The organism is Ruegeria sp. SCP11, from assembly GCF_040329455.1.
In the GTDB taxonomy this organism is placed as follows: Bacteria; Pseudomonadota; Alphaproteobacteria; order Rhodobacterales; family Rhodobacteraceae; genus Ruegeria; species Ruegeria atlantica_E.
Genome location: NZ_JBDZYG010000013.1, coordinates 1 through 115,343 on the forward strand (window position 1 = coordinate 1; position 115,343 = coordinate 115,343).

93 protein-coding genes and 6 pseudogenes are annotated in these 115,343 nt (G+C 55.4%); 56 read left to right on the plus strand and 43 right to left on the minus strand.

Annotated features, from left to right (window positions below; genetic code table 11):
* Both ABLN94_RS18285 and ABLN94_RS18290 read left to right on the plus strand, forming a co-directional pair.
* Window positions 1–176: pseudogene (locus ABLN94_RS18285) on the plus strand (electron transfer flavoprotein subunit alpha/FixB family protein); the annotation flags it as partial.
* A 247-nt stretch (window positions 177–423) separates the two neighbouring features.
* Window positions 424–1,209: an enoyl-CoA hydratase-related protein gene (locus ABLN94_RS18290; protein ID WP_352995080.1), complete on the plus strand. Its 786-nt coding sequence runs from the start codon at window positions 424–426 to the stop codon at window positions 1,207–1,209.
* Between the two features lie 663 nt (window positions 1,210–1,872).
* Here the strand turns inward: ABLN94_RS18290 and ABLN94_RS24755 are convergent.
* From ABLN94_RS24755 to ABLN94_RS18310, 3 genes and pseudogenes are all read right to left on the minus strand, one after another.
* Window positions 1,873–2,205 (minus strand): annotated as a pseudogene (locus ABLN94_RS24755) (IS6 family transposase); the annotation flags it as partial.
* Window positions 2,189–4,303, minus strand: a complete 2,115-nt coding sequence (locus tag ABLN94_RS18305; protein ID WP_352995086.1) for a tetratricopeptide repeat-containing sulfotransferase family protein — start codon at window positions 4,301–4,303, stop codon at window positions 2,189–2,191. The gene ABLN94_RS18305 and the pseudogene ABLN94_RS24755, both read right to left, overlap by 17 nt.
* A 136-nt stretch (window positions 4,304–4,439) precedes the next feature.
* The gene (locus ABLN94_RS18310; RefSeq protein WP_352995089.1) at window positions 4,440–5,483 is read right to left on the minus strand and encodes an AraC family transcriptional regulator; all 1,044 of its coding nucleotides are present in this window, start codon (window positions 5,481–5,483) and stop codon (window positions 4,440–4,442) included.
* 485 nt (window positions 5,484–5,968) lie between these two features.
* On the opposite strand from ABLN94_RS18310, the gene ABLN94_RS18315 reads away from it, so the two are divergent.
* Window positions 5,969–10,873 (plus strand): beta strand repeat-containing protein, encoded by a 4,905-nt coding sequence (locus ABLN94_RS18315; RefSeq protein ID WP_352995092.1) that lies wholly within the window; start codon window positions 5,969–5,971, stop codon window positions 10,871–10,873.
* Window positions 10,874–11,110: 237 nt separating this feature from the next.
* Here the strand turns inward: ABLN94_RS18315 and ABLN94_RS18320 are convergent, their stop codons facing one another.
* The 7 genes and pseudogenes from ABLN94_RS18320 to leuB all read right to left on the minus strand — a co-directional run bounded on the left by ABLN94_RS18320 (window position 11,111) and on the right by leuB (window position 18,616).
* A complete protein-coding gene (locus tag ABLN94_RS18320) occupies window positions 11,111–12,658 on the minus strand; it encodes a trimethylamine methyltransferase family protein (protein WP_352995095.1) in 1,548 nt (515 codons plus the stop codon).
* Window positions 12,655–13,992 carry an MmgE/PrpD family protein gene (locus ABLN94_RS18325; protein WP_352995097.1) on the minus strand — a complete coding sequence of 446 codons (1,338 nt, stop codon included), beginning with the start codon at window positions 13,990–13,992 and terminating at the stop codon, window positions 12,655–12,657. The genes ABLN94_RS18320 and ABLN94_RS18325 overlap by 4 nt, the downstream gene beginning before the upstream one ends.
* On the minus strand, window positions 13,989–14,276 hold the full coding sequence (locus ABLN94_RS18330) for a hypothetical protein (RefSeq protein ID WP_352995100.1): 288 nt from the start codon (window positions 14,274–14,276) through the stop codon (window positions 13,989–13,991). Before ABLN94_RS18330 ends, ABLN94_RS18325 begins: the two co-directional genes overlap by 4 nt.
* A gap of 128 nt (window positions 14,277–14,404) precedes the next feature.
* Window positions 14,405–15,886, minus strand: a pseudogene (locus ABLN94_RS18335) (aldehyde dehydrogenase family protein).
* Complete coding sequence (locus tag ABLN94_RS18340; protein WP_352995103.1) at window positions 15,883–16,248, minus strand: GMC oxidoreductase; 366 nt, start codon at window positions 16,246–16,248, stop codon at window positions 15,883–15,885. The pseudogene ABLN94_RS18335 and the gene ABLN94_RS18340 overlap by 4 nt, the downstream one beginning before the upstream one ends.
* Before the next feature lie 2 nt (window positions 16,249–16,250).
* Window positions 16,251–17,534: a GMC family oxidoreductase gene (locus tag ABLN94_RS18345; protein ID WP_352995106.1), complete on the minus strand. Its 1,284-nt coding sequence runs from the start codon at window positions 17,532–17,534 to the stop codon at window positions 16,251–16,253.
* A complete protein-coding gene (gene leuB / locus ABLN94_RS18350) occupies window positions 17,531–18,616 on the minus strand; it encodes a 3-isopropylmalate dehydrogenase (protein WP_352995109.1) in 1,086 nt (361 codons plus the stop codon). Before leuB ends, ABLN94_RS18345 begins: the two co-directional genes overlap by 4 nt.
* A gap of 93 nt (window positions 18,617–18,709) precedes the next feature.
* Here leuB and ABLN94_RS18355 point away from each other — a divergent pair, with 93 nt between their 5' ends.
* A complete protein-coding gene (locus ABLN94_RS18355; protein WP_352995112.1) occupies window positions 18,710–19,597 on the plus strand; it encodes a LysR family transcriptional regulator in 888 nt (295 codons plus the stop codon).
* Window positions 19,598–19,707: 110 nt separating this feature from the next.
* On the opposite strand, the gene ABLN94_RS18360 is transcribed toward ABLN94_RS18355, so the two are convergent.
* The 5 genes from ABLN94_RS18360 to thpR form a co-directional block, all read right to left on the minus strand.
* On the minus strand, window positions 19,708–20,091 hold the full coding sequence (locus ABLN94_RS18360; protein ID WP_352995114.1) for a RidA family protein: 384 nt from the start codon (window positions 20,089–20,091) through the stop codon (window positions 19,708–19,710).
* A gap of 2 nt (window positions 20,092–20,093) precedes the next feature.
* On the minus strand, window positions 20,094–21,089 hold the full coding sequence (locus ABLN94_RS18365) for a GlxA family transcriptional regulator (protein WP_352995117.1): 996 nt from the start codon (window positions 21,087–21,089) through the stop codon (window positions 20,094–20,096).
* Window positions 21,090–21,167: 78 nt separating this feature from the next.
* Window positions 21,168–22,889 (minus strand): hydantoinase B/oxoprolinase family protein, encoded by a 1,722-nt coding sequence (locus ABLN94_RS18370; RefSeq protein ID WP_352995120.1) that lies wholly within the window; start codon window positions 22,887–22,889, stop codon window positions 21,168–21,170.
* A complete protein-coding gene (locus ABLN94_RS18375; RefSeq protein WP_352995123.1) occupies window positions 22,886–24,982 on the minus strand; it encodes a hydantoinase/oxoprolinase family protein in 2,097 nt (698 codons plus the stop codon). Before ABLN94_RS18375 ends, ABLN94_RS18370 begins: the two co-directional genes overlap by 4 nt.
* Before the next feature lie 571 nt (window positions 24,983–25,553).
* Entirely contained in the window at window positions 25,554–26,084 is a 531-nt protein-coding gene (gene thpR / locus ABLN94_RS18380) for an RNA 2',3'-cyclic phosphodiesterase (protein ID WP_352995126.1), read from the minus strand.
* 352 nt (window positions 26,085–26,436) lie between these two features.
* On the opposite strand from thpR, the gene ABLN94_RS18385 reads away from it, so the two are divergent.
* On the plus strand, window positions 26,437–26,910 hold the full coding sequence (locus tag ABLN94_RS18385) for a hypothetical protein (protein WP_352995127.1): 474 nt from the start codon (window positions 26,437–26,439) through the stop codon (window positions 26,908–26,910).
* A 169-nt stretch (window positions 26,911–27,079) separates the two neighbouring features.
* On the opposite strand, the gene ABLN94_RS18390 is transcribed toward ABLN94_RS18385, so the two are convergent.
* Complete coding sequence (locus ABLN94_RS18390; RefSeq protein ID WP_352995130.1) at window positions 27,080–28,834, minus strand: tetratricopeptide repeat protein; 1,755 nt, start codon at window positions 28,832–28,834, stop codon at window positions 27,080–27,082.
* 249 nt (window positions 28,835–29,083) lie between these two features.
* Here ABLN94_RS18390 and ABLN94_RS18395 point away from each other — a divergent pair, with 249 nt between their 5' ends.
* Window positions 29,084–29,326, plus strand: coding sequence for a glycine zipper 2TM domain-containing protein (locus tag ABLN94_RS18395; protein WP_352995133.1), 243 nt, complete (start codon window positions 29,084–29,086; stop codon window positions 29,324–29,326).
* A 220-nt stretch (window positions 29,327–29,546) separates the two neighbouring features.
* Here ABLN94_RS18395 and ABLN94_RS18400 read toward each other — a convergent pair whose 3' ends face one another.
* Window positions 29,547–30,488, minus strand: a complete 942-nt coding sequence (locus ABLN94_RS18400) for a LysR substrate-binding domain-containing protein (RefSeq protein WP_352995136.1) — start codon at window positions 30,486–30,488, stop codon at window positions 29,547–29,549.
* 53 nt (window positions 30,489–30,541) lie between these two features.
* Here ABLN94_RS18400 and ABLN94_RS18405 point away from each other — a divergent pair, with 53 nt between their 5' ends.
* From ABLN94_RS18405 to ABLN94_RS18425, 5 genes are all read left to right on the plus strand, one after another.
* Complete coding sequence (locus ABLN94_RS18405; protein ID WP_352995138.1) at window positions 30,542–32,104, plus strand: trimethylamine methyltransferase family protein; 1,563 nt, start codon at window positions 30,542–30,544, stop codon at window positions 32,102–32,104.
* Between the two features lie 12 nt (window positions 32,105–32,116).
* A complete protein-coding gene (locus ABLN94_RS18410) occupies window positions 32,117–33,208 on the plus strand; it encodes an aminomethyltransferase family protein (protein WP_352995141.1) in 1,092 nt (363 codons plus the stop codon).
* A 305-nt stretch (window positions 33,209–33,513) separates the two neighbouring features.
* Entirely contained in the window at window positions 33,514–34,971 is a 1,458-nt protein-coding gene (gene xylB / locus ABLN94_RS18415) for a xylulokinase (RefSeq protein WP_352995143.1), read from the plus strand.
* Window positions 34,971–35,927: an aldose epimerase family protein gene (locus ABLN94_RS18420; protein WP_352995146.1), complete on the plus strand. Its 957-nt coding sequence runs from the start codon at window positions 34,971–34,973 to the stop codon at window positions 35,925–35,927. Before xylB (ABLN94_RS18415) ends, ABLN94_RS18420 begins: the two co-directional genes overlap by 1 nt.
* Entirely contained in the window at window positions 35,917–37,218 is a 1,302-nt protein-coding gene (locus tag ABLN94_RS18425; RefSeq protein ID WP_352995148.1) for a cytochrome-c peroxidase, read from the plus strand. The genes ABLN94_RS18420 and ABLN94_RS18425 overlap by 11 nt, the downstream gene beginning before the upstream one ends.
* Here the strand turns inward: ABLN94_RS18425 and ABLN94_RS18430 are convergent, their stop codons facing one another.
* Together ABLN94_RS18430 and ABLN94_RS18435 are read right to left on the minus strand one after the other, a co-directional pair.
* A complete protein-coding gene (locus ABLN94_RS18430) occupies window positions 37,219–38,730 on the minus strand; it encodes a CRTAC1 family protein (protein ID WP_352995151.1) in 1,512 nt (503 codons plus the stop codon).
* Window positions 38,720–39,937, minus strand: a complete 1,218-nt coding sequence (locus ABLN94_RS18435; RefSeq protein WP_352995154.1) for an ROK family transcriptional regulator — start codon at window positions 39,935–39,937, stop codon at window positions 38,720–38,722. The genes ABLN94_RS18430 and ABLN94_RS18435 overlap by 11 nt, the downstream gene beginning before the upstream one ends.
* A 149-nt stretch (window positions 39,938–40,086) precedes the next feature.
* Between ABLN94_RS18435 and xylF the strand changes: the two genes are divergently transcribed.
* From xylF to xylA, 4 genes are all read left to right on the plus strand, one after another.
* Window positions 40,087–41,106, plus strand: a complete 1,020-nt coding sequence (gene xylF, locus ABLN94_RS18440; RefSeq protein WP_352995157.1) for a D-xylose ABC transporter substrate-binding protein — start codon at window positions 40,087–40,089, stop codon at window positions 41,104–41,106.
* A 63-nt stretch (window positions 41,107–41,169) separates the two neighbouring features.
* A complete protein-coding gene (locus ABLN94_RS18445) occupies window positions 41,170–42,468 on the plus strand; it encodes a sugar ABC transporter permease (protein WP_352995160.1) in 1,299 nt (432 codons plus the stop codon).
* Window positions 42,468–43,271: an ATP-binding cassette domain-containing protein gene (locus tag ABLN94_RS18450; RefSeq protein ID WP_352995399.1), complete on the plus strand. Its 804-nt coding sequence runs from the start codon at window positions 42,468–42,470 to the stop codon at window positions 43,269–43,271. The genes ABLN94_RS18445 and ABLN94_RS18450 overlap by 1 nt, the downstream gene beginning before the upstream one ends.
* A gap of 9 nt (window positions 43,272–43,280) precedes the next feature.
* Window positions 43,281–44,588, plus strand: a complete 1,308-nt coding sequence (gene xylA / locus ABLN94_RS18455) for a xylose isomerase (protein ID WP_352995163.1) — start codon at window positions 43,281–43,283, stop codon at window positions 44,586–44,588.
* Between the two features lie 731 nt (window positions 44,589–45,319).
* On the opposite strand, the gene ABLN94_RS18460 is transcribed toward xylA, so the two are convergent.
* From ABLN94_RS18460 to ABLN94_RS18470, 3 genes are all read right to left on the minus strand, one after another.
* Window positions 45,320–45,496, minus strand: coding sequence for a hypothetical protein (locus ABLN94_RS18460; RefSeq protein WP_352995166.1), 177 nt, complete (start codon window positions 45,494–45,496; stop codon window positions 45,320–45,322).
* A gap of 10 nt (window positions 45,497–45,506) precedes the next feature.
* Complete coding sequence (locus ABLN94_RS18465; protein ID WP_352995169.1) at window positions 45,507–47,123, minus strand: FAD-dependent monooxygenase; 1,617 nt, start codon at window positions 47,121–47,123, stop codon at window positions 45,507–45,509.
* A 117-nt stretch (window positions 47,124–47,240) separates the two neighbouring features.
* Window positions 47,241–47,999, minus strand: coding sequence for a helix-turn-helix transcriptional regulator (locus ABLN94_RS18470; RefSeq protein ID WP_352995172.1), 759 nt, complete (start codon window positions 47,997–47,999; stop codon window positions 47,241–47,243).
* 188 nt (window positions 48,000–48,187) lie between these two features.
* On the opposite strand from ABLN94_RS18470, the gene ABLN94_RS18475 reads away from it, so the two are divergent.
* The 8 genes from ABLN94_RS18475 (at window position 48,188) to ABLN94_RS18510 (ending at window position 58,169) form a co-directional block, all read left to right on the plus strand.
* On the plus strand, window positions 48,188–49,273 hold the full coding sequence (locus tag ABLN94_RS18475; RefSeq protein WP_352995175.1) for a pyridoxal phosphate-dependent aminotransferase: 1,086 nt from the start codon (window positions 48,188–48,190) through the stop codon (window positions 49,271–49,273).
* 3 nt (window positions 49,274–49,276) lie between these two features.
* Window positions 49,277–50,881: a thiamine pyrophosphate-dependent enzyme gene (locus ABLN94_RS18480; RefSeq protein ID WP_352995177.1), complete on the plus strand. Its 1,605-nt coding sequence runs from the start codon at window positions 49,277–49,279 to the stop codon at window positions 50,879–50,881.
* 19 nt (window positions 50,882–50,900) lie between these two features.
* Complete coding sequence (locus ABLN94_RS18485) at window positions 50,901–52,385, plus strand: aldehyde dehydrogenase family protein (protein ID WP_352995402.1); 1,485 nt, start codon at window positions 50,901–50,903, stop codon at window positions 52,383–52,385.
* A gap of 130 nt (window positions 52,386–52,515) precedes the next feature.
* Window positions 52,516–54,183 carry an alkaline phosphatase family protein gene (locus ABLN94_RS18490; RefSeq protein WP_352995180.1) on the plus strand — a complete coding sequence of 556 codons (1,668 nt, stop codon included), beginning with the start codon at window positions 52,516–52,518 and terminating at the stop codon, window positions 54,181–54,183.
* A gap of 106 nt (window positions 54,184–54,289) precedes the next feature.
* The gene (locus ABLN94_RS18495) at window positions 54,290–55,120 is read left to right on the plus strand and encodes a universal stress protein (protein ID WP_352995183.1); all 831 of its coding nucleotides are present in this window, start codon (window positions 54,290–54,292) and stop codon (window positions 55,118–55,120) included.
* 84 nt (window positions 55,121–55,204) lie between these two features.
* Complete coding sequence (locus ABLN94_RS18500; protein WP_352995186.1) at window positions 55,205–56,152, plus strand: tripartite tricarboxylate transporter substrate binding protein; 948 nt, start codon at window positions 55,205–55,207, stop codon at window positions 56,150–56,152.
* Between the two features lie 53 nt (window positions 56,153–56,205).
* A complete protein-coding gene (locus ABLN94_RS18505; protein ID WP_352995189.1) occupies window positions 56,206–56,631 on the plus strand; it encodes a tripartite tricarboxylate transporter TctB family protein in 426 nt (141 codons plus the stop codon).
* An 11-nt stretch (window positions 56,632–56,642) separates the two neighbouring features.
* Window positions 56,643–58,169: a tripartite tricarboxylate transporter permease gene (locus ABLN94_RS18510; protein WP_352995192.1), complete on the plus strand. Its 1,527-nt coding sequence runs from the start codon at window positions 56,643–56,645 to the stop codon at window positions 58,167–58,169.
* Window positions 58,170–58,185: 16 nt separating this feature from the next.
* Here ABLN94_RS18510 and ABLN94_RS18515 read toward each other — a convergent pair.
* Window positions 58,186–58,371 (minus strand): annotated as a pseudogene (locus tag ABLN94_RS18515) (IS6 family transposase); the annotation flags it as partial.
* A 131-nt stretch (window positions 58,372–58,502) separates the two neighbouring features.
* Here ABLN94_RS18515 and ABLN94_RS18520 point away from each other — a divergent pair.
* The 5 genes from ABLN94_RS18520 to ABLN94_RS18540 all read left to right on the plus strand — a co-directional run bounded on the left by ABLN94_RS18520 (window position 58,503) and on the right by ABLN94_RS18540 (window position 64,819).
* Entirely contained in the window at window positions 58,503–60,233 is a 1,731-nt protein-coding gene (locus ABLN94_RS18520; protein WP_352995195.1) for a sensor histidine kinase, read from the plus strand.
* Window positions 60,230–61,570 carry a sigma-54-dependent transcriptional regulator gene (locus tag ABLN94_RS18525; RefSeq protein WP_352995198.1) on the plus strand — a complete coding sequence of 447 codons (1,341 nt, stop codon included), beginning with the start codon at window positions 60,230–60,232 and terminating at the stop codon, window positions 61,568–61,570. Before ABLN94_RS18520 ends, ABLN94_RS18525 begins: the two co-directional genes overlap by 4 nt.
* Window positions 61,571–61,695: 125 nt before the next feature.
* Window positions 61,696–62,706, plus strand: coding sequence for a TRAP transporter substrate-binding protein DctP (dctP, locus tag ABLN94_RS18530; protein WP_352995200.1), 1,011 nt, complete (start codon window positions 61,696–61,698; stop codon window positions 62,704–62,706).
* Between the two features lie 68 nt (window positions 62,707–62,774).
* A complete protein-coding gene (locus tag ABLN94_RS18535) occupies window positions 62,775–63,407 on the plus strand; it encodes a TRAP transporter small permease subunit (protein ID WP_352995203.1) in 633 nt (210 codons plus the stop codon).
* An 11-nt stretch (window positions 63,408–63,418) separates the two neighbouring features.
* Window positions 63,419–64,819, plus strand: coding sequence for a TRAP transporter large permease (locus ABLN94_RS18540; protein WP_352995206.1), 1,401 nt, complete (start codon window positions 63,419–63,421; stop codon window positions 64,817–64,819).
* Window positions 64,820–64,882: 63 nt separating this feature from the next.
* Here ABLN94_RS18540 and ABLN94_RS18545 read toward each other — a convergent pair whose 3' ends face one another.
* From ABLN94_RS18545 to ABLN94_RS18560, 4 genes are read right to left on the minus strand one after another with little or no spacing between them, the layout of a single operon-like run.
* Entirely contained in the window at window positions 64,883–65,731 is an 849-nt protein-coding gene (locus ABLN94_RS18545; protein ID WP_352995209.1) for an ABC transporter six-transmembrane domain-containing protein, read from the minus strand.
* The gene (locus tag ABLN94_RS18550) at window positions 65,725–66,156 is read right to left on the minus strand and encodes a DUF2141 domain-containing protein (RefSeq protein WP_352995212.1); all 432 of its coding nucleotides are present in this window, start codon (window positions 66,154–66,156) and stop codon (window positions 65,725–65,727) included. Before ABLN94_RS18550 ends, ABLN94_RS18545 begins: the two co-directional genes overlap by 7 nt.
* A complete protein-coding gene (locus ABLN94_RS18555) occupies window positions 66,153–69,281 on the minus strand; it encodes an efflux RND transporter permease subunit (RefSeq protein WP_352995215.1) in 3,129 nt (1,042 codons plus the stop codon). The genes ABLN94_RS18550 and ABLN94_RS18555 overlap by 4 nt, the downstream gene beginning before the upstream one ends.
* A 3-nt stretch (window positions 69,282–69,284) precedes the next feature.
* Entirely contained in the window at window positions 69,285–70,433 is a 1,149-nt protein-coding gene (locus ABLN94_RS18560) for an efflux RND transporter periplasmic adaptor subunit (RefSeq protein ID WP_352995218.1), read from the minus strand.
* 103 nt (window positions 70,434–70,536) lie between these two features.
* On the opposite strand from ABLN94_RS18560, the gene ABLN94_RS18565 reads away from it, so the two are divergent.
* Window positions 70,537–71,154 carry a TetR/AcrR family transcriptional regulator gene (locus ABLN94_RS18565; RefSeq protein WP_352995221.1) on the plus strand — a complete coding sequence of 206 codons (618 nt, stop codon included), beginning with the start codon at window positions 70,537–70,539 and terminating at the stop codon, window positions 71,152–71,154.
* Between the two features lie 342 nt (window positions 71,155–71,496).
* Window positions 71,497–72,378 (plus strand): SDR family oxidoreductase, encoded by an 882-nt coding sequence (locus tag ABLN94_RS18570; RefSeq protein ID WP_352995224.1) that lies wholly within the window; start codon window positions 71,497–71,499, stop codon window positions 72,376–72,378.
* Here the strand turns inward: ABLN94_RS18570 and ABLN94_RS18575 are convergent.
* Together ABLN94_RS18575 and ABLN94_RS18580 are read right to left on the minus strand one after the other, a co-directional pair.
* On the minus strand, window positions 72,375–73,277 hold the full coding sequence (locus ABLN94_RS18575; RefSeq protein ID WP_352995227.1) for a LysR family transcriptional regulator: 903 nt from the start codon (window positions 73,275–73,277) through the stop codon (window positions 72,375–72,377). The two genes, ABLN94_RS18570 and ABLN94_RS18575, sit on opposite strands and share 4 nt — an antisense overlap.
* A gap of 528 nt (window positions 73,278–73,805) precedes the next feature.
* On the minus strand, window positions 73,806–74,534 hold the full coding sequence (locus ABLN94_RS18580; RefSeq protein WP_352995230.1) for a helix-turn-helix transcriptional regulator: 729 nt from the start codon (window positions 74,532–74,534) through the stop codon (window positions 73,806–73,808).
* 88 nt (window positions 74,535–74,622) lie between these two features.
* Between ABLN94_RS18580 and ABLN94_RS18585 the strand changes: the two genes are divergently transcribed.
* On the plus strand, window positions 74,623–75,018 hold the full coding sequence (locus ABLN94_RS18585; protein ID WP_352995233.1) for a RidA family protein: 396 nt from the start codon (window positions 74,623–74,625) through the stop codon (window positions 75,016–75,018).
* 393 nt (window positions 75,019–75,411) lie between these two features.
* Here ABLN94_RS18585 and ABLN94_RS18590 read toward each other — a convergent pair whose 3' ends face one another.
* Window positions 75,412–76,290: a LysR substrate-binding domain-containing protein gene (locus ABLN94_RS18590; protein ID WP_352995236.1), complete on the minus strand. Its 879-nt coding sequence runs from the start codon at window positions 76,288–76,290 to the stop codon at window positions 75,412–75,414.
* Window positions 76,291–76,387: 97 nt separating this feature from the next.
* On the opposite strand from ABLN94_RS18590, the gene ABLN94_RS18595 reads away from it, so the two are divergent.
* Window positions 76,388–77,092: an SDR family oxidoreductase gene (locus ABLN94_RS18595; RefSeq protein ID WP_352995239.1), complete on the plus strand. Its 705-nt coding sequence runs from the start codon at window positions 76,388–76,390 to the stop codon at window positions 77,090–77,092.
* Window positions 77,067–77,333: a DUF6552 family protein gene (locus ABLN94_RS18600; protein WP_417750532.1), complete on the plus strand. Its 267-nt coding sequence runs from the start codon at window positions 77,067–77,069 to the stop codon at window positions 77,331–77,333. Before ABLN94_RS18595 ends, ABLN94_RS18600 begins: the two co-directional genes overlap by 26 nt.
* 79 nt (window positions 77,334–77,412) lie before the next feature.
* Here ABLN94_RS18600 and ABLN94_RS18605 read toward each other — a convergent pair whose 3' ends face one another.
* On the minus strand, window positions 77,413–78,423 hold the full coding sequence (locus ABLN94_RS18605) for a LacI family DNA-binding transcriptional regulator (RefSeq protein ID WP_417750533.1): 1,011 nt from the start codon (window positions 78,421–78,423) through the stop codon (window positions 77,413–77,415).
* Between the two features lie 107 nt (window positions 78,424–78,530).
* Here ABLN94_RS18605 and ABLN94_RS18610 point away from each other — a divergent pair, with 107 nt between their 5' ends.
* The 4 genes from ABLN94_RS18610 (at window position 78,531) to ABLN94_RS18625 (ending at window position 84,496) form a co-directional block, all read left to right on the plus strand.
* The gene (locus ABLN94_RS18610; RefSeq protein WP_352995247.1) at window positions 78,531–80,852 is read left to right on the plus strand and encodes a DUF1989 domain-containing protein; all 2,322 of its coding nucleotides are present in this window, start codon (window positions 78,531–78,533) and stop codon (window positions 80,850–80,852) included.
* A 35-nt stretch (window positions 80,853–80,887) separates the two neighbouring features.
* Entirely contained in the window at window positions 80,888–81,856 is a 969-nt protein-coding gene (locus tag ABLN94_RS18615; RefSeq protein ID WP_352995250.1) for a glycine betaine ABC transporter substrate-binding protein, read from the plus strand.
* 62 nt (window positions 81,857–81,918) lie between these two features.
* Complete coding sequence (locus ABLN94_RS18620) at window positions 81,919–82,968, plus strand: quaternary amine ABC transporter ATP-binding protein (RefSeq protein ID WP_352995253.1); 1,050 nt, start codon at window positions 81,919–81,921, stop codon at window positions 82,966–82,968.
* Between the two features lie 10 nt (window positions 82,969–82,978).
* Complete coding sequence (locus ABLN94_RS18625) at window positions 82,979–84,496, plus strand: ABC transporter permease (RefSeq protein WP_352995256.1); 1,518 nt, start codon at window positions 82,979–82,981, stop codon at window positions 84,494–84,496.
* A gap of 39 nt (window positions 84,497–84,535) precedes the next feature.
* Here ABLN94_RS18625 and ABLN94_RS18630 read toward each other — a convergent pair whose 3' ends face one another.
* From ABLN94_RS18630 to ABLN94_RS18660, 7 genes are all read right to left on the minus strand, one after another.
* The gene (locus tag ABLN94_RS18630) at window positions 84,536–86,047 is read right to left on the minus strand and encodes a mannitol dehydrogenase family protein (RefSeq protein WP_352995259.1); all 1,512 of its coding nucleotides are present in this window, start codon (window positions 86,045–86,047) and stop codon (window positions 84,536–84,538) included.
* Window positions 86,047–86,820: an L-iditol 2-dehydrogenase gene (locus ABLN94_RS18635; RefSeq protein ID WP_352995262.1), complete on the minus strand. Its 774-nt coding sequence runs from the start codon at window positions 86,818–86,820 to the stop codon at window positions 86,047–86,049. The genes ABLN94_RS18630 and ABLN94_RS18635 overlap by 1 nt, the downstream gene beginning before the upstream one ends.
* Entirely contained in the window at window positions 86,817–87,821 is a 1,005-nt protein-coding gene (locus ABLN94_RS18640; protein WP_352995265.1) for an ABC transporter ATP-binding protein, read from the minus strand. The genes ABLN94_RS18635 and ABLN94_RS18640 overlap by 4 nt, the downstream gene beginning before the upstream one ends.
* Before the next feature lie 12 nt (window positions 87,822–87,833).
* Window positions 87,834–88,664, minus strand: coding sequence for a carbohydrate ABC transporter permease (locus ABLN94_RS18645; protein WP_352995268.1), 831 nt, complete (start codon window positions 88,662–88,664; stop codon window positions 87,834–87,836).
* Between the two features lie 12 nt (window positions 88,665–88,676).
* Window positions 88,677–89,543, minus strand: coding sequence for a carbohydrate ABC transporter permease (locus tag ABLN94_RS18650; RefSeq protein ID WP_352995271.1), 867 nt, complete (start codon window positions 89,541–89,543; stop codon window positions 88,677–88,679).
* Window positions 89,544–89,649: 106 nt separating this feature from the next.
* Window positions 89,650–90,954 carry an ABC transporter substrate-binding protein gene (locus ABLN94_RS18655; RefSeq protein ID WP_170494450.1) on the minus strand — a complete coding sequence of 435 codons (1,305 nt, stop codon included), beginning with the start codon at window positions 90,952–90,954 and terminating at the stop codon, window positions 89,650–89,652.
* 95 nt (window positions 90,955–91,049) lie between these two features.
* Window positions 91,050–92,075, minus strand: a complete 1,026-nt coding sequence (locus tag ABLN94_RS18660; RefSeq protein WP_352995274.1) for a LacI family DNA-binding transcriptional regulator — start codon at window positions 92,073–92,075, stop codon at window positions 91,050–91,052.
* Between the two features lie 123 nt (window positions 92,076–92,198).
* On the opposite strand from ABLN94_RS18660, the gene xylB (ABLN94_RS18665) reads away from it, so the two are divergent.
* A complete protein-coding gene (gene xylB / locus ABLN94_RS18665) occupies window positions 92,199–93,635 on the plus strand; it encodes a xylulokinase (RefSeq protein WP_352995276.1) in 1,437 nt (478 codons plus the stop codon).
* Here xylB (ABLN94_RS18665) and ABLN94_RS18670 read toward each other — a convergent pair.
* Complete coding sequence (locus ABLN94_RS18670; RefSeq protein WP_352995278.1) at window positions 93,632–95,227, minus strand: GMC family oxidoreductase; 1,596 nt, start codon at window positions 95,225–95,227, stop codon at window positions 93,632–93,634. The genes xylB (ABLN94_RS18665) and ABLN94_RS18670 overlap by 4 nt on opposite strands.
* Window positions 95,228–95,336: 109 nt before the next feature.
* Here ABLN94_RS18670 and ABLN94_RS18675 point away from each other — a divergent pair, with 109 nt between their 5' ends.
* The 6 genes and pseudogenes from ABLN94_RS18675 (at window position 95,337) to ABLN94_RS18700 (ending at window position 101,177) form a co-directional block, all read left to right on the plus strand.
* Complete coding sequence (locus ABLN94_RS18675; RefSeq protein ID WP_170494441.1) at window positions 95,337–96,575, plus strand: TRAP transporter substrate-binding protein; 1,239 nt, start codon at window positions 95,337–95,339, stop codon at window positions 96,573–96,575.
* 68 nt (window positions 96,576–96,643) lie between these two features.
* A complete protein-coding gene (locus tag ABLN94_RS18680; protein WP_170494438.1) occupies window positions 96,644–97,309 on the plus strand; it encodes a TRAP transporter small permease in 666 nt (221 codons plus the stop codon).
* On the plus strand, window positions 97,309–98,667 hold the full coding sequence (locus ABLN94_RS18685; protein WP_170494435.1) for a TRAP transporter large permease: 1,359 nt from the start codon (window positions 97,309–97,311) through the stop codon (window positions 98,665–98,667). Before ABLN94_RS18680 ends, ABLN94_RS18685 begins: the two co-directional genes overlap by 1 nt.
* Window positions 98,668–98,678: 11 nt before the next feature.
* Window positions 98,679–99,458, plus strand: a complete 780-nt coding sequence (locus ABLN94_RS18690) for an IclR family transcriptional regulator (RefSeq protein ID WP_352995283.1) — start codon at window positions 98,679–98,681, stop codon at window positions 99,456–99,458.
* Between the two features lie 658 nt (window positions 99,459–100,116).
* Window positions 100,117–100,870: pseudogene (locus ABLN94_RS18695) on the plus strand (IS5 family transposase).
* A gap of 28 nt (window positions 100,871–100,898) precedes the next feature.
* Window positions 100,899–101,177 (plus strand): hypothetical protein, encoded by a 279-nt coding sequence (locus ABLN94_RS18700; protein ID WP_352995286.1) that lies wholly within the window; start codon window positions 100,899–100,901, stop codon window positions 101,175–101,177.
* Between the two features lie 476 nt (window positions 101,178–101,653).
* Here the strand turns inward: ABLN94_RS18700 and ABLN94_RS18705 are convergent, their stop codons facing one another.
* Window positions 101,654–102,205, minus strand: a complete 552-nt coding sequence (locus ABLN94_RS18705; protein ID WP_352995288.1) for a cupin domain-containing protein — start codon at window positions 102,203–102,205, stop codon at window positions 101,654–101,656.
* 186 nt (window positions 102,206–102,391) lie between these two features.
* On the opposite strand from ABLN94_RS18705, the gene ABLN94_RS18710 reads away from it, so the two are divergent.
* The 10 genes from ABLN94_RS18710 to ABLN94_RS18755 all read left to right on the plus strand — a co-directional run bounded on the left by ABLN94_RS18710 (window position 102,392) and on the right by ABLN94_RS18755 (window position 113,394).
* Complete coding sequence (locus tag ABLN94_RS18710) at window positions 102,392–103,687, plus strand: aspartate aminotransferase family protein (protein ID WP_417750534.1); 1,296 nt, start codon at window positions 102,392–102,394, stop codon at window positions 103,685–103,687.
* Between the two features lie 33 nt (window positions 103,688–103,720).
* The gene (locus ABLN94_RS18715) at window positions 103,721–105,232 is read left to right on the plus strand and encodes a CoA-acylating methylmalonate-semialdehyde dehydrogenase (RefSeq protein ID WP_352995291.1); all 1,512 of its coding nucleotides are present in this window, start codon (window positions 103,721–103,723) and stop codon (window positions 105,230–105,232) included.
* Window positions 105,233–105,257: 25 nt separating this feature from the next.
* Complete coding sequence (gene ald, locus ABLN94_RS18720; RefSeq protein WP_352995293.1) at window positions 105,258–106,367, plus strand: alanine dehydrogenase; 1,110 nt, start codon at window positions 105,258–105,260, stop codon at window positions 106,365–106,367.
* Window positions 106,368–106,439: 72 nt separating this feature from the next.
* Window positions 106,440–107,450 (plus strand): TRAP transporter substrate-binding protein DctP, encoded by a 1,011-nt coding sequence (gene dctP / locus ABLN94_RS18725; RefSeq protein WP_352995296.1) that lies wholly within the window; start codon window positions 106,440–106,442, stop codon window positions 107,448–107,450.
* Window positions 107,451–107,520: 70 nt separating this feature from the next.
* Window positions 107,521–108,135, plus strand: coding sequence for a TRAP transporter small permease (locus ABLN94_RS18730; protein WP_352995299.1), 615 nt, complete (start codon window positions 107,521–107,523; stop codon window positions 108,133–108,135).
* Window positions 108,132–109,427: a TRAP transporter large permease gene (locus ABLN94_RS18735; RefSeq protein WP_352995302.1), complete on the plus strand. Its 1,296-nt coding sequence runs from the start codon at window positions 108,132–108,134 to the stop codon at window positions 109,425–109,427. Before ABLN94_RS18730 ends, ABLN94_RS18735 begins: the two co-directional genes overlap by 4 nt.
* A gap of 147 nt (window positions 109,428–109,574) precedes the next feature.
* The gene (locus ABLN94_RS18740) at window positions 109,575–109,985 is read left to right on the plus strand and encodes a universal stress protein (protein ID WP_352995305.1); all 411 of its coding nucleotides are present in this window, start codon (window positions 109,575–109,577) and stop codon (window positions 109,983–109,985) included.
* A gap of 676 nt (window positions 109,986–110,661) precedes the next feature.
* Window positions 110,662–111,183, plus strand: a complete 522-nt coding sequence (locus tag ABLN94_RS18745) for an ATP-binding cassette domain-containing protein (RefSeq protein WP_352995408.1) — start codon at window positions 110,662–110,664, stop codon at window positions 111,181–111,183.
* Between the two features lie 3 nt (window positions 111,184–111,186).
* Window positions 111,187–112,500: an HlyD family type I secretion periplasmic adaptor subunit gene (locus tag ABLN94_RS18750; protein WP_352995308.1), complete on the plus strand. Its 1,314-nt coding sequence runs from the start codon at window positions 111,187–111,189 to the stop codon at window positions 112,498–112,500.
* Between the two features lie 612 nt (window positions 112,501–113,112).
* Window positions 113,113–113,394 (plus strand): hypothetical protein, encoded by a 282-nt coding sequence (locus ABLN94_RS18755; RefSeq protein ID WP_352995311.1) that lies wholly within the window; start codon window positions 113,113–113,115, stop codon window positions 113,392–113,394.
* A gap of 411 nt (window positions 113,395–113,805) precedes the next feature.
* Here the strand turns inward: ABLN94_RS18755 and ABLN94_RS18760 are convergent, their stop codons facing one another.
* Both ABLN94_RS18760 and ABLN94_RS18765 read right to left on the minus strand, forming a co-directional pair.
* Complete coding sequence (locus ABLN94_RS18760) at window positions 113,806–114,150, minus strand: type II toxin-antitoxin system RelE/ParE family toxin (RefSeq protein ID WP_352995314.1); 345 nt, start codon at window positions 114,148–114,150, stop codon at window positions 113,806–113,808.
* Window positions 114,140–114,397 (minus strand): ribbon-helix-helix domain-containing protein, encoded by a 258-nt coding sequence (locus ABLN94_RS18765; protein WP_352995317.1) that lies wholly within the window; start codon window positions 114,395–114,397, stop codon window positions 114,140–114,142. The genes ABLN94_RS18760 and ABLN94_RS18765 overlap by 11 nt, the downstream gene beginning before the upstream one ends.
* Before the next feature lie 67 nt (window positions 114,398–114,464).
* Here ABLN94_RS18765 and ABLN94_RS18770 point away from each other — a divergent pair, with 67 nt between their 5' ends.
* Together ABLN94_RS18770 and ABLN94_RS18775 are read left to right on the plus strand one after the other, a co-directional pair.
* Window positions 114,465–114,662, plus strand: a complete 198-nt coding sequence (locus tag ABLN94_RS18770) for an antitoxin VbhA family protein (protein ID WP_352995320.1) — start codon at window positions 114,465–114,467, stop codon at window positions 114,660–114,662.
* A gap of 32 nt (window positions 114,663–114,694) precedes the next feature.
* Window positions 114,695–114,961 (plus strand): hypothetical protein, encoded by a 267-nt coding sequence (locus ABLN94_RS18775; protein WP_352995322.1) that lies wholly within the window; start codon window positions 114,695–114,697, stop codon window positions 114,959–114,961.
* On the opposite strand, the pseudogene ABLN94_RS18780 reads toward ABLN94_RS18775, so the two are convergent.
* Window positions 114,901–115,332: pseudogene (locus tag ABLN94_RS18780) on the minus strand (IS6 family transposase); the annotation flags it as partial. The gene ABLN94_RS18775 and the pseudogene ABLN94_RS18780 overlap by 61 nt on opposite strands.
* Between the last annotated feature and the right edge of the window lie 11 nt (window positions 115,333–115,343).

Sequence of the window (115,343 nt, forward strand, 5' to 3'; positions counted from 1 at the left end):
ATCTGTATGTCGCCGTCGGCATCTCGGGCGCAATCCAGCACCTGGCGGGCATGAAGGACTCGAAGGTCATCGTTGCGATCAACAAGGACGAAGAAGCCCCGATCTTCCAGGCCGCCGACTTCGGATTGGTCGCAGACCTGTTCCAAGCCGTCCCGGAATTCACCGAGAAGATCTGAAGATTGCCACAAACCCAATCGCTTTACTCGGCTGCAGCCTCGAAGGAGGCCGGAAGGCCCTGCAAAGTTAACTGACCGGGCGTGAATCTGGGGCTGATTGCTTTTTTTGCGCGACGCCGAGTTCGGCGATGTCTCGTCACGCATCCATGGCGGCGATAGACGAAGGCGTCGGTCATGCCCCCACGTATTGCGCTGGCTCGGGGCATTGGCTGGCGCTGGGAGTGCGTCGGAAGAAAGGAAAACTGAGATGAACAAAAAAGCACTCAATGAAGGCCGAATAGTCGATGATAGAATGGGCGCGATCCAACGCCTGACCATGGATAATACGGACAAGAAAAACGCCATCACACGCGAAATGTACCTGGCGATGGCTTGTGCTCTCAACAATGCAGCTTCCGATCCGCAAGTGCGCACGATCTGGCTGCGCGGTGCAGGTGGCGTTTTTTCCAGCGGCAATGACCTTGCTGATTTCACAAAACCCGAGATAGAAGAACCCGCGCCCATTCAATTTGTGCGGGCGTTGGTCAATTTTCCGAAACCAATCGTGGCACAGGTCGAAGGTCTGGCCGTCGGGATCGGGGCCACAATGCTTCTGCACTGCGATCTGATCTACGCGGCCGAGGACACCCGGTTCCGGATGCCGTTCGTCAATCTGGGCGTGGTGCCCGAGGCGGGTTCGTCTTACTTGCTGCCGCGTGTGATGGGGTCTGCCAAGGCCGCCGAACTGATCCTGCTGGGTCGCACTTTCTCAGCTCTGGAAGCCGATACGCTTGGGATGGTCTCCAGGGTATTGCCACCAGCAGAGGTGGCTTCCGCCGCCGAGTCTGCAGCCATTGCCCTTTCCAAACAACCACTCGGCGCGGTGATGAAGTCACGTGCGTTGTTGCGCGACGTGTCCGGCGAGACCCTGGATGCAAGGATAGAACGGGAGTTCGAGATATTTTATGAAAGCTTGCAGGGGCCCGAATTCGCGGAAGCAGCCCGTGCATTTGCGGAAAAGCGGGAGCCAGATTACTCAAAGATCACGTTATAGGATTGTGTCGCAAATTCACTGAAAGGTTGGGCTGGGCCTTCGTTTGGGCGCACTTGTCCAGCGAGCTCGGTGGAAAGCTGAAAGCCGGAAGTCGTTGCAGTAGGCTCCAGCCTCATTGGTTTACAGCCAGAACAACACGGCAGCTGTGGGCGTGACGGCTGAGAGGAAGATCTTCAGGCAACCGAGCATAATCTCAGTTCTATTCGGCGTTTGTAGCGGCGCGTGCCGAACCGGGCGGGCTTGTCGCCTGATTTTCGCCCCAGGATGCAGGGTTTTTTCCCTTTTCTATCAGCGCTCTGCCGCCCTGCCAGCGGAAATGAAGAAGCGTACCGAGCACCTTGCGCCGATATGTAGTTTGAGACCTTTCCCGACGTCGGTAACGTTTTTTTTGGACTCTTGCTCGCGCCGCGAGACGTAAACCGTGGAATCCCGACATTGTTTACTTGGCTCTCAAATGGCGGTGGTGCGGACAAAGCTGCATTTGATACGCCTCAATTGAATGCCAGCTTCGGTACCATTTACATGCAACACAATATGCGGTTTAGCGGTTCAGAAGCCAGACATTCGGTGTTGGATTAGTCTGGAGGCTCTGTTGGATTAGGTGATCCAGCTGCAGACGGAGGGTCCCACCCTTCTTCAAGTGGCTTTTGGAAAAAGGTTCAAAATGAAAGCCTTTGCAGCCTTGGCGTTCCGTCGGGTAGTTAATCGAAAATCGATCAGTTGGCCGCTCTGATCAACCGCGCGCCAGAGATAACGCCACTTCCCGCCGACGCGAACATATGTTTCGTCCACGTGCCACTGCAACCCACGCCACGTCCGGTGATTACTGTACGCACGCTTTCGGATCTCTGGACCAAATTTTTGGACCTAGCCATAAACCGTCGAAATATTCACATCGACCCCACGCTCGGCCAGAAGGTCGCGCATATCTCGGCCCGACAGCAGAAATCGGCAAAACCAACGCACCGCCAACGCCGGTTCATGCAACAGTGCCAGTTTGTTTGATGTTCACCCGGCTCTCGGCGATTGTATCGACCAACAGGCTTAATTGCTCTTCATACTTCCGCCATTTCTCTTTGGATGACTTATACAGCGGTTGACGTACCTGCTGAACGCTGGCGGTTCGGACCCGACGTTTGCTCTTGTGAAACTCAAGGCAGGAGCTGTTCCAATCCAGGCCGCAATACTCAATTAACCGGCGCGTTTCTGAGGCGAAATCGTCAATCAACGCTTCGTATTGCACATTGTAAAATGAACCTTCAGGCAGAACATTGCGCCAGTGGTCCATAACACGGGCGTAATTATTGTAGTAGCGACCAAGCTCGACAAGGTCATAACTATACAGCTGGCTCCGCTCGAACAGGCGCGTAAAGCAGGACAGGCAGGTGTCGAAAGGGTTGCGCGCGACGTGAACGATTTTGGCGTTTGGCATCAGACCGTGGATCAGACCAACAAGCTGAAAGTTGGCTGGCATCTTGTCGACGATATGGGGTGCGTCGGGAGCATGCAGGTTTAGCGCATCGATATAGTCCTGAGCCCTTTGCGCCAGTTTGGCACCGGTTGCGGATTTAACCGCTTGCGGAACGTTGGTAGTCCCGTCCCCAAGCCGCCCAAAAATGTTTTGCAGGTCGTTGAGCTCACCCGCTCCAAATATGTTGGGATGGGCGTTCAAAATAGATTCCGTCAGAGTTGTGCCCGAGCGCGGCATCCCCAGCACAAAGATGGGCCGGTCACTTGAGACCGCGTGTTCACGCAACCGCTCGATCATCTGCTGGTCAAAAGTTTCGATCAAGTCATCCGTGAGGCGGTCGTTTTCCGCTGGATCATAATCGGTGATTGAGCGCTTTATCCTCGCTCCAACTTGGAACTGCTTAAAGGCGTCCTCATGACGTTTCAGCTTTTCGTAGCACTCGCCCAACGCGTAGTGATAAGCGGTAGCCTTCTGCGGCAGCATCGATGGGGCGTCTGGCAGGGCCTCCTCCAGAGCCTGAAACACAGGATTGTCCGGCGTGATCTTTTCCAGCCTTGCCAAAGCGATTGTTGCGCCCAGTTTGTCGTCGGCTGTTGTGGCTGCATGCTCAAAATATTCGTGAGCTTCGTCGAAGTTGCCACGTTCGATTTCCAGGTGTCCGAGAGCCAAACGGGTAGATGACAAGTCAGGTTTCAGCTCCAGCGCTTTTTGATAAAATCCTATCGCCTCCTCTATCTCCCCGAGATGCGCTTTGACCATACCAATCTGATGGCACGCAGACGCACTCTCCGGGTCAAGACGCAGGGCCTGCTCCGCCTCTATCAAGGCCAGTTTCGGGTGGTTCTTTTCGTAGAGAACCTGCGATAATCCGACATAGCTGTCTGCCTTGTCCCCCTTCAACGAGATCGCGTTTCGGAACGCATTTTCCGCCTTGTCCAGATTGTTTTCCAACATGAAAACGCGGCCAAAGTTACGGTGTAATTCCGCGTCACGCGGAAACCTTTCCAGTTGTGCTTCGGCCTCGGCGCGGGCATCGACTATGTTTTCGTTCTCAATCAGGACCGATATCAGGTTGTTTGCCGTCTCAGAGGACGCGGGATTAATCTTCAGCGCTTTGCGGTAGAGTTCTGCCGCCAGATTTCGGTTGCCCTTGTCTCGCGCAATACTGCCCAGATTATTGATCGCGCGGTCGAATTCCGGATCGAGCGCCACGGCGCGCTCTTGCGATGCCCGCGCCTCATCAAGTCGCTCCAGATCATAAAAAACGAGCCCAAGGTTTGAATGCGCCGCGGCATTCCCCGGAGCCAGACGAACGGCTCGCGTGCCGACCTCAACAGCTTTTGTCAGATCACCAGCGGTCCGCAGGATTTCAGTGAAATTCGTCAGGAAATTCACGTTCTCAGGTTGCAATCTCATCGCCTCAGTCATCGCCCTTACCGCAGGCTCAATTTGGCCCGTCTGGAACGCGATCAAGCCTAGCATCTGATGGGCTTGAGCAAAGTTCGGCGTCACGCGCAGGATTTCCGAGAACATATGTACAGCCGGTTTGAGCTGACCGCTCTGATAGTGGGCCATACCTTGCTGAAAAGCTTCCTGAACTGAGATCTGCTTGTTTTGAACCACGTTGAAAATTCCTGTTTGTGACACGTGCTGAGGATCGTTTGCACTTGTGATCTGATCTTCTGCATCGTCAAAATCCGTTCAATTCCATGCGCCTCCACCACCAGAGAATTCGCATAAAGATTGCGATGAACCGCGCTTACATAGCGTTGTCCTTTATCGTATCCCTGTATTGCGAAGGAGATTGGTTCGTCCAACGCTTGAAGGACCGGCGGAAGGCCCTGTCGTCAGAGTAGCCAAGTAACTGCGCAATTGTATCGATACTCAAGTCCGGGTTGGCAAGCAGGCGCTTGGCATTGGCTTCGCGAACCTCCTCAAGCATTTCGCGAAGCTCCTTGCCGTGCTGGCCCACAAGCCTTTGCAACGATCTCAGGCTTACATGAAGTTTGTCTGCGAGCGCTGTCGCACCATACTCTCCGACAGCTGCATTCTCGCAAATTGCGTCATGCACTTTCTGCAGGTCCTGAGTATCGAGGTTCGAGAGGCCATTTTCTCTATTCATGCGCTCCAAATGCGCCCGTGCGTAATCGTGCAGAGGTTTGCTGGATAGCCGGCTAGGTCTGTCCAGCGCATCACTGATTATAACCAGCGTATTTCTCGGCTGTTCGAATGTTACTTTTGTACCGAAGAACTCTTCGTACAGCCTAAGCTCAAGAAAGGGTTTATGCGCGAACTGGACTTCACTAATAGCGTCTGCAAGGTCAAACCACTCGCACATTGTCCGATACAACAGGGCACAACCGAACTCTCCCGTCGCGCCGTTATCAAGCTCGTCCATTGGATGGTAGATCCCAAGTCGCGCATGTGTGTCTGTCGTCTCGAACGTTAGATGCAACCGATCCGACAAAACCGACCGGTATTGCACCAGCATTTCAAGTGCGTCGCGGACCGTGGGCGCAAATTCGACCGCCGAACTTACATATCCAAGCATGGAAAACGGTGTAACTTTTGCTAGATCGAGAGTGAGCGGTTCACCCGGCAAAGAGGCTGCCATTTTGTTCATGATTTTCGGGAAATCGTCTTCGCTTATCCTGGCATTCGGATTGAGCAATTGAGTCGGGTCAATGCCCAGCTCTTCTACAATCTCCGTGACTGGAACTCCGCGCGAAATGGCATAGCCTACCATGTTGGCGGCGGCGGCTGCGATGGTCTTATGATTTAACGGATTTTCTGCTTGCTGCACTTTGAGGGTCTCAAGTTCCGAGCAGCACATGCGCTGCGTCGCGCTTTTTTTATGGGGTATTTAGGTAGTCGTTGCCACAAATGGCTTTCGTTCGTCTAGCGACCGGTTTGCGGAATGACAATCATTTGAACTGGAATTGCGAGCCGTGTGGCCCTTCGGCCAGACTGCGCATGCAAGAGCAGCAGATTGGCGCAAACTGTCCGGTTGCTTGCGTGAACTGTCCTTGATCCGACAGGGCCAGCCAAGTCTTACTGTGTGTCAACTCTGAAACGAGTTCACTGAAAACAATAAGCCCAAGGGTTGAGGATGCGGCGCAGTTTCAAATTGAGATGCATGTCACTTTCCAAACGTCGCTCGGATCCGAAACCGACGATGTGTGCCGAGTTTGAGGCTATTCAGTAAGCTCAAAAGTCTAAAGGTCTCCTGTGATTAATTGCAAAAGTAAGCGGCACGACCCGAGAGTCGTGGCTCGTGGTGGACGTCTTGTGAAATGGAAAGGAAGGGTCGCCAGTATCGCGCCTTCCTTGTTTCTGACATCGGCATCCTTCGGCGTTTTCGGTGCGGATATGGTCGGGGCAGAAGAGATTACGGTGCCGCAAACTTCGCAGGCAATATTTGCCATCGACGAGAACAACAGCGTCACATCAACTGGCGCGGTTACGGTGGTTGCAGGAACAGTGACTACGACCAGAGCCGCTGCACCTGCCGTTACGATTGATACCGACTATACCAGTGTTTTCACCAATGACGGAACGATCTCGATTGAAGGAGATTCTGAATCAACCCTCTACGGCCTGTTTCTGAATGGCGAGCTGGATGCGACGGGGCAGATCGTGAACAATAACACGATCCTTGTTGACACTGATCGGTCGCCCTTTGCTCGTGCTTTTGGCTTTCGGTTTGACCAGTCGTTTGCTGGCCATTTCTCGAATTCAGGTGCCGTAACCGCATCTGCAACGTCCTCTACAGCATACGCGAATGCCTTTGGCGCCTATTTCGATGAAGAAGTCCTGGCATCCGGGTTCGTCGAAAACTCGGGAACGTTCGACGTAACGGCCAATGCCGAAACACAGGCATTGGCGTCCGGCTTTTTCTTTTTCGAAGGGATGAACACCGATTTTGAGAATTCTAACACTATTAGCGTAACCGCAAGCTCCGCGTCTTCGCGGGCAACTTCCTATGGGGTCCGCTATCGTCGTGCCGCCTCAGGTGACTGGTCGAACACGGGTAACATCAATGTACAGGCTGAAGGCGCGGCAGATGCGCTTGCTTATGGAGCCTATGTGCCGGGACAAATTACAGGAGATGTTACAAACGCAGGTACGATTAAAGTAACCGCGACAGATAACGTCAATGATGATGCCAGGGCATACGGCCTATTCTCCTACAACGGTGTGACCGGGAGCATTCTGAACAGTGGAATCGTCGATGTCAGTGCCGCTGGCTATTCTTCGGCGACCGCTGCAGGCTATTACGCTCTTGGTCGACTAACCGGGGATTTTAACAACTCTGGTACGATCAACGTTGTTGCTCAGGACCAGATTGCCAATGCCGAAGCCTACGGTCTTCAAAGTGGAAGCGGCGTAGAGGGAAACCTTGTAAACAGCGGCAACGTCAATGTCCGTGGCGACGGGGCTACGGCGGCATCTGCTATGGGGCTGTACGTTGGAAACTATGTTGGCGGGACTGTTGAAAACAGCGGAACCATTACTGTGGCCGCGACGGGGCAATCGGGGGTAGCATCCGCTTTCGGCCTCAACATCAATGATGATTTCAGGGACAAGGTGACGAACAGTGGAGCTATTCAGGTCAGAGCCGTCGCTGAGGGGACTGGTCGAGCCGTTGGGATTTATACCACAGATAATCTTGAGGGCGATTTCGACAACTCCAACTCGATCAGCGTTGTCACAAGATCAAACGGTGGGCCTGCTACTGCCAATGGTCTTGAGATCGACGACGATGCAAACGGTAACATAATGAACAGTGGAATTATCGGCGCGCATGCCGATGGCGCGGGCTTTGCATCAGCCAGCGCGGTTAAAATTGTTGACAACCTGAACGGTGATTTCAACAATTCGCGCACGATTAGTGCCAGAGCGCTCGGTCAAACATCCGAAGCGGATGCGTATGGTCTGCGTATCGACGAAAACATGACCGGAAATATCACAAACAGCGGCACCGTATTGGCCTACGCTGAAGGTGGATCATCTGCCACAGCAGCCGGATTCAGCATTCGCGGCAGCTTGGATGGCAACGTCAATAATTCCGGCACAATCTCAGTCGTTGCCAGAGCAGCATCCGCGGACGCCGATGCATACGGCCTTTATGTACGACAGGGCGTGGACGGTGGTTTCACGAACAGCGGAACCTTAAGCGCAACTGCAGATGGCTTTTCATCGGCAGAGGCATATGGGCTTTTTATCATACGGGGTCTTGATGGGAATTTCACAAATTCCGGCACGATTCAGGCGTCATCGATATCTCAGGCCGACGAAGCATATGCATATGGCCTGTATTTAACCGGCGGTCAGGGCGTGACTGGGGACATACTGAATGAAGGGTCGATCCAAGTTATCGCCAATGGTTTTTCTGGCGTGTCCGCCGCCGGCATTTATCAAACGAGTAGTTTTGACGGCGATTTCACGAACACCGGAACACTCGTCGTAAGAGCGGTGGATCAATCATCCAGTGTAGATACTTACGGGCTCCAACTTGAACGAGGTATGACCGGAAACATTGAAAACAGCGGTACAATCAACATAGGGGCGAGCGCGGCAACGGATGTAGACGCAAGAGCCTTTTTCATCGACGAAAATCTGGATGGCAGTATCACTAACTCTGGCTCGGTAACGGTCGAGGCGACGGCCAAAGACAGCGTAGCCGAGGCTTATGGCCTGTACGTCGGAGAAGAAATGAATGGCAATATCGCGAATAGTGGTGTCATTGATATCCAGGCGGATGGCTATTCTTCCGCAGCCGCCGCAGGCATCAGTACCTTTGGCAGGCTGACGGGTGATTTCAGCAATACAGGTACGATCGCTGCGACTGCCTCGGCTCAGGTCTCTGAAGCAGACGCTTATGGTCTTTGGGCCGATCAGGGCATGACTGGCGATATCGTCAATCAGGGCACGATCACTGCTCAAGTAGATGGAATTACATCCTCGACCGCTGCAGGGGTTTTCATCTCCCGCGGACTTGAGGGGAGTTTCGACAATTCCGGAACAATTTCCACCTCGACGATTTCGGAGTCATCAGAAGCCGTATCGTACGGGCTGTTTGTCTCGGACAGCATGACCGGAAGTATCTCAAACAGTGGCACAATCGCCGCGCAGGGTGCAGGAAGCGATACCGCCGCCGTTCACGGGGTATTCGTCGCTGGTGGACTTGATGGAACAGTGCTGAACTCAGGTACGGTGGACGTGTCTACCGAAGTTGTGAATGGTGATGCGTTCGGCATCGGGTTTGCCGTCGTTGATGGCGATGCTACTGGAAACGTTGAGAATCAGGGTTCCGTTGCCGTCTCGGCAAAGGGGGGTGACGACGCGACGGCGACGGCCTTCTACTATAACAATAACCTGATTGGAGATTTTCAGAATTCAGGCTCCCTCGCCGTCACAGCTGATGCAGACAGCGATGACGCCGAAGCCTACGGTGTGTATGTCAACATCGACGTCGTTGGAAATGCCGCCAACGACGGGGACATTTCCGCAACGGCGATTGGAATTGAAGATGTCACCGCTGCCGGGATTTACATCGATGACGATTTGATCGGCGGTTTCTCGAACTCTGGCACGATTGCGGCAGCGGCCGAGTCCCAAACGGGCGTCGCTGAAGCTTGCGCGTTATATGTGGGCAGCGACCTGACCGGAGACTTCACCAATACAGGTTCCTTGATTGCTCACGCAGCCGGAGCCCAAGAAGCCGAAGCGATCGCGGTCTACTTGCGTGGCAACGTGTCCGGATCAGTTACTAATGCTGGATATGTGAGTGTGGCAGCAAATCTGGACAATGCAACAAGCAGCGCCATCGCTACTGCAGCGGGCTTTCATATCAACGATTTTCAGGGTGAGTTTGCAAACAGCGGAACCATTGAAGCGACGGCATCCGGTGGGGTCGGCGCCAATGCGTACGGCCTCTACATAGAAAACCATGACGGGGTGATTTCAGATGTGGGCTCAATTTCGGCCATGTCCGAAACAGGTGAAGCCTTTGCCATTTATCTGGGAACGGGATCCGGATCAGTAAATCTGGACACAAGTGATACCGTTACAGGAAAAATACGGGTCGCTGATCACGATGTAAATCTGGATGCCCAAGGTGAAAATGCCGTGTTCTATTTCGAGGATGCGGCCCCTGGGGTCGGAACGTTTACGAAAACGGTTTCCGATGACAGGTCTGTCTGGTTCGTACGGGATGAAGGGGGCACTGATCCAGTGTATGCCGCAATGGACTCCAGCGGGATCTTCACATCGCGCGATGTCATCGCCACCTACGGCGACGTTATTGGCAGTGTCAGTGATGCATTGAACTACCAAGCGCTGCCAGAAGTTGGTCGAGCTTTGCCCTTTAGCGAGACACGTTCCCATTATCTGACCAGTTTCCGACCCTTCGCGATGATTGATGCCCAAGGGAAACGATTTGAGGATAGTTTCGGCGACAGAACAGACCTCAGTCTTTTCAACGGCAATGCTGGTATTGCGGGGCAGTTGGAAAACGGCGTGTCGCTGGCGGTTGCACTGGGCGTGTTTTATGCAAATGGCAACAGCGACAACTCAACCTTCGACACAAACGCAGTCTACCTGAGCGTGGCGGGCGGACGGCAATTCGGAAATTATGTGCTCGAAGCTGATCTGGGACTTGGATTTCTTTCAACTGACAAAACGCGCACGATTTCGGGCAGCCCGGACGCGGATGGCGATTACGACAGCACTCTCATAACTGCTCGTGTCGGCTTGGAACGAAACTTTGGCTATGAAGGCGGTGTCGATCTGCTGGGGTTTGGTAGTGTTCGATATACTCGGCAAGACGATGACAGCTACTCCGAAACTGGCTCGAGTGCGGATGCAACGGTGGGCGAAGTTACCACCGAGGTGCTAGAAGCGCGGCTTGGGCTGGAAGCTAAGAAGCCGATCGCAGGTGCCGGTTCACTCATTGGTCAGGTTGGCGGTGTGCTCCGCCGTGATCTCGGAGATTCGACAGCGGATGTGACTGTGTTTACCGCTACAAACGATCTGACTTTTGCGGCATCGGATTTTACCGGCGGCAATCTGTTGTTAGGCTATGAGAAGGAATTTTCGAGCGGAGCAAAGTTGGAACTGACCGCAGAGCAAGAGTTTGGCGATGGCGCGCAAGGGCCATACGTGAAAGCAGGCTTAAATTGGTCCTTCTAAAAAGGCCGGATGATAGCCTGTAGGTGAGCGCCCATGCCGTAATTGAACAAAACCGGACACTCGACTTAACCCGTTGGATGTTCGGTTAGTTGCAGCATTGCTACCGAAACCGCTCAAGGGACCCGGCATTCGTGCAACTTAGAGTGCCTTTCGTGCAGGTCGCGGCATGAACGTAAAACACAGTCCCAAAAAGTCGGATCGCTCGGTTAACTCAACGGCACCCTTAAGCAAAATGCCTCAAGGTATGTCGTTTCCCAGGGCTCGAATGGGAAAGTGTTGACGGACATCCCGGTCAATCTCATTGGGGATATGCGTCGGGGCTGGGTGCGCCAGCAATTCCTTCGTGCGTAGACGGGCGCGTTCCAGCAGGTCTTTGTCCGGAGCTTTTGCCCATTCCTGCGGTGTGCGCCTGTCGGCCATCGCCGGATAAAAATAATCGCTCTCCATGCGATGGATCGTCTGATTATGCCCAAGAAAATGTCCAGGCCCATCTACGCAGACATCACGGATGGTTTGCAAAGACAGAGTGTTCTCGTTCACCTCAAACCCACGTGTCGCCCGCATTACAGAGCCGATCAGGTCGTTGTCGAGGACAAAGCTCTCTAACGAGCAGCCCAGCAGAGATCCGTACATACCCGCAGCCTCATAGACCAGATTGGCACCTGCTAACGAGGCCAAGAGTTCCGTGTAACCCTTTTCGTATCCTGCCTGAAAGTCCGGCAATTTGCTGTCAGTCATCCCCGCGCTCACGGCACAGGGAATATCGTAGAATTGGGCCATCTGGGCGCAGGCGGCCATGAGCAGGCCTTGTTCAGCTGATCCGCCCGACATCGCTCCGGTTCGCAGGTCGCTGACAAAGGGAAGCGCGCCAAAAGTGGCAGGGTGGCCGGGGTTCAAGAGGTTGACATAGACAATGCCCGCCAGCACCTCGGCAGTTTGCTGAGCTACGGCTCCGGCCAACGGCGCGGGGCTGGTGGCGCCTGCTTGTCCTGCGGACACCAACTTGAGCGGGATGCCGTATTTGGCGGCGCATTCTATTACTTCGAGCGCGTCCTCGGCAAAGGTCAGAGGGGGCACAATGAAGCAGGTAGACACACACATTGGAGGCCGTGCGCGCAAAGCGTCATAGCCGCCTGCAATCATAGCCATCATCTGCACCGCCTCTGCCATCACGATCGCCGATCCGAAAGAGGTGCCCGTGGGTTTGGCTGTACCCTTCATGCAGGCATAGGCGGTGTTCAGGTCCATTTCGCGCGGGTCCGAGATGTCACGGGCGACCACCGTGCGCTGAAACATGTGAATATTAGGGAGTTGGTTGGCCAGCCGTGCCATGTCGTAGAGATCGCGAAGGGTCGTGTCGCGGATCTCGCCAGTTGCGCTGTCAACTATATGTACCGCCGCACCAGATGTGCCAAAATAGGTGCGGTTGCCCGAAGGGTCGATGTCATGGGCGGGGTCGAGCCCATGGAGCTTGAAGCCACGCCCTGCGGTCTTCAATACGTCACGCACCAGAGACTCGTGCATCAACAGGCGGCCGTCCTCGGTTAGGCGTCCCCCTGCAGCGGTGATCGTGCCAATACATCTCTGTGAGGCACCCTTGATGCCGATTTCTTCGAGAATGCGCATCGCAGTTTGGTCGATCTTCCCGATTTCTGCTTGGGTCAGTGGAGCGTATTGACCGCCTTCGATCCCCGGCCAGATCGCATTTGTCGGCCCGGACCCAGCCCCGTCACTGCGTGCCTGACGACGCGCGGCGCGTCCACCTGATCGGGTTCGGGTAGTCATAGGCTTTCTCCTCGGAAAAAGGTGGCAATGTCTGGGGCATCCGGCCATGAAAATACGCTGTCAAAAGCGCTTTCGGGTTTTCCGGTTAATGCGGCGAATTTCGCGCCAAGCTGTTCCAGCGTCATTGGAGACTGTGCGGCACCAAGCGGAGTAGCGCAGGAGGCTTGCAGCACCTCGCCCGTCGATAAGGTGACCGTCAGCACATCGGGCTGGGCTGGGTCATAGTTCATCTCGGGTCGCTGCGCCGGTTCCGCAGTGATTGAGGTCAAGGCAATCAATCGTGATACGTCTCGGCGCCGCCAGAATTCACTTGCGCTATCTTCCAGCGTCAGGTTCCCGCTGCTCAGGATCTGCGCGATGCAAGCCGGTGCGGAAAACAGTGCCTCATTCCGCGTTGCCGGGTTCATGAAGGGTAGAATCTCTGCATGGAAATCGGGAATTTGTGCATGGATAGAAGTGATTTCAGACAAGCGGTCCGCCAATGCGTCTCGTAGATCCAGCGCTGCCGTCATTAAACGATGGGTGTAGCCGCAGGACGGCCATGGCTTGAGGATAAGCCCGTACTCTTGCAACGCCCATGGAGTGCCAAGCCGATCCATACGATGTTCGAACCGGTTCGCGTCGTAGTTTCCCATCAAACCCGCAAAGCCGCGGGCGTGATCCAGCACATGGGCCTGTCCTGCGAGGCCTTGTGCAGCCAGCAGGGCGGCCTCTAACCCACCCCGTGCGGCCCATCCTGCCTGTAGGGGCTTGGCATTCGAACCAAATTGCAATGAGTAGCCGGTTGCTAAGGAAACTGACAACGCCAAGGCGTGGACAGTTTGGCTCTCGGTCAATCTCAGTAGCCGCGCACAAGCCCCGGCGGCGCCGATGGTGCCAAGCGTGGCAGTGGAATGAAAGCCACGAGCGTAATGGTCGAGCGAAACCGCTTCACCGAGGCGCATGATGATCTCGCTGCCCACTGCATAGGCAGCCAACAGATCAGCCCCGCTGGAAGGATGGATGTGGCTCGCGGCCAGGAGTGCTGGCAGCATAACCACCGTGGGGTGTGTGTTGCCTGGCTCTTCCCAATCATCGAGGTCCCAAACATGACCTGCCACTGCGTTCATCTGTGCAGCCAGAAGCGGGCTGACGGTTCGGGTGCACCCATAGAGCTGAGCAGATCCAGCCCCTTGGTCCGCAAGGGCGGTAGCGGTCCGTTTGGCGACTTCGCTGTTTGCTCCGGCAAGAATGCAACCAAAGCAATCGGCTACGGCGGGCGCGATCACATCTGTAAGCTCTCTGTTCAGTTGAGCGGAGGTCGCAAAACGCGCAATTTGGGCGATGGCGGTCATGACAGCTTGTCCAACTCTTTAAGGAACTTGCCCGCCTTCAGGCGGTTTTTCTCGGCTGCTGTGACAGCTTCGAAGCCGGAATGTGAAAAGCATGGGTTGAGGCGCATGTTGTAGAACCACAGATGCAGCCCGCTCGCTTCGATCAGACTATTGAGAAAATTGCGCAGCCAGATTCGGCCGATCCACCCCGCCAAGAGGGTCTTAGTGGTTTCTCCGTTGGGCATTACCCAAGCGTACTCAGCCCCAGAGAGGATGAACTTCATAACGATGGTTGAAACCGTCAACCAACACCTTGCAATCCATTTGAGCCACGTGATCGGAAGCCGCGGCCAAGACAAATTGGGTGAAGCAGGGGTCGGCAGTTCCGAGTGACGGTTCCAGTGATTGTGTCGCGCGCTCAAGTGTATCTTCCTTACTCAAAAGGATCAGGCTGGTGAGGGTTTGTGCTCAGCCACACGGATTTGGTCTGCAAAAAGCACCGCATCCCCTCCCAGCCGTTTTCACGGCCAAAGCCGGACTGCTTATAGCCACCGACCGGAGACTGGGTGGCAGCGTTGAAATAGTTGTTGATATATACGGTGCCAGCCTCGATCCGGTCAGCCATACGCATGGCCTTGGCAACATCGCGGGTCCATATACCTGAGGCGAGCCCGTAGACCGTGTCATTGGCAATGCGGATGACATCGTCTTAATCATCCCACGCTTCGGTGCTGGCAACGGGGCCGAAGACTTCGTTTTGCGCTAGATCGGCGGTGTTTGGGACGTTGGCAAAGATGGTGGGGCCGATGTAGTAACCCTCATCACGACATTCCTTGCGGCCGTCTAGCGCCATTTTGTAACCCGCCGCTTCTGCCGCCTTGATTTTGGCCAGCACGCTTTCGTAATGCGGGTGGTTGGCGATAGGACCGATCTGGGTTTGCGGGTCCAGCGGGTCTCCTACTCGGGCCTTTGTCGCCACATTGACCAAGCGGTCTGTAAACGCGTCGATGATGTCGCGATGCACCAAAATACGAAATCCGGAGATGCAGCTTTGCCCACCCCGTGGAAATATACCTACTGCTACGCCGTTCACGGCGAGGTCCAAATCTGCGTCGGGAAGAACAATCTGAGGCGATTTGCCTCCCAACTCCATCACTACCGGTTTCACACCCTGCGCGGCGGCGATCGCTGCTGCGCGCCCCCCGCCTGTACCGCCGGTAAAGCTGACCATGCGCACGTCAGCGTGTTCAATCATCGGGGCGGCGGTGGTAGGGCCGTAGCCTGTAACTACATTTAAAACGCCGGGAGGGAGCTCCGCTTCCAGCAGCACCTCCATCAGCTCCAGCGTCGAGCAACTGGACTGTTCAGAAGGTTTCATCACCACCGTATTCCCTGCCGCCAGACAAGGCGCGAGCTTCACAAACAATGTGCCCAGTGGGGAGTTCCACGGCAGCACCTGAGCCACCACACCATAGGGCTCCCATTGGACATAGTTATGGATATCCGGTGCCTCCGCCGGGATCAGGCGGCCTTCAAACTTGTCACATAACCCCGCATAGTAGTGCCAGCTGTCCACAAGCCACGCTCCTTTGCGCAAGCCAGGGGTGATCATCGAAGGGAGCTTGCCGTTGTCTCTCGTCTCAACTTCGCCCAACCGGTCGGCGTGTTTAGAAATTACGTCTCCGATCCGGCGCAGGTATCGCCCACGCTCGGCCGGTTGCATGCGCGCCCAAGGCCCGTCGTAGAAAGACGATTTCGCCGCAGCCACAGCGCGGTCTACGTCGGCTTGCCCGCAGTCTGGGATACGTGCCCAGACCTGCCCGTTGGCGGGGTTTTCGCTGTCAATATAGTGACCTTCAATCGGCTCATGCCATTCGTTGCCAACGAAGTAGTGAAAGGTTCGAACGTCACTCATTGAGTTTGCTCCATTGGAAATTCGGCAGGAAGAGGTGCTCGGCCAAGGATCATGTCGGCCGCTTTTTCCGCCATCATGACCACGGTCGCATAGAGATTTCCGGTAATTTGCTTCGGCATGGCTGAGGCGTCGCAGACACGCAGCCCGTCGATTCCACGTACCCGCAATTCGCTGTCGAGCACGTCGCCCATGCGTGCGGTGCAGGCAGGGTGGTGACCCGTATAGGCGGTGTCACGTATAGCCCTCTCGATCTCGGTATCGGAGTATGCGTCTTTCCAGGCGCCGATCTCGCCTGTCGTGAGCGAGGCAATCGGCTCTTGCGCCATGACCTGGCGCATAGCTGCTACGCCGGATTTCAGCACGTTCAGATCATGGGATCGGCAAAGTAGTTTGGGTCAATTACTGGATGCGCGCGCGGATCGGCGCTGGCCAAGTACACGGTGCCTTCCGAGCGAGGGCGTTCAAGGTTGATGTCGATCTGAACACCAGGCCGGGCCATCTTGCGCCCCCGAACCAAGAGCTTGCGGCCAAGTCGCTGCATTAAGGGGATGGTCTCGGCGGCGCCATTGCTGAGGTTTTCCTCAACCACCATCGGGGTCATGTAAACCTCCAACTCTGGCAGGGCCGGATCTTCAAGTGCGTGAAATAGAACGGTTGAGAAGAATGCCCCGCCGCCGTGACCTCCGCCATTGAGGAGCCAATGCCCCATCAGCCTGGCCGCGTGATCAAATCGCTGATACTTGGCAGGGCTCAAGTCCAGCCGCTCGGAGCCCCAATGCATAGACACATCCGGATGATCTGACAGATGCGCCCCAACCGAGGGCAGGTTGGTGACCACTTTTATACCGTGTTTGGTCAGATGATCTGCAGGTCCAATCCCTGAGAGCATAAGTAATTGCGGCGTACCAAACGCCCCTTGGCAGATAATCACCTCGCGCGCGGCGTGGATAACGTCTCCGTCCATTGTTTCTAACCCTACGGCTTTGCCATTTTCGACCACAATCCGCGCGATGTGGGTGTGGGTGCGCAGCATTAGGTTGCTGGGCGGGTTGGAAAGATAGGAAATCGCTGCTGATTGCCGAACGCCGTTTGATACGGTGCTGTCATTGCGGGCGATACCTGTCCGACATGGGCCGTTAAAGTCGTCGATCTGCTTGTGCCCGGCGATTACAGCCGCCTCCAGAAAGGCTCGTTCCATCTCTCCGAAATTCCGTGCCGGTTCTGTCTTGAGCGGCCCGTCCGCCCCGTGCCATGCGTCCCGTCTGTTCCGCGATCCCTCAGAGCGACGAAAATAGGGCAGCACATCCGCAAAGGACCACCCGGGCATCTGCCAACCGTCATAATCTGCCGGTACCCCACGCATGTAGATCATTCCATTGACAATGGATGACCCGCCCAGGGCCTTGCCACGTGGAAAATAAATCGACCGACCATTCAAGCTCGGTTGAGGCACGGAGGTGTATCCCCAGTCCAGCCGAGGATTGCCGAAGACAAATCCATTGCCTGCAGGCATACAAATGAAGAGATCACGCCCCTTGCCACCTGCTTCAACAAGGCAGACGGACACAGATGGATCCTCTGCCAAACGCGCAGCCAGCGCACATCCGGCAGAGCCGCCGCCCGCAATGACATAATCAAAGCTTGTCATTCCGCGAGCCTTTCGAGAATGGCGTCGGTCATAGCTTCACTGGTCGCTGTGCCGCCCAAATCGGGAGGCACAAGGCCGCTTTGCAAAACATCTTCCACGGCGTTTTCAATCTGCGTCTCAATCTGCGGTAAGCCAAAGCTGTAGGTGAACATCATGCCGACCGACAGGATCGTGCCAACCGGATTGGCGATCCCTTGGCCCGCAATGTCAGGCGCGGAACCCGAGGTGCTTTCGTACATGCCGAATACCGGGCCTTTGTCCGGATTGGCCGACAGACAGGCTGAAGGCAACATGCCAAGCGATCCTGCATAGACGGCGGTCAGATCACTCAAAACATCACCCAGTTGGTTGCAGCCGATTACAACGTCAAAATCATGCGGACGCATCATCAATTGATAGGCGCAATTGTCGGCAAACATGTTTTCAAATGTGACATCCGGGTAGGCGCGCGACACCTCCGTGACGACCTCGCGCCAGAGTTTGTAGCTTTCCATCACGTTGGATTTGTCGCAATTGACCAGCTTCCTTCGGCGTTGGCGTGCGAGCTGGAACCCACCATGTGCAAAGCGTGCGACCTCGGCTTCGTCATAAGCCGTCAAGTCGTATCCCTGCCGCAAGCCATTTACCTCTCGTTGCCCACGCATCGTGGCAAACATCGCACCACCGCACATCTCGCGTAAAGTCAGCACATCCGCGCTATCTGCTGCACCTGCCCGAAACGGCGTCTTGTTCAGAAGTGGTTTCCACGCGCGTGCAGGCCGCAGGCCCAAGTAAGTTTGGAGGTGGTGACGCAAGTACATCAGCCCATCCTGACGTTCAGCCCCACCCGGAACGCGGATGTCATCCCACTTGGGGCCTCCAACAGCCCCCACAAGAATGGCATCTGATGCACGTGCGTTCTCCAGCACCTCATCTGTGCAGAAAATGCCGTGCGTATCCCATGATGCACCATGCAACAGGCCATGGAGGACGTCCAATGCGATCCCGGACCGATCCGCCAAGAACTGAGCAACGCGCAGCCCGTGCCCTAGAATTTCAGGGCCAATACCATCACCTCCAAGAGCCAGAATCTGCTTTCGCACAGATCATTCCTTCTTTCGATGTGCAACCAGCATTGCGCAGTTGAAAAATTGAAAAAAGGCGGAAATGGTGAATAGAATACATTCTTCATAGGAATGATGATGGCCGATCCTATCCCGTTTCACCAGATCAACGCATTTGAGGCCGCAGCGAGACATCTTAGCTTTTCTCAGGCCGCGAAGGAGTTGAACGTCCAGCAACCCGCAATCAGTCGCCACATCGCGGCTCTTGAAGAGGATCTGGGCGTCGCTTTGTTCCTTCGTTCAAAGCCTCGCCTCACATTGACCGAAGAGGGTAAACTGCTGGCGAAATCGGTCGCCTCAGGTTTTGACGCCATTCGCCACGGTCTCCACACGGCAAAAGCCCATCAAAGCCGCGACACTGTATTGGTCAGCGCAAGCATTGGTTTCACCAGCCTATTTCTTCTGCCTCGCCTTGCCGAGTTTCAGGCTGCATTCCCTGATATCAAGCTGCAAGTGATAACACGGGACCAGAACGACGACTTTGACCCGAAGGCATGCGATGTTGTGATCCTGTTTGGTGAGGACGGGCCTATCAATACAGAGAGCAATTTGATTTTCAGAGAAACTATGGTGGCCGTGTGCCATCCCGACCTATTGCCCAGGGGTAAACCCTTCGACCTACAGACGTTGGCCGGGCAGAAGCTGCTGCATCTGACGAGCCCGGACCATAGTGGTGATTGGAACTGTTTTTTTGCGTCAAGTGGACATGTCATTACGCAACCGCCCGTGCATGACGTGTTTGTCAGCTACATGGTATACTTGCGGGCAATCCAAAACGGGCTTGGGATCGGCATCGGTTGGCAACCCTTGTTGGCGGAGTATCTTGGAAATGGAACGCTGGTGCGTGCCTGCGCCCATGAGTGCGAAACGCAGCGCGGATATTTTTGCACGATCACAACAACTGGATCTGTAAAGTCGGGCGCTGCACAATTCCAAGATTGGATCACGAATACCCGTTGATGTGCATCTTTGAATGAATTGAAAGTTCAATCTTAGTTTGACAATGCCGTTCGCCTGCCGGGCGTCAACGCTACGAAGGCCAATTGATAAATGTCTGCAACAAACCCAGTTTAATCCCCCAGATAAGCGATGCAGTCCAGCTTCACCTTCATTTCCCAGACCTGACCCGCGCCAACGGACAGGCGAGCGGGGTAGGGCGCGGTGAAATATTCGGCATAGATTGCGTTCGCCTCTTCGTAATCCTCGGGGTCCTGCAGGTAGAGGCCCATCTTGACCACGTTTTCCAGCGTCGCGCCATGGGCGGCCAGAATGGTCTTGATGTGCTCCATCGTGATGCGCAGCTGCTCGGCTGCGGTTGTGCCTTGAATTTCGTGGGTTTCTACGTCCAACGAACCGATGCCGGACAGAAACAGGAAATCCCCGGCGCGCACAGCCTGCGAATACGGGCCCGCCCCGGATGGCGCATCAGGTGTTATGTTGACCGAAATTGGCATGATCAGCTTCTCCCCTCCTCCTCAAGATGCTCCAATGCAAACGCGCGGCGTTCTTCGCGCGGGGTGGTGCCGAATTGCCGGGCATACCATTTCGCAAGATAGGACGAGGATGAAAACCCGCAGGCCACCGCAGTTTCCATGATCGACAGATCGGTTTGCCGCACTAATGAACGCGCCATCCGAAGGCGACATTCAAGGTAATACCGCTTTGGGCTTCGACCCAGATGCGAATGGAACAGCCGGTCCAAATGCCGTTGAGACAGGCCGACACGGCTGGCGATCTCGGGCAGGGTGATGGGGTCTTCCAGATTGTTTTCCATGATCTTCACGGCTTTGCGGACATGCGGATTGGTGATCCCCAGCCGCCGCTGGTGGTTCAGAGCGTTGGTTGCGGCGGGCGAGCGGATGGCGTCGTGCAGCAATTGTTCGGCTACCTTGTTGGCCAAATCGATTCCATGCGCGGCGGCGACGAAGGTTAGGGTCAGGTCCACCACCGCCGTGCCACCCGAACAGGTGAAAACCGGCCCGTCCGTTTCAAACAACGCGTCCGTCAGATTAAGGTCGGGGAATGTCTCGCGAAAGGGCGCTCGATCCTCCCAATGTATGGTGCAGCGGCGCCCCTTTAGTAGACCGGCGCGCGCAAGAACCCAGGTGCCGGTCGAAACCGCGCCGACGCCGGTTCCCGAGGCCCGAAGGCGGCGCAGCCACGACATCACTTCAGGCATGGCCTGTTGATGCCCGTCAACGCCGCAACAAACAACAACCGAGGTCAACGGCGGCGCGTTCCGAAATGTGTAGTCGGCCTGCACGCTCAGCCCATTCATGGATTTGGCCGGCTCGGCGTCTTGGCTAATGGTGCACCAGGAATAGAGCTGTTTCTGTCCTACGTAATTTGCCAGTGCCAGCGTGTCGATTGCGGCGGAAACCGACAACATTGGGTGCCCGGGGCAAAGCAGAAACCCGTATCTTTCCGTTTTGCCACCGTCGGTAGGGATCATTTACGGCCTTTCCCGCCATGTCTGTTAGGATCAGAGCCAGTTACCCGGCGCCACCCGATCACATTAAGGTCGAAGCGATCAGCCTCGCAAGTTCTGGGTCGCTTCGACATCAACCTGGCCATCCGGTGTCAGCACAACGCCATAGTCCCGCTCGGCCGCTTCGCGGGTGACAAGGCCCAGACGGACATCCTCGGCAACCAGCGCTTCGGGGCGGTGTTTGGGATTGCCCAGCCCGCCGCCGCCGGGGGTGCGGAAGTCAAAGACCTCTCCCGCCGGGATTTCCTGTTTGCCCTTGCCGTTCAGCGCAACGCCCGAGTGCTTCAGCCGCAGTACCCCAGGCGCACCGTTCAGGCCGCCATTGCGACCAAGTGCAGGGTACATCACCCGGTCCACGGTGGCGAACCATGTGATGGGTTGGTTTTCGCGGCTTTCCAGTTCGATATTCTGTCCCAGACCGCCGCGATAGAAACCGGCACCGCCGGAATCCGCCCGCAATTCGCGGCGGCGGAACAGCAAAGGCGCCACGCTTTCGGTGATTTCCACCTGTGCGCCATAGACGCCACTGGGGAAGGCGGCGACCGACATCCCATCTTTGCCTGGGCGCGCGCCGGTGCCGCCGTTATGGGTGATCTCGACGGCGTATTGGGTTGCGTCCTGCCCCTTGTTCATCTCGAACCCGCCACGCAGGGGTAGGTCGTACATGCAAGACGACCCCTCGGCGGGAATTCGGTCGGGAATGGCCTGATACAGACAACCATACATCAGGTCGGGCATGATCTGGCCGAGGATATGCCGCTGCGCCACCGGCGCGGGCCGGGGCGCGTTCAGGATGCAGCCTTCCTCGGGCGCGGTGATTTCAAAACACCCCAGCGACCCGGCATTGTTGGGTACCTCGGGCGCGAAAATGCAGCGCAAGCCAAAGACGCTGTAAGCGGTGGCATAATTCAGTGGCACGTTGATGCCATAGCGCGAACAGGGGGACGAACCTGCCAAATCGACGCTCAGCTTGTGGCCCTCGACTGTCATCGTCGCGACCATGTCGATTTCGAAATCATAACCGTCCACCCGCATCGTGTGGGTGTAGGTGCCGTCCGGCACCTCGGCGATGGCGGCTTCGGTAATGCGGCGCGAGGTGTCGAAGATGTACTGCCCGACGCGGTCCAGCGAGGTGATCTTCAACTCTCGCATCATCGACGCCAGCCGATCCGAGGCTACATCGCAACACGCGATCAGGGCATAGACATCGCCCTCGTTCTGGAAAGGCGCGCGCGAGTTTGACTTGATCAGCGTCAACAGGGTGTGGTTCATCTTACCAGCATCGACCAGTTTCATCGGCGGGATCAGAAGCCCCTCGTCATAGACGTCCGATCCATCCGGCCCCATGCCCAGACCGCCCAGATCGACCAAATGCGAGGTGCAGGACACCATCCCCACAAGCTTGCCCTCGAGAAACGAGGGCTGCACCAGCACGAAGTCGTTCAGATGGCCCGACCCCAGCCAGGGGTCATTTGTCAGATAGGTATCTCCCTCGCGCATGGTGTCGGGCGGGAAGTATTCGGTAAAGTATTTCACAGATTCCGCCATGGTGTTGATATGGCCGGGCGTACCGGTCACCGCCTGCGCCAGCATCCGGCCTTGCACGTCAAAGACGCCGGCTGAAATGTCGCCGCTTTCGCGCACGATGGGGCTGAAAGCCGTATGCATCAGCGCCTGTGCCTGTTCATCCACCACCGATTGCAGGCGGTTCCACATCACTTGCAGCTCAATCTCCGATGCAGCGGAGTTTTGTGTGTCGGTCATTGCAATACCCCTAACCCGGTGCGTGTCATCACGATGTTTCCCGCAGTGTCGATTACCGCCTGAAAACCGCGGTCCACCAGCGTTGTCGTCTGCAATTCCGCGACCAAGGCCGGGCCTTGGACACGGTCGCCTGTACTTAGATTGGCCCGATTGAAAGTGCTGATGTCGATCATCTTTTCGTCCGGGCGTGAATAGACGCGCGCGGTACCGGTGGGCGGAACATCGCGCGTGTCCTTGGGCACTTCAGCCTTTTCGGGAGGGGTCGTTTTGGTTGCGGCGACAAAGGCCCAGTTGATGATCTCGATATCCACGCCCGGCACCAGACGGCCGAACATCTCCAGATACATCGCTTCGAAATTCAGGCGCAGGATGTCGCCGGTCTCATTGGTTACCGGGCCTTCGGGCACGCGGACCTCCAGTTCATGCCCCTGACCGTCATAGCGCATAAAGGCGACCCGCTTTTCGCTCAGCTCTCCGCCCTGCGCGCCAGCGTGGACGATGCCGCGCGCCTCATCCTCCATCTCAGTGATCAGGTTAGACACCGTCTTGGCATCGAACTGACTGAGGCGGCAATAGAGCGAGCGAATGATTTCGTACGATACCGGCGCGCTGAGGAACCCGATGGCCGAGCCGACCCCGGGCGCGCGCGGGATGATGATGCGATCGATATCCGTCTTGTCGGCGATACGGCTGGCGTGTAGCGGGCCGTTGCCGCCGGTGGCGATCAGGGTGCTACCAGCAACCTCTTGCCCCCATTCGGCGGCGTGGACGCGGGCGGCGTTGGCCATGCTTTCATCGACCAGTTGCGAAATGCCGTACGCCGCCACCGTTGCGTCAAATCCCAGCGGTGCGCCGATCTGTTCCGCCACAGCCGTTTGCGCGCTGTCACGGTCCAGGCGGAAACGGCCTTCGGCGAAATTGTCGGGATCCAAATATCCCAACACCAGATCGCTGTCAGTTACGGTGGGTTTGTCACCGCCCTTGGCATAACAGACCGGACCTGGGTCCGAACTGGCGCTGTCAGGCCCGACCGCGATGCGACCGAGTGAATCGATCCGCGCGATGGAGCCGCCACCCGCGCCGATTTCGATCATTTCGATGACAGGAATGCGTACTGGCAGACCCGATCCCTTGATAAACCGTGCCGCACGGGCGATCTCGAACTGGCGCGAGCGGTGGGGTTTGTACTCTTCAATCAGACACAGCTTGGCCGTGGTGCCGCCCATGTCAAAGGCGACAACCTTTTCCGCACTGCATTGTTCCGCGACTTGGCAAGCCAGGATCGCACCACCCGATGGCCCAGATTCCACCATACGGATTGGAGCCTGAATGGCTGTCTTCAGCGTCGTCATGCCACCGCCAGAGGTCATGATGAACAACGACGCATCCAGCCCCTCTGATTCAATCGCACCTGAAAGTTCCCTGAGATAAGATGCCATCAGCGGCTTAATAAAAGCGTTGCCGATGGTGGTGCAGGCGCGGTCATATTCCCGGACCTCCGGGCAGACGTCGGAGGACAGCGTAACCGAAACCTCAGGGCAGGCCTCTTGCAGCAATTCGCGCACGCGGCGTTCATGTGTGGCGTTCAGATAGGAATGCAACAAGCAGACTGCGACGCTTTCAATTCCATGCGTTTTAATCTCTTTGACAACCGCGTGAACGGTGTCCTCCAGCAGCGGGGTGACAACATTGCCATCGGCGTCCATCCGCTCTGTCACGGTCCAGCAATGATCGCGCCTGACCAACATTTCGGGCTTGTCGATCATCAGATCATATTGGTCGTAGCGCCGCTCATAGGCAATTTCCAAGATATCTCGAAACCCCGCCGTGGTGATGAACCCGGTCTTGGCCCCCTTGCGTTCGATCAGCGCATTCGACGCCAGCGTGGTGCCGTGAATGATCGTGCCGATCTGGTCGGGAGAGATTTCCGCCATGTCGATCACAGCGCGGATGCCGTTCAGTACGCCGTTGATCGGGCGGGCAGAGGTGGTCAGAGTTTTGGTGGTAACCAAACGGCCATCATGATCCAGCGCCACATCGGTGAATGTGCCGCCGATATCCACCGCAAGGCGGCCTGATTTACGCTCGCTCACGTGATGTTCCCCTTTGGTTGGATGTTTGACAGATCTGAGTGTTTGTATCGGGGATTTTGGCTCAAAATTTGCTCGATATTAGTAAATTTACGCCATCTGAAAGATAATTTTTCGCCAAACAGGTTAGTTTTTGACCACGAGTGTGAAGTAGTTTTTTAGGGTCAAAGCCTTTTGAGTTTCATCTGCCGACGTGTGGCAGCGCACTACGGCAAGCGCTCAAAGGTATGCTTCTCAGTCATCGCACTCGCCGCTAACAAAAAACCCAGCTATAAAAGAAAGTGAGTCCTGACCCTACTTTCGCAACGTTGGTATTTGCCCCGGGGAAACCCATGTTCGGGTTGCGATTCCATTGTTGTGGATAGTACTCCGGTTCGACTCCAAAGGGTCGATGCGCCAAAGCTGGATGACCAATCGCTTACGAAGACAAACGGTCATTTGCGATCTGAATGACGAGCGCACGCATAATCGCTGGGCTGGTTCTTGCTAAGTCGATGGTTGCGATCTCGGAAACCCAGTGCCGTACGACCTAGACTGACACGGTCAGGGTAGTGTTGTCAGGAACGACTGCTGGTCAACTCTCCACCAATTTTAGGGCATAATGCGCCAGGGCATCATGCTGGGCACCTTTGGGGCGTAAGGTGGATTGGTAAAGGGTAAAGCCGGTGACCAGCATATCTGGCAACGCGCTCTTTGTGTGGGAATGCAGAAAGTGCTGAACCGCACCGCGTTGTTCCAATTTTATGCGGGCAATAGTTACATGAGGGCGAAAGCGTCGGCGAGGTAGGATGATCCCAGCTCGCCGCGCGGCAGTCTGAACTTTTCGGTACAACGCCGTGAGTGCGGGACAATCTGCCACCGTTACGGCCAGTGCTTGCCCAAAACACTCAATCCCTAAAAACGTTACGCTGAAACTTGGAACCGAAAGAAACAGTAGTTCATTGTGCAATTCCTCCAAAGCTTCCTCAGGCTGATCGTCCAGAAAAGCTAGCGTTAAGTGCATGTTTTCCGGTGGTACCAATCGACCTACTGGCAATGTGCGTTGCAACGGTATTATCGCAGCTTTTGCCTCGTCGGTGAGTGATATGGCTATGAAAGACCGCATGAAGCCCTCTAGTTTGCCTGTCGGTTTAAGTGTGTATCACACTGGCCTTCCACAGTGCGGTGGCGTGACGGTTTTTTTATTGCTGAAATCAGGACAATCCGTTTGAGTCTTTGCCGGGTCTTCACCGTTGTTTTGAACTTTGCTCGTGCGGTATTTGGTGAGCAAAACAAACCGGGCATTGGGAGCGCCGATGACTTGTGCCGGGGAAGCGCATATCTTGTCATTCGCTGCGGTTGCGACGTTCAGGTTTGGGTGGCTTGGTATCTATAGTGCTTACACACCAATGCCGCTTGCACCAAAAAAAGTGATGGAAATTCGTGCTCGTTCCGCGATGATCTGTTAGCCGGACGCTATGAATATCACCTTTCGCCCATACGAGCCCGACGACAAAGAAATACTAGTCAATATCCTCTTGTCGAACTGCCCCAAGTATTTCGCCCAAGAAGATAAGGCTGATTTTGTTTTCTTTCTAAACACTTATGCGGATAAAAACTTTCTTGTGGTTGAACGCGAGGAAGCCATTATCGGTTGCGGTGGGCATTACACGAAACAGGAACGCCATGGTATCGCATGGGTCATGTTCAAAAGCGGCTCCTTGGGCTGCATGAACCTCATGCTGATCGCAGACAAATATTATCATGAGATCGAAACCCGCATCCTGTCAGAAGGCAAGTTTTTTGATATCCAGATTGAGACTACTCAGTTGATGGAAAAATTTTTAAATCGCTTCGGTTTTGAAACAATGGCCGTGAAACCAGAAGGCTTTGGGGAGGGACTCGATCAGCTATTTATGAGGAAGTCACTCGCGGGCAGGGGAAGCGAATAGTCCGCTCTCCGGTTTGTGCGGCCGTGGTTTGTGAACCACTTAGGTGCTTCGTGTTTTTGGTCTTAGTCCGTTGTGCGATGAGGACGTTATTTGCCCTGAGAGAAGACATAGGTACGAAGCGCAGAGTCGATCAAAATTAGGTTTTCAAAGTCCAGTATTGAGCATGAATTCACCCTTCCGGAAGACCGGCTTTTCGTAGGCCTTGAAGATAATGTTCAAGCGCTGGGGCATGTGTATAGAGATGGCATCGCCGGACCATTGAAACGGAAAAGTCAGGTCGGTGGGCTAAACACTCGGCAAATAGGCGCTCGGCTTCCTCAGTTTTGCCCGAGTAGCCGAGACCAGCGAGAACGACTGAGTAGCGCGACCATTGAAATCCTTGCTGTTGGAGCGCTTTCCTTCCCCATTCAATCGCTAGCCTGTAGTCGCGCTTCAACAAGTGCGCCTCGGCCAGCCTCACCATATAGGACCCCATATGTTGGTCGCGGGGGCTTAGACGAATGGCGTCTTCCAGGTGTGGGATGGCCTGATCGGCATTTCCCAAAAACACTGCAGCGGCGCCGAGACCGTAATGAGCCCAAGCAAGGCTGGGATTGAGCTCAATGGCCAGTTTGAGGTCAGGAATTGCATTTTCATGCTCACGACCGACGATCCGGGCTTTTCCCATGGCGCAGTGAGCGGCCGCGTCGTCAGGGTCCAATTCTACCGCCATCCGAGCGGATCGAAGGGCACATTCACAATTCTCTTCCGGGGATTCCGCCAGACCAAGCACCACTTCGTAATAAAGTGCGTCTACCAAACCGGAATAAGCCAGCGAGAGGCTGGGATCTTGCGAAAGGGCAGCCTCAAACCGCTTACGCGCTTGCATCAGATCTTCTTTAGTCCGCTTGTAGAGATGCCACATGCCGCGTTGATAGATTTCCCACGCATTCAGGTTGCCGGATTTCTTGGATGTCGCTCGCTGTTGCTCGGCCTTGTCCAGCTCAGGTGCAATTGCCCCCACGATAGCTTCGGTTACTTCATCCTGGACCGCAAAGATATCTTCTAGAACACGATCATACCGCTCGGACCAGATTTGCTTTTCGGACGCCGCATCGATTAATTGAGCGGCAATCCGGATGCGATTTCCCCCTTTGCGAATACTTCCATCAAGTACATAACGGACCCCAAGCTGTCCGCCGATTTCCTTCAGGTCTATCGCTTCACCCTTATAGGCAAAACTGGAGTTGCGGGCGATGACCATCAGCCATCGGTTTCGGGACAGAGCAGAAATGATGTCCTCTGAAACACCGTCCGCGAAATACTCCTGATCGATTTCACCGCTTAAGTTGTGGAATGGGAGGACGGCAATGGAAGGTTTCTTCGAACTCGAAATCAGTGTTGGCGAAACATCCATTGGCGGAACGGTACTGCTCAGCGCGATGCTATAAGCACGAACAGGTTGATTTACATTCTTTAGTTCGAGTTTACCCAGGTCTTCGAACTCAGCCTTGATTTTTCCGGTAGCTTGTCGATAGGCGTCCTCAGAAAGGCATATCCCGTCTGTTTTGGCTTGGGCTTCAAGTCGGGCCGCAATATTGACACCATCCCCCAAAAGGTCTTCGCCATCAACAATAACGTCACCAAGGTTAAGCCCGATACGAAAACTAAGATGTGTTGGTCCTGTGCCGGCCTTCCTTGCCTGAATAATGGCCTGTTGCCATTCGATTGCACATGTGACCGCATCGACGACGCTGGCAAATTCAACCAATATGCCGTCGCCCACGAGCTTAAAAATTCTACCGTTGTGTTGAGAAATAAGTGGTTCAATTACTTCCCTACGAACAGCTTTTAAACGTTCAAGTGTGCCTGCTTCGTCTTGCCCCATAAGGCGTGTGTAACCAACTAAATCGGCAACAAGAATAGCGGCAAGCCGGCGTTCCAAAGCAACTCTCCTATCGCCACCAGATTACCGTTGGAAGAGGCGAGAATCCAATTCATTTGAAACCCACGCACGAAGCGCGTTTTCTTAAAGCCTTCAACCGGACAACATAGGCGCACATCCGACAAGTTCCCCAGCCATTGGGCGGGTTTTTGCTTCTGGACCGTCGGCGGGTTGGAGAGAGCTTCGGCAGATATTACATGTCTGAGAAATAAGAGGCCATGATGTGCCAGCTAACGTAAGGAATCGGACATGAAGAAGACAACAGTAGCTTGCCTGCTTGGTGGCACATTGCTCTTGGCAGCATGTGGAGCCCCGACAACGCCAACTCAGGCGCAAGCCCAAAGCGACGCTCGGTGTGCTGCTGGTATTCTGGGGGGCGCGGCGCTTGGTGGCGTCTTAGGCAACCAGGTTGGTGGAGGCACGGGCAAGACCCTTGCAACGGCGGCTGGTGCTGGACTTGGAATGTATGCAGGCCAATCGGCTTGTAACTGACGAAAAGACATAAACTGCTAAAGTGAGGGGCTAGCCTTAAGGCTGGCCTTTAGCCTTGTCTCTACCTAGTAGCGTACTCATTAGCGGCGCCGGAGTGTCGATTGAAAGCCCACTTCGGGCTCATTCCAGTAAAATTCTACCGTTCGCAGCCCATACCGGAAATCCGTAAGTAAGGTCTGCAAAGCCATAGTTGCGCGACCAAGGTTTTCGCTCGCCAAGGTTAAGCGGACGACTGTTTAGATTGTTCTTGCAGCCAATCAGAAAACACACGGGCGGGCTTTGTCTCAACCGCCCGATGCGAACGGAAAAGGAAATAGCCATATTCAGGGAGTTCAATATCTGACAATCGGTACAGCTTAGTATCTTCCAGTTCGTCTTTTACAAGATCGTCCATCAAGGCGATTCCCTGACCGTTGATTACGGCTTGTACACGAACATTCGGGTCGGGAATGATCAGAACGTCTCGTCGTGTCTGAGGAGGAAGCACGGCGGCGTCCAGCCAATCCGACCAAGCGTTGCTGTCATCGCGATCCCGAAGCAGCGTAAAGTCTGAAATCGCCATTTTCATCCCCAGTTTCTCAACACGAAGTGCGGCGTCCGCGTTGCCGACAGGAAAGGATCGTATGGGCATAAAAGGTGTCACGACACCATCGTCCCAATCCCCGTTTCCCCATCTGATCGCTAAATCGATGTCCTGCATTTCGAGATTGGAAAATTGGATCATCGGTTGGATACGCAGTTGCACGTCTTGGTGCTGTTGCATGAAGGTCATCAGTCGTGGTGACAGCCAACGGGCGGCAAAATAGGTCGAAACTCCAACCGTCAGGGTTTGGGATGATTTCTCCTTGAGTGACTGAAGATCCGCTTCGATCTCCTCATATCGGGTCTGACAGGCCGCCAGCACCTTTCTTCCTTCAGCGGTTAATGTGACGCCACGCGTGGTGCGCAGGAACAGAGGCATACCCAGATCGGTCTCAAGTGTCTTTATCTGATAGCTGATCGCGCCTTTGGTCATGTTCAGCGCCTCAGCCGCCATCGAGAAGCTGGGATGGCGGGCGATCTCTGCGAAAAGCCTGAGCAAATCGTGGTGGTGAAAGTGCGTGCGCATATTCCCTGAGTATAAAAATTTTGAACGCATAGGGAAGAAAATTTCGATTTCCAAATCTGTATTCCTTTGTTCACTGGTCCCTGAGCGTATGAAGCGGAGGATTGACGTTGGCCAGATTGAACACAGTGCCGAAATCCGCCTCGCGGATGTCGGATCGGGGCAGAACCCGCCGCGGTCGCTTGTCACGACACAACGCGCAGCTCGAAACCTTACCTTTTACGGGGCGTAAGATCCCCGCCTATGAACTTTTGGGTGAGGCCGCGCTTACCCAGATCGAGGAGCAGGCGGACTGGATACTGGACGAAATTGGCATCGATTTTCGAGGCGATCGAAAGGCGCTGGATTTGTTCACCCAGGCAGGCGCACGGGTTGACGGGGAACGGGTACGCTTTGAACCGGGGCATGTACGAGACCTCTGCGCCACCGCCCCCAAAACCTTCAAACTGCATGGGCGCGATCCGAGGAACACTGTGACGCTTGGCGGTAACAATGTCGTGCTGATGCCCGGCTACGGCTCACCATTCGTAAGCGATTTGGCGCGGGGTCGACGATATGCCACCCTGGGTGATTTCCGGAATTTCGTGAAACTCACCTATAGCGCACACGCCTTACATCATTCCGGTGGGACAGTTGTCGAACCGACAAACGTACCCGTGAACAAGCGGCATCTGGATATGATGCTGGCGCACCTGACCTTATCAACCAAGCCTTTCATGGGCTCCGTCACGGCGCCCGAACGGGCGCGAGACAGCATTGACATGGCAAGGCTGGTCTTCGGGCGCGACGTCTTGGAACGCCACACGGTGATGCAAGCCAATATCAACGTCAACTCTCCGCTGATCTATGATGACACCATGTCGAGCGCCCTGCGTGTCTATGCTGAGGCCAACCAATGCGTCTGCGTTTCCCCGGCGATATTCGCCGGGGCCATGGGGCCGCTTTCGCCTGCCGCTGTTGCGTCACAAACCTTGGCCGAGGCAATGGTCGGCATCGCACTAGCACAACTCGTGCGCCCGGGTTGCCCAGTGGTGTTCGGCAGCTTCCATTCCACGATGAACCTGCGTACCGGGGGGCTAACCTTCGGATCGCCCGAGGCCAACATGACAACAATGGCGCTCACGCAGCTCGGCCGTAGGCTGGGTGTACCTGTGCGCTCCGGCGGCGGGCAGATCACCTCATCTAATGCACCGGACGGTCAGGCCATGCAGGACAGCACAGGCGCGATGTGGGCCACGCTACTATCCGGCGCGCATCAGGTCTGGCATGCGGCGGGCTGGCTCGAAGGCGGGCTGGTAATGTCCTACGAAAAATTCGTTATGGACCTCGATCATTGCGGGGCGATGCTGAAATTTCTGCAAGGCTTCGGCACCGAAGATGAAGCCTTTGGTCGCGATGCGTATCTGGAAACCGGACCGGGAGAAAACTTCCTGTCTACCAGCCACACGCTGCGCCATTACACCTCGGCCAATTTCGAACCACAGATCCCGGATGCCGGGTCATATGAGACCTGGACTGAGAACGGCGCGCCTACTTCTGATCAGCGCGCCTCTGCCCGTTGGAAGCAGATGCTGGACGACTATCAGCAACCCGAAATGAACACCGGCACCTTGGCTTCACTTGAGGAGTTCGTTTCTGAACGCAAGGCCGCAATGCCGGACGAATGGCACTAGAAAGGACCACATATGACCGAAGAACTCAGCCGCACCTCCGCACTTGCCTCGCGCCATTCAGCGCTTGGCTCTGGACTAGAGGATTGGAACGGAATGGGCACCGCCTGGACTTATTGTACCGACCCTAATGACGAGCATGATGCGGTGCGCGAACGGGCTGGCATGTTTGACATGTCACCCCTTAAGAAGGTCTTCGTTCGCGGCCCGGATGCACAGGCGGTGCTAGATCACCTGACAACCCGCGACTTATCGAAAGTCACGCCGGGCAAAGCGGCCTACCTTTGTGTGCTGACCGATGAGGGCGGAATCGCGGACGACGCTATCGTCTCGAACAATGGTGGTGACGAATGGATGATCGTACACGGTTCCGGCGACACAATGGCGCTCCTAGAAGCTTCAGCCGAGGGCCGCGATGTTGTGGTTCAGTTCACGGACGACCTGCATGATTTGTCCGTGCAGGGACCTTCGGCACTGGACATCCTGAATGCACATACGGATATCGACCTCGGTACCCTTGCCTATTTCGAACACGCGCCTGCAACGCTTTTCGGCCATGCCTGCCGTATCTCGCGCACCGGCTATTCCGGTGAACGCGGCTACGAAGTTTTTGCTGACGGAGCGGTGATCACCAACATTTGGGACAAGCTTGTTGAGGTCGGTGTCATGCCATGCTCTTTCACCGCACTGGACAAGGTGCGGATTGAGGCAGGGCTTTTATTCTACGGTTACGACATGACTGAAGAAAACACGCCTTGGGAAGTCGGTCTAGGCTTCACGGTCAGCCGAACAAAAGGAGGCTTTCGCGGCAAGGCGGCGCTGATGGAGGCAAATGGAAGCGAGAAGGTGAATAACATCTGCCTTGATATCGAACACTCGGACATGGTCGAAGGAGGTGAAACCTTGTCGTTGAACGGTGAAGAGGTGGGCGTCGTCAACAGCCCCTGCTACTCGCACCGTTTGGGCAGATCTCTTGCACTTGCGCACGTTCGACCGGGTCTGGTCGCCGGTACTGAACTAAAGGTATTCGGGGATGGTTTGGAGACGACTGCGCAAATTGTCCCTAGTCCCGTATATGATCCTGAAAAGTCACGGACACACGGCTAGTTTTATCTGTTTTGCATTGGATGGCCTTAGTTAATGTGGCCCGTTGCTGTCCGGCTGTGGCACTATGAATTGGGCGGATGACGAGCAACCATGAAGTTGCTCTTCATTCGCCGCAGAGACACCTATAGCCGTTAATCTGGTGACACTTTGGTTGGAAATTTTTTGACAGCCACCCATGCCGAGGTGATGGGACAAAATGTGCCGCCCCGCGTAGGGTATGTTGAATTGCACGATCAGCAACTTGACAAGGTTTCTGCATCAATTAATTTTATCAACTAAAATAATATATCGAAGGGCGCCACCGAATGTATCTTGGATTGGATTTAGGAACGTCGGGTCTCAGAGGAATACTGGTAGATGAAGCCGGCATCGTTGTAAGCAGCGCTGAGTTCAGCATTCCAACCTCGACGCCAAAACCTGGCTGGTCTGAGCAGAACCCTTCGGGTTGGATCAAAGCCTGCAAGGAAGTTGTCAGCCAAATCCGCGCAAATGAGGAAAAAGCCTTCGCAAAACTGCTTGGCATTGGACTGAGTGGACATATGCACGGCGCAACGCTTCTGGATGCTGACGGTAAGGTGTTGAGGCCCTGTATTCTTTGGAACGACACGCGGTCAGCCAATGAGGCGAAGATACTGGATCGGACGCCACAAATGCGCTCCATATCGGGAAACATCGTCTTTCCCGGATTCACAGCGCCAAAATTGGAATGGGTTCGTTCGCATGAACCGGAGATTTTCTCGAAAATAGAAAAAGTTCTGCTGCCGAAGGATTTTTTGAGATTCTGGCTGACTGGCGATTACATCTCGGACATGTCGGACAGTGCTGGCACATCCTGGTTGGACGTAAACAAACGACAGTGGTCAGAACCTGCGCTGGCTTTGGGCCACATGCGCGCAGAACAAATGCCTCGCTTGGTCGAAGGGAGTGAGCCGGGTGGTGAGCTAAAGGCTGAACTAAGACAGGAGTGGGGGCTCGCAGGAACTGTTGTCGTGGCGGGTGGTGCGGGTGACAATGCAGCGGCAGCCTGCGGCATCGGGAGCGTAAATGACGGCGCGGGTTTTGTTTCTTTGGGAACGTCGGGCGTTATTCTGGTTGCAAGAGATGCATATGCTCCTGCCCCGGAAACTGCAGTGCACTGCTTTTGCCACGCTGTACCTGATCGGTGGATACAAATGGGGGTCATACTCTCAGCAACAAACAGCATGAACTGGCTTTCGCGAAACCTCGGCCAATCCGTTGAAAAGCTGGCTAAGATGTTACCTGATAGCGTGACGGGTCCTTCTGCGATTACGTTCCTGCCGTATCTGTCAGGAGAGCGAACCCCACATAACGACAGTCTGATCCGCGGTGCCTTTTTAGGCGTGGACGTCGCATCAGAACCCGTTGATTTGACCCAATCCGTCATAGAAGGCGTTTCGTTTGCGATGAGGGATTGTCTGGAAGCCTTAAAAAGCACCGGAACCGCACCGACTAGCTTGATGGCAGTTGGAGGAGGAGCACGATCCAGGTTTTGGTTGGAAACATTGGCCACAGTACTTCAAGTTCCGCTGGATGTGCCGAAGGGCAGCGAATTTGGAGCGGCCATGGGAGCTGCGCGCCTTGCCATCTGCGCGGCAAACAACGCAGAGCCAGCCGAAGTTATGACATCGCCGGATACTGAGGATAGCATTGAGCCGCGCAGTGACCTAGTCGCCGCTTATGAAAGTGAGTACGGGCGATACCGCCAGTTCTACAAGGCGCTTGCGCCGCTGGCAGTAAGATGATGCCTGAAACAGAAAAGCTCTCTCGGATTGAAACGGCTGCGCTGACAGATGGGGATATTCGTGCAACGGTTCTGAACTATGGCGCAGTCACCCAGGGACTTTGGTACAAGGATGTACCGTTAATTCTTGGATTTGATGACCCCAGTGTCTACCTCACCGATACGAACTATCTGGGCGCTATTGTCGGGCGCATTGCAAACCGGATAAGCGGCGCGCGGTTTGACTTGGGAAGCTCCAGTTTTGAGCTAAACGCCAACGAGGGTTGTAACACTTTGCACGGTGGAAAGGATGGACTGTCTCAGCAATTCTGGGACCTTGAACAGGTTGCTCTAAATGAGGCCGTGCTGAGCTACGTCTCACCTGATGGGGAAAGCGGCTTTCCGGGGGAGGTTAAGTTTGAGGTTCGCGTTTGTCTAAAGTTTCCCCGATTTATCTACTCGATCTTTGCTCGGCCCGATCGGCCGACACCGATAAGCGTCGCGCAACACAACTACTATACGCTGGGAAGCTCGGAAGGAATTGGTTCGCACAAGCTGAAACTCGCTTCAAACCGTTATTTGGAAATCGACAATCAGGGAATCCCTACCGGCCGCGTGCAGGCGGTCCAAGAAAGCCAATTAGACTTCACAGAACCAAAAGAGATTAGAAATGTCCCAGATGGTGTCGATCACTACTTCTGCTTCAATAATTTTCGTGACCCCTCAGTTTCGGTGGCCGAACTCACCGCGCCCTCTGGTCTTTCTCTAAATTTTTACTCAGATCAGCCCGGAGCACAGGTCTATTCGGCAGCCAAGCTTACAAAACCCTTTTTCAGTTCGGCTGGCCTTTGCATCGAACCATCAGGATACCCCAACGCAACGAATGTTTCGTCGTTTCCTTCGATAATATTTACGCCGGAGAACCCATATCGACAGGTTCTGACATTAGAGATATCCGAGGGGCAGCATGGGAGTTAGAAAGCCACTTCTATTCGTTGCTATATTGACTGCTTGTACTGGTAGCGTGAGTGCTCAGTCGCTTGGTCCTCCGCCGGAATTCCTCGAGCCAGGCTTCGAGAGCGTTGAACTGGGGCGATTGCTTTTCTACGATCCGATACTGTCCGGCAACAAAAATATCAGTTGCGCGACCTGTCATCATCCCAGACTTGGCACATCGGACGGCCTATCTCTTGGTATTGGAGAAGGGGGGATTGGACTAGGATCACAGCGTACGTTGGATCCAATGAATACTCCTGAACAACGTATACCTCGCAATTCACCTGGGCTGTGGAACCTCGGAGCAACAGAATTCACGATGTTTTTTCATGACGGGCGACTTGAGGCAGACCCAGCTCAGCCTGACGGTATCAGGACGCCGCTCGGTACTCATATGAGGTCCGGTTTTCAGTCTGCGTTGGCGGCACAAGCCATGTTCCCAGTGCTTTCAGCCGACGAAATGGCAGGTCACTATTCCGAAAATGATGTGAGCAAAGCGGTTCGCCTTGGGCTTTTGACGCAGCAGGGCGGTGCGTGGGACCTGATCTCAGCACGAGTAGCTGAAATCCCTGAATACGTGCAGAGATTTGACGAAATCGCGCCGGATGACGAGATCACATTTACGGCTATTGCCGATGTGATTGCGGATTTCATCGCGTTCGAATGGCGTGCGGACAACAGTCCATTTGATCGCGCGATGCGAGGTGAAGGCGAATTGTCGGAAGAGGCCGAACTCGGCATGAGATTGTTCTATGGCAAGGCTGGTTGCAGCAACTGCCACTCGGGCTGGTTCCAAACGGATCACAAGTTTCATTCGATCGCGATGCCGCAGATTGGACCCGGGAAAGCCGCGCGATTTGAGAACCACGTTCGAGACGACGGTCGTCTTCGCGTGACAGGAAGCAGCGAGGACGCATTTGCTTTTCGCACCCCATCGCTGCGCAATGTGACACTGACAGCGCCATACGGGCACAACGGGGCATATGTGGACCTAGAGGACATTGTGCGCCACCATTTGGATCCGGTGGCGTCTTTGCAAAACTATTCTATTGAAATGGCCCTGTTGCCAGACTTCCCAGGCGCTGAGGATAAGAGCCCACTGTTGGACCAGCGACACCTCGGCGCGATTGCTCAAAGCAACAGCTTGTCGAAGGTCGCGCTGACGGATCAGGAGATCGAACGGCTTCTCAGTTTTCTGACAAGTCTAGAAGACCCGGCTGAGCGGCTCGGCGTGCCCGATCAAGTTCCGAGCGGTCTGCCCGTAGATCGATAATTACCGTTGAATTCTGATGATTTGGTTGGCGCGATAGTCCTGCCACGCGTCGGGTGCGCCATCTGGCCAGATTACTCGAACTTTGACATGGTCCTCACTTCCCAGGCCAAAATGATGAAACCCTGAGATTCCCCCAGCATGACCTCCGCCCACTGTTATTTCGCGGGTCTGGACGCCGTGTGAAGTTTTAACTTCAATAAATCCACCCACTGCCGCGGAATTGGGTCGATCCTGAGTGACATCAAGCAGTAGCCAATTTCCACCTTGGGAAATGTTCTGGCTGACCTCTAGTCTCGAACCACGGTTGAGGACCACCAAATCCAGCCTCCCATCGTTATTTAAATCTGCTAGGGCCGCCCCGCGAGACTTTGCTATCGATGCAACGCCGGCATCCGCTGAGGCTTCGAAGAACTGACCATCAGAACTCTGCAGAAGAAGATTGTTGGGGTCGTTCAAGGCGGCGTCTGGCATTTGCTCTACGTTTCCTTTGGCCACGAATACGTCGTCCCAACCGTCATTGTTGACGTCGCCGAACTGCGCGTGCCACCCCGTGGAAGGCCGTCCGTCACCGCCGATATGAGGTCTATGGGCCGTTGTGCCTTTTTCGTAGGTAGCATCGCGCCACGTTGGCCCCTTTGATCTTGGATCAAAGATTTGTAGCTTCTGGTCGCCCATCGACGTTAAATAGACTTCTGGAAAACCGTCTCCGGTCAGATCGCGTGATGCGATTCCCATTCCCCAGATCGAATAGGATAGCCATCCTTCATCGGACCCATATAACCGCGGTTCAGGCTCCATGGCCCAAAGTTGCTCCTGACCGTCGCGCACATAATAGTGACGGTCATTGCTAATACGAAGGTCTGCGCGCCCGGTACGGGCCCAGTCAGAGAACAGGATGGACAACGAGCAAAAGCCGGGTTCAAGATGCTCGGCCTTTCGATACTCGCTTTCGTCAGGCCGATAAAGGAGGGTTGGTCCACAAGTTCCAAACGGGCCATCCGGGTCGAATCGATCAACATATGTTCCAAACGCCAACGTCGGTAAGGTTTCGTCGTTTTCCCAAGTTGCCGAGAAACCTGTTGTCCAGTGGTCATCTGAGCGGAAGCCGAGTTTGCTGAAGGGGCTGAACTGGCAATCTGACTGGCCTTGAAGCAGAAGATCTGCGCCCACACGCAAAATCGCCAGATCCATTATGCCGTCGCTATCAACGTCCAGTGGATATGCTCCAGTTACTCCGGTCAATGACAGTTGATCGGTGGTTTGAGCTTGAAAAGAAATCTCTTCCTGTGATGTATTCTTGAACAGTTGAGATGGATTTGAGCCGCCTGCCACAAACAATTCGGGCAGGTCGTCCCCGTTGCAATCGAAAACGGCTACTCCGCCACCAACAAAATGCTCCCAACCACCGTCATAGACATGCTCTGGCACATCGATGTTTTCGAACGCGGGGATATTCGTCTCGGCGTTTGCAGCAGTGGCGATAGCCACAAAGGCTGCAAACTCAGGTCGCATTTGCCGCAAGCTCCTTAACTTTGAGTATCGAGATTTGTTCAATCCCATATGCAGCTGCGCCCTTGGCCCACATCAGGTCGCCCCAATGGTGCACTCTTATTTCAGGCAAGGCCGCGTCGACGCAGATGACGCCATTTCGGATGCGTGCCATGACTTCATCCGTACAAAGGTGTTCGAAGCTCTTCTGTGTGCCTGAAACGATAATGCACTCAGGATCAAAAAGGTTGATCAGATTGGAAACCCCAAGCCCGAACATTTGACCCGCGCGGGCAAGCACGGAAGCCGCTCTCTCATTCCCGGAAATGGCGCGATCATGTATATCGGAAACGGTCTTTAGCTCGTTGTTTTGACCCGTGACAGTCATTTCACGGATTAGAGCGTAGTCGCCGACATAGGCTTCCAGACATCCACGTTGACCACACTGGCACAGTGCTCCGTCAAGTTGCACTTTGGTGTGTCCAAACTCAGCTCCGCACCCTCTTTTTCCACGATATAGTTTGCCATCGAGAATGATCCCAAGGCCAACTCCATGTTCGATTGTTACGACAAGGAAATTTTTTAGACCTTTGCCCAACCCAAATAGTTGTTCGGCTTTGGCGACCAGGTTGGCGTCGTTCTCAATGAAAGCGGGGCAGGGCAATTGATTTGAGAGTAAACCCCTGAAATCAACATTTCTTTCGGTTATCGAAGATGACCAGTGGACAAAATTCCTGCTTGCATCGACCTGACCTGCCACCCCGATTGAGACGCCTGCCAGTTGTTCAACGGAGCCATCAATTTTTGCGCAGGTTTCCTCAAGTGCTTTTTGGATCGTCGACACAAAGTCTGTTGGCGACATTCTGGCGTTGTCCAAGGGGAATTTGTGCGAAGTGACTTCGTTGCCCTCAAAATCGACTAGAATAATCGAGATCATTTGCCGTGCAATCTTAAGCCCAGCCACGAGGAAAGATTGACCGTCCAGTTGAAGTAATACCTTTGGCCTGCCTCTTTTCCCGGATTTGGACTGCGCTTCACCTTCAATCTCTTTGATCAGCCCGGCCGAGATGAGATCGGCAGTCGCTGCGGTAACCGTCGCAGGGCTAGTCTGCAAGGCAGATGCGATTTCGATCCGCGGGACCGCTCCTTTTGTTCTGATGTGCTCCAACACCCGCAGCCGGGTTGCATTTCTTTGTTCCAAAGAAATCGGAGAGGCTTTGCTTTTCAGCATTTTGTCCTCGCGAATCTCAGCGTTGGCCCAACTTATTTGAATTTGATCTCGCCTAATAGAGTAAATATTTTACCGACTGAAATAAATATGATAAAAAATTGTGAGAGCCGCGAATCGAGATGCGGTGGCTCGGCATAAGGGAGGAAATCATGAAGAGAATTCTCAGCTTCTCAGCTGTGGCCACCTTGTTGGCCTCGACTGCGTTCGCAGAGCCTGTGGTCGGTGTGAGCTGGTCCAATTTTCAGGAAGAACGTTGGAAAACGGACGAAGCAGCCATCAAATCGGCGCTTGAAGCAGGTGGCGCCGAATACATTTCGGCAGATGCCCAATCGTCTTCGGCAAAACAGCTTTCGGACATCGAAAGCTTGATCGCTCAGGGCGTGGACGCGTTAATCATTCTGGCGCAAGACGCGCAGGCGATTGGACCGGCTGTTCAGGCGGCCGCTGATGAAGGTATTCCTGTCATTGCTTATGACCGCCTGATTGAAGACGATCGAGCGTTTTACCTGACCTTCGACAACGTTGAGGTAGGTAGAATGCAGGCCCGTGCAGTCTTTGAAGCAATGCCCAAGGGCAATTACGTGATGATCAAGGGTTCCCCGACCGATCCGAATGCGGATTTCCTGCGCGGCGGACAGCAAGAGATTATCGGGGCAGCGGTCGACAGCGGCGATATCGTAATTGTTGGCGAGGCTTATACGGATGGCTGGCTGCCAGCGAACGCACAGCGGAACATGGAGCAGATTCTGACCGCAAATGAAAACAACGTTGACGCGGTCGTTGCTTCGAATGATGGAACAGCCGGCGGCGTTGTTGCAGCTCTGACCGCACAAGGCATGGAAGGCATTCCGGTCTCCGGTCAGGACGGTGACCACGCAGCATTGAACCGGGTCGCGCTGGGAACTCAAACTGTTTCGGTTTGGAAGGATGCTCGTGAGCTGGGTAAGGCAGCCGGCGAAATCGCGGTTGCATTGAGCGGGGGCACAAGCCCAGCAGATGTTGAAGGTTCTGTTAGCTGGACCTCACCAGGTGGTACGGAGATGAATTCTGTCTTCCTTGCGCCGGTGCCAATCACCAAGGACAACCTTTCAGTGGTTGTAGACGCCGGTTGGATTCCGCTGGAAGACTTGTGCCAGGGCGTCGAAAGCGGTCCCGCGCCCTGTAACTAAACTTAAAAATCCCTGACCCTATCGTTAGGGCCGGGGACCATCGCTGACAATGAAAGATCGGAAATGACCGAAACTTCGTCTCAGCCGGTACCTGAAAAAGCAAGGCCCAACCTGTTCCAGCAATTGGAACTGGATATGCGGCTTTTGGGAATGATCGGCGCGTTTGTCATCCTTTGCATCGGGTTCAATATCGTCACGGATGGGCGGTTCCTCACCCCTCGCAACCTGTTCAACCTGTCCATTCAGACGGTTTCGGTGGCTATCATGGCGTGCGGGATGGTGTTCATTATCGTTACGCGGCACATCGACTTATCAGTCGGAGCGCTTCTGGCGACCACTTCGGCCGTGATGGCGATGACGCAAACCGAACTGTTGCCTCATGTGTTGGGGATGGGTTTGAACAACCCGGTAACGTGGGCGATCACCATAGTGATCGGGTTGTTTGTAGGCACGCTGATTGGTGCATTCCACGGATGGATGGTTGGCTATCTGACGATACCGGCGTTCATCGTCACACTCGGCGGATTCTTAGTCTGGAGAAACGTGGCGTGGTATTTGACCAGTGGTCAGACCATTGGCCCTCTGGACAGCACATTTCTGATGTTCGGCGGGACAAACGGAACATTGGGGACAACGACAAGCTGGCTGTTCGGGCTATTCGCTACCGCAATCGCCATCTGGGCCTTGTGGAGCGGGCGGCGGGCAAAGGCCGCGCATGGTTTCCCTGTCAAACCTGTTTGGGCTGAGACCACCTTAGCCGGAGTAATTGCGATTGCCATCCTTGGATATGTTTACATCGTAAACAGCTACGCCATTCCAACGCGCCGACTACAACGCATGTTCGAGGCGCGCGGAGAGACGATGCCCGAGGGGCTGGTCGTTGGCTACGGCATACCGATTTCGGTCCTCATCCTGATTATCGTGGCGGTCACCCTTACGGTCGTGGCGCGGAAAACCAGGTTCGGTCGCTACATCTTTGCCACTGGTGGTAACCCGGACGCGGCAGAGCTTTCCGGCATCAATACACGGCTGCTAACGGTGAAGATCTTTGCGCTTATGGGCTTCCTGTGTGCCGTTTCTGCTGTGGTCGCTTCGGCGCGTTTGGCAAACCATTCGAACGATATTGGCACGCTGGACGAGTTGAGAGTCATCGCTGCCGCCGTTATCGGTGGGACCGCTTTGTCCGGCGGTATCGGCACCATCTACGGTGCGATCCTTGGCGCGCTGATCATGCAAGCGCTTCAATCAGGCATGGCCATGGTTGGCGTTGACGCGCCGTTTCAGAACATCGTGGTTGGCAGCGTCCTTGTGCTGGCCGTCTATATCGACATCGTCTACCGCAAGAGACTGGGAGCAAAATGATGCAAGCTCAGGATACGCAGAAAACCTCCCCCAACTCCGGACGTGACTCGGGCGCGCCGCCACTGGTTGAGATGCGTGACATTTCGATTTCGTTCGGCGGGATCAAAGCTGTCGATCGTGTGTCTGTTGATCTCTACCCCGGTGAAGTCGTTGGTCTACTTGGGCATAATGGGGCCGGAAAATCCACGCTGATCAAGGTGCTTTCGGGCGCCTACCAAAAGGATCACGGCGAGATTTTGATCGACGGTAAGCCAGTCGAGATCGGTAATCCTCGTGACGCGCGGGTGAACAATATCGAGACGATCTACCAGACACTCGCCTTGGCCGACAATCTCGACGCGACGTCGAACCTCTTCCTTGGACGCGAGATGACAACACCATTCGGGTTGGTCAACGACGCGGCCATGGAGGCCGAGTGTCGCAAAATCATGGCGCAGCTCAATCCCAACTTTCAGAAGTTCAACGATCCGGTCTCTGCCCTGTCGGGGGGGCAAAGACAGTCTGTGGCGATCGCGAGGGCCGTCTACTTCAACGCTCGTATTTTGATTATGGATGAGCCGACTGCGGCGCTTGGGCCGCATGAAACGCAGATGGTCGCGGATCTGATCCACCAGCTAAAAGCGCAAGGCATCGGGATTTTCCTGATCGACCACGACGTGCATGCCGTCATGGAATTATGTGATCGCGCCTCGGTCATGAAAAACGGAAAACTGGTTGGGACTGTAGATATCGCCGACGTCACCGATGATGACCTTTTGTCGATGATCATACTCGGCAAGCAACCAGCGCAAAAAGCAGAGTAGGGGGCAGCCATGCCAAGCGGATTTTTTGAAGGGATCGAGCCGATCCGGTTTGAAGGCGCGGACAGCAAGAACCCTCTGGCCTTCCGCCACTACAACCCCGACGAGATTGTCATGGGAAAGCGTATGGAAGACCATCTGCGGTTTGCAGTGGCCTGGTGGCACTCTTTCGCGTGGGAGGGGGGCGACCCCTTTGGTGGTCCAACTTTCGAACGCCCATGGCATCCACAGGACGACATGGGGCGAGCCCGCATTAAAGCGGATATCGCGTTCGAAATGTTTGAGATTTTGGGGCAGCCATACTTTTGTTGGCACGATGCGGACATCCGGCCCGAGCGGGGCAATTTTGCTGACAATCTGAGAACACTAGAAGAAATCACCGACTATATCGGCGAAAAGATGCAGGTGTCTGGCACCAAGTTGCTTTGGGGTACGGCCAACATGTTCAGCCACCGTCGCTGGATGGCGGGGGCCAGTACCAACCCTGATCCGGATGTTTTTGCTTTCGCGGCGGCAACGGTCAAATCATGCTTGGACGCAACCCACAAATTGGGTGGTGAGAATTATGTTCTTTGGGGGGGGCGTGAAGGCTACGAGACGCTGCTGAACACGGATATGAAGACCGAACTGGACCACATGGGCCGGTTTCTGAATATGGTCGTGGAATACAAACACAAGATTGGGTTCCAAGGCACTATTCTTGTAGAACCCAAACCCCAGGAACCCTCGAAGCACCAATACGACTATGACGCAGCAACCTGCATCGGGTTTCTTCGGAAATACGGGTTGGAGAACGAGGTAAAACTGAACCTCGAGCAGGGGCACGCGATACTTGCCGGGCATAGCTTCGAGCATGAAATTGCGGTTGCCGCTGCAGAGGGAATGCTGGGTTCGATTGATATGAACCGCAATGATTACCAATCTGGGTGGGACACAGATCAATTCCCTAACAACACACCAGAAGTTGCCTTAGCCTACTACTACATACTGAACGCCGGTGGGTTCACGACCGGGGGTACTAATTTTGACGCCAAGATACGCCGCCAGTCGATTGATTCCAAAGATCTGATTGCGGCCCATGTCGGTGGCATGGATATCTGTGCGCGAGGTCTCAAGGCGGCGGCAGCGATGATTGACGATGGTGGCCTTCAAGCGGCGATTTCAGACAGGTATTCCGGATGGAAAACTCCCGAAGCACTAGCCATGCTGAACAGCGACCTGGATGACATTGCCGCTCAAGTCTTGGCAAAAGCTATCAACCCAACTCCACGATCAGGGCGTCAGGAAATCCTGGAGAGTTACGTCAATATGTTTGTTTGAAAAGATTGGTTTCAGAAACTGTGGTGGCTGTAGGATCGTGGGAATTGTCCCCTCATTAAAGCCGCTTATGGAAGCAAAACTGCATGAATGTGAGTTCGGATGAATTCTGTTGAACAGTTTAAGCTGCGCCGTGCAACAGCGTATTTTCCAATGGTTTACGATGTCAGTTCTGAGAGCCTACAAAAAGTGCGGACACCGAGCGAGAGATAGTCTTTTTCGGATCATGTTCGAATTCGCTATGCAGTCCAGTGTGGCCCAAGCGGATCAGAGGGGCATGAGTTCACACGTTTGCCGAACAGTCGATCTATGAAACGATATTTTAGCTCGATCATGTTGCGATTGGCAGTCCTTTCAACGTGCTCGCCGTCATTGTGAACGCAAGTTCTTAGTAGCCATGTAGTGGGCTGGTTCACTTGGTTGTTGATAGTGGAACGGAACCTGTCTTCAGCGGAGTAGCGTTGCGATTGACCGCGAAGTCGCGAAAGCCCACCGGTGCAACCAGATTGCGAATTGCGGCAGTTTTGTTGGGGCTATACCCCGCGCGCTTTTTTTGCCTACGCCATGAGGCCGTTTTCCCCTGCTGCGGTCGCTGCGCAGACTCTCTCTGAGGCAATATTGGGCATTGCGCTCACCTAGCTTTTGCGTCCCAGCGGTCCGGCCGTGTTTGGTAATTTCCATTCCTCGATGAACCTGCGAAAGAGAGCGCTGACATTTGGTTCGCCAGAACCAACTTACTCCTGCAGCGAACTAGCTTGCTGCACCAGCGACAGTACTTTTTTCGTACTGTCGATCTCATGACTGAGAAGTAGGGCAAGCCTGGCCAGAAAATGCTCGGATTGCCGAGGGCCTACCAGATCAATGGATTTAGCAATTGCCTCATAGATTACTTCGATGTCGGCCTGTTCCATCTGTTTTTCCTTATTTGCAAACCGCAATATTGTAAGCAGCAAGCACGTCGGCTGGCGTTGCGATTTTCCAACGCGCGGCAACGTGCCGGTCGGGCCTGATAAGATACGCCGTTTCTTTCGTAGCGCCATAAAGCTCCGCCACTGGACTGCCTGACGGAAGCACAATGACGCTTAGGTTTTCACACGAAGCAGCGGCTTGAATCGCGTCGACAAGCGCCTGATCAAAGCACAAAACAGTAAAGCCGTGGGCCAACTGGTCGGACAAGTAGCCTTTATCCAGCTTGACCTCAGACAGAACCTTTCCAACCTCGGGGCCTGCTGTAAATTCATCCGCGCACGTAGTCACGACCGGGCTGTCTGCATAGACATAGGGGCGCATCTGGCGCGGATTGGCCAATTGTCCTGCGAATTCGCGGTCCATTGCCAGCGACAAGGCGGCATTACGCATCACTTCCCAGCCATGTGTCGGCGGTGTCATGAAACGTGCACTCTTCGAAGCATTCGCAAACACGTCCATCGTCGCGCCACGCCGCTCGGGTGTGTAACTGTCCAGTAAATCCGGCCCGGCCTTGCCATTCAGCACCCAGCCCAGTTTCCAGCCGATATTAATGGCATCGGCAAAGCCGTTATTCAGGCCGCGCACGCCGAAGATTGGCACGATATGGGCGCTATCGCCGACAAAGAACACCCGGCCGTCGCGATAATCATCCAAGGCCAGCGTATTGGCGGTGTAAACGCTCCACCATTCCAGGTTCCATGGACCCTCATAGCCGATTTCGTGCAACACACCTTGTACACCAACTCTGATCTGGTCTTCCTGAATGGCGTCTTCCGTCGCCTCGTCTTCGAACAACTGGTAATCGATCCTCCAGATATTGTCGGGCTGCCGGTGGATCAGAACCGTACCGCCGCGGCGGCAGGCCGGATCGAACAGAGCCCGACGGATCGTGGGATAATCATGATCCATCTGTACGTCCGCAATGACATAACGGCCCTCATAATTTTCACCCCTGAGGCGCAACCCACGCATTTTGCGGATCGGGCTTTTCCCTCCATCGCACGCCAACACCCAATCGGCGCAAAGGTCATAGACGTCCTCACTGTCCTTGACAGTCAGTTCTACGCCATCCTCCAGATCTTCGATTGCGACGACCTCGCTTTGCCAACGCATGTCGATCAGATCGTTCCGGGCAACGGCGTCGTGAAGATATTCTTCGACATACTGCTGTTGGATATTGTACATCGGACGATACTTTTCGTTCTCACTGTCCGGCATCTCGAACTCGAGGATTTGCTGATTGCGATAGAAGGACCGACCTTTTGTCCATCCCAGCGACTTTCTCAGGAACGGGTCCAGTGCACCAATGCTATCCAGGATGTAGTAGCTCTGACGCTCGATACAGATTGCACGACTGCCATCATTGAATGTCGGCTTGTTGTCGAGCAATACAGACGGAATACCTTCTTTAGCCAACGCCAGCGCTGCGGTCATGCCCACGGGTCCGGCCCCGACAATTGCGACTTTCGCCCGGCTTGAGAGGCCTCGCCGTTCAGAGCCTTTCGGCGCATCAAAATGCGGATATGTGAAGTAGAGCGAGTCCGGCTCGCCTTTTCCCACAGGTCTCATGCAGTCCACCTTTCGAATACTGCGCGTTTCGGCTCAGTCTTTCATTGCGGTGGCGCTCCTGTCTGTCCTCTGGGGTAAGGGACAAGGCAGGATGATCTGGTAATCACTGAGATTCCGTCAATTGCCTCGTGCACACAAGGCAAAGAGAGCGGACTTGGAATTGATGCCCAGCTTTTCATAGGCCCTTTTGCGGTAGGTGTTGACGGTGCTGGCCGCCACATCAAGTTCCCAGGCAATGGCGTCTGTCGTCAGGCCCCTCAGGATCGCCTCGCAAATTTCCTTTTCGCGACCTGACAGCGAATTGAGCGGGCTTTGCAACTGCGCAGGCTGGTTTCCGGCGTAGTGCAGCAAAACGATTTTCGACACGAGAGTCCAAAAATCGCGGCGGAGTTCATCTTCGCTTATGATAAATGGCCCGTTCTCTTGAAAACGGTAGAAATTCATCCCGACGACCTCGTCGTCGCTCCGCGCTAGCACTGTGATCTTGTCGACAATTCCCGTCTTCTCAAAAAACTCCCGCCGATAGTCTTGCGGCATCCGATCGGACAGCTCGCTCAGCGTGAGAATACGCATCTCTCCGTCTTTTTTGGTTGCCTCGATATCCTCGCGCAAAGGGTCGCGCAGATACCCGTCTCGCAGGTATTTATGCGCTAGGTTCTTAGCAGTCTGCTTCTGCCGCTCGTTGAACGACAGATAGCAGTGCGGGCGGTCGCGCTTGTAGGAGAAGATCATGCATTGATCCGCTTTGACGACGTGCTCGATCATGTCCAGAAAATGCGAATTGAAGTCCGCTGAGCCGACAGACGCCAAACAAGACGACAGTATTTTCAGGAACTTCGGAGCCCCTTCACCGCTGAAGAAATTTTCAAGTGTCATGATCTCATGATGTGTGGATTTCACAGGGTTGGCAACTTGCAGACTTATCGGAGATCACGCCGCCCGACCTGTCCCCCGCAACAAGGGACATAAATCTCAAAGCTTGGTGCTTATCGTCACAGGCAGATTTTGTCCGGTACCCAGCGCATGGCGAAACGACACCAACGCTCAAGGAGCATTTGAAGACTATGAGTGAAGCAACTCAAATGGAGTACAAGGCCGGCCTGTCCGTGGATGAGGTCAGCACCCTTGCCCAGGGTCGCCCCGTGACGAAGCTTTCGTCGAATGAAAACCCGTTCGGCCCTTCGCCCAAAGCCGTAGCCGCGGCACAGGCGGCCCTTGAGGGGGCCAACACCTATCCGGCTCGAAATGACGCGGCACTGTGTTCAGCCCTTTCCGAATTTCATGGGCGCGGTTTAACGCCATCGCATTTCTTTGCCGCAAACAGCGGCGTCGAGGTGCTGTCCCTGATCGAGGATGCCTGTCTCACTGAAGGAGGGCGCGCGATCATCTGCCCACCTTGCTTTGGGGCCTATTCGGCGTCGCTGCAAAAGAAGGGGGCAGAGATCGATACCGTGGCGCTGCAAGGTGCCGATTATCGCGTTGACGTGGACGGCATTCTGTCAGCGGTGACTCCAGAGACCCGTCTCGTCTACCTGTGTAACCCCAACAACCCGACGGGTACCTGGTTCGGCGAAGAGACCCTGTCTGCCATTCTGGATGGTCTGCCGGATCATGTGACGCTTGTCTATGATGAGGTCTATTTCCAGTTCGCCACCGAAATGGGCTTGCCCGATGCAATACGGCACGTGCTGGACGGGCGAAACATCGTGATCGTGCACAGCTTTTCCAAGGCCTACGGTCTGGCGGGAATGCGTCTTGGATACGGCATCGCGCAACCGGAAATGACGGCCCGGATCCAGCGTCTGAAGCGTGCCTTTCACATCAATACCGCGGGCATGGCAGCCGCCATCGCTGCCCTGAAAGATGCCGAGCATCTGAAGAAAACCGTCGACAACAACCATTCAGAGCGAAAGTGGTTGGCCAGCGGCCTGCGCGATCTGGGTTTGGAGACGAGCCCCAGCCAGGCCAATTTCGTCATGTTCCGCTGCCCTGCTGGCCACGATGCGGACAGCCTGACCAATGCCCTGGTGCAAGAGGCGGTGATGGTTCGTCCGGCCTTCCATCTGCCGCACCATATTCGCGCAACCGTCGGGACACCTGAGGACAACACGCGGCTCATCGCCGCCCTGAAAACCGTAATCGGAGGCTGAACCATGACCACCAGAATGACTGGCGGGGAAGCCGCCGTCCTTTCGCTCCACAACCTTGGTGTCGAGACCGTGTTCGGCTTGCCCGGCGTGCAGAATGACTGGCTTTACAACGCTTTCTATGATCACCGTGACAAGTTCCGGATCATCCACACACGCCACGAACAGGGCGCAGCGTACATGGCGCTTGGCGCGGCCTTGGCCACAGGGGAAACCAGCGTGTTTAACGTGGTGCCGGGGCCTGGCATTCTGAATGCAAGCGCGGCTTTGTCCACGGCCTATGCCACCAATGCCAAGGTAATGTGCCTGACCGGCCAAATTCCGTCGCACAAGATTGATCGGGGCATGGGCGATTTGCACGAGATCAACGATCAATTGGGCATTCTGAAGCGCTTGACAAAATGGGCCGAGCGGGCGAACAGCCCCGCCGAGATTCCGGGTCGCATAAAAGAAGCCTTTGCTCAGATCGGCTCCGGACGCCCACGGCCCACGGCGCTGGAAATCCCAATGGATGTGCTAGCGGCGAAGGGTCCGGTGGTTCTGGACGCAGGCGAGGTGACGCCGGAACAGCCGCCTCTGGACGAAGAAGGTCTGAACCGGGCGGCTGAGATGCTGGCTGGTGCTGAGAATGTGATGATCTTCGTGGGCAGCGGAGCAATGGATGCCAGCGAGGCGGTTCGCCAACTGGCCGAGAAACTTCAGGCGCCCGTTGTGGCCTTCCGTAACGGCCACGGAGTGGTCGACAGCCGCAGCCCGCACGGTTTCCACATGCCCGCCGCCCGCCCGCTTTGGGCAAAGACAGATGTCGTTCTGGCCATCGGGAGCCAGATGCGTATCCCGATGGAGAAATGGACGCAGAGCCACCGCCCCGAAATCATCCGCATCGACGTCGATCCGGTCAGCCACACGGTCTTTTCCCGCCCCGAGCTTGCCATTACGTCGCGCGTCGAAGAGGCGGTGCCTTTCCTGCTGGAGCGGCTGGAGGGTCACAGGCATCCATCGCGCATCGAGGAGTTGCAGGAAGCCAAGGCTGCCTGGGCAAAGAAATCGGCGGTGCTGGAACCGCAGCAAACCTATCTGCGCATCATCCGCGAGGAATTGGGCGAAGACGGAATCTTTGTAGACGAACTGACACAGGTCGGGTTCGCCAGCCGATTCGCCTACCAGAGCTACAAGCCGCGCACGTTCATTTCGACCGGGTATCAAGGAACGTTGGGTTACGGGTTTCCGACTGCACTGGGTGTCAAAGTGGCCCGCCCGGATGTGCCGGTCATTTCGATCACCGGCGATGGCGGCTTCATGTTCGGGGTGCAAGAGCTAGCAACCGCGGTGCAGCACAAGATCCCGTTGGTCACCATCCTGTTCAACAACAACCAGTTCGGCAATGTCCAGCAGATGCAGAAGAACGATTATGGCGGCCGTATTATCGCTACCGATCTGGTGAACCCGGACTTTCCGGACATGATCGAGAGCTTCGGGGCGCAGGCCTTGCGGGCTACGGACGCAACTGAGCTGCGCGCTGCGATCCGACGCGGACTGGCAACAACCGACGGACCCACCGTGATCGAGGTTCCGTTCGAAGAAATGCCAAGCATTGACCAGTTCCGGTAGGAGTCAGACAGTGACACAGTTGGAACAGGACAAAATCGACGCCTTGCGCGCGCTCAAGGCTCTAGTGGGGCACAACATTATCGACGGCAGGTTCCACGCATCGGCATCCGGGCGTGAGATACCGGTCAGCAGCCCCATTGACGGGGCGGCGCTTGGAACCATTCCTGACAGTGATGTGGAAGACATCGATCGCGCGGTAGCCTCGGCTCGCGCGAGCTTTGAGGCGGGCGTCTGGTCGTCACTTGCCCCTGCCGCGCGCAAGAAGGTGCTGTTGAAATGGGCGGAGCTGATCGAGGCCGAGGCCTTGAGCCTCGCCGTTCTGGGCGCGCGCGACAATGGAACCGACATTCGCATGGCTTTGATGGCCGAGCCGACATCGGCCGCAGGGACCATCCGTTACTACGCCGAGGCTATCGACAAGGTGAACGGTGAGATCACACCTACGCGCTCTAATGTCCTGTCGCTGGTCCAGAGGGAACCGGTGGGTGTAGTCGGCGCGATCATTCCCTGGAACTTCCCGCTGATGATCGGCGCGTGGAAGATGGCGCCAGCACTTGCGGCGGGCAATTCGGTAGTCCTCAAACCTTCGGAGGATGCCAGCCTGTCGACGATCCGTGCAGTCGAACTTGCCCATGAAGCAGGACTACCGCCGGGCGTGCTAAACCTGGTAACGGGGCGTGGTGCAACAGCTGGTAAAGCCTTGGGCCTGCATATGGATGTTGATGTGCTGGCCTTCACCGGTTCGGGCGTAGTTGGACGAAAACTGATGGAGTATTCGGCGCGCTCCAACCTGAAGCGGGTCTACCTCGAACTCGGCGGCAAATCACCCAACATTGTGTTTGCCGATGCGCCCGATCTTGAGGTGGTGGCGGCCCAGACAGCCGCCTCGATCTTCCGCAACAACGGTCAGGTTTGTGTTGCGGCCTCCCGTCTGGCGGTCGAGCGAACCGCTTATGATGAGTTCATGGAGAAGCTGCGCCAACATGCCGAGGCATTGCACGTAGGCGACCCGCTGCAACTGGACCATACCACCGGCGCGCTGGCCAATGCTGCGCAACTGGACAAGACAAAAGCGGCAGTGAAATTGGCATTGGAACAAGGCGCCGTTTTGGCCACCGGTGGCGAGGTGCTCCACACCGACAGCGGCGGGTTCTATCACCAACCCACCATCCTGACGGATGTCACACGCGACATGAGCGTGGTGCAGAACGAGGTCTTTGGCCCCGTACTGGCGGCGCGAGCTTTCGACACTGAAAATGAGGCGGTCGAGATCGCCAACGAAACCGTCTACGGGCTGTCCTCGGCTGTCTGGACGTCGAACCTGTCGCGGGCTCACCGGATGGCTGGTCGCATAAAATCCGGTCAGGTGCATGTGAACTGTTTCGCCGGCTCGGACATGACATCCCCACTGGGTGGTGTGCGTCAGTCGGGCAACGGTGCAGACAAGTCCCTGCATGCGCTGGAAAAATATGAGAACCTCAAGGCGACGTGGATCCAGCTATAACCCAGAGGAACTCTTTGCCTGCGACCAGGTAGTGCAACTTATCGGCGCGCGCTGGTGGCAGAATTTCGAAGCACTGCGCGGGTTCTGACAATCAGCTGACCATGCGGACAGATCAAATTCGGAGAGCAACATGGCCAAGGCGAAAAACATCCTGTTCATCATGTTCGATCAGTTGCGGTGGGATTACCTCAGTTGCTACGGTCACCCGCACCTGCACACGCCTAACATCGACGGGATGGCGTCGATGGGTGTGCGATTTGATCGGGCTTATATCCAGTCTCCGATTTGCGGGTCGTCGCGCATGTGCTTCTACACGGGCCGCTACGCCCACAGTCACGGTGCGACCTGGAATACTGTCCCGCTGAAAGTCGGCGAGCAGACGCTGGGCGACCACTTGCGCAAGGCTGGCATGGGCTGTTGGTTGGTGGGCAAGACCCATATGGAACCCGATTTGGAGGGCATGGAGCGGCTTGGCCTCAGTCGTGACACAGTAATCGGTGCGCGTATTGCGGAATGCGGCTTTGACGTGTTCGAGCGAGATGACGGCATGCGCCCCGAAGGCCCAGCGGGTCTGTATGATCCCGGTGGGGCGTTGAAATACAACGAATACTTGTCAGAGAAAGGTTACGAGAGCGACAACCCCTGGCATGACTTCGCAAACTCCGGCCAGGATAAAGAGGGCAATGTGCTGTCCGGTTGGTTCCTAAGGAACTCTCCGCTTCAAGCCAACATCGCCGAAGATGACAGCGAAACCCCATATCTGACTCGCCGGGGCATGGCATTCATGGAACAGGCGGGTGATGAACCCTGGTGCATGCACCTTAGCTACATCAAGCCACACTGGCCCTACATCGTCCCCGCTCCCTATCACGATATGTATGGCCCAGAACACGTCCTGGCCGCCCAACGCTCGGAAGAGGAGCGCGAGAATGCGCACCCGGTAATGAACGCCTTCATGAAAAGCCGGGTCAGTCAGGCCTTTGCCCGCGACGAGGTGCGGCAGGCGGTGATCCCTGCCTATATGGGGCTGATCAAACAGATCGATGACCAGATGGGGATACTGTTCAATTGGCTTGAAGACACGGGGCGCATGGATGACACGATGATCGTGTTGACCTCGGATCACGGTGATTTTCTCGGGGATCACTGGCTGGGCGAGAAGTCATTCTTTTATGAGAGCTCGATCCGTGTGCCGTTGATCATCTATGACCCCTCGCCTGAGGCGGACGCTACACGGGGCACTACCTGTGATGCTTTGGTGGAAAGCATCGATCTGGCCCCGACGTTTCTGGACTTGGCAGGCGGCGAGCCCTTAGATCACATCCTTGAAGGAGAATCCCTGTTGCCGATCCTGCATGGCAAAAAGTCAGGTACGGATCGTGAAGCAGTGTTCTGCGAGGTCGATTTCACCACAAATAACGAGGCCGTCTTATTGGGAGCCACCCCGGACGAAGCCGTGGTCTTCATGGTTGCGACACGCCGCTGGAAGCTCATCCATTTCGAAACGGGACACCGGCCCATGCTGTTCGATTTGGAGACCGACCCGGAGGAGTTGGTGGACCTAGGTGCCTCACCCGAACATGGCGACACGATCCGCGAGATGTATGACCTTCTGGGCGCCTGGGCCCGGCGGCTGTCGCAACGCACAACGGTATCCAAGAAACGGCTGGAGGAGATCCGTGCAGAAAAGCCCGCAACCGGTGTGATGATCGGTGTCTGGGATGAAAATGATGTCCCGGCCAAGTTTACAGCAAACTACATCGGGCGCCGGGTCAAGGACATGCGGAACCCGGAATGAAGGTCTTCTTGTCATATGTTTCAGTGGACAGGCAGAAAATCATTCATACGTTAACTTATTTTCAACTCATCCCGGTTGCGGGTTGCGACGAGTTGGGAGGCAAGGCATGACACTGAAAAACCTGCTGGTTGCCTATAACGGTGGCGAGGCCTCGGATGCCGCCTTGCATCTGGGCGCTCAGATGTCACGAAAATACGATGCCCATCTGACCGGCATCGTTGCGCATGGCGTGCCAAATATCGTGCAAAACTTCCCCCCCTGGCTGGCGCGGCAGGTTTCTGACACTCTGGATGACATCATTTCGACTCGGGTAACAGAACTTGAAGATAAGTTTCGCAGTTACCTCGATGGCAAGGTCGATCCCGACAAACAGCACTGGATTGATGTTCACGCCGATCCGGACCGGACCATCTCCTATTATACGCGGATGTTTGATCTGACGATTCTGGGACAGTATGAAAACCTGCCTGCAGCGGATGAGTATACGCTGCACCCTGATCGGATAGCTCATACAAGTGGCCGACCGATCCTGGTGGCGCCCAAGCGGTTTCGCCCAACCGAAATCAACGAAAATGCCGTAATCGCCTGGGACGGTAAGCGCAATGCATCCCGTGCTCTGTTTGACGCCATGAACATCTTGGAAACCAAGCGGATGGTCACGATCGTCACGGTGGGTGACAAGAGTACTCACCAGGAAGCCAGGGGCATCAATCTTGCGACGCTGCTGGCACGCCACGGTGTCGAGGCTAAACACGTCGTGGTGCCAAGGGGATCGGGCGGAACCGCCCGGACGATCCTCGACTTCTGCATGGAACAGAAAACGGGCCTCTTGGTCATGGGCGCCTTCGGTCACTCGAAACTGTCCGAAGACCTGTTTGGCGGGGTCACGAAACACATCCTTAGAGAGGCTGAGATACCCGTTTTTGTCTCTCATTGACGCAGGCGGACGGGACGATCTGGAGGAGAACCAACGACCTGTCCCGCAAGCAAGATCCAAAGACACCTTGAAAGGGAGGAAACCATGAAGCTGAAACGGACAATCACCGGGCTATTGGCCGGAGCATTGATGGCCTTTGCCGGAGGTGCGATGGCCGAAGACTGGGAGCCTAACGGTACACTGCGCCTGCAGATTGGCTTTGCCGCTGGTGGATCGACCGACACCATGGGCCGCGTCATTGCCAAGGTTATGAAAGAGCAAACCGGATGGAACATCATTGCCGAAAACAAGACAGGCGGCGGTGGCGTCGCCATGTTCACCGGCATCGCCAAAATGCCGCCCAAAGGGAATGTCATCGGTCTGGGTGTCAATATGCCCATCCTGATCAACCTCGTGAAGCGCGGCGACCAACTTGGCTTCGATCTCGACAGTTTCGAATATCTCGGCACTGTTTCGCGCGCCCAACTGGCGCTGATCGCTCGGGCCGATGCACCGTTCGACGACCTCGCTGGCATGATTGAGTATTCCAAGGCCAATGACGGGTTGGCCATCGGCTTCGGTGCCCCGCCACAGAAGCTGTTGATGGAGGTCGTGAATCGCGAAACCGATGCGAACTTCCGCTTTGTATCGACCAAAGGAGAGGCGGAAACCCAAAAGCTGATCCTTGGCGGTCAGGTACTGGCTGGGTTCTCTGCCGGTACCCACATCAAATATCTCGAGTCAGGTGACTTCAAGATGATCGCCAGCGCCAATGACGCCCGCCACGACTATGCGCCGGACGTGCAGACGGTGCGCGAAGCGGGGATCAGCGCCTATCTCGACCCTTACTTTTATTTCGCTACGACTGCCGGCACTGATCCTGCCGCTGTTGCGGCCCTGACAAACGCGCTCGAAAACGCAATGGCCACGGATGAAGTGGCCGAGATCGTGCGCAATGCTGCAACAACCGAAGTCCTGAACCTCGGCGCCGATGGCACCGAGAAGATGATGGTCGACGGCGTGGACAACGTCAAAGTCCTGTTTGGACAGTAACCGGCACCTCCCCTGCTGAACAGACTTCGGCGGGGGAGTTTCAGGAGGGCACCATGAAGATCAACGCAGACCGCGCTTCCGGACTTTTCTTTCTGTTTTTCGGGCTGGCGCTCTACTGGTTCATCATTCCGACCTTCGTCGAACAGGTGGAAGGTGGCTGGGTTCACCCTGACACCGTTCCCAATGCTGTTGCCATCGTGTTGAGCCTCTGCGGTGCCTTGTTGATACTGCGTCCCACGAAACACCACACGCAAGAGGCAAGCGAATTTGTCCGGGCCGGACTCTACTTCGGCCTGCTGATGGTTGCTCTTGTTCTCCTGGGCCGGTTTGGGTTCGTCTATATCGCCCCCATAATTGCCCTGGTTATCATGTTACTGATTGGTGAACGACGTCCCTTCTGGCTGGTATGTGGGGTCGTGGGAATGCCCGGCGCGATCTGGTTTCTGGTCGTGCAGGTCCTCGACCGGGCCTTGCCCTGAGGAGAGTGGACATGGTTGATCTTTCCACAATTCTGGCGGGCTTTGCAGATGCCTTCACGATTTGGAATCTGGCATTTGTCCTGTTCGGCGTTGTCGTCGGCCAATTCGTTGGTGCAGTCCCCGGAATCGGCCCGGTGATGGCCATGGCAATCGCTATCCCATTTACTTTTGGGCTTGATCCGCTGCCTGCCATCGCTTTTTTGGTCGGCGTAAATAAGGGAGGGCTGGTTGGTGGTGCCGTGCCTGCGGTACTCATGAATACGCCCGGCACTCCTGATGCGGCTGCCACTGCCATGGACGGCTATCCGCTCGCACGGGATGGCAAGCCACTGAAAGCTACAAAGATGGCGCTGTTTTCTTCGGTGACCGGAGACACCTTCAGCGATCTGGTCTTGATCACGGTTTCGGCACCCTTGGCAATACTCGCACTGCGCATGGGGCCGGTTGAAGTCTTCGCCCTGATGGTCTTTGCCTTTTCGGTGCTTTCCGGACTGATCGGTAATTCGCTGATCAAAGGGATCATCGCCGCAGCCCTGGGTTTGCTCTGCGCATCTGTCGGGACCGACCCCGAAAACTACACACCTCGCCTGATCTTCGGCATATTCGATTTTTACGACGGGCTGCCCCTGGCATCGGTCGCCATCGGAACGCTGGCCATCGCGGAAATCCTACGCCGTCTGGCACAAATGTCCGGAGAGGTGAAATCCGCGGTTGAAGTCAAGGACACAGGCGATCCGCTGGACAGGCGCGTGTCCTGGGCCGAGTACTGGGCTTGCCGCTTCACCATGCTTCGGGGTGCGATGATCGGAACCGTTCTGGGCGCGCTGCCCGGGATCGGATCGACTGCAGCAGCTTTCATGTCCTATGCCTCGGCCAAAAGTGCCTCAAAAGATCCCGGTTCGTTCGGCAAAGGCAATCTGCACGGCATCGCCGCCGCAGAGTCAGCTAATTCGGCGGTCGTCGGCTCCAACCTCATTCCGCTTCTGACGCTTGGCATTCCCGGAAGCGTCGGCGCTGCACTGATCATCAGTGCTTTCATGATCCATGGTATTCAACCGGGCCCGCTTCTGTTCCAGGATCAGGGCCGCCTGATCTACGGGCTGTTTGGCGCCATGATCATGGCAAATTTCCTTAACTTGTGGGTCGGCCAAGCGGGCCTGCGATTTTGGGTCAAGGTTGTTTCGGCGCCGGAGTCCATCATCTTCGCCTCAGCGCTGCTGCTCTGCATCGTTGGTGTTTCGATGGCCACCGGAGGCATTTTCGGCGTGATTGTCATGTTGGTTTTCGCGGGGATCGGCTATCTGATGAGCAGTTTCGGTTACTCGGTGGTCATCTTCATCATTGCCTTCTTTCTTGGACCGCGCTTTGAGATATCGCTGTCGCAAAGTCTTGCCTTGATGAACGGCGATTGGACGCAAATTGTTGAATACCCGATCGCACTTATCCTGCTGTTGGTTTCGATTTTTTCGATATGGTGGTTTCTTTGGCGTGCCGGATCGCACAAAACCACATCATCGCAGGTGACCGTCGAGGACTGAGATCAAGACCTTATTACCAGCGCCAATCGTGTTGATCGCCGATTCTGATCACAACCTCATCTAAGTGACATTTGTCACTCGGTTGCGGCTGATCGCGAAGAATGCAATCTACAAAATACAGCCCAAGCCTGTTTACCCAATTGCGAATACTCTCGTGGCTTACAACAAATCCGCGCTCGGCTGGAAAATCCTCAAAACCCGCTGTGCGCCGGGAATGCCGTAACTATCATGTCTGTTTGTTTGGCCTGAAAACCCAAACTTTGAACTAAGACCCTTGGGATGGACGGCTAAAACCCATTGTGATCCTATGCTGTCGGAATTTAAGGACAATCAATGCGGTCAACTTCGTATATTGTTATCTTTGTAGTCGCCACTGCTGCCAGCATTGGTCTCTATCTGGTGTCTTACCAGTACTTCCTTTCGCAGGAGCTTTCGAAAGCTCAAGGTCGGCTGTCTCTCTACCAAAGCTCGGTAAACGGTGAACTTGAACGGTTTTCTCACCTTACATATGTGCTGTCACAGGATTCCTTTGTCATTGGAACGGCCGAAGGAGAAAGCACCGGAACTTTGAACCGAAGACTCGAGGATTTTGCGGCACAGGCCGGGCTGGATGCGATCTACCTGATGGATGAAGATGGGATTACCATATCCGCATCGAACTACCGCGAAATTAGCAGCTTTGTGGGGCAGAATTATGCATTCCGCCCATACTTCCAGACCGCGATGTCGGGCGCGCAGGGTCGGTTCTATGCAATTGGAGCGACAACAGGCCTGCCAGGCTACTTCATCGCCAATGTGGTGCTTGATGCTGCTGCGGCACCCACCGGCGTCATCGCAATCAAGATTGATTTTTCCAGCCTACAGGACAGTTGGAGAAACTCGGGTGAGCAAGTCCTGCTGGCAAATGAGGATGGCGTTGTTCTTTTGGCCTCTGATCCGGATTGGCAGTACCGCGCGCTGGTTCCGTTGTCTGAGCAGCAACAAGAGAGGATCAAACAAGCGCGGCAATTTCCGGGCCAGATGCTTGATCCTTTGGACTGGACCGAGTTGCCCGAAAACCAAGCCAGGATTTCAGGAGAAAAACGCCTTCATCTGGCTGCAACCGACCTGCCACATGGCTGGTCGCTTCACTATTTTGCAAGTGACGACCGAGCGGTCGCGCGTAGTTGGCTTGTTACCTTTGTTTTTGTCCTCCTTGCGGGCGCAGTGTTCATCGTCCTGCAGTTACAAAAAAATCGTCGGGTCCGGGCTGCTCTGGCGCGTTCCGAACAGGAAGAGGCTCAGCTACGACAAGCAAACGAGCGGCTTGCAGTGGAAATCGAAGATCGGAAAACTGCGGAACGCCGCCTGAAACGAACGCAGGGCGAGTTGGAGCGCGCAAGTCGTCTGGCTGCGCTCGGGCAACTGTCTGCCTCCGTTACACATGAATTGGGTCAGCCTATTGCAGCCATGCGCAATCATCTGGTCGCGGCTGAGATCGGGTCTTCCGATGAAACCAAGCTGACGCAAAAAATCGGTGGTTTGGTGGACAGGATGGAGGGAATTACACGCCAATTGCGGTTTTTCGCGCGTTCGGAAAGCGAGGCTTTTGGCGACGTGGATCTAGGTGCTTCGGTCAATGCCGTTTTGGCTCTGGTCGCGCCGAATGTTGAGCAAACAAATGTGAATATCTCGCTTAGTGCGCCAGCCGATCCGGTGATCGTTCGCGGCATTGCGCTGCGGATCGAACAGGTAATTACTAACCTCCTGCGCAATGCGATTGATGCTACGGATGGAACGGATGCGCCTGAAATCGATATCGTTGTCACGACTTCTGATAATGAAGCTATATTGGAGATTCAGGACAATGGTCACGGGCTGGGTGACGCAACGCTGGCTGAGTTGCAAGAGCCATTTGTAACCACTCGGGAGAGCGGGCGAGGCATGGGCTTGGGACTGGCCATTTCCGCCAGCATTGTCAAAGATCACAACGGCACAATGACGGCCAATGACCGTGATGGCGGCGGAACAGTTTTCCGTGTCACCTTCCCGATGGCCTCAGATAAAGAAGAAACGGAAGAATGATCGAACAGCAACCCTTCAAAGTTCTGGTCGTCGACGATGATAAATCGATGCGACAGTCTCTTGTCGAGTTGCTCGAAGCCGCCAGGTGGAGCGTCAGCGCCGTCCCACGTGCCACTCAAGTGGCCGATCATCTGTCCAACACCGAGCCTGACGTTATCCTTTCTGACGTTCGGATGCCGGGCATGTCAGGTCTTGAATTGTTGGCGAGCCTGAACAAGCGGATTGCGCCTCCGATCGTGTTGATCTCGGCGCATGGTGATATCCCGATGGCAGTCCGGGCCATTCAGGATGGCGCGTATGGGTTCATCGAAAAACCCTATGAGCCACGCCGACTTTTGACCGTGCTGACACATGCGGCTGAGCAAAACCGTATGCGTAAAAGTAATGCACGGCTGAAGGACAGGCTGTTTAAATTGTCCGGGCTGGACCGCATTTTGCTTGGCCAAACCGACACGATCACTGCGTTACGGCAAGAGGTTCTGGACCTCGCAGATACGTCTGTGGCGGTGCTGTTGCAGGGGGATACTGGAACCGGGAAGGAACTGGTAGCTCATGCATTGCATGATTTGGGCGGTTCGCCTGATGCACCGTTTCTGGCTCTCAATTGCGCAGCTTTGTCGCCTGATACGTTCGAGGGGGAAATGTTCGGGGTGGCAGGAGCATCGGATGGAAGGTTGCTTGCGGCTTCAGGTGGCACCTTGTTTCTGGATGAGATTTGCTCGTGCCCACTCGCAGTGCAAGCCAAGCTGCTACGGGTGATCGAAGATCAGCGGGTGCTACCGGTGGGGGCTGTCTCATCGGTGCCGGTAAGCTTCAGAGTTGTGTCAGCGACGAACGAAGATGTCCTACTGGCGGCCGAGGAAGGCCGGCTGCGTCAGGACCTTCTTTTTCGATTGAATACGGTCGTTCTGAACTTACCTCCGTTACGGCAAAGACGGGATGATCTGGTGCTGTTGGCAACTCATTTCCTGAACGAATATGCGCAGGTTTATGAGATCGATGCGCCGGAACTTAATCAGGATGATCTGGCCGCTCTGCTTGCGCATGATTGGCCGGGGAACGTGCGGGAACTGCGCCATGTTTGCGAACGACGTGTTTTGGCGGCTCGACGAGGCGGTGGTTCACTTGCGAAGGCGATCCAAAGCGACCAGGATTTCGACGATGTTCCGGATACGCTACGCGAAGCGGTTGCTGCTTTTGAGCGCGAGCTTATCGGCAAAGCCATCAAGACGCATAAGGGCCGCATGGACGCCGCGGCCGAAGCGCTAGGGATTGGCCGCCGGACGCTCAACGAAAAAATCGTCAAGCTCGGTCTCGATAAAGAGGCTTTGCTGTAAATGAAACCGCTCTGCGGAAATCCGCAGGGCATCGCGATTTCTGCCCGCAATTTCCTTCCTAGTCAGCCTTCGTCGCATTCTGAATACTCAGCCCAGACACATTGCGTGAACTGGGAGGAGCCACTATGCGCAAACATTTTAATCGGGCGGCCGTTGCCGCCCTGTCGCTGACCGTTGCATCAGAAGCACTGGCGGTAGAGTGGAACGTATCCCTGTGGGGCAAGCGTCGCGCCTTTACCGAACACGTCGAGAAACTTGCTGAACTGGTGAATGAAAAAACCAATGGCGAGTTCACCCTGAATATCAGCTATGGCGGCCTGTCGAAAAACAAAGAAAACCTCGATGGGATTTCGATCGGCGCATTCGAAATGGCCCAGTTCTGCGCGGGCTATCACCGTGACAAGAACCCCTCGATCACCGTTCTGGAACTGCCGTTTTTGGGCGTGACATCGTTGGAACAGGAAGTCGACCTTTCGATGGCCGTCTACCAACACCCTGCCGTTGTCGAGGATCTGGCCCGTTGGGACGCGACCCTGCTGATGCCGTCGCCGCTGCCGCAGTACAACCTTGTTGGTGTCGGCGAAGCGCCAAAATCTCTAACCGATTTTGAAGGTTTGAGCGTTCGGGCGATAGGTGGCATCGGTAAAGCGATGGAGACGGTAGGCGCAGTTCCGACCTCGATGTCTGCATCCGAAGTGCGTCAGGCAATGGATAGTGGCATTGTCAAAGCTGTCAGCTTTGCGCCACACGCGCATATGTCCTTCGGCACCATTGAAAATGGCTCGTGGTGGACGACGAACCTCAACCCCGGCACTGTCAACTGCCCTGTCGTGGTGAACACGCTGGCGCTGGAAGATTTGTCTGACGAACACCGCGAAGCGCTGCTGGGTTCGGTGGAAGAGGCACTGGATCACTACGTGAGTCACTACCAGACCAAAACGATGGAAGCGTGGGGCCCTGAGCTGGATCAACGCGGCATCGAACGGGTCACTTTCAGCGATGAAGAAATCGCAGCGTTCAAAGTAGCCGCTGCCGCCCCTGCTGCCGAGGCCTGGATTGCAGAAAACACCGAGCGTGGCCTACCAGCACAAGAGCTCTATGACCTTGTGACCGGGAAGATCGCAAACGGCAGCTAATCCACTCACAACCCGGCGTCGGTCAAGCTGGCGTCGGGTGCCTTTTTCCCTGACAGCGGAGCAAAACGATGGCCGGGTCATCCCTGGTGCTGTCCAACGACAGCCGTCTCAGCATTCTCGATCAACACCTCTACAAACTGGAAAGCTTTCTGGCCCTGATCAGCGGTCTTGCAGTCTTTTCGCTGATGGTAATAGCCGTAGTCTCAGTTGGTGGTCGGAACTTCGCCAATGCGCCACTTCCCGGTTACGTGGACTGGATCGAGCAGGCCATGCCTTTAATCGCCTTCATGGGGATTTCCTATGCGCAGCGTGATGGCGGCCACATACGCATGGACATGGTTGTTGGAGCGCTTAGAGGCCGGACGCTCTATATCGTTGAGTTCAATACAACCGCTGTCATTCTGGCGCTCATCGTCTTGCTGATCTGGGGGAGCTGGGCGCATTTCGCACGCAGCTTTGACTTTGGTGCTCCACTCTGGAGCCGCGACAGCTCGATAGACATAGGTATCCCGCTTTGGCCCGCAAAGCTGTTGGCCCCCGTTGCCTTTAGCGTGCTGTGCCTAAGGCTTGCTTTACAGCTCTGGGCCTACGGTCGCGCGATCCGGCACCCCGATCAGGCACCTATTGCCGTCCCGCTGATAGCTGACGCAGCCACTCAAGCTGCAATGGAAGCCGAGCACGTCTCGGGCCACGATAACTGAGGTTAAATCTGATGGAACCCATTGATATTGGTCTGATCGTCTCGGGTGGTATGCTTGTTCTTGTGGTGCTGGGGATGCGCGTGGCCTTCGCCGCCGCGACAGCTGGCATGGTTGGTCTGATCTGGATCTTCTGGTCAAAGTTTGGGTACGATCCGGCGCGGTTCGGCAAGGCTGTGACTGTGGCAGTCAAAACAGCGGGGCAGGTGCCGCACTCCAAGATTTCAAGCCAAGCGTTGAGCCTTATCCCGACTTTCATCTTGATTGGCTACCTCGCCTATTACGCGGGCCTGACCAAAGCACTGTTCGAAGCCGCAAAGCGTTGGCTGGCATGGGTCCCCGGTGGGCTGGCGGTTTCGACCGTTTTCGCAACCGCTGGGTTTGCTGCGGTATCCGGAGCCTCGGTCGCCACTTCCGCTGTGTTCGCCCGTATCGCCATCCCCGAGATGCTGAAGATCGGATACGACAAGCGTTTTGCTGCAGGTGTCGTCGCTGCAGGCGGTACACTCGCTTCGCTCATCCCGCCTTCGGCCATTCTGGTCATCTACGCGATTATCGTCGAGCAGGACGTGGGCAAACTGTTGTTGGCGGGATTCATCCCGGGCATGTTCTCGGCTGTGATCTATGGCTTGCTGATCATTGGCATGGCCGTCGTGATCAAAGGATTTGGTCCCGCAGTCACCGGATTTACATGGAAAGAACGATTCCTCTCGTTGCCGCCCGCATTGCCCATCGTGATCGTCGTCGTGACCATCATCTTCTTTGTCTACAACCCGTTTGGCGGTGATGCCTGGGGTACCCCAACCGAGGGCGGCGCCATAGGAGCATTCGTGGTGTTCCTCATGGCGCTGTATCAAGGCATGCGCTGGTCCGAGCTCAAAGACGCGCTGTTGGAAACCGCCAAGCTGAGCGTCATGATCTTCACCATCATCTGGGGTGTGTTGGTTTATGTTCGCTTTCTGGGATTTGCCGAGCTGCCAAACGCATTTTCCGACTGGATCACGTCGCTTGAGATGCCGCCCATGCTGATCCTGATCTGCATTCTTCTGGCTTACGCTGTTTTGGGCATGTTCATGGATGCGATCGGAATGCTGTTGCTGACGCTGCCAGTTGTTTACCCCGCCGTTATGGCTCTGAACGGTGGCGAGGCCGTAAGTGCCGCCGAGAGTACATTCGGCATGTCTGGCCCGATGTGTGCCATCTGGTTCGGTATTCTGGTCGTCAAAATGGCCGAGTTCTGTCTGATCACGCCACCTATCGGGCTGAATTGCTTTGTCGTTGCCGGAGTTCGCGACGACCTCAGCGTTCAGGACGTATTCAAAGGCGTGACACCGTTTTTTCTGGCGGATGCAGCCACAATCGCTTTGTTGGTTGCCTTTCCAGCGATCGTATTGTGGCTTCCCGGACAGGTTTGAACAAAATTGGGGAGGATTGCAGGCTTAAAATACGCGAATGTTTTAGAATAGATAAGCGTTCGATCACCCGTTCTGCAATCGGGTCGTGATTTCGGATAGCCGCGACAAGGATTGCAGCGTGACTGGCAAAGCAAGCGCCGCTTCGGCAAGCTCCCAGGAATAACTGACAATCGAAAAGATCGTTCCGGGCGTCGTATTCAAGTTCTGAGTTGAAAACCAAAGGTTGAACAGGATCAGACCGATCAGCAGGATGAAGATCACGCCATACAGAATGGCCTCGGTATCCGAAAGTTTTACTTCGAACCGGCGCAGTTTTTTGAGATGCACCAGTACCGGGCGGTTTCGGCGTTGTTCCAGTGTGCTGACCTGAAGCTCCATTTGTTCATTCAGCGCGCAATTCCATCGCCAAAAGGGGGAATGAAACAGGGCGTAGACAGATATCATTCCGATAAGAACTCCACAGGCTGACACGGCCAGCGCCGGTGAGAAATAAAACAGAAGGATTGCCGAAACGACGAGTTGCACGACCCCTGCGATTGCCGAAGGCAAAACCTCTTCCAGAAAGTCGGCTAGCTCACGCCCCATTCCGATCCGGGCGTTCAACGATGAAATTGGCAAGTCCGCAAACCGCGCCGCAAGCGCCTTGCCCAATTCAACACGGATCGTCCCGTAGACTCGGGTGTCGTAAATCCGTCGGGTCACGCCAATCAGTGTGAGGATGATCATGAGCGCCCCCAGATGCGAAAAGGGCAGAAAGTCCCCTTTCAGCAATCCGTCAATGGAGAAGCCGATGAACAGCGGGATCAACACGGTAAACGCGGTCTCAGCCAATATCAGAAGCCAAGTAAACCCGACGCGCCAGCGAAACACATTAAGAAGCGTACCGATGGTCAATTTTCGATCTGTCAGCATGGTGCGCTACTGATCATAATGAATGCGAACACGGACATCGCCGGGCCAGACCGAAGCGGTCTTGAAATCAGGCTCATCCTGAGGGTTCGGGCACCTGTGGACCCAACGCCCTCCAACAGTCGCGTCGCGGTCATGTTCAACTCTTCGTCCTTGTTTTCATCATGAAACAAAAGCACCGCATATGGGCCTGCGTTCAGGTCAGCGAACTCATGGCTGACGCTGCCTTTGCGCGATGGAATCTGGGAATAGTCAATCGCGCTCCAGACATCCAAGCTGTCAAAGGCACGTGCGTCATCAAACACAAGGATCACGATGTTTCCTTTGGCATTGCGAATGCCGTCAACGGTCACATTCAGACCATCAGCGTCGGCAGGTGCCGCCAACGCCAACAGGGCAAGTACGGGGACCAGAAGGTTTCGGCTCATGCCTTTGTCCTTTCTTCAGAAGGTTGGGGAAGCGTTGGTTTGAACACTGCGATGACATCTTCGGTGATGGCGATCAGAACCGGTACTAGCAGCAGCATGAGAGCTGTGCCGAAGAGTTCCCCAAAGGCTAGTGAGATTGCCGCAGGGATCAGGTACTGAGCCTGTTCAGAGGTTTCGGTCAGCAAAGGCAACAGGCCAATCACCGTTGTCGCGGTGGTCAGGACAATCGCCTTGAAGCGCCCGATGCCCGTGCTTTTCAAGGCCAGATTTACGGCTTGCCCTTCTTTACGCGCCTGATTGTAGCGGGTGATCATGACCAGACTGTCATTCACGATTACACCGGTTAGCGCCAGCATACCGAAGAATGAAAACAGCGACAGCGAGACACCCATGATCAAGTGACCGACGGCGGCCGCGATGAAACCAAAGGGGACGATGGCCAGGATGACGAAGGGTTGCCAATAGCTTTGCAACGGTACAGCCATCAGCACATAGATCAGAACGGCAGCGAACAGCAGTGCGCGTTTCAAACTGCCGCTGATTTCCGACATCTCTTCCAATTCCCCGGCCGGCAGGACGGTCACGGTTGGGTACTTCGCGCGGAGTTCGGGGACCAGTTGTTCGAATACGGCCTGCCCGACCTCCTCGGGAGCGACTAGATCACGGTCGACAGAGGCGGCCACGACGTTCATGCGTTTGCCATCGCGACGGTTGACAGTGCCGGACGCGTAGGAACCTTCGATTTCTGCAACTGTCTCCAGCGGTACCCAGTTACCAGAGGCGCTGCGCAATTGGGTCTGCATCAGATTGGTGAGCGTGTCGCGGTTTTCCCGCGCGTTCTGCACGACCACGCGAATTTCGGATCCGTCGCGCCTGACCTTGGTTACCTCGGCCCCACCGAACCCATAGCCAATCTGTCTGGCCAGTGTTTCGGCATTGAAGCCAAGGTGCCGAGCGTCGGGACGCAGGCGGAGTTTCAGTTCGGGCTGACCACCCGCCAACCCATCCCGCACATTTGCCACGCCCTCGATATTGGACAGGAAGGCTTTCATCTCGGCGCTGGCCTTTTGCAGCAGGTCTTCGTCTTTTGACGCCAATCGGATGCGGAACCCTCCGGCAAGCGTTTCCGATCCGGTGAACTCCAGCTCGGTCGCGCCTTCGACTGCACCTACCCGGTTACGCCATGCGCGAACCACTTTCAGGATCGGAACGTCCGGACGCTCGGCAATCGGGATCATCTCGGCAAAAATCTGCGCGCTGCCAGCACTGTTGATGATTGTGAAGACAGTCTGAATGGGCGCCGTGGTCATGCCTGCACCTTCGGCAAGTTCCGCGTTCAGATCGATCAATTCAGCTTCGATCCGGTTCACATTCGATCGGGTCAGTGCGAAGGGTGCGCGGGCGTCCATTTCAAGGTTCACGGTGATTATCTGACCGGGTACTTCAGGGAAGAACACCGTCCTGACTTTGCCCTTGTACATCAAGCCAAGCCCAAGCGTTGCGGCGGCTATGAACAAGATCAGCGCGGCATAGCGCTGGCGCACCGCAGCAACGAGAACAGGCTGATAAATTCTGTCCCGAACCCAGTGCAACCCGCCCTGTGCGGCATCTTGTACTCGTCCCCAGAGGCGGGTCAGCAGGTATCGGCGTTCTTGTCCCATCGAAACCTGTGCCAAATGGGCGGGCAGGATGAACTTGCTTTCGATAAGCGAAAAGATCAGCGTCAGGATCACGATACCCGAAAACCCGGCCAGCACTTTGCCTAACGGGTTGTCGATCAACAGCATCGGGAAGAAGGCCGCAATCGTCGTCAGGACGCCAAAGACAGAGGCAACCGCCACGCGGTGCACGCCGCGTTCGGTGTCTTTGATTGGTTCATTGCCCTTGCGGCGTTCTTCGAAAACGCTCTCACCCACCACAACGGCATCATCAACCAGAATGCCCAAGGCGATGATCAGACCAAAGGTGGTGACATCGTTCAGCGAGTAATCCACCCATTTCGAGCCCGAGACCGCAATCGCCCCCATGACGGAAACGGGAATGCCCATAGCAACCCAGAAGGCCAGCCGCACGTTCAGGAACACCGACAGCATCAAGGTTACCAGGATCAACCCCTGCACTCCGTTCGAGCGCAACAGTGCCAGACGGTCCGAGATGTAACCGGCGCTGTCCCCCCAGACCTCAACGTGAACCTGCGACGGAAGCTGGCGGCTGAACTTATCCACCGTGCCGCGGACCACGTCGCTGATCTCCAGCAGGTTCTCTTTCTGCCCGACCAGAACTTCCATGCCCACGGTCGGTTTGCCATTAATCCGGAACAGATACTCGCCGTCCTGGAACCCGTCCTCGATTTTGGCGATATCGCCCAACGGCACGAAGGACCCGTCGCCGCGTTCGATGATCGGGAGGGCCGCGTATTCTGGCTCATATTTTGCCCGATCATCAGCCCGCAGGAAAATCGTACCGCCTTCGGTTCGCAGACGGCCCGCCTGAAACGCCAGTGAATTCCGTTCTATGACGCGTGTTACATCCGAAACGGTCAGGCCAAAGTGGCGCAACAGCGCGGGGTCGACTTCGATGCGCAGTTCTCGCGGGATTAGACCCCATATTTGTAGACGGGACAGTTCCGGTTGCGCCAACAGCTCTTCCTTGAGGTGCTGCGCGAGGCTCTGCAATGTGGCCAGGTCCGTTTCACCGTACAGATTCAGATAGAGTGCCGGGAAATCAAACCCCGAAGCTTCGATCACTGGTCGGCGCGCGGTGTCGGGTAAATCGGTCAGCCCATCGATGCGAATGCGCACCCGGTCCAGAACGGCCTGCAGTTTTGCGCCGCCTGCTCGCCGCACCGTGACCACGCTAAGATCATTTTGGGACTGTGAGGTGACACTGCGCACGCCTTCCAGCCCTTCAAGCGCCTGCTCAACCTTCTGCGTCACCAGTTCATCGACCTGTTCGGCTGTCGCGTCCGGAAATTCGATGGCGATTGTGACGCTTTCCGGAGGAATACGCGGGAAGCCTTCGATCCTGATGCTTAACAGCGTCTGCACCCCAAGGAACAGAATCAACGCCATCAACAGATTGGCAGCGACCGGATTACGAATGAACCAGGAAGTCAGGGCATGCATGGCTCACCCCTCATCGAATTGCGGCGTCACACGCTGACCCGGCAAGAAGGACTCCAGCGGAGCTATGGCCACACGCCACGGGCCGAGTCCTTCAGGGGCCGGGATTATGATCTTGCCTTCCCTGCGGAACAAAATATTGGCGCTGATCCTCTGCAAGTGATCGTCGTCACCTACAAGCCAGGTGTAACCGGCGCGGGTTAGGGCGCTTTCGGGCAGGGTCAGTGTTTCTGCAATTCGGCGTCCAGGGATTTTGACCTGCAGGAAGTCGCCAGCCAGTATACGTTCATTAGGCGCAGTGACGTCTAAAAAGACTCGCACCTGTCGCGTGTCTTGATCCAGAAACCCGCCACCGCGCCGGACCTGAGCTTTCCCAAAAGGCTCCCCCGAACGTTGTGTCAGACTCGCCATTGTACCGGAGATCGGATGATTCAGAAGCGCCCAATCCGCCTGGCTGAACTCGGCAACCAGTTCAAATTGCCGGTCGTCGGAAAGGTGTATCAGGGCATCGCCTGGAGCAACCGTTTGGCCAAGGCTGGCAAAGCGGTGCATGACGTATCCCGAAAACGGGGCCACCACCTCTGCGTCCGCCAGTTCGTTTCGCGCCGCGTTGAGGCGCGCCTCGGCCGTCGCAACGGTTTTTTCCGCAATGCGCAGTTGTGGTAGGTTCACAGCCAGTTCGTTGGGTGGTTCTTTCTCATCCCGGTCGAACTGACGCTGCGCGACGGTTACGTTGTTCTGCGCGCGCAACAGCGCCAGTTTCGCTTGTTCAAGTTCCATTTCAGCCGCCGCGACGGCACTTTGGTAAGGCGCGCTTTCGATTGAAAACAGGAGGTCTCCGCGCTCTACCTGAGCCCCGGCCAAGGCCGCATTGTGTACTGTGGTGATGCGTCCGGATACTGCGGATCGCAACTCGGCATCCCAGCGCGGTCGAACCTTGGCATAGGCCGAAACCTGCGCCTGCACTGTTCCCGGGGCAACGGTGATGACAGAGATGATCGGTGGCGAGGGTGGGATTTTTGCGGCCTCAACATCGATTGTGTCTTCGGTGCCAAACAACAGAACCACGATTGTGGCGAATAGAATTAGTGCAAGCCCAATCCAAAGCCATTGTCGTGCCGGCCGTTGTTTAGCTTCCAGGGGCTTGTCAGTCATAGACCTGTCTTTCTCCGCGTCACCGAAATCCATTGCACCTTGTGGTCAGTGGTAAGGTGTCATATATTATGAACGATCGTTCGTTCAATATCGAAAATTAAAAATGACAGATACAGGAAATAATCAGGACTCTTCTCGGAAGAGGGCGACGGCCAAACGACGCAACCAGATATTGGAAGCCGCAGTCATGTGCTTCCTGGAGCGCGGCTATCACCAGACCGGCGTGCGCGACATCGCGGCTCGGGCAGGGGTCAGCCTTGGGAACCTGTACAATCATTTTCGTGGAAAACACGATGTACTTGTCGAGATCGCAATGCTGGAGCGACGTGACTTGGTTCAGTTTCTCGATATTCTGGCATCGGGATCACCCGCGCCGAAGGTTTTGAAGAAATTTATCCGCGCTTACGCAAAATACCTTGCAGCACCAGAGAATGTCATACTGACATTGGAAATTACCAGTGAAGCCATTCGGCAGCCAGATATTGCGCAGTTGTTTGTAGACAACCGGGCAGCGCTGACCGAAGCACTCGAAACAGTTGTGGTGCGAGGGATAAAGGACGGCGACCTGCGTTCCGTACCAGATCCACTTCAGGCTTCACAATTGATAGTAGAGGTTCTGGAGGGTAGCGCTTACCGTAGCGTGTTGTCAGAAACGCCAATGACCGGCATTATTGGCAGTGTAGAAGATTTCGTACTGAACTCACTGCTGGCGCGTCAATGACCCCTCATTTGTAAATTGGTTTGGCACTCATGAAAGTTCGCTTTCAAGAACCGCGGTTTAGAGAAGCTTAGGCGGCAAAGGTTCGGAATGGGTTGAGTACAACGTGTCTTGCCTTCCGATCGACACAAACTGCATCGCATACGAGGTGCGCACAGGGGCCGAAGCAATTTTTCGCGCTTGATATGCAGCTAAACACTTCTGCCATCAAAGTGCGCATATTCATTGCAACTACGAAGTCCGCTCAATTGCTTGCTTAAACTAGTATCTATAAAATAGATGGATCATGATTAAACACGTTGCTGCCCAACCTGTAGAAGCGCCGCTGAAACAGGAGAAATCACGATGACCAAGAAGATCACCATCATCGGCGCCACGGGCCATCTGGGGCATCGCGTGGCCGCAAAACTCGTCGAAAAAGGCGTCGAAGTGACCGCCATCGCGCGGGACCCGGTAGCGGCGAAAACTGCTTTGCCTTCTAACGTTCGGCTCGTTCAGGGCGACGTGTCGGATCCGGCCAGCCTGACATCGGCTTTGTGGGGGGCTGATACGCTTTACATCACGCTTAATACCGAGACGCTGGACACCACTTTGCCCTTCCATACTGAGCGGGAAGGCGTGATCAATGTCGTCGCAGCAGCGAAAGAAGTAGGCGTTCAGCACATTATGCAAATTGCGGGAGTCGACACTGCATATCCAGAGTTTTCAACTGAAGGCATGGCCTATGGCACGAATGCGATTCGCCAGGGCGGGATCGATGCCATCAAGGCGTCAGGTATTCCCTACACATTCTTCTATTGCTCATTCTTTCTGGACTCGCTGCCTGAATTTCTGATGGACAACCAACTGGCCATAATCGGAAATCACGTTCTCCCAATCTGGTTTACCAATTCCAGCGACTTGGCAGAGCTGGTCTTCAATGCGATTGGTAACGACGCTGCCAAAAATAAGGGGTTTGCCGTTCAGGGTCAGCAAGCCAAGACCTACATCGAGGGGGCGACTGAGTTTCTGGGAGCATACGCTCCCGGGGCAGAAGTCATTGAGCTACCAATGGAGGCGGTCCGCCGGATGGGGCTGCCAGAAGAGCAGGCGGCCTTTATCGAACACTTGCTAACATTCGTGCAGCAGTTGAAGGAAGAGCAGGTTGCCAACGAAACGTGGGAGATTCTTGGAGCACCACAATACACCATCTCCTCATTCGCCAAGGAACTTCGCGGCGAGCTTTAAGTGGTGGTAGAGTTCTGGATAACAGCTTCTTCTGACAGTTTCCGCAACAGTTTGGCTGTCGCCTGACCCATGGGCTTTTCAAAGGACCAAACCATATCCACCGAGCGTTCGGCGTAGGGTTTGGTCTCGAATTGCAGCGGCAGGATTTTCAGCGCACCGGTCTGAACAAAGACGTCCACCGCGTGCAGAGGCAGCGCCGACCACCCCAGGTCGGCCTGCACAATATCGATGGCCTCAGATGTGGTGCTGACCTGCCAAATCGACGGCGAGGCCTTAAGGATTGCACTGTCGGGGTTGTCGGCTTCTTTCAACAAAATCTGACGATGCAGGCGCAATTCCTCCCAAGAGACCGACGGTAATTGGGCAAGCGGGCTTTCCGGGTGGCTGACGCAGACCAACCGGAGTGTACCTAAAGAGCGAAAGTCGAGCGCCTGAGGGATGCCCTCGGGCTCCAGAATAATCCCTAAATCCACTACGCCTTTGACGATCAGTCGCTGAATCTCCCCGGCTGTAAACGACTGGATTTCCACATCAACAGACGGAAACTCAGCATTGAAGGTGCGGATGATCTCTCCCAGGTTGGCCAGTTTGATGTGCGGCGCCATCGCGAGCGTCACACGGTTCTCCAAGTTCATGGATAGGGCATCGGCTATGGCCAGAAACCGTCTGCGACGCTCCAAAAGAATTTCAGCCTGTGAGATCAACGCCTCTCCCGCTTCGGTAAGGGTAGGATATCTTCGGCTGCGGTTGAAAAGCTCGACGTTCAGATCGACCTCAAGATTGGCGACCAAGGTGCTAATAACCGATTGCGCTTTGTTGCATTTTCGGGCCGCGGCGGAAAATGATCCTTCGCTGTGGGTGGTGACGAATGCCTCTAACTGTTCGAATGATGCGCGCATTGGGAGTGCTCAAGTATCTATTCGTCATTTAGTAAAAACATTTATAAATCTCATAACAAAATACAAGTCCAGTAATGATGTCAATTTCTGAGACTACTCAAGAACCTTACCGGTAAAAAAATGCACGTGGTGCTATGAAGTCATTGTGACGATTGCAGTCGAAACTGTTCGGCTCGAGTAGTCGCTTGGTTTGGCGTGCCTTTGATCAATTTCAGATGGGCCGGAAACGCACCCAAAGCCCTTGAAAACTCTAAGGGTGTTTTTCGTCACTTTTTCGGGACATGCAGGTCGCCGATGTGCTTTGGTTTCAGTGGCTTTTCTAGCTAAAAGTGCGACCGTTGCTCCAGGCTCGGTGGAGCGCGCGAATAGCTGGCAAACTCTCTGTTCGCTTGATAGATTCTCTGGTTGGTCGTGACTGCCCCCTACGACAATCCGTCTTTGACGGCGCATCGTGTAGCAGAATTACGTAAATCTGACGTCCGGAGAGAACCCTTTTCACCGATGTCACAGCGTGGACAAGGGGCCACCTTAAGGACTCTCGCCCAACAATTCGCTGAAGGGGCAGACATCATCTTCGAACGGAACGTGGCGGTGACGGAAACTTGTTCCTTCCACGGCCGATGGCGAACTAATCCGGTCCATCCGAAAATGACGGAAATCCTCGCGTGTGGGGTCCCAAGCGACGAGGTACCAAAGCGGCTGAAGGATCAGCATGGCCTGCGGCTCCACCTGCCGCTCGGTGTTCTGACCTGTTACGTCTCGATAGTCGAAGCGGATGAATTGCCGATTGATGAACGCGGTTTCAAACGCTGGTAAAAGGTCGGCATCCATTTTTCCCACGTCTGAAATGTCCTGAAGCGGTGACAATTGTCCGATATGCAGACAGTCGAGGGTGGCGCGAAGGTCACGGATTTTATCAGGGGGCAGTGCCTTCTCGATCTTGGCAAGGCCGGCGTCGGCGAGATCGGAAAAGGGCAGATTGCCCGCGGCCCGCATTGCTGAAACGCTAATCAGAAGAGCAAAAACTTCTGGTACCGAAAGCTGAGCTGTGGCTTGCAGGGATTGAGGATCAAGTTGCAGACCTCCTCCACGGCCAACATCAGAGTGAATCACAAAGCCCTCGTCACGCAATGCGTTGATATCGCGAAGGACAGTTCGACGGGAAGTGCCGACTTCATCGGCAAGGGTTTCGACCGTCGTTGTTCCGCTGCGGCGAAGGCGTCGCACGATGGCGTCACGTCTGAGTCGAATGTTCATGGACCCATCTCCTCAACAATAGTGACAGTTATTGGCACCATTCGGATTTAGACGGTTTTCTGCAACACGAAACAAGGAGAATAAATTGATGCGACGTACTGCTGTGAACCCGTGGGACTGGTCAACCAAGCTGGGCTATAATCAGGCGGAAGTGATCGAGGCCGCGACACGTCAGGTAATCTGTGCTGGTCAGACCGCTGTGGACAGCGACGGCAATCCGCAGCATCCGGGCGAAATGCGGGCTCAGATTGATTTGGCACTGGATAACTTGGAGGCGCTACTGAGAGAGGCCGGGCTGGGCCTGAGTAATGTGACAAAGCTTGGCATGTACACAACCGACGTGGATGAGGCGCTGAAGAATTTTGACCTTATGGGGAGGCGCTTTGGGGCTCACCAAGTCGCGCCACCCATGACTCTCTTGGGCGTTACGCGTCTCGCTATCCCCGGCCTACTGTTTGAGATCGAAGCAACCGCGGCGGCATGATTAGAGTGAAGCAGTCATTAGGGCTGTCCACTCTGTTGACTGCTTCGTTGCGCTCTTGCTTGCGTTGATTGGCAAGAACCGACTTATGCTAGGTAACACCATTCGAATGCGGCTGCTCTTGTTTGGTGGTAGGAAGCGGCTGTAAGCTTGTGATGGTGAAGGCAGAACAGGTTGGGAATTTGATCATGCACGTGCAGGAAAAGCTGCGACTACCCGGCGGACTTGAACCGGCCTTGAAATTTCTCCCGCTTTTTCGCTGGCCTATGGCGTCCTTCGACACGATTTGTCAACCACATATGCGCGGTGATCCACGTCCAGCGTGAGCAAATGCAGGACATCGACAAGCGGTTGATGGGCGGGGTCAATAACTTAACGACGCCACTGCAAATACCATCAGTCCTGGTGCTGTGCTTGTGCCGTAAACCATGACACTACTGTGTCGATTGCGCGGGAGGGATCAGACCTGCGCAGTGCAAGAAGGTAAAAGTCCTGTGGGCCGGCACCAATTGAATATCCAAGGTCCAGCAGCTTACCCGCCGCAATTTCGTTGGAAACAAGAAATCTGCTGACGAGTGCAACACCCTGCCCAGAGATTGCTGCGTCTATGGCCAATGCGGTCTGACTTAGCCTTAGGCCACGCTTGTGTTGATCCGCAATACCGGCTGCATTCAACAGGCCGGGCCAGAGATCATGTGCATCATGTATCTTTGGAAGGTGTGAAAGCGCCTCCGGTCTGATCGGAAGGTCCACATTTGCCAACAGCTTTGGCGCGGCGACGGCAATTACATCCTGCCTGAACAACAGCGTTGCCTTGATCGACGCCCCAAACGGCGGCGCACCCTGGCGAATGGCCAGATCGATACCATCGCTGTGAAAACTCGATACCTTCTCCGTTGCCAGAATACGTAAGTCTATGTCGGGGTATTTGTCTGAAAAATCCGGCAGGTTCGGGATGAGCCACTTTGCGGCAAATGTTGGCGTAACACTGATCAGCACCTTGTTGGGTTCAGGTTTCAGATGCGCCGTCGCACTGCGCAACTCGGCAAAAGCCTGCGCAACCCTCGTGTGATAACTGCGGCCGGTGCTCGTCAGGGCCAACCCTTTTGGCAACCGTTCGAACAGCTTTACGCCCAGTTGTGCCTCAAGCTGACGGACTTGTTGTGCGACGGCCCCTTGCGTCACGCCCATCTCATCGGCAGCAGCCCGAAAGTTCAGGCGGCGTCCTGCGACGTCGAAAGCGCGAAGCCCGTTGAGGGGAGGGAGGTCTGTCATTTGGCAATAGTATTTCTATTGGCATGAAACTTCAATTCTCGCGCGAACTTTCAAAAAGATTGCAATATTTTCAAGTTCACTGATTAAGGAGGCGGCAATGGCAATAGAAAAAGTAGCTCTAATTACAGCAGGTGGAAGTGGGATGGGAGCAGATGCTGCACGTCGGCTTGCCGCAGACGGGTTCAAGGTCGGTGTCCTTTCCTCGTCTGGGAAAGGCGAAGCGCTTGGTGCCGAGTTGGGAGGATTTGGCGTGACCGGCTCCAACCAGAACCTGGATGATGTGTCGGCCCTTGTTCATGGTGCACAGGACCGTTGGGGGCGTGTTGACGTATTGGTAAACTCGGCAGGTCACGGGCCCAAAGGCCCGGTTCTGGAAATCAGCGATGAGGACTGGCATCAGGGCATAGAGGTCTATCTGTTGAATGTTATCCGGCCGACGCGGTTGGTAACACCGGTCATGCAACAGCAGGGGGGTGGCGTGATTATCAACATCTCGACCTTCGCGGCATTTGAGCCCGATCCTTTGTTCCCAACTTCCGGTGTGTTCCGTGCTGGTTTGGCTGCGTTCACCAAGTTATTTGCGGACAGCTATGCGGCCCAAAACATCCGCATGAACAATATCCTGCCGGGTTTTATCGATAGCTTGCCGGAAACCGATGATCGCAAGGCGCGCATCCCCATGGGGCGGTATGGACGCGCGGAGGAAGTGTCATCGCTCATCTCTTTTCTCGCGTCACCGGGCGGCGGCTACATGACGGGTCAGAATCTGCGCGTTGATGGGGGGCTCACACGTGCGGTCTGATACCTTACCGAAAGCACCGACGTTCGAGCGTCTTGTGTTTGCGGTCAAATGGGGGGCTTCTACGGTTCAGATTCTGGGGTATACGGCAACGGGATTTGGCTGGACGCCGTTGAACCTTTACCTGTTTCTGGTGGGTGTTGTGGGATGGTTTGCGGTTGGCGCACTGTGGAATGATAAAGCCTTGATGCTTGTGCATCTCGTGGCTCTGGGGGCGATGATTGCGGGCATGAGTTCCGGCTAGTGTCGAAGAACAGCGATTTGTGGGAAAACGAGAAGACTTTAGTGTCGAGCGTTCCAGTGATCGGTTCCGATCTTTAGAATTACACTTCTTTGGTTGAATCTCTGACGATGAGCCTTGCTCCGAGCTTTTCAGGTTTTGGTTCCTGCTGGGTCGTGATCCAGTATGCCAGTGCGTCCGCAGCACGCTCACCCATTTGAGAAACGGGTAAATGAACGCTTGTCAATGGCGGTACGGTTACGGCCGAAGTTGGAAGATCATCAATGCCCACCATGGATATCTGGTCTGGGACCACGATGTTTTGTGCCTGAAGGCCTAACAAAACCCCCAAGGCTACAACGTCGGATAAGCACAAAATTGCGTCTGGCCTGCGGCATAGCTTGCCAATCTGTTTCGCAACGTCTGCTCCCCCTTGATGACTGATTTCTGTTTCGAAGGTCGCAATCCTACCAGCGAACGAAAGGGCTTTGAGGCCGGCAAGACGTTCTCGTGTGCGGTCATTGTCGTGAACAGGGCCGTGTACAACTGCAATGTCCCGATGACCCAGATCGGCAAGATGCTGCAAGGCAAGTTGCGCCGCGGTCGCGTTGTCATATCCGATGGTTGGCAGCGGGTTTTCAGGGTCAAAGAAAGACGTGATAATCGTTGGCAGCATTGTGCGCTCGATCAGGTCGTGAAAGGCGGGGCTGTGTGTGGCTCCGGTGATGATCAAGCCCTCTGCTCCGATATCTACCAGACTTTTGGCTTTCTCGGCTTCGATGTCTAGGCGTGCTTCGGTGGTTGCAACAATCAGAGACAATTGATGGTCTGACAGCTTGCGCTCCAGTGCGGCGAGAAATCGAGCGAAGATCGCGTTGTCCAGAGTAGGGACCAGTGCCCCGACAAATCGGGTGCGGCCCGAATTGATCGCCCGGGCGGCGGCACTAGGAACGAATTTTAGTTCAGCAATGGCGGTCTGAACTTTTTCCAGCGTGTCTTTTTTCACCACAGTCGGATCGTTCAGTACCCGTGACACTGTTGCGACGGACACACCTGCAGCTTTTGCTACATCTCTGAGATTCGCACGTTTTTTAGGCTCTGGAGCTTTTTGCATCGTGGGTTTTAGGCGTCCATTTTGCGGGTTCTTGAGGAAAGTGTTGACATATGTAACTAGTTTCATCAACCTCTGTAACTAGTTACATTTTGGGAATCTGCGCTGCCATGCAAGGGTCATCTGTCTTACATGCGTTCACGAATATGGGGTTTGTCGGCCTTAGTCGCCGGTTTCCGGGCTTTCCTAAAACCTCTGGTATCAGCACGCATGTCCTGGCTCCGCGTGAAGCTGTCCGGCTGAGCATGAAACCCGAAGATATCATTTCAATAGAAGGGGTTGGTTCTGGTCGGCTATTGGACCTTGTGGCTTTCGCCGACGATGGGCAGCCGGTTTTGGCGGCGCTGGGTTTGACGGCAACCGGACTGCTTGAATGGGGTGGTTTTGACAGCGACCGCCTCTTGGGTTGGGTCACGGCGCAGGGCGGTGATCGGCGGATTCCCTGTCACAGGTTGGAGGAGGCTCCGGAGACCCTGATTCTACGAGCGGACCAAGCGGCGACGGTATGGGTAATCTGCACCGCTGGGGTTGCAGAACTAATTGAGGGCAGGGAAGCCGGATGCGTTACTGTCGCGCATAAGTCAGCGGCAATACAGGGGCCGCAGTTGCCGCCGTTGCTGGGTGATACGCGGGATGAATTCACCGTGCAGCGGGGAAGCGCAGTGGCTTACGAACTGAAGGCCGGAGAATTCGTTCAGATCATTGATGTCGAGGGCCAGCAGTGTTCTGACTTCATGGCGCTGCGGGCGGATGGTCTAGACCGAGGCGAAGAGTGGATGATCGACTCGACGGCCACCCGATCGATGGTACGACGCGCTTATCCCGGCCCCGGATTGCTGGACAAATTTTTTGACCGTGAGATGCGACCGTTACTGAATGTTGTGCAGGACACATGCGGTCGTCATGACACATTTGGGTTGGCATGCACAGCGCGCGGCTATGAGGATCGGGGCTTCCCAGGCCATCTGAATTGCTCTGACAACATGTCCCACGCCTTGGCGCCCTATGGTGTGGCACGTCGAGCGGCGTGGCCCGCGATCAACTTTTTCTGGAACACGTGGATCGACCCGGCGACGCATCACATCCTGACCGAAGAGTCACATTCGCGCCCCGGCGACTACGTCGCCATGCGTGCGTTGGAACACCTTGTTTGTGTTTCGACAGCCTGTCCGGACGACATTGATCCGATCAATGGCTGGAACCCGACCGATGTGCATGTGCGCATCTATCGCCCCGAAACGCCGATCCGCCGAGCGGTTGCCTATCGTGAAAAGGAAGACGCCCCAATGTCGATCAGTCAGGAGTCCGCCTTTCATGACCGTCTGGCCCCACTGACCCAGCATTTTGCACCTGCGCGCGACTTGTGGGCGCCAGTAAGTTATCCTGCCCACGGTACTTTGGGTGAATATTGGGCCTGCCGTAAGGCTGTGACCGTCCAGGACATGAGCGGCCTTCGCAAATTCGATATCGTTGGCCCGGATGCCGAGGCATTGATGCAGTTGGCTACCACACGCAGTGTGGCAAAGCTCCCGGTCTGGCGCGGGTCTTATACGCTAATGTGCGACGAAAGTGGCTCGGTTATCGACGATGGCACTCTGTTTCGTCTCGCGCCTGAGATCTTCCGCTGGTGCTGCGGGTCCGAAGAGAGCGGGCGCGTGTTGCAGGAATTGGCGGACGCGCGCGGTCTACAAGTGCGCGTCCATGCGCTCCGTGGGGCGATGCCGAACCTCGCCATTCAGGGGCCGAAATCCCGCGACCTGCTACGCAAGATCGCCTTTACCCAGCCGCATGTTCCGGCTCTGGACCACCTGAAATGGTTTGGCGTCACTATCGCGCGTTTGAACAACCGCGAGGGTGCACCGTTCATGCTGTCACGGTCCGGTTATACCGGGGAATTGGGGTATGAGGTCTTCTGTTCCAAATCCGACGCCGTTGCGATCTGGGACGCAGTGATGGAGGCGGGCGAGGAATTCGGAATCACTCCGATGGGCTCGGCCGCGCTGGACATCATCAGGGTTGAAGCTGGTCTGGCTGCTGCAAATGCCGAATTCGCGCCGGGTGTCGATGCGTTTGAGGCTGGTTTAGGCTTCGCCGTTGATCTCACCAAATCCGAATTCACCGGCAAAGCTGCATTGGAACGCAATGCCCGCGACCCGCGCCGAGCGCTCAAGGGGCTGCTGATCGGTTGCGATGACGTACCGGCCCACGGTGCCCCTGTTTTTTCGGGCGAGCGGCAGGTGGGTATCGTCACATCGGCGACACGTTCGCCAATGCTGGAGCACACCATCGCCATGGCTCGGCTATCCGTCGAGTACGCGGACAACGGCACCCACTTGGAGATCGGCCAACTCGACGGGCACATGAAGCGCCTCGGCGCAACCGTCTCGGACATTCCATTCATAGACCCGCAACGCAAGCGGGCGCGCGCCTGAAGGCGCATGTAACTCAACGTAACGGGAGAAGACATATGAGAAAATTCGCACTTACCGCAACCTTAGCCCTGACATTGGGCGCGACAACGGCAATGGCGCAGGACAAGGTCATGGTGGGTGAACCCAGCTGGCCCGGTGCCAAAATAATGAGCCGCGTGATCGGGCAGGTCATCGAAACCCGTCTGGGTGGCGAAGTCGGCTATGCCCCCGGCGCTAATGCGGTAATCTTTGCCGCCATGGATGGCGGGCGCGGCGATATCGATGTGCACCCGGATGTCTGGCTGCCAAACCAGTCGTCCTTCACTGACGAATATGTCGATCAGAAGGGTACTGTGGCGCTGTCCTCAGGCAGCTATGAGGGCCGCGCAGGGATTTGCGTGCCGAACTATATGGTCGAGGATCACAACATCCGCTCGATCTATGATCTGGCCACGCCAATGGCGCAGGAATTGTTCGACTCCGATGGTGACGGGCTGGGTGAGGTCTGGGTAGGCGCCTCCGGTTGGGCTTCGACCAACACGTTCAAGGTGCGTGTGCGGGACTATGGGATCGAAACCTTCCTGACTCCTACAACCGAGGATGAAACGGTGTTTTATTCGCGGCTTAAGGATCAGATCGACCAGCAAAAGGGCGCAGCATTCTACTGCTATGCGCCGCATTACGTGCACGCACTCTATGACGTGACCATTCTGGAAGAGCCTGAGCATGACGCGACCACCTACAAGATGGTTCAGCCGGATCAGGATGCCGATTGGTACAACAAATCCCACGTCAGCACGGGTGAACCGGTCAAAACCGTCACGGTTGCGCATTCGAAATCGCTGGAGCAGCGCAACCCGGCAGCGGCATCCTTCTTGGCCAATATCGACATGGATGCGGGTGAGCTAAGCGGGCTGACCTATGAGGTGGTAGTCAAAGGGCGCGACACCGATGAGGTGGTCGCCGAATGGATCGCCGCTAATGGCGACACAGTCGACAGCTGGCTTGGTCTGACCACTAACTGAATCCAGTGTGCCCTCGAAATCCGGGGGCACCCTTCAACACACATAATAGCAGCGGGGCCAGTATGACAGCGGATATCGCAATCGACGCAAAGGGCGTATGGAAAGTGTTCGGTGCACGGTCGCAGGAGGCTTTGAACGCCATCCACAGCGACGGGCTGAGCAAGGCCGAGGTGCTGGAACGCTTCAACTGTGTTGTCGGCGTGGCCGATGCAAGCTTTGAGATCGAACGGGGTGAACTGTTCTGCGTTATGGGCTTGTCAGGCTCGGGCAAATCGACCCTCGTGCGTCATGTGAACCGCCTGCTGGAACCCACTGATGGCCATATCTACCTCGATGGCGAGGACGTGATGGGCCTGAATGACGAAGGCCTGCGTGACCTGCGCAACCGCCGTGTCGCCATGGTGTTCCAGAATTTCGGCCTGATGCCCCACCGCACCGTCCGCGACAACGTGGCGATGCCGCTGGAAATCCGTGGCACCGGCAAAGCCCGTCGCTGGGAGGAGGCTGATCGGGTTCTGGAACTGGTGGAACTGAACGGCTGGGAAGACAAGTACGCGCATGAGCTGTCGGGCGGGATGCAGCAGCGCGTAGGCCTTGCCCGTGCAATCGCCGCCGATCCCGAAATCCTGCTGATGGATGAGCCGTTCTCGGCCCTCGACCCGTTGATCCGCAAGCAGTTGCAGGATCAGTTCATGGAGCTGAGTCACAAGCTGAGCAAGACCACGATGTTCATCACCCATGACCTCGACGAGGCAATCCGCATAGGCCATCGCATTGCAATCATGAAGGACGGCCGGATCGTGCAGATCGGCACACCGGAAGAGATCATCCTCAACCCCGCCGATGACTATGTTGCCGACTTCGTGGCTGGGATTTCTAAACTCAACATGATCTTCGCCCACGCGGTGATGAAACCGGTCGACGAATTCGAGGCGCATCACGGCGAAGTACCTGACGATGCGAAAGAGGCCCATCCGGATATGGACCTGTCCGATCTGATGAACCTCTGCGTCGAGGGCCACGGCGTTGTGGCTGTGACGCAGGATGGCAAGACCGTGGGCGTGATCAACCGCGCGGGCCTTATCCGCGCGATTCAGGACAGCCAGGCATAAGGGGACCGCTATGAAACATGTTGATATGCAACAGATCCAACCGGAAACTGCCGACCGCCTGAATGATCTGATCGGAGACTTCGTGGGGCAGGGGCAGTCCTATTACCAAAAGACCTTCGCCTATATGATGCAGGCGCCGGGCTATCGCTTTACGTTGAACAAAGCCGCGGCGATTCTCGGGCCGATCTGGTTTGGAGCGCGAGGGCTATGGTCGTGGTTTCTGGGGTTCCTGGTTCTGGAAACACTGGCCTATATCCAGATTGGCTTGGGTCTTTTTGGTGATCTGGGACGTGAGTTTCGGGAGCGGGCGGAGCAGATCGAGCAGACGTTGGAGTTGCGTCGGCAACAGATTGCAGCAGCAGAACAATCCGGGTCGGCGACGCTTGATTCACTCAAACGCGCTGCGGAATCGCTCGAGGGTGCTCTGGCGGCTGCACAGGAGGCAGCCCGTACTGCGGATTCGACCGGGATCACTTATCTGGTCATCGGGATCGTCCTGTCGCTGGCGGTTAAGCTTCTGGCCGCTTCTCTGGCCAATTGGACGCTGGAAGGGCAATTCGCGCGTTGGCGATCAGATTCCAGTGTGGCGCACGGGTGGTCCATCCCTAGGTTGATTGTCGCCACGGCGCTGACTGGCGTGATCGTTATCCTTTCCATGATCAAGTTCGCTCAACCTGACGCAGTGGCAGTGCTAAAAACCTTCCCGACCAATCGGGACTGGCGACTGAATGTAGGCGACGGGGTGCAGGCGGTGTTCGAATGGACCAAAACCGCCGGGCGAGGATTCTTCGATGGGCTGACCTACGGGATGCGCACCCTGCTGGACTGGATCGAGGTCGTTCTGGTCGACACCCCCTGGCCGGTGGTTGCACTGGTGATCATCATGCTAGCCTATCTGTCGGCCGGTCCGCGTGTGGCGATCTTTACCGGTGCCGCACTGGCCTATCTGGGCTTGTTGGATTTCTGGGAAAAGGCGATGACCACGATTGCCCTGTTGGGAGCCGCAGCGCTGATTTCCATCACATTGGGTATTCCGCTGGGTATCTATTGTGCCCGCCGACCCCGCGCTTTTGCCATCGTGCGGCCCATACTTGATTTCATGCAGTCGATGCCATCCTTCGTTTATCTGATCCCGGTTGTGGCCTTCATTGGATCGGGCAAACCAGCTGGCGTGGTGGCGACCATGATCTTCGGCAGCCCTCCGGTGATCCGCTTCACTGTTCTTGGTTTGCAGCAAGTGCCTGAAACTGTGCGCGAGGCCGCGTTGGCATTCGGTGCTACACCTCGGTATCTGCTGTGGCGGGTCGACCTGCCTTTGGCCCACAAGACCATCATGGCGGGGGTAAACCAGACCATCCTGATGTCACTGGCCATGGTCGTTGTCGCGTCACTGATCGGGGCCAAAGGACTGGGAGAGGATGTGTTGGAAGCGCTGCAATACGCGGCGGCAGGTCAGGGTATTCTGGCCGGTCTTGCAATCCTGTTCTGCGCGCTCATTCTGGATCGGATTGTGGCCGGAAAGAAATAGTTTACGAGTGCAAGTGATCACTTGCCGAGCGGCAGGTGATCACGTCCCTTCGGTGCCTTGCTTGACGTAGACTGCGATGGCTGTTCGGCCGCCTTGCTGCCATATGGTAGTCAGCCATTTGGAAAACGCCTCGGAAAATTGTGGGTTTTGGCCCAAATCACCATAAATCTTGCTTTGCCCAATCCATGCCATCGGGTCGTCTTGGGCAGTCAGCGCGGCAGTGTTCAACTCGACCCACAATGGATCATTCTCTGCGATGTTACTGCCATCTTCACGATGGCCCGCACACATTCGGCACCAGAATGCTTCGGCCAGTGCGAGGCCTTGAATAGACGCGTCCGCTTCAAGAGCGTCGCGCAGTGACGGTAGCAGAAAGCCTGGATGTCGGGACGATCCATCAAACGCCACCCGGCGGGTTGTGTCGTGAATAGAGGTATTCGAAAACCGTTGCTCAACAAGCCCAAGATATTCGGTCGGAGTTGTTCCGGGCACAGAGGAGACGTGCGGCAGGATCTCTTCGGCCTGTACCTTGGCGAAAAACTTAAAGATATCAGGGTGCTTCATGCAGCTAGAAATTGTCGGAACACTCAGAATTTCGCCCACATTCGCCAGTAACTGATGGCCACCATTCAGAATGCGCAGTTTCATAGTCTCATAGCTACGGACGTCGTGTGTCAGCGTGACTCCGACCTTTTCAAGAGCAGGGCGACCCGCGCAGAAATCATCTTCGATCACCCATTGGCGAAAGTTCTCGTGCGATACTGGTGCGCGGTCTTCGATTCCAAGAGCGCGACATTGTTCGATCACCTGATCCGTCGTCGCGGGCACAATGCAATCCACCATGGAATTGGGAAAAGCTCCGTTGCGCTCAATCCAATCGGCCAGATGAGGATCCGACAGACGCGCCAGACTCACGACGCAGTTGCGTAAAATCGTGCCGTTGCCCTGTAAATTGTCGCAGCTGAGCGCTGTGAAAGGCGGCAAACCCTGCGACCGGCGTTGTCCAAGAGCCGCGACGATGGCCCCAAATACTGTGCGCGGTTGCGCGGGGTTTTCTACGTCGTGACGGATATCTTCGTGGGTGGGGTCGAAGAGGCCAGTATTGGCGTCGAGGAAGTAGCCCCCTTCGGTCACTGTCAGCGAAACGATGCGGATCGCCGGATCGGCCATTTTTCGGATCAGAGGTGCATTGTTTGCTTCGATCGGCAAGTAGTCCACCATGGGGCCGATGACTTCGGCGGATATGCCGGACGGGTCCAGTTCGATCAGCGTCGTCAGACAGTCCTGCTCGATCAGCCTGTTCCGTATCCGGGCATCATATTCCCGGACACCCGCGCCAATGATCGCCCAATCATGCGCGAGCCCCCTTTGCATCAATTGGTGAATGTACCACGCCTGATGCGCACGGTGAAAATTGCCCAGGCCGATATGAATAATGCCGGGGCTCAGGTCCTTGCTCTGATATTTCGGGATGCCGACCGTCTTGGCTAAGTTGCCCAGTTTGTCGCGGCGCAGGCCCAAAGGATTATTTGTGTGCGACACAGAAACCATCAGTTCATCCAGTTCCCGCCGTCGACATTATAGGTTTGCGCCACGATGTATTTGGCCTCGTCGGATGCCAAAAACACAGCCATCCCGGTCAGGTCGTCAGTGCGACCCATACGGCCATAGGGGACGGCCGCGGCCACTTCGCGCTTTTTCTGGCCCGGGGCTTTGCCTTCGTATTTTGCAAAGAAAGCGTCGACGCCGTCCCAGTGCTCTCCATCCACAACACCTGGAGAGATGGCATTTACGTTGATGCCGTGCTGGATCAGGTTCAGCCCCGCCGATTGAGTTAGCGAAATGACCGCAGCCTTGCTGGCGCAATAAACTGCGACCAGAGGCTCTCCGCGCCGCCCTGCCTGCGAGGCCATGTTGATAATCCGGCCCTGGATTCCATGTTCGATCATATGTCGAGCTACGGCTTGCATGGTGAAGAGGGTGCCAGCGACGTTGATATCGAAGACGCGACTGTAATCTTTACGTGCGATCTCGGTGATCGGCGCGGCAGTGAAAATGGCAGCGTTGTTGACTAGAATGTCGATTGGACCGAAATGCGCGGAAATATGCCCGATCGCATCGTCAATACTGGACTGGCTGGTTACGTCCATTTCAACGGCTTTTGCGGCATCACCGATTTCGGCAGCAGCGTCACGTGCCTGAGCGGCGTCGATGTCGGCAATGGCAACGCGTGCGCCTTCGGCGACATAGGCCTTGGCAAAGGCAAGGCCTATGCCTCGAGCGGCCCCAGTAATGAGAGCAGTTTTGCCAGCCAGACGCATCATTCGATCCGCAGCCCTTGTGCGTCAAACCGGTGAATGACATCGGCGCGCGGGGTTAGATGGATGCGGTCGCCGTGGCGAAATCCAACTTCGCCATCAGCGCGGACTGTGATGGTTTCAGCCAGACCGGTTTCGTGGATGTGGAAGAACGTGTCGGACCCAAGGTGTTCCGAGACACCAACAACGCCCGACCACGTCCCCTCGGTGTCCGAGACCGCGATATGTTCTGGCCGTATTCCGATTGTGTGTGCGCTGAGCTTTTTGGCCTCGTCGCCTTCAATGAAGTTCATTTTAGGCGAACCAATAAACCCGGCGACAAACAGGTTGCGTGGTGTGCGATAGAGTTCCAACGGGGAGCCGACCTGTTCAATTACACCGGCCTGAAGAACGACGATCTTGTCCGCCATTGTCATGGCTTCAACCTGATCGTGGGTCACGTAGATCATCGTGGTCGCGAGACGTTCGTGCAGTTCACTGATTTCGAGCCGCATTCCCACGCGCAGGGCGGCGTCGAGGTTCGACAGAGGTTCATCGAACAAAAAAGCTGCTGGCTCGCGCACGATCGCGCGACCAATGGCGACGCGTTGACGCTGACCGCCGGAGAGCTGGCCGGGGCGGCGGTCCAGATAATCGGTCAGGTTGAGAACGCTTGCTGCCCCTTCGACACGCTTGTCGATCTCCGCCTGATCCAGTTTCGCCATGCGCAGTGGGAAGGCGATGTTCTTGCGCACGGTCATATGCGGGTACAACGCGTAAGACTGGAACACCATCGCCAGACCACGTTTTGCAGGCGGCACATCGGTGGCATCCGCGCCATCAATGTCGATGGAGCCGGTGGTGATATCCTCCAGCCCCGCGATCAGGCGCAACAGGGTGGACTTGCCGCAGCCTGAGGGGCCGACGAAGACCGTGAACTCGCCATCTTCAATCGTCAGATCTAGCGGCGGGATGACCTGCACGTCGCCGAAGCTTTTGGTCACGGACTTGAGTTGAATACGTCCCATAAGTCGTTTTCCTTATTTCACAGCGCCGAAAGTCAGGCCGCGGACAAGTTGTTTCTGGCTGAACCAGCCAAGGATCAGAATTGGTGCAATCGCCATGGTCGAGGCCGCGCTGAGCTTGGCAAAAAACAAACCTTCCGGGCTGGAGTAGCTGGCGATGAAGGCCGTCAGGGGCGCCGCGTCGACAGCGGTCAGGTTGAGGGTCCAGAACGCCTCGTTCCACGCGAGAATGAAGTTCAGCAAAACAGTTGAGGCGATGCCGGGGATAGCCATGGGTGTCAGCACGTAGAGGATTTCCTCTTTCAACGTCGCCCCGTCCATCCGTGCGGCTTCCAGAATTTCGCCGGGGATTTCGCGGAAGTAGGTGTAAAGCATCCAGACGATGATCGGCAGGTTGATCAGCATCAGGACAACGACCAAGCCGCCGCGCGTGTCCAGCAGACCCAGCCGGATGAACAGCAGGTAGATCGGGTAGAGAACACCGACCGCAGGCAGCATCTTGGTGGACAGCATCCAGAGCAGAATGTCCTTGGTGCGTTTCGACGGCACGAAGGCCATCGCCCATGCGGCAGGCACCGCGATGATCACACCCAGAATGGTCGATCCACCCGCGATGATCACGGAATTCCACAGGAACCGCATGTAGTCCGAGCGTTCCTGCACGATGGCATAGTTCTCAAGCGTCCAGTCGAAGTTCAGGAACAAGGGCGGGCTGGCGATGGCCTGTGCTTCGGTCTTGAAGCTGGTCAGGATGGTCCAGAGGATCGGGAAAAAGATCAGTAGTCCAACTGCCCAGGCAATGGCGGTGTTCAGCGATTTGCGGCGGGTTGTGACGGCGCGGGCCATGGTCGTTCCTCCTCACGCGTCCAGGTTTTTGCCAACGATGCGCATCAGGAAGATCGCAACGATATTGGCAAGGATGATGGCGTAGACACCTCCGGCTGATCCTAGGCCGACGTTCTGGCTTTCCAGTACGCGCTGGAAGATCAGGTAGGTGAGCGTACGGGTGCCGAATGCGCCGCCGGTGGTCACGAAGATTTCGGCGAAGATCGACAAAAGGAAAATTGTCTGGATCAGGATCACGATGGTAATCGCGCGGCTCAGGTGCGGCAGGACGATGTGATAAAAGCGTTTCAGCACCGGTGCACCATCCATTTCCGCCGCTTCCAACTGTTCACTGTCCAGCGATTGAATTGCGGTCAGCAGGATCAGCGTTGCGAAGGGCAGCCACTGCCATGAGACAATCATGATGATCGAGGTCATCGAAGCCTCTGATAACCACGAGATCGGCTCGGCCCCGAAAAAGCGCCACAGATGCGCAAGCAAGCCGTTCACCGGGTCCATGAACATGTTCTTCCAGACCAGCGCGGATACGGTGGGCATTACAAAGAACGGGGCGATTACCAAAATTCGGACAACGCCTTGCCCCCACATGGGTAGATCCAACAGCATTGCCAGAAGGATGCCCAGTACAACGGTAATCACCAGGACACCACCGACAATCAACAGCGTGGCCTGTACGGCGGGCCAGAACGAACTGGAAGACACAAACCGGACGTAGTTATCGAACCCGACCCATCCCAGATCACCGCCGCGCAGGGGCAGGTATTTCTTGAAGGAAAAGTACAGGGTCATCGTCAGGGGCACGAGCATCCAGCCAAGCAGCAGGACCACTGCGGGTGCCATCATCAGGCGAGCCACTGATCGGGAATGTTGGGTTGCCATGATGCAAGACCTCTCTGTTCAGGCGCATACCAGCCTGCGAGAAAAACATGGGTTGTGGAAGGGTAGAGCGGGGGGCAGACCTCTGCCCGCCCGCGGGGAGAAGCCTTCAGTACCCTGCGGCTTCCATTTCTTCGGCGGTGAAGGCCTGCGCTTTTTCCAGCGCCTCTTCGACCGATTGCTGGCCGGCATAGACCGCCGAGAATTCCTGACTCACCTGTGTGGCGATGCCTGCAAATTCCGGGATCGCGGCAAACTGGATGCCAACATAGGGCACCGGTTTTACAGTCGGATTGTTCGGGTCTGCTGACAAGATCGAGTCCAGCGTCATCTTGGCGAACGGCACTTTTTGATACTCGGGGTTCTCATAGAGCGAGGTGCGCGCGCCCGGCGGGACGTTGGCCCAGCCTTCGTTCTCGGCCACCAACTCGATATAGTCCTTAGACGTGGCCCATTCGATGAACTGTTTGGCTGCATCCTCTTGCTGAGTGCCCGCTGGGATGGCCAGCGCCCAGGCCCAGAGCCAATTGGATCGTTTGTCAACGCCGTCCGCGTTCGGAGCCAGCGCAAAGCCGACTTTGTCCGCAACGGTCGAGTCGTCAGGATTGGTCACGAATGAGGCCGCAACAGTGGCGTCGATCCACATCCCGCACTTGCCTTGCTGGAATAGCGATAGATTCTCGTTAAAGCCGTTGGTCGCATAACCAGCAGGTCCGGATTCTGCCATCATGTCGACGAAGAAGGTCAACGCCTCGTTCCATTCGGGCTGATCGAACTGAGGCTTCCAGTCCTCGTCGAACCAGCGCGCGCCGAAGGAGTTTCCGGTCACTGTGATAAAGGCTCCGCCCTCACCCCAACCGGCCTTGCCGCGCAGGCAAATGCCATTGATGTCGTTATCACGGTCGGTCATCGCGGCGGCCGCTTCGCGGATAAATTGCCAGGTCGGCGCGTCAGGCATTTCCAGACCAGCTTTTTCCATCAGGTCCGTGCGATACATCACCATCGAGCTTTCGCCGTAGAACGGGGCTGCAAATAATGTACCGTCGTGGCTTAGCCCGTTGCGCATCGCGGGCAGAATATCCTCTACATCATATTCGGCAGACATGCCTTCCAGCGGCACCAGCCAGCCATTGGCGCCCCAGATTGGGGTTTCGTACATACCAATGGTCATAATGTCGAACTGGCCACCTTTGGTGGTGATATCTGTGGTCACGCGCTGGCGCAGCACGTTTTCCTCAAGTGTCACCCATTCGACGTCGATGCCGGTCGCCTCGGTGAATTTGTCGGTATAGCCCTGCATCCGGATCATGTCGCCGTTGTTCACAGTGGCGATGGTGATGGATTGCGCATGGGCCGCTGCCGTAGCGACGAAAGTCAGCGCGGTCGCCGCACGAAGTGCGTGTTTCAGATACATCCCTGTCCTCCCTGAGCTTGGATGCTGTACAGAGAGCCTAGTTTAATAATTGTCGCGCCGTCAATAAAAACTTTACGCGCGTTAAATTTATATCGTTAAGCGGAATCCCTTAGAACCAACCGTGCAGGGAAGAGAGTTTCTGTCCGGTTGTCAAATTTCCCCCCACTTTCAATAAGTTCGAACAACGTTTCGACGCTTCGCGCCGCCACGTTGTCATAATCATGCGCCGCAGTTGTCAGCGACGGACATGTGAACTTTGCAAAGGGATGGTCGTCATTCGAAGCCACCCGCAATGTGCAATCTTCCTTTCGCCCAATCCGAATCCCCTGTTCGTAGCAGGCCGCCAGAAAGCCGATAGCCAGCCGGTCGTTGCTGCACAGGACCGAATTTGTGCGTAACCCGCGACTATCCAGCACTTTCAACGCACCCTGCCGGCCAATTTCTTCGAATGCCCAGCCAGTGCCTTCGATTTTGATGATATGCGGCTCAAAGCCTAGGCGCTCCATCACGTCAACATAGGCTTTGCGCCGCTTGTTGGCATTGGGGTTTGCGGGTGTGCGCATCTCAAAAAAAGAAGGCGGTTCGCCGGTGCGGGTCATGTATTCCACGGTCTGAGATACAAAGCTGAAATTGTCGGACCCGATAAACGCCGCGCCCAGACCGTCGAGGTTACTGTCGAACAGAACCGTTGGCACACTAGTGCAAAATTTTTCAATCGCTGACTTGTCAGAGATGCGCCCCAAAGGCGCCAGTAGCACTCCGGCGGGTTTCATGGATTGCAGGCTGTCAAGAATGTCCTTCTCTAGCTTCTTCTCACCATGAGAACTGAACAGAGAAGGGCGATACCCAGCCGCAATACAACTTTGTTCCAGATAGCGTGCGATTTCGGCAAAAAACGGATCGGCCAAGTAGGGTACAACGATACCGACATTCTTAGTTAGTTTACGGTTTTGGTTCACGGCATAGATGTTGGGGCGGTAGTCGAACCGTTCGAGCGCTTCTTCGATGCGCGCCCTTGTTGTGGGCCGGACGCTGTCCGGATCGTGGAAATACTTCGAAACCGTCGGCCGGGATATACCGCTGAGCGCCGCGAATTCTTCCATGTTTTTTATCTTGGTCATGCGAATCTGCCTGCGGACCTTCACCGTCTTGATCTTATCACAGCTTTACATATTCTTTGCGCGCGACAAGAAATCAATAGCCATCGAAGGGCCGGGAAGCCGACGCTGCGCAGGGGGGTCTTCATGTATCTCGGGATTGATGTCGGAACGTCGGCCATCAAAGTTGTCTGCGCGGATGTGTCAGGTATCTTGGCCGGGGCGTCGGTTGACCTTGAAACAAGCTCACCTCAGCTGGGATGGTCGGAGCAGCACCCCGACATCTGGTGGCGGGCCGCATGCAGAGCCTTGCAGCAGCTTGGTGAGCGTGTTGCTCTGACGCATGTGAGAGCCATTGGTTTGTCCGGGCAGATGCACGGCGCTGTCCTGCTTGACCGGGAGTTGCAGACGATCCGCCCGGCTATCTTGTGGAACGACAGCAGGGCTGTGCGTGAGTGCGAGGACTTGAGCAGCGCCTTGCCGAACATCGGCCAAATCGCTGGCGTATTTCCCTTACCGGGGCTTACCGCCCCGAAGATTTCATGGCTGAAACGGCACGAACCTAAAAGCTACGCCCGTATCGCCCACATTCTCTTGCCCAAGGACTATATCGGCCATTGTCTGCACGGCGAGCTGGTGACAGATGCCTCGGACGCCGCTGGCACATTATGGCTGGATCAGGACGCGCGAAAATGGTGCAGCGAGATAGCCGAAGCGACCTACGTTGACATCAACTGGCTGCCGCAGGTTTTTGACGGTCATCAAATTGTCGAGACGGTAACGGGGAAAGCTGCCGCTGAGACCGGGCTGAACGCCGGCATACCGGTTGTGGGGGGAGGCGGTGACGCTGCCACTGGCGCAGTTTCCTTGGGGGCTACCGAGCCGGGGCGGGGGTTCGTTTCTCTGGGTACGTCAGGTCAGTTATTCGTGGCCGATCGCACATACAAGCCAAACCCCGAGCGCTTTGTGCACGCCTTTGCGCATACGCTACCGGGGCGCTGGTACCAGATGGCTGCTATGCTGAATGGTGCACGCCCAATCGCGTGGATCGCAAGGCAGCTTGAGCTCTCGCCGGCCGAAGTTGTCGCATTGGCTGAAACGGTCCGCAGTGACCGGGTGCCAATATTCCTGCCATACCTTACTGGTGAACGCAGCCCTCATGGGGATCCGCATGTCCGGGCCGGGTTCTTCGGCCTTGAGGACGCCACGACACGTGCGGAGATTTGCCGCGCGGTGTTGGAAGCCATCGCTTTTAGTTTCGCGGACGCCGCTGAAAGCTTTGGTGATACCATGAATGAACTTCCCGAATTGGCCGCGATCGGTGGCGGCAGTCGGTCGGATCTGCTGCTTGGTTTGATAGCGTCAGCAACCGGCAAACCAATCGTGCGCGCGGACGGGGCGGATACCGGACCGGCCTATGGGGCGGCCCGGCTAGCAGCGTGCGGCGATCACGTGCTAAGCATCAGCGACCTTGCTACCCGACCTGCGGAAGCCAACAGATTTGAGCCCACGCCAATAGGTGCGATGTCCGACCGGCTGCATCGGTTTCGTGCGCTCTACACGGCGGTCAGTTCGGTTGGCTAGGCATCCGCGGCAAGCAGATCGCTAGCCTTTTCGCCGATCATGATCGCAGGTGCATTAGTATTGCCGCTGACGATTTCGGGCATGATCGAGCAATCAGCCACGCGCAGGTTCGCAATCCCGTGGACTTTCAGTTTCGGATCAACAACCGACCCTTCTGAGGTGCCCATCGCGCAGGTTCCGGTGGGGTGATAGATCGACGCCGTGTTCGATCTGGCCCAATCCAGCGTGCCCTCGTAGTCGTCGACGTTCAGCTCTGCCGTAGGGCGGAACTCTTCGGAAATCTTAGAGGCCAGAGGGTTCTGCTTGGCGATATTGCGCGCGATGTTCACACCGTCGACAATGGTCCGGCAATCCGTTTTAGTGGACAGGTAGTTCGGGAAGATTTTGACATGTTTAGACGGATCTGGCCCGTCTAGGCGCAACTCTCCCCGGCTTTCCGGTCGTAGCTGACAGACCGACATAGTGAAGGCCGAGAAGGGATGCACGCCTTCGCCTGGGCTGTCGGCGGACCAGGGTTGGACGTGAAACTGGATGTCGGGTGTTTCGACGTCGGGCCGGGTCTTCATGAAGCCAGTTGCAAGACTGGCCGCCATGGTCATTGGCCCTGCACGGAACAGAGCATACTTCAGTGCGATGCGGGCCTGATTGAACAGGCTGCGGACCTCATCATTCAGCGTGGGTTCATTGCACTTGAAAACAAGGCGCGCCTGCAAATGATCCTGCAAACCCTTGCCTACGCCGGGTAGGGCGTGCAGCGGTTCGATTCCGTTTTCCTTGAGATGATCAGGGTCCCCAATCCCCGATAGCATCAAAATCTGGGGTGAGTTGATCGCCCCGCCGGACAGAACGATCTCGCGCCGAACTTTCAGGGTATGCTCGGCACCAGAGCGGTCCCGGTAAACCAGTCCGGTTGCCCTTTTCCCATCCAACACCACGCGCGTCACCAGAGCGTTGGTTATGATGTTGAGGTTCTGACGACTGCGGATGGGTTTCAAGTAGGCCACGGCGGCACTGCAGCGGCGACCGTTGCGAGTGGTCAGTTGGAAATAACCGACGCCCTCCTGTTCGGCGCCGTTGTAGTCGGGATTGAACGGGTAGCCTGCTGCCTGTGCCGCGGCAACCCACGCGTCGCAGATGGGCCGTTGAATGCGCATATTGGATACGGATAGAGGCCCGCCGACGCCGTGAAATTCATCCTCGCCCCGCTCCTGATCCTCGCAACGTTTGAAAAGGGGCAGGACATCGTCCCAACCCCAACCCTCATTGCCCATTTGACGCCAGCGGTCGTAGTCCTCTTTCTGACCGCGTACATACAGAAGTCCGTTTAACGACGATGATCCGCCCAGCACCTTTCCGCGTGGCCAGTCGATGGATCGCCCGTTCAGACCCGGGTCAGGTTCGGTTCGGTAGCACCAGTCAACCGAAGGATTGTGCATGGTTTTGAAATAGCCAACGGGGATGTGAATCCACGGGTTGGTATCGCGGCCTCCTGCCTCGAGTAGTGCAACGGTCGCGTTGGGGTCGGCGCTCAGCCTATTGGCAATGACACAGCCCGAAGACCCCGCGCCAACAACTGCATAATCCACTTCCATGACCGCCTCCTCACAACGTCGTTGAAAAAAACTCTATGCAAGATGCAAGAATTATACTAGCCTTTTTTGATACAAAACGTCTCAATAATTGCAATAAGGGAGGTAAGCAATGGAGATCGGTCGGAAACTAAGTGGTATTTCGCGGCGGGATTTTTTCCGCGTGGCCGGGCGTTATGGCATGAGCTCGACACTGCTGGCAGCAGGCGGGTTCGGCGGCGCAATGAGCCTGGCGAATCTGGCTCAGGCTGCCGAATCAACCTATGAAAAACGCTTTTCGAAAGAGCCTAAGCACACGTTGAAATTTGGGGCCTCGGGCTTCAACACCCGCAACCTGCTGATCGAGCGCGCGGGCGCGATCGAATTTGCGCGCGATCTGGAAGAGCGCACAGACGGTGAGATTCGCATCGAATTCATCGGTGACAACCAGATCTGTGGACAGCTCAGCTGTGTTGAAAAAACCCAGCAGGGGATCGTCGATATCTATGCGGCCTCGACCCAGAACTCGGCCGGTGGCGCGCCTTACTTGAACGTGCTGGACTATGCTTACATGTTCCCCAGCCGTGCGGCGCAGTATCATTTCTTCTATAGCCCGGCGAGCCAGCGCATCCTGCGCGATCCGCTGGAAAAACGTCACGGGCTGAAGTTCCTGTTTACGCATTGCGAACTGCGTGGCCTTCAAATGGGCGCGAACTTCGCCGATAAGCCAACCGTCACCAAGCTGGAAGAGCTGTTTGGCACCAAAAACCGCGTGACGGGCACCCAGCTTGGCCGAATCGCTATGCAGCTGCTGAACCTGAACCCGGTGCCGGTGGCGTGGGAGGAAACGCTCGATGCGCTGAAAACCGGTCTGATCGATGGCGCGGAAACATGGGCCTCGGCTGTAGCTTATGCCAACATGGCGCCGGTGGTTTCGCAGTCGGTGAACCTGAAATTCTTCTGCGGTACCGAGCATACGTCAATGTCTTCGAAGGTCTTTGATAGCCTGGGCGGAGAACTGCAGGATGCGGTCATGGAATCGTCCTACTTCACGCAGGCGCTTATCCAAGGCGCGAACGAGGCCGCGCTGCTAAATACGGTTGGTTTCTCGGAGCCGCAACTGCCGAACACGATCTTCGCCGAAAACGGCGTGCGCCCGGCCTTTCTGGCCGACGACCAGATCAAGCTGGCCGAGGAAATGTGTGCCCCCAACTACAACCCCGAGCCGTGGGCGCAGTGGCGCGAGCGGATCAACAAATGGGCCGGTGGCATCGACACCTATCAGGAGATCTATGACATCGCGCGTGAGATTCCCGCTGATACTATCGCGGAAAACGTCGAGCCACGCCGCTGGTGGAGAGGCGAGGCCTAACCTAAGCTTAATACGAACCGGCCCGTGTGGGCCGGTTCCTCTAAACACTGACTGGGAGGACGGGGTTCATGTCATTTTGGGCAGATGTCGGCGCGATATTCAGTGCGTTGCTCACTTTCGATTCATTCGAGATTCAATCCGCGCTGGAATCTGACGCAACTTGGGTTGTTGGCGCAATCGTCTCGGCGTTAGGTGGGCTCCTCATCATGTGGATTTATCGGAAGGTGCCGTTTGTCGAACGCCACTTTGAACGCGCCGTGATGGTCTATTCCTACCTTGCGATTGCCTTCATCATCTTCTGGGGGGTGATCGATCGGTTTGTGTTTAATGATCAAGAGCCTTGGTCCACTACCATTCCTCCACTCCTCTTCATGGTGATGGCGTGGTTTGGCGCGTCTTATAACGTGCGGCTGCGAACCCATCTGAGCTTTAGCGAATTCCGCACTTCGATGCCGCGTGGAGGGCAGCTGGCCTGCCTGTTTCTGGACGCAGTGCTTTGGTACATCTTCGCAGTGATCGTCATCGTGACCACCACTCGGCTGGTGGCTCTGTCGGCGTCGAACTTTCAGATCGTTCTGGGCACCGACAATATCATGCAGTGGTGGTTCCTGCTGGCCGCGCCGCTGTCGTTCTTTCTGATGGTCGGGCGCGTGTTTCAGAATCTCGCTGATGATCTGCACAACTGGAAAACTGGTGAGCCGCTCATCAAGCAGGCCGTGATCGGAGCAGACTAATGACAGACGGAACAATGGTCACACTGATCTCGCTTGGGGTCACTTTTCTGTTCATGTTGGGCGTGCCGGTGCTGCTGGTGATCGGCTATTGGGTCATCGGATGTTCCTTTGTCCTTGGCCTGACGCTGGACAATATGGGGGCCGAACTGTTGAACGTGTTCAACAAGGGCTTTGCTCTGCTGGCGATGCCGCTGTTCATCCTGACCGGCGACCTGATCAACAAATCGGGCATTGCGAGACGACTCAGCGATTTCGCCTACGCCTGTCTGGGCTGGATACGCGGCGGACTGGCGATGGCATCGCTTGGCGCTTGCGGATTGTTCGCGGCGATTTCTGGATCGAACTCGGCCACGACGGCGACCATCGGCTCGATGCTGCACCCCGAGATGGTCAAAGGTGGCTATGACGAGCGGTTCAGTGCCGCAACCGCTGCAGCGGGCGGTACGGTGGGGATCATCATTCCACCGTCCATTATCTTCATCGTCTACGGCTTCCTGATGAACCTGCCTATCTCCGAGCTGTTTGTGGCCGGTATTCTACCGGGCGCGCTGATGGTCTTTGGCATGCAGTTTGCCTGCTGGATCATCTGCCGCATGAATGGCTGGGGTCATCTGATCCCGTTGCAACTAAATCGGGTGCTCAAAACCGCGTTCGGAGCGTGGTTGGGTTTCTTTGCTATCGGACTGGTGCTTTGGGGCATTTATACGGGCAAGTTCTCCCCCACCGAAGCGGCGGGTGTGACTGTGGGCTTCTGTGTCATCGCCGGGTTGGTCAGTTACCCGATCAACCGCATCATGGGTGCGCGGAACGACATTCCGCCGACCGAAAAGACCTTTGCCGAGATGTTCGTAGTCGAAGGGTTCACGATCCCCGAAATCCCTTCGATCGTCATCCGCTCGGCCCAGATCACCGGCATCCTCGCGCCGCTGATTGCGATTTCGGTGGTGATGCAGCAAATCCTGTCTCTGCTAGGGGCGCAGGAAACCATCGGGAACTTTGTGACCTCAATGGGCGGCTACCACGCGGTTCTGTTCACCTCGATGGTGATCGTCTTCTTCTCGGGCATGGTGCTGGAAAGCCTGCCGGTGACCATCATCCTCGCGCCGATCCTTGCACCGATTGCAGCCTCGGTGGGCATCGATCCGATCCATTTTTCGGTGATCTTCCTCGTTGGGGCTTCAATCGGCTTCATCACGCCGCCTTACGGCCTGAACCTCTATGTGGCCTCCGGTGTGACGGGTGTGCCCTACTTCCGGTTGCTGCGCTATACGGTTCCCTATCTGGCGGCATTGCTGTCAGTGTGGATTTTGGTGTCGCTGGTGCCCGATCTGGCCTTGATCCTGCTGCCGAATAACTAGACTGTGGCAGGATGGCTGAGACGGACACACAAGAAAAAGAGACTCAAATCCCAACCAACCTGCGCCTTCTGCTGATCCTGGAAGAGGTCGCGCGGCGCGGGGTGGCCGTCAAACCGTCGGACCTGATCGAGGCATTGGGTCTGGCCAAACCCACCGTTCATCGCCTTTTGCAAACGGCCGAAGCCGAGGGGTTCCTGCAACGTGACCTTGACGGCCGATCTTATGGTCCGGGGCGGCGTTTGCGGTTGCTGTCGGTCAACACCATGTCCGCCGAACATCTGCGCACTGCGCGCCTTGCGATACTGCGCAGTGTGGCCGAGGAAGTGGGCGAGACCTGCAACCTCGCCATTCCGGACCGTGAAGGGATGATTTATCTGGACCGGGTAGAAACCAAATGGCCCTTGCGGATTCAGTTACCGGTCGGAACTCAAGTGCCCTTCCATTGTACTGCGAGCGGCAAGATGTACCTGTCAACGCTGCGCCAGAAAACGCTGGATGGTTTTTTGTCAGCGGGGAATCTGCACCCGCAGACCGAGCATTCACTTACAAACTCCGATGCGTTGCTGGCTGAAGTTAGGCGTATTTCCGAGAACGGATATGCCACTGACGATGAGGAGTTCATGACAGGTATGGCGGCCCTTGCGGTACCCGTTCTGGACGGGCAGGGCAGGTTGGTAGCTACTTTGTCGGTTCACGCCCCGACACAACGGCACGATGTTTCCAGCCTGATGTCGTTTCTGGAAACACTAAGGCAAGGTGCGAACAAACTTTCGGGCCTTCTCATTGAGTGACTTACACGAACGAGGAAATTGCTACGAATTTACGGTAGGTTGAAGTACTTGTTGGGCAAGTTATGACGCGGGTCGACGCAATCCGAGAAGTTCGAACTTGCAATTTGTCTGGGCAGCTACAACTCCAATCAACAATATAGACAAAACTCCAGCCGTTACTGAATGTAGCGATCTAGTACTTACAACGTCGAGGCTACGTACGATACACGGTGTGAACCGCTCCGGGTTTTCCGGAGTGGTTCAGTTTCGTTGGCATCTTAGGTGATACGCCTCTGCAACATCAGTGTGCGCTTAGCCTGTAGCAGACAAACATCACCGAGGAACTGCATCGGTGAAGCTTCTCTCAGTCTGGAAAATGACTCAATAAACCAGCGCTTAGTGTTTCTTCCGGATCAGCCGGTGAACTCACTGCAAATTTGCCTGTCGTCGGCTGGCCTATGTCGATCTTTGTAACAGGGTCATTGCCTTCTGGCAGAGGCTCTTCATGAAGATGAGCGCAAGTGCAAATTGTGCAATTTGGGGTGCCATCGTGATTGTAGTTGTGCTGGGAGCCATAAGCCGCGGAACAAGCAATAGCGGGGCTGTCCAATGCTAGGTTCAGGATGCATTGATTTCCGTTGCGCTGCATGATTCACGGCTTGGAAAACGGAGCGGTGATGTGAGCGACCTTCTTTGGCTGACCAATGAGCAGATGGCCAAGCTTTCTCCTTTCTTTCCGCGGTCGCATGGCAAGCCCGGGTCGATGATAAGAGGGTGCTGATTGGGATTATCTTTGTCAATCGCAATGGATTGCGGAGGCGTGACGTTCCCAAGGAATACGGGCCGCACAAAACTTTTACAGCCGGTGGAAGCGTTGGAGCGAGACAGGTATCTTCACGCGGATGATGGTCGGCTTGGCTGCCGAACACGGCGAAGAAAAGACGGTCATGATCGACGCGACCTATCTCAAGGCACACCGCACCGCGACCAGTATGGCCGCGAAAAAGGGGGCGTGGCCGTCTGATTGGTCGAACAAAGGGCGGCAAGAATACCAAACTACGCGCTGTCTGTGACAGCCAAGGGCGGCCGCTCAGCCTTTTTGTCACTGCGGGGCACGTCAGCGATTTCATCGGTACTCGGGAATTGCTCAGGAGTATACCATATGTGGACTGGCTGCTCGGGGTCGGGGCTATGATGTTGACTGATTCCGAGATGCGTTGAAAGACAAAGGGATACGCCCCTGCATCCCAGGTCGAAAGCAGCGCAAGACGCCGTTCAAGTACGACAAGCGCAGATGCAAACGGCGAAACCGCATAGAGATTATGTTTGGCAGGCTAAAGGACTGGAGGCGCGTGGCCACTCGCTATGATCGCTGCCCCAAGGTCTTCCTCTCCGCGATCGCCCTCGCAGCAATTGTCATCTACTGGTTATGAAACCTGACTCTAATGCAATGAAAATGCTATGAAGGTCAATGGTCAAAGCTTGCGACAGATCCCCTATTACCTCTCGGCTCGGCGCCAGGTGAAGAGTTTCAAGTTCCCTCACGGTTGGAAGTCCGAGCTTCAAAGGGCGCAGCGTGGTTGGAGCAACTGTATTGGCGCGGAAGTCAGCGTGTTGGTCGGCAAGTGGACTTGGCGCTACAGGTGGTACGGGTACTTGCGCCAGAGCTTCGTCACGCGGGGCTCTGCTCCAAATCCCGCCATGACCGGTATGCTATGCTCGCTGCTGTTCAGCTATTAATGACGTTAATGACGCGACAATTGGTGGCCGTATCTATTGCGATGCGTCGTGATTCTACAGCACGAGATAGGCTACGCATGGCATTCCCTGGTCAACGTAATTTATTGGATCAGCTAGTTCACCTTTCATGCAGTTCGCCAACCCCGGCGAAAGATGATCGCATAGTTTAGAAGGCCTGGTTCCCGGCACGAAAATCCGACAACACAACGAAACCCGATTTTCTGGCGGCGGCGAAAAATGCAATCGAACAACTCGGTGTAAATGCGGACCCCGCGGAGTTGCGCCGATGTGCGGATCGCACCCTCGAGAAAAGCCGCCGCTAGCTGTGGATATCCGAGAATTAAGGGCACAAAATCGGGTCAAATGTCCCAGAATGTATCTGCGTCCAGTAATTTGGCGCCCTTTTAGTAAGATTGATCGAAGTTAAAAATACTCCTACTCAGAACTCCGCAGGAAACAGTATGCTCGCTGTGACTTCAAAACGACGAAGGAGTACAGGCACTGATTACCTTGCATGGCGTATCACCGGCGTTTCGAAAACGATGTGGCAATATGCTCGAAAAGTAATATGCGTCTCCCGGGCTGAGCACCCTGGACTGCCCGTCCACTGTAACTTCCAGTCGACCTTCTATGACAACCGCGCATTCCTCACCTTCATGGGACAACTCTGCTCGGCCGGAATCCGCACCGACATCGTACTCCTCTATCAGCATCTGCAACTTCCGATTTCGGCGCTCGCCAGCGACAAGCAGGTAGGAAACACCAGATGATCCAAGGTCGCGCATGCCGCTGTGGGGGAAATAAAAGCTGTCCTCGTTTTTGAGTTCGAAGCTGAAAAAGAACCCTAGATTGACATCAACACCTGCCAGAATCTTTTTGAGCAAGGCCACAGACGGTTGTGTCGATCCGCTTTCGATCTGGGAAATCGTGCCGCTTCCTACCCCAGCCCGTTTGGCCATCTCGCGCTGGCTAAGGCCTTTTGAGGTTCGAATCAATCGTAGCCGCCGGGCAGTTTCCAGATCGGACATCGAAGAGTCAGCCATCGTGATTTCCTGCTTTTGATCGAAAGCACATTAGGTTCAGCCGTTCTGTTTTTCAATGACTTACAGATTCCCATAAAGCCGGGTGTGCGGACAGTACGAACTCTGCAAGTATCTTACATCAAATGGAAATCTTCTTCACGAGGAATAGACGTGCTCGATCAACCCAACACAATGTCATCATTCTGGATGCCGTTTTCGGCCAATCGTGATTTCCTTCGCGAGCCCCGCATGATCCAGTCGGCTGAAGGGATGTACTACACCAGTTCCGATGGCCGTAAGGTGATGGACGGCACCGCCGGACTGTGGTGCGTCAATGCGGGTCACCGTGATCCGCTTATCGTTGAGGCGGTACAGAAACAGGTGCACGAGCTGGATTACGCACCGAATTTCCAGTTTTCTCACCCACAGGCGTTCGAACTGTCAGGGAAACTGACTGCAATGATGCCGGACGGGATGAACCACGCCTTCTTTACCAACTCGGGATCCGAGTCAGTGGATACGGCGCTCAAGATCGCGCTGCATTATCACCGGATGCGCGGCGATGGAGCGCGCACACGTTTGATTGGGCGTGAGCGTGGATATCATGGCACTGGTTTCGGCGGCATTTCCGTTGGCGGCATCGTCAAGAACCGCATGCATTTCGGCACTCTTCTGACCGGAGTTGATCACCTGCGTCATACGCATGACCTGGAGAAAAACGCATTCTCCCGCGGTTGCCCGCAACATGGGGCAGAATTGGCAGACGATCTGGAGCGCTTGGTTGCCTTGCATGACGCCTCGACCATTGCGGCTGTGATCGTTGAACCAATGGCCGGTTCCACCGGTGTTCTCCTGCCGCCGAAAGGTTATCTGAAGCGGCTGCGTGAGATCTGCGACCGACATGACATCCTGCTGATCTTCGATGAAGTGATCACCGCATTCGGTCGTCTGGGTTCGGCAACGGCATCAGAGTATTTTGATGTCAAGCCCGACATTATCACGACCGCCAAAGGCCTGACCAACGGCGTTATTCCAATGGGTGCGGTCATTGTATCCGACAAGATCTATGCATCGGCTATGGAAAACGCCGATGCGCCGATCGAACTGTTCCATGGTTATACCTATTCCGCAAATCCGGTGTCCTGTGCCGCAGCGCTGGCGGCTTTGGAAAGCTACAAACAGAACGATTTGTTCCGCCGTGCCGCCCTGTTGTCTCAGCCTTGGGAAGATCAACTTCATAGCCTCAAAGGCCTGCCGAATGTCATTGATATTCGCAATCTGGGCCTTGTCGGAGCCATCGAACTTGCGCCGCGTGACGGCGCTTCGGGCGCGCGGGGCTATGACGCCATGAAGCGTGCCTGGGACGCTGGAATCATGATCCGGGTCACTGGTGACATCATCGCCCTGTCGCCACCGCTGATCATCTCGGAACCTGAAATAAAGACACTCTGTCAAACACTTGGAGAGGTATTGGCTGACCTGCCATAACCCTGACCGCTAACCCTAAAAAGGACTGACATCATGAAAGATGCATCCCCGATCACTTTGATCGGCCACTACATTAATGGCCAAATCACTGTTACGTCCGGCGAAAAAACCCAGCCGGTGTTCAACCCGGCGACCGGAACGCAAACCGGCGAGGTGTCGCTGGCGACTGTACAGACAGTTGACGATGCGGTGGCTGCTGCCAAAGCCGCGTTTCCTAAGTGGTCTAACACGCCTCCAATCCGTCGCGCCCGTCTGATGAACAATTTCCTGGCTCTGGTGCGCGAGCATAAGGACGATTTGGCCCGCGCCATCACGGTCGAGCACGGCAAGGTGTTCACTGACGCGCAGGGTGAAGTTGAGCGTGGCATTGATATCATCGAGTTTGCCTGCGGCATTCCGCAACTCCTCAAGGGCGATTACACCGAGCAGGTGTCCACTGGCATGGACAACTGGACCACGCGTCAGGCGTTGGGCGTTGTGGCCGGAATTACTCCCTTCAACTTCCCGGTCATGGTGCCGATGTGGATGTTCCCGATCGCCATCGCCGCAGGCAATACCTTCATCCTGAAGCCGTCGCCGACCGACCCGTCCGCAGCGTTGCTCTACGCAGATCTGATGCAGAAGGCCGGTTTCCCTGATGGCGTGTTCAATGTCGTTCAAGGTGACAAGGTCGCCGTGGACGCGTTGCTGGAAAATGACGACGTCAAGGCCGTGTCCTTCGTCGGTTCAACGCCAATTGCCAACTACATCTACGAGGTCGGTGCGCGACACGGAAAGCGCGTTCAGGCTTTGGGCGGCGCAAAGAACCACATGCTGGTGATGCCCGACGCCGACATGAACAAGGCAGCCGACGCATTGATCGGCGCGGCCTATGGCTCGGCCGGAGAGCGCTGCATGGCAATCTCGGTTGCCCTTCTGGTTGGCGATGCCGCCGACAAGCTGATGCCGGTTCTGAAGGAGCGTGCCGAGACGCTGAAGGTCAAAAACGGCCTCGAACTGGACGCCGAGATGGGTCCGATCGTAACGGCCGCTGCGCGGGATCGGATCAAGGGCTACATCGACTCCGGTGTCGAAGAAGGTGCTGATTTGCTGGTCGATGGCCGCGACTATACCGTCGAAGGGCACGAAGAAGGCTATTTCCTAGGCGGCACGCTGTTCGACAATGTCACGCCGGACATGAAGATCTACAAGGAAGAGATTTTTGGCCCGGTTCTGTCCTGCGTCCGAGTCTCGAACTTCGCTGAAGGTCTGCAACTGATCAACGACCACGAATTCGGCAACGGCGTATCGCTGTTCACTCGTGACGGCAACGTTGCGCGCGAATTCGGCAAGCAGGTTCAGGTCGGCATGGTCGGCGTCAATGTCCCGATCCCGGTTCCAATGGCCTGGCACGGCTTTGGCGGCTGGAAGAAGAGCCTGTTCGGCGACATGCACGCCTATGGCGAAGAAGGCGTGCGTTTCTACACCAAGCAGAAATCCATCATGCAGCGCTGGCCTGAAAGCATCTCGGAAGGTGCCGAGTTCGTCATGCCAACGGCAAAGTGATCATCCGGCCAAAGGAGTGAAAAGCATGTTCATTGGTGTTCCGAAGGAAATCAAGAACCACGAATATCGTGTAGGTTTGACCCCCGAGAGTGTCGCGGAACTGGTTTCGCATGGTCATAACGTCATTGTCGAAACCAATGCCGGGGCTGGCATTGGTGCGGATGACGAAGCCTATCGCGCCGCTGGTGCCGAAATCGCCGCAACTGCAGCTGACGTCTTTGCCAACGCTGAGATGATTGTGAAGGTGAAGGAACCTCAGGCCGTCGAACGTGCCATGCTGCGCGAAGGTCAGATCCTTTACACTTACCTGCATCTGGCACCCGATCCTGAGCAGACCAAAGATCTGGTTAACTCGGGCGCGGTCTGTATCGCCTATGAGACCGTCACCGACGACAATGGTGGTCTGCCGCTGTTGAAACCGATGAGCCAGGTTGCCGGTCGCATGTCGATCCAGGCCGGCGCCAGCGCCTTGGAAAAGGCAAAGGGTGGCCTGGGCGTGCTGCTGGGCGGCGTGCCGGGTGTGAAGCCGGGCAGGGTCGTTGTCATTGGCGGCGGTGTCGTCGGATTCAATGCGGCCCAAATGGCCGTAGGTCTGCACGCAGACGTCACTATTCTGGACCGCAACCCGACTGTTCTGGAAAAGTTGGAAAATCACTTCGAAGCGTCAGCAAAAGTTGTCTATTCGACCAAAGCAGCGCTGGAAGAAGAAGTGACCAACGCTGATCTGGTTGTTGGCGCGGTTCTGATCCCGGGTGCTGCTGCGCCCAAGCTGGTCACGCGCGAGCTGATCTCGAAAATGAAACCAGGCGCGGTTGTTGTGGACGTGGCCATCGATCAGGGCGGCTGCTTTGAAACGTCCAAAGCCACCACTCACGCAGAGCCCACCTACGTTGTCGACGATGTTGTTCACTACTGCGTCGCCAACATGCCGGGCGCGGTCGCGCGCACGTCGACCTACGCACTCAACAACGTCACGCTGCCACACGCTTTGGCCATTGCCAACAATGGCTGGAAGCAGGCGCTTGCAGACAATCGTCACCTGATGAACGGCCTGAACGTGGCCAACGGCAAGGTGACCTACAAGGCTGTGGCCGATGATCTCGGATACGAGTTCGTCGCCCCGGAACTTTGCTGATCTGAAGCAAATAAGCGCCCGCTCCAGCATGCTGCTGGGCGGGTGTTACTCGTCAACAAGGAGGAGATCTAGATGAGTTTCAATAAGTTTACCAAAGGTATGGCCGCAGGCGCGCTGAGCGTGTTGATGTCAACGGCCGCATTCGCGGAAGACATGACCCTGCGCTTTGCCGGCGTGTTCCCGATCGATCACCAGGGCACGAAGATGATGGAACAGGTTGCGGCAGATGTTGCAGCTGCGGATGTCGGCCTGAAAGTTGAAGTATTCCCGGCGAACCAGTTGGGTTCGGGTGAAGCGCTGTTCGAAGATGTCGCCCGTGGCAATATCGATCTAGCATCGGCGTTCATCTATGCCGATACCGATCCGCGTCTTGAGTTTCTGTCCATGCCGTTCCTGCTTGGAGGATGGGATGACATGGAAAGCACGCTTCTCAACATGGACTCCGAGTTCAACTCCATCCTGCAAGAGATCACTGACGAATACGGTGTGCGCGTCATGGCGCAGAACCCTGAAGGGTTCATCGGCATCGTCGCGTCGCAAGAGCCCGATAACTGGAACACCTTCGACAACAAGGGCATGAACATTCGTGTTTGGTCATCCAGCGTTGTGAAATCGATGGTTGAAGAACTGGGTTTCCAGGCGACAACCATGGCATGGGGTGACATCTTCCCCGCGCTTCAGGCCGGTATCGTTGATGGCGCGATCTGCTGCACCAAGACCGCAACCTACTCGATTTTCGCCAAGTCGGATGTTGGAACCCACTTTGTCGAATACAACTCGATCTCGGAACTGACAACTTTCTACGCTTCGCAGCGCACGCTCGACAAGCTGAATGACGAACAGCGTGCAGTGCTTCAGGCAGCGATGACCAAAGCTTCGGAAGACTTCTTTGCTTACAACCGGGAGAATGACGAAGTATTCGGTCAGAAACTGCTGGATAAAGGCTACACCATCCTGCGTCTGAGCGACGAAGAACAGGCTGCGATGGCCGCTCATGTTCAAGCGACAGTATGGCCTGGGATGGCACAAAACGTCGGCCAGGACATCATTGACCGCCTGCTGGCAGCTAAAGAACAACAATAAACACTAAAAGAAGGGCCAGCACATCAGTTGGCCCTTCTTTGTCTTTGGCTCAACAAAGGGAGGGAGAAAGATGACTAGCTCGGAAGCTGACCGTCCATTGGTCGTCGAAAGCGCAGAAAACAAGACTTCGCAAAAAATCACCGACGAGCTGCCAGTTGTTATTGGGTATCCGTTGAAAGCAGTGGCATTTGTCATGAGACAGATCGTGATGTTTTCCGGCTTCTTGATGGCATTCACTTTTGGGGCCGTTGTTGTCATCCGATATGGATTTGGCGGCGATCTTTTTGCCTATGAAGAATGGCTTCTGGGTATCAGCATCATCGGCTTTTTCGCAGGCGCCGTTCTGGCATCTGCGCGCAATCTACATATCAACGCGGATATTCTGGGCATTGTGATCCAAAACCCCCGGTTGATCTGGTGGCGCGGCTTCGTCGTTCTGACGATTGAGGTGCTGGTGATCCTGTTTCTCATGTATGCCTGCTACGTCTCTTTGCTTGATGACTTCTCGTTCCCCCGGCTGCGCGCAACCCCGGTGCTGCGTATCCCGTTTGTGACCTGGCGGATTTGTATCATGATCGCCTTTGGCTTCATGGCAACGTTCACGGCTGCATATTTGTACGTGCATATCCGTAAGGGCCTGGGTCTGCCCCTGAGATCAGAAATGCAAAAAGGAGAAATCCAATGATCATCGGAGGAAGTCTCCTAATCGTCTGCCTTATGCTGCTGTTGGGCGTCAGCGTTTATGTGGCATTCGGAGCTGTTTTGATCTTCATCGCCATGGTCGGAGATCAATCGATCACCGGCTATCTGCCGACCGGCTCAACGGGCATCCGTTCCCTGGTGCTTCTGGCGATCCCGCTCTTCATGATCGCCGGCGGCATCATGGAAAAGGGTAAGATCGCAGCCCCTCTCGTCTCGTTGGCTGAAATGTTCATTGGCCATATCAAAGGTGGTCTGAGCGCTGCGGGCGTGCTGGCCTGTGGTGTGTTTGGCTCCATTTCCGGTAGTGCAAATGCAACGCTGACCTGTATTGGCGGCATCATGATGCCTCACCTGAAAAAGGCCAATTACCCGGGTGGGCAATCGGCAGCGCTGATTGTTGCGGCAAGCCCGCTGGGCCTTTTGATCCCGCCAAGCTCGACGATGATCCTGTATGGCTGGGTTGCACAGCAACACGTTCTGAAGTGCTTCTTGTCCACGGTGTTGCCGGCGTTCATTCTGATCACGCTGCTGATTGTGGTCAATCAGTTCATGCTGCGGAAATACGACGACATCAAGCTGACAGAACGCCCCAAGCCATTCCTGCCAACCTTTGGAGTACAGACACGCCTGGCCGGACCGGCCCTGATGATGCCCCTTATCATTCTGGGAGGGATTTATGGTGGCATCATGACACCCACCGAAGCCGCCGGTATCGCTGTGGTCTACTCGATCCCGATCGCGATCTACTTTTACCGGGGACTGACCTGGAAGACCTTGGCGCAAACCATCCAGAATTCAGGGGTCACGATTGGCGTGGTCATGGTCATGATCTTCATGGTTTTGATCGTGTCGGACAACCTGATCGCGCAAGGTGCACCTCAACTGGCAAAACAAATGGTTTATTCGGTATCGGATAATCCGATTGTGGTCCTGTTGATGATCAACATCGTGTTGATCCTGATCGGGATGCTGATGGATGACATTTCGGGTCTGCTTCTGGCGACACCGATCTTGCTGCCTATCGCACAGAGCACCGGCATGGATCCGGTCCATTTTGCGGCTGTAATTGGTGTGAACCTGGGTATGGCGAACATTACACCACCCACAGCGCCGTTGCTCTATCTTGGTGCTCAGGTCTGTGATGAACCGGTATCGCGCATGCTCTGGCCGACTTTGATCTTCATCATCTTCGCCTGGCTTCCGACGCTGATGCTCACCACCTTTGTCCCGGAGTTGGCTCTCTACTTGCCGGACCTCCTGCTGGGCAGCAGGTAACTGCTTGATAGTTCGACAATATCAGGCACAGCACCGAAGATCGCACCCCATTCCGCGGATTGGGGTGTGTGAGATCTCTCTCAAAGATGAAGCCGGGAGAGACAGTTTCGCAGCAGCAAAATCGAAACCTTTAACTAGAGGTTAGAAATGTACAATAATATCTTAGTAGCGTTATCTCTCGAACATGGCATCAGTGAAAACGCGCTCTCGGCAGCACACGCCCTTGTATCCGACGGCGGAAAAATTACTGCCGCGCATATTCACGAACCACCGAATAGACAGATTATGTACTATATGGATGAAGGGATCGCCGAGAAATCCCTCCAAAAAGCAAAGGCGAGCTTGTCCGAACGTTTGAAAGATGAAATCGGTGTTTCTTCAGTTTTGATCGAAAGCCAGTCGGCAGGTCGGGCGATCACTGAATACGCCAACAAACACGGCATCGATTGTATCGTCCTCGCGTCGCATAGACCCGGGATGAAGGAGTTCTTCTTGGGCTCTACTGCGGCTCTTGTAGTTCGCCATGCCAATTGTTCGGTTCACGTGCTACGGCAGTAAAACTGCCGGACGTAATCATCCGACCTAATACCCCTATGAAAACCGTAGGAGATTTTTGAGGGGTCAATGTAACCATAGGGAAGGCAATTAACTGTAATTGAAACCGTCGATTGAGTTTTTCGCCCTTGGTTCGAGCTGATAGTAACCCGTTTTCAAAAAAAGGGGTAGAATTGTCCGGAATCAATATTCCTGCCTATCACTCAGAGTCCACGGGCATCAAAAAAGCTAGGCTGAATTGGATTATCAAGGTAGCTCCAGTTTCCAAATCTCAGTCATTTAGCACTTTTGGTTACTATTGAAAATTTCCTGCCGGATTTTCACTTTTCCTCCCGATGATGCGAATAGGCATCAAGTGAGAATTAAAGCAGGACGTTCACGCCGGGGAGGATGACCCCGGCGTGAATTATTACAATTCACAATAATCTCCAAAGGGACATGTCAGTTTGTGGGTTATTCCGAAGGCGGTCAAAAAAATGATTTTCCAGGCGAAATTGAAATGACAACGCGGTGACATCGCGACCTCGTTACTTGGATTTAGCTGCTACCTGGAGATAATAAGGGGCAATTGAATGCAAGCCTGGTCGTTACTGATCCTCCCCCAATTGAAGTGGTCCGCCGTTATGTTTAGGAAAACGGAGGATTCACGATTTGAAACAAGCGACACAAGCCAGAGGAAATTGTCACGAAGCTACGGCAGATCGGGTATTTTCCGCAAAAGCTGGAACTGTTGGCTGGCACCATTCGCGACAATATCGCCCGCTTTGACGGCGATGCGCAAGATGAAGACGTCATTGAGGCGGCCTGCATCGCTGGCGTGCATGAGATGATCCTGCAGCTTCCGGACGGGTATGCAACTCAACTCGGGTTTGGATCAGCCCCATTATCTGGTGGACAGCTGCAACGTATTGGCCTTGCCCGAGCGATCTTTGGAAAGCCGCGCTACGTCATCCTCGACGAGCCCAACTCAAACTTGGACGCTGCGGGAGATGACGCCCTGTCGCAAGCAATCGTGTCACTTCGCGAACGTGGTAGCACCGTTGTGGTCATGGCACATCGACCCAGTGCGATTTCGGCCGTCAACAAGGTGCTGGTACTGCATTCTGGACGCGTTGCTGAGTTCGGTGACAAAGAAAAAATTCTGCAAAAAACGGTGCGACCGCCGCAGAGCAAACCGGCACCATCCGTCGAAGGTGTATAAGTGATGATTGCAATGCAAGGGCAGGGGCCTCAGCTTAAGACGTCAACAGGCTGGCCGGGCCTGTTGGGGATGGCAGCGGCAGTTACACTGCTAACCGGAGGAACATGGTGGGCCAATACCACCGAGATCAGCGGTGCCATAATAGCCCAAGGATCGGTTGAGGTTCAGGGCAGACCCAAAGCCGTTCAGCATCTCGATGGTGGGATCATCGAAACACTCCACGTCCGCGATGGGGAACAGGTCGAGCAGGGTGATGTGCTCATAGAGCTTGATGATACACTTCTTAAGGCGAACATGGCGATCTATCGAACGCGCTTGTCGGAGGCTATGGCTTTAAGGGACCGACTTCTCGCGGAGCAATTGGATTTGACCGAGATATCCTTTGCTGAGATTGATCCTTTACTGACCGAGGAAGCTGTCCATGTCCATCAAGCGGGGCAGCAACAGATATTTCAGGCTCGTATTGAACTGGAAAATGGTCGGAAGGAGCAGCTTGCGGAGAAAATCCGACAGTTTGAGAACCAGACAATTGGGGTGAACGGGTTAATCGAGGCTAAGGAGCGCCAGCTTACCTACATCAATGAAGAAATCGCGGCACAGACAACACTTACAGACAAAGGTCTCTCAAGGGCCAGCCAACTCAGGTCTTTGCAGCGCAACGAAGCGGACCTGTTGGGTCAGATCGCTGAGCATAAATCGGAACTTGCGCGCATACAAAATTCTGTCCGAGATACCGAACTGGAGCTTCTTCAAGGCCAACGCCAAACAAAAGAAGAGTTGGTCACTCAGTTGCGAGAGACCATCACCTCGATACAGGAATTGCGGCAACAGATTCTGACCACACGCAAACAGCTTGATCGGGTCGATATTCGTGCTCCGAACAGCGGCCGGGTGCACGAAATGCAGTTCAGTACCGTGGGTGGCGTTGTATCACCTGGCGGCTTGATTTTACAGATCGTTCCATTAGACGAGGGGTTTGTGCTGCGCACCCGGATTGATCCCTCTGCAGTGGACCAAGTGTATATCGGTCAGCCTGCGAATGTACGGTTTCCAGCATTCAACCAAAGGACGACGCCTGAGTTGCGGGGATCGGTGACCGGCATCTCTGCCTCAACATCCGTTGACGAAGCGACAGGGCTGTCTTTCTATTGGGTGACCGTGTCAGTTGAACCTGAAGAGCTTGCCTGGCTTGGGAATCAGGAACTGGTTCCGGGTATGCCGGTAGAAGCATATCTGACGACCTCGGACCGCACTGTACTGAGCTACCTGTCCAAACCTCTGCTAGATCAGGTGAATCAAGCGTTTCGAGAAGAGTGATAAGAGTAATTATGTTAATTTTTCGATAAGAACGCTTTGCTTTCTATGACAGCTTTTGCGTTTTCGGCTGAATGTCCCTTGTTGACTCTCTCGGAAAGAAAAGCCGTTCGCACAGGCTTCTTGGAATCGAAATGGTTGTACAAATTAGCACGAATTTCCTTGGATTAAATTTGGTTGATCCAAAGTCCTCACTGACCCGGCGCGGATGAGCCCGTCGGGCGAAGCAATGCACCTGATCTGAGCCTGGTGCAAAACTTTGGGACCACAAAATGACTAAACACGAGTATTCTCTGCATTAATGGTATGAACAGCCAATTGTTCTTGATCCGGAACAAACTTTTAACTGGAAAGTAGAAAGAGCAATTACAAAGATCGCGGAATGGGTTCTTGACCTTGGCATTACATACGAAAATGGCACTAACGTGTTCATGTCGTACTCAAAAGAAAGAACCAAACAGTAGATTACTCCGCAGTAAAAAAGAGAAATTCTGGAAGTGCAATATTTTCTGTGCATACTCCGATAAACCAACCTGCGAGCGGAAAGCTCTCGACTTTTTGGCGAATCAAATACCCGTGTTGGGCAAAGTGATGAATCTTATGCCATAGGCACACGTGCCCAAAACGCCTTTGAATTCTCTGACGCAGAAGGAGCAGAAACTTGTCGAAACCAATATTCCCAATTTCGGAGATGTGAGCGACGAAGCCAAAAGTGCTTTCGGGGGAATGTTCCTGGCCTTGGCTCAAGACATTTCTCTTGCGCGGGCCCGAGATCCAGAAATTCGAAAATCTGCCGAGAAACTTGAGCAATTGTGGAAAGAACAAGAAAAAGAGCGCGCGCACGAAAGGCGTGTAGCTCGCCAGTTTCGTAAACTCCCTGCTGGAACAGTCTTATAGACCAGCGTGGCCAAATTGGGTGATCTCGGAGAGAGAAGGCGATCGAACCAAGCGAACCCTTTACGTTCAATACGAAACTGAAGAATTCTATAAAGACCACGACCGGGATGTTCGTGAAAGATTCAAGCTCCTAACAGCAGAGCGTGCGGACAGGGTTTCTCCTGAAACCCTGTCCGCTCATGAAGTTCTTCAAGCGATAGCCCAATCCGAGAACTTAAAACTACTATTCCCTGATCTCCCGTGACGCGCCACTTCACTGAAATCATGTCATCCGATGGTATTGATCACACCGTAGAACTTTTCTGGCTGTAACTTGGAGCGGGGCGTCTTATTGACGACCCCACCGACACCTTCCGGCGTATATGAGTTCAAAGGCTTGGTGTTTTTGCGCGTCAAATGGGTGCGCTACTGTCACGACAAAAGTCTCAGCAGAATGTGCGCGTCGTGCCACTGTCCACCGTAGAAAACGGCGAGCACGCGGACGACTTTCCTTTCATCGTCAACGTCGAAATAGGTGATCGCTTTGTGCTTGGTGACATTCCGTACACCCACTCCAAAGTGCGGCCGGAGAGTGCCCTGATGTGGAACCTTGATGAGATCTTCTAAGCTTTGTTCGATCTCGATGACGCGCTTCTCTGCACGACGAAAAGCAGACTCGGGATCTTCACCGAAGTGCTCAGCGGCTTCAACGAGATAGTCAAAAATGAGATCGAGATCGGCATCGATTTCTTCTGCGCGAACGACCCTATAGACCACGCTCAGCCCGCTTACGCGCGATCATATCTTTGGTGCGCTTCTTGCCTTCATCCAAGCTGACAAAGTTGCCACTGCGACGCTGGTTCAGAAGCTCTCTTAGCGCTTCAGTGTTTTGCGATTGCTCACGCAACAATTCAAGCCCATGTTGAAGAACGGCACTCAGGCTGGAGTAGTGACCGCGTGCGACCAGGTCACGTGCATAGGCATCTTGAGATTCCGTCAGAGAAATAGATGCTTTGACACTCATTTTAGCCCTCCTGTACTACTGAGTAGCATGGAGGGGTGGTGAGTTGCCGTCAACAGGAGAGCAGGGTATGGCCGGTTCAATTTCGAAAGAAGAGCAAGACAGACGCCGTGAGAACTGGCGTCAGGCAAATGCCTCTGTACGGATTGAAAAGGGCATGATTTCTCCAGAATTTTTGGCCCTACAAGAACGCCACATCACCGGAGAGATATCCGACGAGGAACTCGATGCAGAGTTGCTTCGGATTCATCCGAAAGGCGGTTGGTAAGAGTTGTCAGGTTTTAGCAAAGCGAAAGATAGATGGCTGATCCCATGAGCATAACGAATGATCGCATCGCAGCCTTTCTGAAGGGCTATGCTGAGCTGTGTGAAAATCACGGACTCATCATCAATAGCAGCGGCTATCCGATCGCTTTGAGTGAGCCCTGGCTGATGAGAACAGTGGAAGCGACACGGAATCCGGACGACTCAGTCACACTTCGCTATGAAGCGAATGTCCATGAGTATGCGAAGCGATCCGTGATCAATTCGGCCGCTGTGCCATGTGGCTTTATCAATTTCTTATGAAATTTCAATGCTACCCGCTTGTTTCGACGTTTGGTGAAAAGGGCTTCGAGCACTTCGCCTTCGTGATCTACAGCGCGCCACAGGTAGTGTAGCTTGCCATTGATCTGCACAAACACTTCGTCAACGTGCCATTTCGATTTTGAGTATTCCCACAATTGCTGAACCCGCTTTCTGCGAATTTCCGATGCAAGCATTGAGCCTAACCGGTTCCACCGGTACCACACCATTTCGTGGCTCACCTCGATACCGCGTACATGTAACGGGTCCTCGACCTTTCGCAGCGAAAGTGGAAACCGAACGTACAGCAGCACCGCCAAGCGGATAACTTCGGGACTGATTTTGACGTACTTGAATGGTGATCGTCTATGAATTGATGGAGGCT

Bases quoted from the DNA above. Each gene is read 5' to 3' on its own strand.
- ABLN94_RS18290 (WP_352995080.1), top strand. From the start codon at position 424: ATGAACAAAAAAGCACTCAATGAAGGCCGAATAGTCGATGATAGAATG.
- ABLN94_RS18320 (WP_352995095.1), bottom strand. From the start codon at position 12,658: ATGACTACCCGAACCCGATCAGGTGGACGCGCCGCGCGTCGTCAGGCA.
- ABLN94_RS18325 (WP_352995097.1), bottom strand. From the start codon at position 13,992: ATGACCGCCATCGCCCAAATTGCGCGTTTTGCGACCTCCGCTCAACTG.
- ABLN94_RS18345 (WP_352995106.1), bottom strand. From the start codon at position 17,534: ATGACAAGCTTTGATTATGTCATTGCGGGCGGCGGCTCTGCCGGATGT.
- ABLN94_RS18355 (WP_352995112.1), top strand. From the start codon at position 18,710: ATGATGATGGCCGATCCTATCCCGTTTCACCAGATCAACGCATTTGAG.
- ABLN94_RS18360 (WP_352995114.1), bottom strand. From the start codon at position 20,091: ATGCCAATTTCGGTCAACATAACACCTGATGCGCCATCCGGGGCGGGC.
- ABLN94_RS18365 (WP_352995117.1), bottom strand. From the start codon at position 21,089: ATGATCCCTACCGACGGTGGCAAAACGGAAAGATACGGGTTTCTGCTT.
- ABLN94_RS18370 (WP_352995120.1), bottom strand. From the start codon at position 22,889: ATGACCGACACACAAAACTCCGCTGCATCGGAGATTGAGCTGCAAGTG.
- thpR (WP_352995126.1), bottom strand. From the start codon at position 26,084: ATGCGGTCTTTCATAGCCATATCACTCACCGACGAGGCAAAAGCTGCG.
- ABLN94_RS18385 (WP_352995127.1), top strand. From the start codon at position 26,437: ATGAATATCACCTTTCGCCCATACGAGCCCGACGACAAAGAAATACTA.
- ABLN94_RS18395 (WP_352995133.1), top strand. From the start codon at position 29,084: ATGAAGAAGACAACAGTAGCTTGCCTGCTTGGTGGCACATTGCTCTTG.
- ABLN94_RS18410 (WP_352995141.1), top strand. From the start codon at position 32,117: ATGACCGAAGAACTCAGCCGCACCTCCGCACTTGCCTCGCGCCATTCA.
- xylB (WP_352995143.1), top strand. From the start codon at position 33,514: ATGTATCTTGGATTGGATTTAGGAACGTCGGGTCTCAGAGGAATACTG.
- ABLN94_RS18420 (WP_352995146.1), top strand. From the start codon at position 34,971: ATGCCTGAAACAGAAAAGCTCTCTCGGATTGAAACGGCTGCGCTGACA.
- ABLN94_RS18425 (WP_352995148.1), top strand. From the start codon at position 35,917: ATGGGAGTTAGAAAGCCACTTCTATTCGTTGCTATATTGACTGCTTGT.
- ABLN94_RS18430 (WP_352995151.1), bottom strand. From the start codon at position 38,730: ATGCGACCTGAGTTTGCAGCCTTTGTGGCTATCGCCACTGCTGCAAAC.
- ABLN94_RS18435 (WP_352995154.1), bottom strand. From the start codon at position 39,937: ATGCTGAAAAGCAAAGCCTCTCCGATTTCTTTGGAACAAAGAAATGCA.
- xylF (WP_352995157.1), top strand. From the start codon at position 40,087: ATGAAGAGAATTCTCAGCTTCTCAGCTGTGGCCACCTTGTTGGCCTCG.
- ABLN94_RS18445 (WP_352995160.1), top strand. From the start codon at position 41,170: ATGACCGAAACTTCGTCTCAGCCGGTACCTGAAAAAGCAAGGCCCAAC.
- ABLN94_RS18450 (WP_352995399.1), top strand. From the start codon at position 42,468: ATGCAAGCTCAGGATACGCAGAAAACCTCCCCCAACTCCGGACGTGAC.
- xylA (WP_352995163.1), top strand. From the start codon at position 43,281: ATGCCAAGCGGATTTTTTGAAGGGATCGAGCCGATCCGGTTTGAAGGC.
- ABLN94_RS18460 (WP_352995166.1), bottom strand. From the start codon at position 45,496: ATGGAACAGGCCGACATCGAAGTAATCTATGAGGCAATTGCTAAATCC.
- ABLN94_RS18465 (WP_352995169.1), bottom strand. From the start codon at position 47,123: ATGAGACCTGTGGGAAAAGGCGAGCCGGACTCGCTCTACTTCACATAT.
- ABLN94_RS18470 (WP_352995172.1), bottom strand. From the start codon at position 47,999: ATGACACTTGAAAATTTCTTCAGCGGTGAAGGGGCTCCGAAGTTCCTG.
- ABLN94_RS18475 (WP_352995175.1), top strand. From the start codon at position 48,188: ATGAGTGAAGCAACTCAAATGGAGTACAAGGCCGGCCTGTCCGTGGAT.
- ABLN94_RS18480 (WP_352995177.1), top strand. From the start codon at position 49,277: ATGACCACCAGAATGACTGGCGGGGAAGCCGCCGTCCTTTCGCTCCAC.
- ABLN94_RS18490 (WP_352995180.1), top strand. From the start codon at position 52,516: ATGGCCAAGGCGAAAAACATCCTGTTCATCATGTTCGATCAGTTGCGG.
- ABLN94_RS18495 (WP_352995183.1), top strand. From the start codon at position 54,290: ATGACACTGAAAAACCTGCTGGTTGCCTATAACGGTGGCGAGGCCTCG.
- ABLN94_RS18500 (WP_352995186.1), top strand. From the start codon at position 55,205: ATGAAGCTGAAACGGACAATCACCGGGCTATTGGCCGGAGCATTGATG.
- ABLN94_RS18505 (WP_352995189.1), top strand. From the start codon at position 56,206: ATGAAGATCAACGCAGACCGCGCTTCCGGACTTTTCTTTCTGTTTTTC.
- ABLN94_RS18510 (WP_352995192.1), top strand. From the start codon at position 56,643: ATGGTTGATCTTTCCACAATTCTGGCGGGCTTTGCAGATGCCTTCACG.
- ABLN94_RS18520 (WP_352995195.1), top strand. From the start codon at position 58,503: ATGCGGTCAACTTCGTATATTGTTATCTTTGTAGTCGCCACTGCTGCC.
- ABLN94_RS18525 (WP_352995198.1), top strand. From the start codon at position 60,230: ATGATCGAACAGCAACCCTTCAAAGTTCTGGTCGTCGACGATGATAAA.
- dctP (WP_352995200.1), top strand. From the start codon at position 61,696: ATGCGCAAACATTTTAATCGGGCGGCCGTTGCCGCCCTGTCGCTGACC.
- ABLN94_RS18535 (WP_352995203.1), top strand. From the start codon at position 62,775: ATGGCCGGGTCATCCCTGGTGCTGTCCAACGACAGCCGTCTCAGCATT.
- ABLN94_RS18540 (WP_352995206.1), top strand. From the start codon at position 63,419: ATGGAACCCATTGATATTGGTCTGATCGTCTCGGGTGGTATGCTTGTT.
- ABLN94_RS18545 (WP_352995209.1), bottom strand. From the start codon at position 65,731: ATGCTGACAGATCGAAAATTGACCATCGGTACGCTTCTTAATGTGTTT.
- ABLN94_RS18550 (WP_352995212.1), bottom strand. From the start codon at position 66,156: ATGAGCCGAAACCTTCTGGTCCCCGTACTTGCCCTGTTGGCGTTGGCG.
- ABLN94_RS18555 (WP_352995215.1), bottom strand. From the start codon at position 69,281: ATGCATGCCCTGACTTCCTGGTTCATTCGTAATCCGGTCGCTGCCAAT.
- ABLN94_RS18560 (WP_352995218.1), bottom strand. From the start codon at position 70,433: ATGACTGACAAGCCCCTGGAAGCTAAACAACGGCCGGCACGACAATGG.
- ABLN94_RS18565 (WP_352995221.1), top strand. From the start codon at position 70,537: ATGACAGATACAGGAAATAATCAGGACTCTTCTCGGAAGAGGGCGACG.
- ABLN94_RS18570 (WP_352995224.1), top strand. From the start codon at position 71,497: ATGACCAAGAAGATCACCATCATCGGCGCCACGGGCCATCTGGGGCAT.
- ABLN94_RS18575 (WP_352995227.1), bottom strand. From the start codon at position 73,277: ATGCGCGCATCATTCGAACAGTTAGAGGCATTCGTCACCACCCACAGC.
- ABLN94_RS18580 (WP_352995230.1), bottom strand. From the start codon at position 74,534: ATGAACATTCGACTCAGACGTGACGCCATCGTGCGACGCCTTCGCCGC.
- ABLN94_RS18585 (WP_352995233.1), top strand. From the start codon at position 74,623: ATGCGACGTACTGCTGTGAACCCGTGGGACTGGTCAACCAAGCTGGGC.
- ABLN94_RS18590 (WP_352995236.1), bottom strand. From the start codon at position 76,290: ATGACAGACCTCCCTCCCCTCAACGGGCTTCGCGCTTTCGACGTCGCA.
- ABLN94_RS18595 (WP_352995239.1), top strand. From the start codon at position 76,388: ATGGCAATAGAAAAAGTAGCTCTAATTACAGCAGGTGGAAGTGGGATG.
- ABLN94_RS18600 (WP_417750532.1), top strand. From the start codon at position 77,067: ATGGGGGGCTCACACGTGCGGTCTGATACCTTACCGAAAGCACCGACG.
- ABLN94_RS18605 (WP_417750533.1), bottom strand. From the start codon at position 78,423: ATGCAAAAAGCTCCAGAGCCTAAAAAACGTGCGAATCTCAGAGATGTA.
- ABLN94_RS18610 (WP_352995247.1), top strand. From the start codon at position 78,531: ATGCAAGGGTCATCTGTCTTACATGCGTTCACGAATATGGGGTTTGTC.
- ABLN94_RS18615 (WP_352995250.1), top strand. From the start codon at position 80,888: ATGAGAAAATTCGCACTTACCGCAACCTTAGCCCTGACATTGGGCGCG.
- ABLN94_RS18620 (WP_352995253.1), top strand. From the start codon at position 81,919: ATGACAGCGGATATCGCAATCGACGCAAAGGGCGTATGGAAAGTGTTC.
- ABLN94_RS18625 (WP_352995256.1), top strand. From the start codon at position 82,979: ATGAAACATGTTGATATGCAACAGATCCAACCGGAAACTGCCGACCGC.
- ABLN94_RS18630 (WP_352995259.1), bottom strand. From the start codon at position 86,047: ATGGTTTCTGTGTCGCACACAAATAATCCTTTGGGCCTGCGCCGCGAC.
- ABLN94_RS18635 (WP_352995262.1), bottom strand. From the start codon at position 86,820: ATGATGCGTCTGGCTGGCAAAACTGCTCTCATTACTGGGGCCGCTCGA.
- ABLN94_RS18640 (WP_352995265.1), bottom strand. From the start codon at position 87,821: ATGGGACGTATTCAACTCAAGTCCGTGACCAAAAGCTTCGGCGACGTG.
- ABLN94_RS18645 (WP_352995268.1), bottom strand. From the start codon at position 88,664: ATGGCCCGCGCCGTCACAACCCGCCGCAAATCGCTGAACACCGCCATT.
- ABLN94_RS18650 (WP_352995271.1), bottom strand. From the start codon at position 89,543: ATGGCAACCCAACATTCCCGATCAGTGGCTCGCCTGATGATGGCACCC.
- ABLN94_RS18655 (WP_170494450.1), bottom strand. From the start codon at position 90,954: ATGTATCTGAAACACGCACTTCGTGCGGCGACCGCGCTGACTTTCGTC.
- ABLN94_RS18660 (WP_352995274.1), bottom strand. From the start codon at position 92,075: ATGACCAAGATAAAAAACATGGAAGAATTCGCGGCGCTCAGCGGTATA.
- xylB (WP_352995276.1), top strand. From the start codon at position 92,199: ATGTATCTCGGGATTGATGTCGGAACGTCGGCCATCAAAGTTGTCTGC.
- ABLN94_RS18670 (WP_352995278.1), bottom strand. From the start codon at position 95,227: ATGGAAGTGGATTATGCAGTTGTTGGCGCGGGGTCTTCGGGCTGTGTC.
- ABLN94_RS18675 (WP_170494441.1), top strand. From the start codon at position 95,337: ATGGAGATCGGTCGGAAACTAAGTGGTATTTCGCGGCGGGATTTTTTC.
- ABLN94_RS18680 (WP_170494438.1), top strand. From the start codon at position 96,644: ATGTCATTTTGGGCAGATGTCGGCGCGATATTCAGTGCGTTGCTCACT.
- ABLN94_RS18685 (WP_170494435.1), top strand. From the start codon at position 97,309: ATGACAGACGGAACAATGGTCACACTGATCTCGCTTGGGGTCACTTTT.
- ABLN94_RS18690 (WP_352995283.1), top strand. From the start codon at position 98,679: ATGGCTGAGACGGACACACAAGAAAAAGAGACTCAAATCCCAACCAAC.
- ABLN94_RS18700 (WP_352995286.1), top strand. From the start codon at position 100,899: ATGAAGGTCAATGGTCAAAGCTTGCGACAGATCCCCTATTACCTCTCG.
- ABLN94_RS18705 (WP_352995288.1), bottom strand. From the start codon at position 102,205: ATGTCCGATCTGGAAACTGCCCGGCGGCTACGATTGATTCGAACCTCA.
- ABLN94_RS18710 (WP_417750534.1), top strand. From the start codon at position 102,392: ATGTCATCATTCTGGATGCCGTTTTCGGCCAATCGTGATTTCCTTCGC.
- ABLN94_RS18715 (WP_352995291.1), top strand. From the start codon at position 103,721: ATGAAAGATGCATCCCCGATCACTTTGATCGGCCACTACATTAATGGC.
- ald (WP_352995293.1), top strand. From the start codon at position 105,258: ATGTTCATTGGTGTTCCGAAGGAAATCAAGAACCACGAATATCGTGTA.
- dctP (WP_352995296.1), top strand. From the start codon at position 106,440: ATGAGTTTCAATAAGTTTACCAAAGGTATGGCCGCAGGCGCGCTGAGC.
- ABLN94_RS18730 (WP_352995299.1), top strand. From the start codon at position 107,521: ATGACTAGCTCGGAAGCTGACCGTCCATTGGTCGTCGAAAGCGCAGAA.
- ABLN94_RS18735 (WP_352995302.1), top strand. From the start codon at position 108,132: ATGATCATCGGAGGAAGTCTCCTAATCGTCTGCCTTATGCTGCTGTTG.
- ABLN94_RS18740 (WP_352995305.1), top strand. From the start codon at position 109,575: ATGTACAATAATATCTTAGTAGCGTTATCTCTCGAACATGGCATCAGT.
- ABLN94_RS18750 (WP_352995308.1), top strand. From the start codon at position 111,187: ATGATTGCAATGCAAGGGCAGGGGCCTCAGCTTAAGACGTCAACAGGC.
- ABLN94_RS18765 (WP_352995317.1), bottom strand. From the start codon at position 114,397: ATGAGTGTCAAAGCATCTATTTCTCTGACGGAATCTCAAGATGCCTAT.
- ABLN94_RS18770 (WP_352995320.1), top strand. From the start codon at position 114,465: ATGGCCGGTTCAATTTCGAAAGAAGAGCAAGACAGACGCCGTGAGAAC.
- ABLN94_RS18775 (WP_352995322.1), top strand. From the start codon at position 114,695: ATGGCTGATCCCATGAGCATAACGAATGATCGCATCGCAGCCTTTCTG.